General features: G+C 45.5%; 117 protein-coding genes and 1 riboswitch (1 of these 118 running past the window's edge). Of the genes, 47 read left to right on the forward strand and 70 right to left on the reverse strand.

Annotation, left to right across the window (positions count from 1 at the left end):
* The first annotated feature begins 27 nt into the window (after positions 1 to 27).
* The 4 genes from R7P72_RS12895 (at position 28) to dhaR (ending at position 5928) form a co-directional block, all read left to right on the forward strand.
* Positions 28 to 1980: a PTS mannitol transporter subunit IICBA gene (locus R7P72_RS12895; RefSeq protein ID WP_005379710.1), complete on the forward strand. Its 1953-nt coding sequence runs from the start codon at positions 28 to 30 to the stop codon at positions 1978 to 1980.
* 111 nt (positions 1981 to 2091) lie between these two features.
* Positions 2092 to 3240 carry a mannitol-1-phosphate 5-dehydrogenase gene (locus tag R7P72_RS12900; protein WP_005379709.1) on the forward strand — a complete coding sequence of 383 codons (1149 nt, stop codon included), beginning with the start codon at positions 2092 to 2094 and terminating at the stop codon, positions 3238 to 3240.
* Between the two features lie 86 nt (positions 3241 to 3326).
* Complete coding sequence (locus tag R7P72_RS12905; RefSeq protein WP_005379708.1) at positions 3327 to 3857, forward strand: MltR family transcriptional regulator; 531 nt, start codon at positions 3327 to 3329, stop codon at positions 3855 to 3857.
* A 145-nt stretch (positions 3858 to 4002) separates the two neighbouring features.
* The gene (dhaR, locus tag R7P72_RS12910; RefSeq protein ID WP_318110574.1) at positions 4003 to 5928 is read left to right on the forward strand and encodes a dihydroxyacetone kinase operon transcriptional regulator DhaR; all 1926 of its coding nucleotides are present in this window, start codon (positions 4003 to 4005) and stop codon (positions 5926 to 5928) included.
* Between the two features lie 80 nt (positions 5929 to 6008).
* On the opposite strand, the gene ptsP is transcribed toward dhaR, so the two are convergent.
* The 3 genes from ptsP to dhaK are packed head-to-tail and all read right to left on the reverse strand — an operon-like array spanning position 6009 to position 10119.
* Positions 6009 to 8408, reverse strand: coding sequence for a phosphoenolpyruvate--protein phosphotransferase (gene ptsP, locus R7P72_RS12915; protein WP_285437727.1), 2400 nt, complete (start codon positions 8406 to 8408; stop codon positions 6009 to 6011).
* 1 nt (position 8409) lies between these two features.
* Entirely contained in the window at positions 8410 to 9045 is a 636-nt protein-coding gene (gene dhaL, locus R7P72_RS12920; RefSeq protein ID WP_005379705.1) for a dihydroxyacetone kinase subunit DhaL, read from the reverse strand.
* 15 nt (positions 9046 to 9060) lie between these two features.
* The gene (gene dhaK / locus R7P72_RS12925; protein ID WP_005379704.1) at positions 9061 to 10119 is read right to left on the reverse strand and encodes a dihydroxyacetone kinase subunit DhaK; all 1059 of its coding nucleotides are present in this window, start codon (positions 10117 to 10119) and stop codon (positions 9061 to 9063) included.
* Between the two features lie 352 nt (positions 10120 to 10471).
* Between dhaK and R7P72_RS12930 the strand changes: the two genes are divergently transcribed.
* Positions 10472 to 11554 carry a glycerol dehydrogenase gene (locus R7P72_RS12930; RefSeq protein WP_005379703.1) on the forward strand — a complete coding sequence of 361 codons (1083 nt, stop codon included), beginning with the start codon at positions 10472 to 10474 and terminating at the stop codon, positions 11552 to 11554.
* 82 nt (positions 11555 to 11636) lie between these two features.
* On the opposite strand, the gene glmS is transcribed toward R7P72_RS12930, so the two are convergent.
* Both glmS and R7P72_RS12940 read right to left on the reverse strand, forming a co-directional pair.
* Positions 11637 to 13469, reverse strand: coding sequence for a glutamine--fructose-6-phosphate transaminase (isomerizing) (gene glmS, locus R7P72_RS12935; RefSeq protein ID WP_318110578.1), 1833 nt, complete (start codon positions 13467 to 13469; stop codon positions 11637 to 11639).
* Positions 13470 to 13579: 110 nt separating this feature from the next.
* Positions 13580 to 14341, reverse strand: a complete 762-nt coding sequence (locus tag R7P72_RS12940; protein ID WP_005379701.1) for a DeoR/GlpR family DNA-binding transcription regulator — start codon at positions 14339 to 14341, stop codon at positions 13580 to 13582.
* A gap of 433 nt (positions 14342 to 14774) precedes the next feature.
* Between R7P72_RS12940 and pykF the strand changes: the two genes are divergently transcribed.
* Together pykF and R7P72_RS12950 are read left to right on the forward strand one after the other, a co-directional pair.
* Positions 14775 to 16187, forward strand: a complete 1413-nt coding sequence (gene pykF, locus R7P72_RS12945) for a pyruvate kinase PykF (RefSeq protein ID WP_005379700.1) — start codon at positions 14775 to 14777, stop codon at positions 16185 to 16187.
* Positions 16188 to 16344: 157 nt separating this feature from the next.
* A complete protein-coding gene (locus R7P72_RS12950) occupies positions 16345 to 17031 on the forward strand; it encodes a GntR family transcriptional regulator (protein WP_082245239.1) in 687 nt (228 codons plus the stop codon).
* Positions 17032 to 17085: 54 nt separating this feature from the next.
* Here R7P72_RS12950 and R7P72_RS12955 read toward each other — a convergent pair whose 3' ends face one another.
* The 8 genes from R7P72_RS12955 to R7P72_RS12990 form a co-directional block, all read right to left on the reverse strand.
* Positions 17086 to 18966 carry a GGDEF domain-containing protein gene (locus R7P72_RS12955; protein ID WP_005379698.1) on the reverse strand — a complete coding sequence of 627 codons (1881 nt, stop codon included), beginning with the start codon at positions 18964 to 18966 and terminating at the stop codon, positions 17086 to 17088.
* A gap of 110 nt (positions 18967 to 19076) precedes the next feature.
* Entirely contained in the window at positions 19077 to 19571 is a 495-nt protein-coding gene (ilvN, locus tag R7P72_RS12960; protein WP_005379697.1) for an acetolactate synthase small subunit, read from the reverse strand.
* A 1-nt stretch (position 19572) separates the two neighbouring features.
* Positions 19573 to 21297, reverse strand: a complete 1725-nt coding sequence (locus tag R7P72_RS12965) for an acetolactate synthase 3 large subunit (RefSeq protein WP_005379695.1) — start codon at positions 21295 to 21297, stop codon at positions 19573 to 19575.
* A 449-nt stretch (positions 21298 to 21746) separates the two neighbouring features.
* The gene (locus tag R7P72_RS12970; RefSeq protein WP_005379694.1) at positions 21747 to 23555 is read right to left on the reverse strand and encodes an AMP-dependent synthetase/ligase; all 1809 of its coding nucleotides are present in this window, start codon (positions 23553 to 23555) and stop codon (positions 21747 to 21749) included.
* Between the two features lie 293 nt (positions 23556 to 23848).
* A complete protein-coding gene (gene calR, locus R7P72_RS12975) occupies positions 23849 to 24808 on the reverse strand; it encodes a LysR family transcriptional regulator CalR (RefSeq protein ID WP_005379693.1) in 960 nt (319 codons plus the stop codon).
* Positions 24809 to 25363: 555 nt separating this feature from the next.
* The gene (locus R7P72_RS12980; RefSeq protein ID WP_005379691.1) at positions 25364 to 26410 is read right to left on the reverse strand and encodes an MJ1255/VC2487 family glycosyltransferase; all 1047 of its coding nucleotides are present in this window, start codon (positions 26408 to 26410) and stop codon (positions 25364 to 25366) included.
* A gap of 3 nt (positions 26411 to 26413) precedes the next feature.
* Positions 26414 to 26962 (reverse strand): phosphatase PAP2 family protein, encoded by a 549-nt coding sequence (locus R7P72_RS12985; RefSeq protein ID WP_005379690.1) that lies wholly within the window; start codon positions 26960 to 26962, stop codon positions 26414 to 26416.
* Positions 26963 to 27114: 152 nt separating this feature from the next.
* The gene (locus R7P72_RS12990; protein WP_005379689.1) at positions 27115 to 27912 is read right to left on the reverse strand and encodes an SH3 domain-containing protein; all 798 of its coding nucleotides are present in this window, start codon (positions 27910 to 27912) and stop codon (positions 27115 to 27117) included.
* 519 nt (positions 27913 to 28431) lie between these two features.
* Here R7P72_RS12990 and leuA point away from each other — a divergent pair.
* The 5 genes from leuA to R7P72_RS13015 all read left to right on the forward strand — a co-directional run bounded on the left by leuA (position 28432) and on the right by R7P72_RS13015 (position 34396).
* The gene (gene leuA, locus R7P72_RS12995; protein WP_005379685.1) at positions 28432 to 29979 is read left to right on the forward strand and encodes a 2-isopropylmalate synthase; all 1548 of its coding nucleotides are present in this window, start codon (positions 28432 to 28434) and stop codon (positions 29977 to 29979) included.
* Between the two features lie 82 nt (positions 29980 to 30061).
* A complete protein-coding gene (gene leuB / locus R7P72_RS13000; RefSeq protein ID WP_005379683.1) occupies positions 30062 to 31153 on the forward strand; it encodes a 3-isopropylmalate dehydrogenase in 1092 nt (363 codons plus the stop codon).
* A gap of 110 nt (positions 31154 to 31263) precedes the next feature.
* On the forward strand, positions 31264 to 32664 hold the full coding sequence (leuC, locus tag R7P72_RS13005) for a 3-isopropylmalate dehydratase large subunit (RefSeq protein ID WP_005379681.1): 1401 nt from the start codon (positions 31264 to 31266) through the stop codon (positions 32662 to 32664).
* A gap of 11 nt (positions 32665 to 32675) precedes the next feature.
* Positions 32676 to 33278, forward strand: a complete 603-nt coding sequence (gene leuD, locus R7P72_RS13010; protein ID WP_005383071.1) for a 3-isopropylmalate dehydratase small subunit — start codon at positions 32676 to 32678, stop codon at positions 33276 to 33278.
* Positions 33279 to 33613: 335 nt separating this feature from the next.
* Complete coding sequence (locus R7P72_RS13015; protein WP_005383074.1) at positions 33614 to 34396, forward strand: DUF547 domain-containing protein; 783 nt, start codon at positions 33614 to 33616, stop codon at positions 34394 to 34396.
* A 140-nt stretch (positions 34397 to 34536) separates the two neighbouring features.
* On the opposite strand, the gene djlA is transcribed toward R7P72_RS13015, so the two are convergent.
* Positions 34537 to 35391 carry a co-chaperone DjlA gene (gene djlA / locus R7P72_RS13020; RefSeq protein WP_005383076.1) on the reverse strand — a complete coding sequence of 285 codons (855 nt, stop codon included), beginning with the start codon at positions 35389 to 35391 and terminating at the stop codon, positions 34537 to 34539.
* A gap of 266 nt (positions 35392 to 35657) precedes the next feature.
* Between djlA and lptD the strand changes: the two genes are divergently transcribed.
* The 6 genes from lptD to apaH all read left to right on the forward strand — a co-directional run bounded on the left by lptD (position 35658) and on the right by apaH (position 42418).
* On the forward strand, positions 35658 to 38003 hold the full coding sequence (gene lptD / locus R7P72_RS13025) for an LPS assembly protein LptD (protein ID WP_005379673.1): 2346 nt from the start codon (positions 35658 to 35660) through the stop codon (positions 38001 to 38003).
* Between the two features lie 59 nt (positions 38004 to 38062).
* Complete coding sequence (gene surA / locus R7P72_RS13030; RefSeq protein ID WP_053306855.1) at positions 38063 to 39346, forward strand: peptidylprolyl isomerase SurA; 1284 nt, start codon at positions 38063 to 38065, stop codon at positions 39344 to 39346.
* A complete protein-coding gene (gene pdxA, locus R7P72_RS13035; RefSeq protein WP_005379670.1) occupies positions 39336 to 40334 on the forward strand; it encodes a 4-hydroxythreonine-4-phosphate dehydrogenase PdxA in 999 nt (332 codons plus the stop codon). The genes surA and pdxA overlap by 11 nt, the downstream gene beginning before the upstream one ends.
* Complete coding sequence (rsmA, locus tag R7P72_RS13040) at positions 40331 to 41140, forward strand: 16S rRNA (adenine(1518)-N(6)/adenine(1519)-N(6))-dimethyltransferase RsmA (protein WP_005379669.1); 810 nt, start codon at positions 40331 to 40333, stop codon at positions 41138 to 41140. Before pdxA ends, rsmA begins: the two co-directional genes overlap by 4 nt.
* A gap of 75 nt (positions 41141 to 41215) precedes the next feature.
* Positions 41216 to 41596, forward strand: a complete 381-nt coding sequence (gene apaG, locus R7P72_RS13045) for a Co2+/Mg2+ efflux protein ApaG (protein WP_005379668.1) — start codon at positions 41216 to 41218, stop codon at positions 41594 to 41596.
* Positions 41597 to 41611: 15 nt separating this feature from the next.
* Entirely contained in the window at positions 41612 to 42418 is an 807-nt protein-coding gene (apaH, locus tag R7P72_RS13050; protein WP_213907301.1) for a bis(5'-nucleosyl)-tetraphosphatase (symmetrical) ApaH, read from the forward strand.
* Positions 42419 to 42490: 72 nt separating this feature from the next.
* Here apaH and folA read toward each other — a convergent pair whose 3' ends face one another.
* The 6 genes from folA to rplU all read right to left on the reverse strand — a co-directional run bounded on the left by folA (position 42491) and on the right by rplU (position 46435).
* Positions 42491 to 42973, reverse strand: coding sequence for a type 3 dihydrofolate reductase (gene folA / locus R7P72_RS13055; RefSeq protein ID WP_085569676.1), 483 nt, complete (start codon positions 42971 to 42973; stop codon positions 42491 to 42493).
* 9 nt (positions 42974 to 42982) lie between these two features.
* On the reverse strand, positions 42983 to 43456 hold the full coding sequence (locus tag R7P72_RS13060) for a threonine/serine exporter family protein (protein WP_005379665.1): 474 nt from the start codon (positions 43454 to 43456) through the stop codon (positions 42983 to 42985).
* Positions 43456 to 44256, reverse strand: coding sequence for a threonine/serine exporter family protein (locus R7P72_RS13065; RefSeq protein ID WP_213907300.1), 801 nt, complete (start codon positions 44254 to 44256; stop codon positions 43456 to 43458). Before R7P72_RS13065 ends, R7P72_RS13060 begins: the two co-directional genes overlap by 1 nt.
* Before the next feature lie 201 nt (positions 44257 to 44457).
* Positions 44458 to 45633, reverse strand: a complete 1176-nt coding sequence (gene cgtA, locus R7P72_RS13070) for an Obg family GTPase CgtA (protein WP_005383091.1) — start codon at positions 45631 to 45633, stop codon at positions 44458 to 44460.
* A 212-nt stretch (positions 45634 to 45845) separates the two neighbouring features.
* A complete protein-coding gene (gene rpmA / locus R7P72_RS13075; RefSeq protein ID WP_005383095.1) occupies positions 45846 to 46103 on the reverse strand; it encodes a 50S ribosomal protein L27 in 258 nt (85 codons plus the stop codon).
* Between the two features lie 20 nt (positions 46104 to 46123).
* Complete coding sequence (gene rplU / locus R7P72_RS13080; RefSeq protein ID WP_005383096.1) at positions 46124 to 46435, reverse strand: 50S ribosomal protein L21; 312 nt, start codon at positions 46433 to 46435, stop codon at positions 46124 to 46126.
* A 256-nt stretch (positions 46436 to 46691) separates the two neighbouring features.
* On the opposite strand from rplU, the gene ispB reads away from it, so the two are divergent.
* On the forward strand, positions 46692 to 47663 hold the full coding sequence (gene ispB, locus R7P72_RS13085) for an octaprenyl diphosphate synthase (RefSeq protein ID WP_005383097.1): 972 nt from the start codon (positions 46692 to 46694) through the stop codon (positions 47661 to 47663).
* A gap of 93 nt (positions 47664 to 47756) precedes the next feature.
* Here ispB and R7P72_RS13090 read toward each other — a convergent pair whose 3' ends face one another.
* Together R7P72_RS13090 and mdh are read right to left on the reverse strand one after the other, a co-directional pair.
* Positions 47757 to 47948, reverse strand: coding sequence for a hypothetical protein (locus R7P72_RS13090; RefSeq protein ID WP_005379661.1), 192 nt, complete (start codon positions 47946 to 47948; stop codon positions 47757 to 47759).
* 113 nt (positions 47949 to 48061) lie between these two features.
* Complete coding sequence (gene mdh / locus R7P72_RS13095) at positions 48062 to 48997, reverse strand: malate dehydrogenase (RefSeq protein ID WP_213907299.1); 936 nt, start codon at positions 48995 to 48997, stop codon at positions 48062 to 48064.
* 359 nt (positions 48998 to 49356) lie between these two features.
* Between mdh and argR the strand changes: the two genes are divergently transcribed.
* From argR to R7P72_RS13115, 4 genes are all read left to right on the forward strand, one after another.
* Positions 49357 to 49827, forward strand: a complete 471-nt coding sequence (gene argR, locus R7P72_RS13100; RefSeq protein ID WP_005379659.1) for a transcriptional regulator ArgR — start codon at positions 49357 to 49359, stop codon at positions 49825 to 49827.
* Between the two features lie 405 nt (positions 49828 to 50232).
* Positions 50233 to 51201, forward strand: coding sequence for a TAXI family TRAP transporter solute-binding subunit (locus R7P72_RS13105; protein ID WP_005379657.1), 969 nt, complete (start codon positions 50233 to 50235; stop codon positions 51199 to 51201).
* A 291-nt stretch (positions 51202 to 51492) separates the two neighbouring features.
* Positions 51493 to 54072: a TRAP transporter permease gene (locus tag R7P72_RS13110; RefSeq protein WP_017820274.1), complete on the forward strand. Its 2580-nt coding sequence runs from the start codon at positions 51493 to 51495 to the stop codon at positions 54070 to 54072.
* 45 nt (positions 54073 to 54117) lie between these two features.
* Entirely contained in the window at positions 54118 to 54555 is a 438-nt protein-coding gene (locus R7P72_RS13115) for a universal stress protein (protein WP_005379654.1), read from the forward strand.
* A 63-nt stretch (positions 54556 to 54618) separates the two neighbouring features.
* Here R7P72_RS13115 and R7P72_RS13120 read toward each other — a convergent pair whose 3' ends face one another.
* Positions 54619 to 55695: an alkene reductase gene (locus R7P72_RS13120; RefSeq protein WP_213907298.1), complete on the reverse strand. Its 1077-nt coding sequence runs from the start codon at positions 55693 to 55695 to the stop codon at positions 54619 to 54621.
* 92 nt (positions 55696 to 55787) lie between these two features.
* Here R7P72_RS13120 and R7P72_RS13125 point away from each other — a divergent pair, with 92 nt between their 5' ends.
* Positions 55788 to 56735 (forward strand): LysR family transcriptional regulator, encoded by a 948-nt coding sequence (locus R7P72_RS13125; RefSeq protein WP_005379650.1) that lies wholly within the window; start codon positions 55788 to 55790, stop codon positions 56733 to 56735.
* Positions 56736 to 56753: 18 nt separating this feature from the next.
* Here R7P72_RS13125 and thiQ read toward each other — a convergent pair whose 3' ends face one another.
* The 5 genes from thiQ to mpl form a co-directional block, all read right to left on the reverse strand.
* Positions 56754 to 57458 (reverse strand): thiamine ABC transporter ATP-binding protein, encoded by a 705-nt coding sequence (gene thiQ, locus R7P72_RS13130; RefSeq protein WP_005379648.1) that lies wholly within the window; start codon positions 57456 to 57458, stop codon positions 56754 to 56756.
* Positions 57458 to 59044: a thiamine/thiamine pyrophosphate ABC transporter permease ThiP gene (gene thiP / locus R7P72_RS13135; RefSeq protein WP_017820277.1), complete on the reverse strand. Its 1587-nt coding sequence runs from the start codon at positions 59042 to 59044 to the stop codon at positions 57458 to 57460. The genes thiQ and thiP overlap by 1 nt, the downstream gene beginning before the upstream one ends.
* Positions 59045 to 59085: 41 nt before the next feature.
* The gene (thiB, locus tag R7P72_RS13140; RefSeq protein WP_005379642.1) at positions 59086 to 60078 is read right to left on the reverse strand and encodes a thiamine ABC transporter substrate binding subunit; all 993 of its coding nucleotides are present in this window, start codon (positions 60076 to 60078) and stop codon (positions 59086 to 59088) included.
* A gap of 72 nt (positions 60079 to 60150) precedes the next feature.
* A riboswitch (TPP riboswitch) is annotated at positions 60151 to 60287 on the reverse strand.
* 37 nt (positions 60288 to 60324) lie between these two features.
* Positions 60325 to 60963, reverse strand: a complete 639-nt coding sequence (locus R7P72_RS13145) for a flavin prenyltransferase UbiX (protein ID WP_213907297.1) — start codon at positions 60961 to 60963, stop codon at positions 60325 to 60327.
* Positions 60964 to 60968: 5 nt separating this feature from the next.
* On the reverse strand, positions 60969 to 62327 hold the full coding sequence (gene mpl, locus R7P72_RS13150; protein ID WP_053303335.1) for a UDP-N-acetylmuramate:L-alanyl-gamma-D-glutamyl-meso-diaminopimelate ligase: 1359 nt from the start codon (positions 62325 to 62327) through the stop codon (positions 60969 to 60971).
* A 312-nt stretch (positions 62328 to 62639) separates the two neighbouring features.
* Here mpl and fbp point away from each other — a divergent pair, with 312 nt between their 5' ends.
* Both fbp and ppa read left to right on the forward strand, forming a co-directional pair.
* Positions 62640 to 63656 carry a class 1 fructose-bisphosphatase gene (gene fbp / locus R7P72_RS13155; RefSeq protein ID WP_005383114.1) on the forward strand — a complete coding sequence of 339 codons (1017 nt, stop codon included), beginning with the start codon at positions 62640 to 62642 and terminating at the stop codon, positions 63654 to 63656.
* Positions 63657 to 63783: 127 nt separating this feature from the next.
* Positions 63784 to 64314: an inorganic diphosphatase gene (gene ppa, locus R7P72_RS13160; protein ID WP_054574250.1), complete on the forward strand. Its 531-nt coding sequence runs from the start codon at positions 63784 to 63786 to the stop codon at positions 64312 to 64314.
* A 73-nt stretch (positions 64315 to 64387) separates the two neighbouring features.
* Here the strand turns inward: ppa and R7P72_RS13165 are convergent, their stop codons facing one another.
* Genes R7P72_RS13165 through R7P72_RS13180 form a run of 4 tightly spaced genes read right to left on the reverse strand, consistent with a single transcriptional unit; the run spans position 64388 to position 70665 of the window.
* The gene (locus tag R7P72_RS13165) at positions 64388 to 64750 is read right to left on the reverse strand and encodes a DUF2799 domain-containing protein (RefSeq protein WP_017633454.1); all 363 of its coding nucleotides are present in this window, start codon (positions 64748 to 64750) and stop codon (positions 64388 to 64390) included.
* A gap of 49 nt (positions 64751 to 64799) precedes the next feature.
* Positions 64800 to 65147: a gamma-glutamylcyclotransferase gene (locus tag R7P72_RS13170; RefSeq protein WP_205461431.1), complete on the reverse strand. Its 348-nt coding sequence runs from the start codon at positions 65145 to 65147 to the stop codon at positions 64800 to 64802.
* A 44-nt stretch (positions 65148 to 65191) separates the two neighbouring features.
* Positions 65192 to 68956 carry a translocation/assembly module TamB domain-containing protein gene (locus tag R7P72_RS13175; protein ID WP_213907296.1) on the reverse strand — a complete coding sequence of 1255 codons (3765 nt, stop codon included), beginning with the start codon at positions 68954 to 68956 and terminating at the stop codon, positions 65192 to 65194.
* Positions 68953 to 70665, reverse strand: a complete 1713-nt coding sequence (locus R7P72_RS13180) for an autotransporter assembly complex protein TamA (RefSeq protein WP_005383121.1) — start codon at positions 70663 to 70665, stop codon at positions 68953 to 68955. Before R7P72_RS13180 ends, R7P72_RS13175 begins: the two co-directional genes overlap by 4 nt.
* 167 nt (positions 70666 to 70832) lie before the next feature.
* On the opposite strand from R7P72_RS13180, the gene msrA reads away from it, so the two are divergent.
* A complete protein-coding gene (gene msrA / locus R7P72_RS13185) occupies positions 70833 to 71471 on the forward strand; it encodes a peptide-methionine (S)-S-oxide reductase MsrA (protein ID WP_005379620.1) in 639 nt (212 codons plus the stop codon).
* Positions 71472 to 71541: 70 nt separating this feature from the next.
* Here the strand turns inward: msrA and R7P72_RS13190 are convergent, their stop codons facing one another.
* Positions 71542 to 71742 carry a DUF1107 domain-containing protein gene (locus tag R7P72_RS13190; RefSeq protein WP_005379612.1) on the reverse strand — a complete coding sequence of 67 codons (201 nt, stop codon included), beginning with the start codon at positions 71740 to 71742 and terminating at the stop codon, positions 71542 to 71544.
* Between the two features lie 215 nt (positions 71743 to 71957).
* On the opposite strand from R7P72_RS13190, the gene R7P72_RS13195 reads away from it, so the two are divergent.
* The 7 genes from R7P72_RS13195 to R7P72_RS13225 all read left to right on the forward strand — a co-directional run bounded on the left by R7P72_RS13195 (position 71958) and on the right by R7P72_RS13225 (position 77588).
* The gene (locus R7P72_RS13195) at positions 71958 to 72509 is read left to right on the forward strand and encodes a YtfJ family protein (RefSeq protein WP_005379610.1); all 552 of its coding nucleotides are present in this window, start codon (positions 71958 to 71960) and stop codon (positions 72507 to 72509) included.
* 227 nt (positions 72510 to 72736) lie between these two features.
* Entirely contained in the window at positions 72737 to 73036 is a 300-nt protein-coding gene (locus R7P72_RS13200; RefSeq protein WP_005379608.1) for a DUF2607 family protein, read from the forward strand.
* Between the two features lie 134 nt (positions 73037 to 73170).
* Positions 73171 to 73824, forward strand: coding sequence for a zinc uptake protein ZrgA (gene zrgA / locus R7P72_RS13205; RefSeq protein WP_025768357.1), 654 nt, complete (start codon positions 73171 to 73173; stop codon positions 73822 to 73824).
* Positions 73825 to 73876: 52 nt separating this feature from the next.
* Positions 73877 to 74605 carry an ABC transporter ATP-binding protein gene (locus R7P72_RS13210; RefSeq protein WP_025768356.1) on the forward strand — a complete coding sequence of 243 codons (729 nt, stop codon included), beginning with the start codon at positions 73877 to 73879 and terminating at the stop codon, positions 74603 to 74605.
* Positions 74602 to 75861, forward strand: coding sequence for an ABC transporter permease (locus R7P72_RS13215; RefSeq protein WP_213907295.1), 1260 nt, complete (start codon positions 74602 to 74604; stop codon positions 75859 to 75861). Before R7P72_RS13210 ends, R7P72_RS13215 begins: the two co-directional genes overlap by 4 nt.
* 4 nt (positions 75862 to 75865) lie before the next feature.
* On the forward strand, positions 75866 to 76360 hold the full coding sequence (locus R7P72_RS13220) for a DUF3299 domain-containing protein (RefSeq protein WP_005379600.1): 495 nt from the start codon (positions 75866 to 75868) through the stop codon (positions 76358 to 76360).
* A gap of 322 nt (positions 76361 to 76682) precedes the next feature.
* Positions 76683 to 77588 (forward strand): TIGR03899 family protein, encoded by a 906-nt coding sequence (locus R7P72_RS13225; protein ID WP_005379599.1) that lies wholly within the window; start codon positions 76683 to 76685, stop codon positions 77586 to 77588.
* 89 nt (positions 77589 to 77677) lie between these two features.
* On the opposite strand, the gene cysC is transcribed toward R7P72_RS13225, so the two are convergent.
* From cysC to cobA, 5 genes are all read right to left on the reverse strand, one after another.
* A complete protein-coding gene (gene cysC, locus R7P72_RS13230) occupies positions 77678 to 78295 on the reverse strand; it encodes an adenylyl-sulfate kinase (RefSeq protein WP_005379598.1) in 618 nt (205 codons plus the stop codon).
* A 24-nt stretch (positions 78296 to 78319) separates the two neighbouring features.
* Positions 78320 to 80044 carry an SLC13 family permease gene (locus R7P72_RS13235; protein ID WP_186584488.1) on the reverse strand — a complete coding sequence of 575 codons (1725 nt, stop codon included), beginning with the start codon at positions 80042 to 80044 and terminating at the stop codon, positions 78320 to 78322.
* 250 nt (positions 80045 to 80294) lie between these two features.
* A complete protein-coding gene (gene cysN / locus R7P72_RS13240) occupies positions 80295 to 81725 on the reverse strand; it encodes a sulfate adenylyltransferase subunit CysN (RefSeq protein WP_017633444.1) in 1431 nt (476 codons plus the stop codon).
* Positions 81726 to 81743: 18 nt separating this feature from the next.
* Positions 81744 to 82652 carry a sulfate adenylyltransferase subunit CysD gene (gene cysD / locus R7P72_RS13245; RefSeq protein WP_005379592.1) on the reverse strand — a complete coding sequence of 303 codons (909 nt, stop codon included), beginning with the start codon at positions 82650 to 82652 and terminating at the stop codon, positions 81744 to 81746.
* Between the two features lie 59 nt (positions 82653 to 82711).
* Entirely contained in the window at positions 82712 to 83587 is an 876-nt protein-coding gene (gene cobA / locus R7P72_RS13250) for a uroporphyrinogen-III C-methyltransferase (RefSeq protein WP_017820291.1), read from the reverse strand.
* A gap of 275 nt (positions 83588 to 83862) precedes the next feature.
* On the opposite strand from cobA, the gene cpdB reads away from it, so the two are divergent.
* Both cpdB and R7P72_RS13260 read left to right on the forward strand, forming a co-directional pair.
* Positions 83863 to 85824 (forward strand): 2',3'-cyclic-nucleotide 2'-phosphodiesterase, encoded by a 1962-nt coding sequence (gene cpdB / locus R7P72_RS13255; protein WP_213907294.1) that lies wholly within the window; start codon positions 83863 to 83865, stop codon positions 85822 to 85824.
* A gap of 97 nt (positions 85825 to 85921) precedes the next feature.
* Positions 85922 to 86500: a Crp/Fnr family transcriptional regulator gene (locus R7P72_RS13260; RefSeq protein ID WP_005379584.1), complete on the forward strand. Its 579-nt coding sequence runs from the start codon at positions 85922 to 85924 to the stop codon at positions 86498 to 86500.
* A 54-nt stretch (positions 86501 to 86554) separates the two neighbouring features.
* Here R7P72_RS13260 and dbpA read toward each other — a convergent pair whose 3' ends face one another.
* Positions 86555 to 87934 (reverse strand): ATP-dependent RNA helicase DbpA, encoded by a 1380-nt coding sequence (gene dbpA, locus R7P72_RS13265; protein WP_033906007.1) that lies wholly within the window; start codon positions 87932 to 87934, stop codon positions 86555 to 86557.
* A gap of 142 nt (positions 87935 to 88076) precedes the next feature.
* Between dbpA and R7P72_RS13270 the strand changes: the two genes are divergently transcribed.
* Entirely contained in the window at positions 88077 to 88538 is a 462-nt protein-coding gene (locus tag R7P72_RS13270; protein ID WP_017820295.1) for a GNAT family N-acetyltransferase, read from the forward strand.
* A gap of 89 nt (positions 88539 to 88627) precedes the next feature.
* Here the strand turns inward: R7P72_RS13270 and R7P72_RS13275 are convergent, their stop codons facing one another.
* The gene (locus R7P72_RS13275) at positions 88628 to 89224 is read right to left on the reverse strand and encodes a LysM-like peptidoglycan-binding domain-containing protein (RefSeq protein WP_033906006.1); all 597 of its coding nucleotides are present in this window, start codon (positions 89222 to 89224) and stop codon (positions 88628 to 88630) included.
* A 232-nt stretch (positions 89225 to 89456) separates the two neighbouring features.
* Between R7P72_RS13275 and R7P72_RS13280 the strand changes: the two genes are divergently transcribed.
* Together R7P72_RS13280 and R7P72_RS13285 are read left to right on the forward strand one after the other, a co-directional pair.
* The gene (locus tag R7P72_RS13280; protein WP_005383137.1) at positions 89457 to 90077 is read left to right on the forward strand and encodes an FKBP-type peptidyl-prolyl cis-trans isomerase; all 621 of its coding nucleotides are present in this window, start codon (positions 89457 to 89459) and stop codon (positions 90075 to 90077) included.
* Positions 90078 to 90230: 153 nt separating this feature from the next.
* Entirely contained in the window at positions 90231 to 90710 is a 480-nt protein-coding gene (locus R7P72_RS13285; RefSeq protein WP_017820297.1) for a DUF2780 domain-containing protein, read from the forward strand.
* A 135-nt stretch (positions 90711 to 90845) separates the two neighbouring features.
* On the opposite strand, the gene rplQ is transcribed toward R7P72_RS13285, so the two are convergent.
* The 29 genes from rplQ to rpmE form a co-directional block, all read right to left on the reverse strand.
* Positions 90846 to 91226 (reverse strand): 50S ribosomal protein L17, encoded by a 381-nt coding sequence (rplQ, locus tag R7P72_RS13290; RefSeq protein ID WP_005383141.1) that lies wholly within the window; start codon positions 91224 to 91226, stop codon positions 90846 to 90848.
* Between the two features lie 26 nt (positions 91227 to 91252).
* Entirely contained in the window at positions 91253 to 92245 is a 993-nt protein-coding gene (locus R7P72_RS13295; protein ID WP_005383143.1) for a DNA-directed RNA polymerase subunit alpha, read from the reverse strand.
* A 24-nt stretch (positions 92246 to 92269) separates the two neighbouring features.
* Positions 92270 to 92890 carry a 30S ribosomal protein S4 gene (gene rpsD, locus R7P72_RS13300; RefSeq protein ID WP_005383146.1) on the reverse strand — a complete coding sequence of 207 codons (621 nt, stop codon included), beginning with the start codon at positions 92888 to 92890 and terminating at the stop codon, positions 92270 to 92272.
* 27 nt (positions 92891 to 92917) lie between these two features.
* A complete protein-coding gene (rpsK, locus tag R7P72_RS13305) occupies positions 92918 to 93307 on the reverse strand; it encodes a 30S ribosomal protein S11 (protein ID WP_001118870.1) in 390 nt (129 codons plus the stop codon).
* 18 nt (positions 93308 to 93325) lie between these two features.
* Entirely contained in the window at positions 93326 to 93682 is a 357-nt protein-coding gene (gene rpsM / locus R7P72_RS13310; protein WP_005383154.1) for a 30S ribosomal protein S13, read from the reverse strand.
* A 149-nt stretch (positions 93683 to 93831) separates the two neighbouring features.
* Positions 93832 to 93945 (reverse strand): 50S ribosomal protein L36, encoded by a 114-nt coding sequence (gene rpmJ / locus R7P72_RS13315; protein ID WP_000868186.1) that lies wholly within the window; start codon positions 93943 to 93945, stop codon positions 93832 to 93834.
* Positions 93946 to 93983: 38 nt separating this feature from the next.
* Positions 93984 to 95318, reverse strand: a complete 1335-nt coding sequence (gene secY / locus R7P72_RS13320; protein WP_005379562.1) for a preprotein translocase subunit SecY — start codon at positions 95316 to 95318, stop codon at positions 93984 to 93986.
* A 20-nt stretch (positions 95319 to 95338) separates the two neighbouring features.
* A complete protein-coding gene (rplO, locus tag R7P72_RS13325; protein WP_005383155.1) occupies positions 95339 to 95773 on the reverse strand; it encodes a 50S ribosomal protein L15 in 435 nt (144 codons plus the stop codon).
* A 5-nt stretch (positions 95774 to 95778) separates the two neighbouring features.
* A complete protein-coding gene (gene rpmD, locus R7P72_RS13330; RefSeq protein WP_005379565.1) occupies positions 95779 to 95955 on the reverse strand; it encodes a 50S ribosomal protein L30 in 177 nt (58 codons plus the stop codon).
* A gap of 7 nt (positions 95956 to 95962) precedes the next feature.
* Positions 95963 to 96466, reverse strand: coding sequence for a 30S ribosomal protein S5 (gene rpsE / locus R7P72_RS13335; RefSeq protein WP_004745894.1), 504 nt, complete (start codon positions 96464 to 96466; stop codon positions 95963 to 95965).
* 14 nt (positions 96467 to 96480) lie between these two features.
* Positions 96481 to 96834 (reverse strand): 50S ribosomal protein L18, encoded by a 354-nt coding sequence (gene rplR, locus R7P72_RS13340; RefSeq protein ID WP_005379568.1) that lies wholly within the window; start codon positions 96832 to 96834, stop codon positions 96481 to 96483.
* Between the two features lie 9 nt (positions 96835 to 96843).
* Entirely contained in the window at positions 96844 to 97377 is a 534-nt protein-coding gene (gene rplF / locus R7P72_RS13345; protein WP_005379570.1) for a 50S ribosomal protein L6, read from the reverse strand.
* Positions 97378 to 97390: 13 nt separating this feature from the next.
* Entirely contained in the window at positions 97391 to 97783 is a 393-nt protein-coding gene (gene rpsH / locus R7P72_RS13350) for a 30S ribosomal protein S8 (protein WP_005379572.1), read from the reverse strand.
* Positions 97784 to 97812: 29 nt separating this feature from the next.
* On the reverse strand, positions 97813 to 98118 hold the full coding sequence (gene rpsN, locus R7P72_RS13355; RefSeq protein WP_004410442.1) for a 30S ribosomal protein S14: 306 nt from the start codon (positions 98116 to 98118) through the stop codon (positions 97813 to 97815).
* A gap of 17 nt (positions 98119 to 98135) precedes the next feature.
* A complete protein-coding gene (gene rplE, locus R7P72_RS13360) occupies positions 98136 to 98675 on the reverse strand; it encodes a 50S ribosomal protein L5 (RefSeq protein ID WP_005379573.1) in 540 nt (179 codons plus the stop codon).
* Between the two features lie 23 nt (positions 98676 to 98698).
* Positions 98699 to 99016 carry a 50S ribosomal protein L24 gene (gene rplX, locus R7P72_RS13365; protein WP_005379574.1) on the reverse strand — a complete coding sequence of 106 codons (318 nt, stop codon included), beginning with the start codon at positions 99014 to 99016 and terminating at the stop codon, positions 98699 to 98701.
* A gap of 13 nt (positions 99017 to 99029) precedes the next feature.
* On the reverse strand, positions 99030 to 99401 hold the full coding sequence (rplN, locus tag R7P72_RS13370) for a 50S ribosomal protein L14 (RefSeq protein WP_004410450.1): 372 nt from the start codon (positions 99399 to 99401) through the stop codon (positions 99030 to 99032).
* Positions 99402 to 99563: 162 nt separating this feature from the next.
* Positions 99564 to 99818: a 30S ribosomal protein S17 gene (rpsQ, locus tag R7P72_RS13375; protein ID WP_005379575.1), complete on the reverse strand. Its 255-nt coding sequence runs from the start codon at positions 99816 to 99818 to the stop codon at positions 99564 to 99566.
* The gene (gene rpmC / locus R7P72_RS13380) at positions 99818 to 100009 is read right to left on the reverse strand and encodes a 50S ribosomal protein L29 (protein WP_005379576.1); all 192 of its coding nucleotides are present in this window, start codon (positions 100007 to 100009) and stop codon (positions 99818 to 99820) included. Before rpmC ends, rpsQ begins: the two co-directional genes overlap by 1 nt.
* Positions 100009 to 100419, reverse strand: a complete 411-nt coding sequence (rplP, locus tag R7P72_RS13385) for a 50S ribosomal protein L16 (protein ID WP_005379577.1) — start codon at positions 100417 to 100419, stop codon at positions 100009 to 100011. The genes rpmC and rplP overlap by 1 nt, the downstream gene beginning before the upstream one ends.
* An 11-nt stretch (positions 100420 to 100430) precedes the next feature.
* Positions 100431 to 101129, reverse strand: a complete 699-nt coding sequence (gene rpsC, locus R7P72_RS13390) for a 30S ribosomal protein S3 (protein WP_005383161.1) — start codon at positions 101127 to 101129, stop codon at positions 100431 to 100433.
* A gap of 18 nt (positions 101130 to 101147) precedes the next feature.
* Positions 101148 to 101480, reverse strand: coding sequence for a 50S ribosomal protein L22 (gene rplV, locus R7P72_RS13395; protein ID WP_005383164.1), 333 nt, complete (start codon positions 101478 to 101480; stop codon positions 101148 to 101150).
* 10 nt (positions 101481 to 101490) lie between these two features.
* Positions 101491 to 101769, reverse strand: coding sequence for a 30S ribosomal protein S19 (rpsS, locus tag R7P72_RS13400; RefSeq protein ID WP_004394525.1), 279 nt, complete (start codon positions 101767 to 101769; stop codon positions 101491 to 101493).
* Between the two features lie 21 nt (positions 101770 to 101790).
* Positions 101791 to 102615 carry a 50S ribosomal protein L2 gene (rplB, locus tag R7P72_RS13405; protein WP_005383168.1) on the reverse strand — a complete coding sequence of 275 codons (825 nt, stop codon included), beginning with the start codon at positions 102613 to 102615 and terminating at the stop codon, positions 101791 to 101793.
* Positions 102616 to 102630: 15 nt separating this feature from the next.
* A complete protein-coding gene (rplW, locus tag R7P72_RS13410; protein WP_004398471.1) occupies positions 102631 to 102933 on the reverse strand; it encodes a 50S ribosomal protein L23 in 303 nt (100 codons plus the stop codon).
* Entirely contained in the window at positions 102930 to 103532 is a 603-nt protein-coding gene (gene rplD, locus R7P72_RS13415) for a 50S ribosomal protein L4 (RefSeq protein WP_005379556.1), read from the reverse strand. Before rplD ends, rplW begins: the two co-directional genes overlap by 4 nt.
* 17 nt (positions 103533 to 103549) lie before the next feature.
* Entirely contained in the window at positions 103550 to 104179 is a 630-nt protein-coding gene (rplC, locus tag R7P72_RS13420) for a 50S ribosomal protein L3 (protein WP_005379555.1), read from the reverse strand.
* A gap of 14 nt (positions 104180 to 104193) precedes the next feature.
* Positions 104194 to 104505 (reverse strand): 30S ribosomal protein S10, encoded by a 312-nt coding sequence (gene rpsJ, locus R7P72_RS13425; protein WP_004410492.1) that lies wholly within the window; start codon positions 104503 to 104505, stop codon positions 104194 to 104196.
* Between the two features lie 456 nt (positions 104506 to 104961).
* A complete protein-coding gene (rpmE, locus tag R7P72_RS13430; protein ID WP_005379546.1) occupies positions 104962 to 105183 on the reverse strand; it encodes a 50S ribosomal protein L31 in 222 nt (73 codons plus the stop codon).
* 295 nt (positions 105184 to 105478) lie between these two features.
* Here rpmE and priA point away from each other — a divergent pair, with 295 nt between their 5' ends.
* The 7 genes from priA (at position 105479) to rraA (ending at position 114103) form a co-directional block, all read left to right on the forward strand.
* Positions 105479 to 107683 carry a primosomal protein N' gene (gene priA / locus R7P72_RS13435; protein WP_182015973.1) on the forward strand — a complete coding sequence of 735 codons (2205 nt, stop codon included), beginning with the start codon at positions 105479 to 105481 and terminating at the stop codon, positions 107681 to 107683.
* Positions 107684 to 107986: 303 nt separating this feature from the next.
* The gene (gene cytR, locus R7P72_RS13440; RefSeq protein ID WP_254901949.1) at positions 107987 to 109015 is read left to right on the forward strand and encodes a DNA-binding transcriptional regulator CytR; all 1029 of its coding nucleotides are present in this window, start codon (positions 107987 to 107989) and stop codon (positions 109013 to 109015) included.
* 225 nt (positions 109016 to 109240) lie between these two features.
* A complete protein-coding gene (gene ftsN / locus R7P72_RS13445; protein WP_017820300.1) occupies positions 109241 to 109789 on the forward strand; it encodes a cell division protein FtsN in 549 nt (182 codons plus the stop codon).
* A 115-nt stretch (positions 109790 to 109904) separates the two neighbouring features.
* Complete coding sequence (hslV, locus tag R7P72_RS13450) at positions 109905 to 110456, forward strand: ATP-dependent protease subunit HslV (protein WP_005379541.1); 552 nt, start codon at positions 109905 to 109907, stop codon at positions 110454 to 110456.
* 23 nt (positions 110457 to 110479) lie between these two features.
* Positions 110480 to 111811 carry an HslU--HslV peptidase ATPase subunit gene (gene hslU / locus R7P72_RS13455; protein ID WP_025768349.1) on the forward strand — a complete coding sequence of 444 codons (1332 nt, stop codon included), beginning with the start codon at positions 110480 to 110482 and terminating at the stop codon, positions 111809 to 111811.
* A 791-nt stretch (positions 111812 to 112602) separates the two neighbouring features.
* Positions 112603 to 113520, forward strand: coding sequence for a 1,4-dihydroxy-2-naphthoate polyprenyltransferase (locus R7P72_RS13460; RefSeq protein WP_005379538.1), 918 nt, complete (start codon positions 112603 to 112605; stop codon positions 113518 to 113520).
* A 76-nt stretch (positions 113521 to 113596) separates the two neighbouring features.
* Positions 113597 to 114103, forward strand: coding sequence for a ribonuclease E activity regulator RraA (rraA, locus tag R7P72_RS13465; RefSeq protein ID WP_005379537.1), 507 nt, complete (start codon positions 113597 to 113599; stop codon positions 114101 to 114103).
* A gap of 135 nt (positions 114104 to 114238) precedes the next feature.
* Here rraA and zapB read toward each other — a convergent pair whose 3' ends face one another.
* Entirely contained in the window at positions 114239 to 114481 is a 243-nt protein-coding gene (gene zapB / locus R7P72_RS13470; protein ID WP_005379536.1) for a cell division protein ZapB, read from the reverse strand.
* Positions 114482 to 114829: 348 nt separating this feature from the next.
* On the opposite strand from zapB, the gene glpX reads away from it, so the two are divergent.
* A protein-coding gene (gene glpX, locus R7P72_RS13475; RefSeq protein WP_005379534.1) for a class II fructose-bisphosphatase crosses the window boundary here: on the forward strand, positions 114830 to 115343 show its 5' portion. 494 nt of this gene lie beyond the right edge of the window; 514 of the gene's 1008 nt are visible here — the first part of the coding sequence; its start codon is at positions 114830 to 114832; the stop codon falls past the right edge of the window.

Here is a 115343-nt window from a genome sequence, read left to right on the forward strand (position 1 = left end):
CATCAGAACATCGAACGGGGAATTGTTATGATATCACCAGATGCCAAGATCAAGATACAAAATTTTGGTCGTTTTCTGTCAAACATGGTAATGCCAAACATCGGCGCGTTTATCGCGTGGGGCTTTATCACTGCTCTATTTATCCCAACTGGATGGCTACCAAACGAAACGTTAGCCTCTATGGTTGGCCCAATGATTACCTACTTGCTGCCACTACTTATCGGTTACACCGGTGGTAAATTAGTTGGTGGCGATCGTGGTGCGGTAGTCGGTGCAATCACAACAATGGGTGTGATTGTCGGCACAGACATCCCAATGTTTATGGGTGCAATGATGGTCGGCCCAATGGGCGGCTGGGCTATCAAGAAATTCGATAACTACATCGATGGTAAAGTAAAAAGTGGCTTCGAGATGTTGGTTAACAACTTCTCTGCGGGCATCATCGGCATGCTGTGTGCGATCCTTGCTTTCATCTTTATCGGTCCATTCGTAAAAATTCTTTCTGGTGGCTTGGCGGCTGGCGTTAACTTCCTAGTTTCTGCTCACCTACTACCACTGACTTCAATCTTCGTTGAACCTGCGAAGATCCTTTTCCTAAACAATGCGATCAACCACGGTATTTTCTCTCCACTGGGTATCCAGCAAGCGTCTGAAACAGGTCAGTCGATCTTCTTCCTAATCGAAGCAAACCCAGGTCCTGGTCTAGGTATCCTGCTAGCTTACATGGTGTTTGGTAAAGGTACGGCTCGTCAAACGGCAGGTGGTGCATCAATCATCCACTTCTTCGGCGGTATCCACGAGATTTACTTCCCATACATCCTAATGAACCCTCGCCTAATCCTTGCGGCTATCGCAGGTGGTATGACTGGCGTATTCGTTCTAACTATCTTTAACGCAGGTATTGTTTCTCCAGCATCACCAGGTTCAATCTTTGCAATCTTGTTGATGACTCAGAAAGGCTCCATCGTTGGTGTACTAGCGTCTATCGCAGCAGCAACAGGCGTGTCATTCGCGGTAGCAGCACTGCTAATGAAGACGCAAACGTCAACAGAAGAAGACGGTGATGAAGCAGCACTAGAAAAAGCAACATCACAAATGAAAGACATGAAATCTGCATCTAAAAACGATGCGGTGGTAAACAGCCAAAGCAAAGGTGACGTAGACCTAGCGACAGTACAAAGCATCATTGTCGCTTGTGATGCGGGCATGGGCTCGAGTGCAATGGGCGCGAGCATGCTACGCAAAAAGGTTCAAGACGCAGGTCTGAACATCCACGTAACCAACCTTGCCATTAACAGCTTACCAGAGAGTGCAGATATCGTGATTACTCATAAAGACTTAACGGATCGTGCACGTAAGCATGCTCCAAACGCACACCACATTTCATTGACTAACTTCCTAGATAGCGAGATGTACAACCAGCTAGTCACCAAACTACTAGCAGCACAAAACCAATCCGCAGCCAATGACGACCAAATGGTAAAAGTGTCGCTCGTGGCAGCAAACGACGACAACTTCGAGCCACAGCAAACGTCGGTGTTCCAAATCCAGCGTGAAAACATTCACCTAGGTTTGAAAGCTGCCAACAAAGAAGAAGCGATTCGCTTCGCGGGCAACAAGTTGGTCGAACTTGGCTACGCAGAACCAGAATACGTAGACGCGATGTTTGAGCGTGAAGCATTGGTTCCAACTTACCTAGGCGAATCTATCGCAGTGCCTCACGGCACGGTAGAAGCGAAAGACCGCGTGAAGAAAACCGGCATTGTAATCTGCCAATACCCATCGGGTATCCAATTTACTGAAGACGACGATGATGTAGCGAAACTGGTTATCGGCATTGCCGCTAAGAACGATGAGCACATCCAGGTGATCACCACCATTACGAACGCGCTCGATGAGCCGGAGGCAATTGAGAAGCTAACCAGCACCAACGATGTGGAAGAGATTCTAAACATCCTTGGCGGTCAACAAGCGGCTTAATTACCCCTTTAATTTGCTCCTGAGGCAAATGAGGTCAGCTGTCACCCCCTATGCGGTTGGCCTCCCCCTAGTTTCGTAAGTCAACATTTTAGACATTGGTAGGTAAGAATTATGAAAAACGCAGTTCATTTTGGCGCAGGTAACATTGGTCGTGGCTTCATCGGTAAACTATTAGCAGACGCAGAAGTCGAGGTCACATTTGCAGATGTAGACGCACCACTCGTCGATCAACTGAGTCACAAGCAAGAATACAAAGTAAAAGTGGTCGGTACTGAGTGCCAAATCGACACAGTAACTCACGTCACCGCGGTAAACTCAGCCAGTGAAGATGTCATCGACCGCATTGTAAAAACCGACTTGGTAACAACAGCGGTTGGCCCTAACGTACTGGACATCATTGCAAAAACCATCGCTACCGGCATTGCTAAACGCTTTGCAGCAGGTAACGATAAACCATTGAACATCATCGCGTGCGAAAACATGGTTCGTGGCACGACTCACCTAAAAGGTGAAGTGTACAAACATTTGGATGAATCATTACACGCGAAAGCAGACGAGCTAGTTGGCTTCGTCGACTCCGCAGTGGACCGCATCGTACCACCAGCAGAAGCGGCGAACGATGACCCACTAGAAGTCACTGTAGAGAGTTTTAGCGAATGGATTGTGGATGAGCAGCAATTCAAGGGCGAAATCCCTGACATAGCTGGCATGGAAAGAACCAACAACCTAATGGCATTCGTAGAACGCAAGCTATTCACTCTCAATACAGGCCACTGCATTACCGCTTACCTAGGTTGCTTGAAAGGCCATCGTACCATTCGTGAAGCAATTGAAGACCCAAGCATTCACGCTGAAGTAAAACAGGCGATGCAAGAAAGTGGTGAAGTGCTGATCAAACGTTACGGCTTCGACCGTGACATGCACAACGCCTACATCGAGAAGATTTTAGGACGCTTTGCCAACCCATACTTAGTGGATGAGGTGGATCGCGTAGGTCGTCAACCAATTCGAAAATTGGGTGCAAACGATAGATTAGTGAAGCCTTTACTCGGTACAATTGAGTATGGCACTGAAAATCAAACACTTTTGAAAGGCATTGCCGCTGCGTTGAAGTACACTAACGACACTGACCCACAAGCCGTAGAGCTACAAAACTCATTAAAAGAAGTGGGTGTGAAGAAGACGCTAGCGACATACACAGGTCTTGCAGAAGACAGCGATGAAGTGGCTCAAATCGAGACACTTTACAACCAACTTTGATTTACCTAGGGGAGCTCGGCTCCCCTTCTATGTCCTTCTCTGCTTGAAGAGTTGGGATAGCTAATAATTAGAAATGTATTCAGTATATGGCAGATAACATCAACGAAACCGAGATCATTGAGCGATTAAACAGCGCACCATCGGTACGAGGCTTTTTCATTGCAGCAGTCGACGTTTTTAACGATTCGATCGACGGGTTGGTGCAAAGAATCTTTCGTAAAGATAACTTCGCTGTTCAATCGGTTGTCGGTCCGCTGCTACAAGACTCTGGACCGCTGGGCGATCTGTCTGTTCGTTTGAAGTTATTGTTTGGCTTGGGAGTGCTCCCCGATGACATCTACCACGACATCGAAGACATCATCAAACTCAAAAACCAACTCAATAGTGACGCTTCAGATTACGAATTCACTGACCCGAATATTCTAGAACCAATTAAGAAACTGCACTTGGTGAAGAAAATGGGCATGGTACAACTGGAAGTCAGCGAACCAGATGACGACATCGACCTTGAGTTTTATCAGCTACAACTGCAACGTCAACAACAAATCATTAAGTCAGGGCTCTCACTTGCCATTGTCGAGATTTGCAATGAGCTCGGCAAAGACAGCCCTTTTTAATCGAAAAACTGGCACGGAAGCCTCCTCAACTCGCCCCTCTTTTTGCACATTCTTCTATACAACGTGCGTGAAAGCCATCACAGTCCATATTCCGATGTCTCTGTAACATCAGACCAATCTATCGCTAGTATTGAAACGGGATCGCATGCTTTCAATCGAAGACACTAAAACTAAGTGGGAGTTTTTCCAGAAACACCACTGGGTATCTCCAGAATTTTCCCGCACTCCCGTCCTCGAGTCGTGGGAGCGTTGCATAAAGCAATGCAGCCCTTATACCTGGTCAAAACCACATATTGCCTCTGGTTTTACCTTCTCATCTCTAATGAAGCGCAACGAACATCTCATCGAATGCGCCACGACCGTACTTGAAGATACGTACGATATGCTTGGTGACGAAGACCTGGTATTGATGGTAACCGATGGCAACGGCTGTATTCTCTCCACCGTCGGGCACGACTCTATGCGACAAGAGATGCAAACGCTCGGCATAAAACAAGGCTGTTTTCTCTCCGAAGGAAAGATAGGCACAAATGCAGTCAATCTCTGTATCAACACTCATATCCCGTGTGAAGTTTTTGCTGCCGAACATTTCAATCGCCACTTGCACTCTTATGCCTCTGTAGCGGCGCCTGTTTTCGACCAATTTGGCAAATTACGCGGTACAACATGCCTTTTCAGAAAAGCGGAAAGCTATAAGAAAGAAGACTTAGTCATCATCGCGTCGAGCGCGAAAGAAGTCAGCTTGCAAATCCACATTCAGTCGGAACAAGAAAACATGAACCGCCTTACTTGTGCGCACAACGCAACGTTAGAATGCATGGATGACGGCCTTCTGGCCTGGGATGAAGAAAGCCGTATAACCATGGTAAATCACCAGTCCGAGCGTTTGTTAAACATTGAAGCCAGTCAGGTCTTGGATAAAGAAGTCTTTGCTGTTTTACGCTTCCCGCCAAATGTCCTCAATAGTATTGAGTCGGGTGCAAGCATCAACCGAAAACTCACAACGGTAGAGGTTCGTGGCGAGTTTGTTGAGGCGATCATCACCTTGCGTCCACTCAATGACGGCACACACTTATTGTTCTTGCACCCTATCGATAAAATTCGCGAACTTGCTCAACAACAAATAGGTGGCAGTGCGCGCTATGCGTTCAGCACTTTGCCCGTCATTTCACGAAAAATGAAGCATGTCATTACCGTGGCAAAACGGGCCATAAAGTCCAAATCACCGATTCTAATTACGGGTGAAGAAGGTGTAGGAAAAGCCACTCTCGCCATGGCGATTCATAACGAAAGCACCTACAAAGAAGGGCCATTCATTACGCTCAACTGTCGCTCCATCAATACAGAGCAACTGGTCAAAGAAACCCTAGGCTATGACGAAGGGCAAGGCATGCCTTCAAAGTTTGAGCTCGCCCATGGCGGTACGCTCTTTTTAGAAAAGGTGGAATATCTGTCGCCCGATTTACAAGCCGTGCTACTTAAGTTGTTAAAAACTGGGCTCGTCAGCCGCAGCGACAGTTTGCGATTGATCCCCGTAGATTTTCAACTTATTACCAGCACCGCTTCAGAGATCAGCGAGTATGTCACTCAGCGCTCATTTGGTCGGCAACTTTATTATGAAATCTCCTCGAACGAGCTGCATATTCCGCCACTACGAAAGCGTAAAGAAGACATTGAATTTCTCGTCCAGCAACTTATCAGCCATTATGAACGCCGCCACAATGTGACGATCTCGATAGAGCCAGTCGCACTGGAAGCGTTGATGAATTTTCGTTGGTCAGGCAACAACTCTGAATTAAGAAATCGAACTGAGCGAATTTTGCTTAACCGCAGTTCCAACTTAATCAAGCTGAACGATATTCCTGAAGACATTAAACTGAATTCTCGCCATACCGCAGAAAATACGCCAGTAATCACGTTAGAAGAAGCCGAGAGAAGAGCGATTGTTCAGGCTTGGAATCAGTGTGATGGCAAAATGCATGATATGGCGAAAGCATTGCAAATTGGCCGCACGACCTTATGGAGAAAAATTAATAAGTTTGGGCTGCAGGAGCAAATGAAGCTGTATTAAGTCGTGAATTGGCGTTCCTATAACAAAAGTAAAACCGGCGTAAGCACGCCGGTACAGGTGTACTAACGATAAGGTATCGATTAAACATCGACAGACAACTGACGAATCTGCGCTTTTAGTCCCGGTAGCATGCTCGAACTGGCGCTGAATTTTCGCAACCCCACGCGAAGCAATGTTTCTGTGGCATTTGGATCGCCAGCCATCTCACCACACATACTAACCGGTATGCCCGCGCAATCGCCTGCTGCACACGTGAGCTCAATGGCTTTTAGTACCGATGGTTCAAAGTAGTTCACCAATTCAGCAACAGCGGCGTTACCTCGATCGGCGGCCATAACATATTGAGTCAAATCATTGGTGCCGATAGAGAAAAAGTCGACTTCTTGGGCTAACGCATCAGCATTTAACACCGCGGCTGGTACCTCAATCATAATACCAACGGGCAAATGAGTCGCATCCAAGCCGAGTTGGTTTGCTTGATGCGCCAACAGCACTTTTACTTTTCTCACTTCTTCAACCTGAGCCACCATCGGTATCATCAATTGAATATTCGGTTGCTCGTGAAAGGCTCTCAGAATGGCTCGAAGTTGAGCGGTAAACAATGACTCATGTTGAAGGCACAACCGCACCCCTCTCAAACCTAAAAATGGATTATCTTCTGCTGGCATAGGATAAGCGGCTAAAGGCTTATCACCGCCAACATCTAGACTACGAATCGTAAGTGGCTTATCACCAAGTGCGGCAGCAATATCACGATACACTTGGTATTGCGCTTCCTCAGTCGGCAACTCATCACTGTTTTGAAATAGAAACTCAGTCCGGAATAGACCAACGCCCTCAGCTCCTGATGTTAGTGCATCATCAATATCTTTCGGTCCACCAATATTGGCGAATACTGGAATATGGACACCATCACAGGTGACTGCGGCTTGCTGAGCACTCGCTAGCGCACTTTGTCGGGTGCTTTGCCACTCAATTTGTTGCGCTTCTAATTCCTGCTGTACGGCATCTGAAGGAGAGAACCATAAATGCCCTCGAAAGCCATCAATAGTCACCACTTGACCAGCACGCACAGCATCAAGGCAGCCCTGAGCTTTAACGATGGCAGGAATCCCCATCGCACGAGCAAGAATCGCACTGTGAGAGGTTTTCCCTCCCTCACTCAAACAGATACCAAGCACTTTCGATTTATCAAGCCCGGCCACATCAGAAGGCATCAGGTCGCGGGCCAACAAAATACTCGGTTCCTGAATGTCGATGGCATTAGGCGTTACGCCTGTCATTTCGACCATAACTTGGCGTGCGATATCATGCACATCTGCTTCGCGTTCCCGCATGTACTGACTTTCTGCCTGGCGAAACTCTTCGGCCAACGTTTGCAGTGATTCTACCCAAGCTTGCTCGGCTATCATGCCCGTTTGAATTCGCGACTCGACCGATGCCCATAATTCTGGGTCACTGAGCATCATGCTATGAGCGGAAAATATTTCCCCTTTCGGCTGCTTCGCTTGCTCCTGCAAATGTTGAAAAACCACGCCTATCGCACGCTTAACCCGTTCAATTTCATCTTGTTCACTTTGGAAATCACGTTCAGGCACAGCTGGCATTTCATGAGTAAAAAGGACAGCAGGAGCAGTAGCGATACCGTCATTGACTCGAATACCAACAACAGCACCTTCAATCTGATTTGAGGCCATGCCATCGAGCAGAGTATCTGAACTTTCTTCAGGTTCGATAATGCCTTGCTCAACCGCCTCTTTTTCTCCGAAGTGCTCACTAGCTAAGGCTTCAAATGCCTTGATTGCTTCACTGGATTGAGGTCCAAGTGCGCATAAGGTGATCGTCTCTTGACTACGAACGCCAAGTTTCGCAATGCTGTTTAAGCTTTTCGCGTTCACACGGCGCTCGCCTTTTTTCAACCATAATTGGCAGTCAAAAGGCGCGAGTGCACCAACAATGGCCGCAGCGGGACGAGCATGTAATCCATGCGGATTTTGCACTACCCAATCAAATGTCCATTCTTGCTCAAAGTTCTCTGATACTGGCGCTATCTCAGCGGATGTTAGTGGCTGATCACCAAGGTGCTCTTGTTTTACGCTTAACGCATTCTGTGCCTCTTCGACTACCGTCGATAAAGGCAGTCCGGCGGCGGCAGCCACCGACGCCGCCATGGTTCCTTCAACAATAGGTGCCGAGATAAGGGTGACATTTTCCCTCACATGATCATCAATCAGATCCAGAGCCATTTCCGTGCTAAGCAACGCGCTGCCAAGATCCATCAACACAACAACCCCTTGTTGATCTTGTACCTGCTCAATCGCTTCCATCACGGCAATGGCATCGGTTCCGATCGGGTTCTCTGGATCATCAATCCCAGCAGCAATCGCAAGCTTGGCTTTGCCTTGCGTCATTTGGGTGGCAAGTTCTGCCACCCCTTCGGCAAGTCGACGACTATGAGATACAACTACAATTCCCACCATCTTAATTACCTGCTATTGCCTGCTGTAGTGCTTTAATCATTAACAAAGAAGAGGTTGCACCGGGATCTTGGTGACCAATACTGCGTTCACCTAAATAGCTTGCTCGCCCTTTTTTCGCCAACATTTCAATCGTGGCAACCGCGTTCGTTTCTGCTAGCTCAACCATTTCATTAAGTAAGTGATCGGCGCTCATGCCATTTTCTAACGACGCCTTCACGCTAACTAAAACGGGTAACCAAACATCACACATGGTTTTATCACCCAGCTCTGCTTTACCACGAGACACCACGCCATCCACACCGCTTTTTAGTGCATCCACTAACTCTTCAAACGTTAATTGCTCTCGAGTTCCGACAGCGGCAGCCGTACGAATAAACAGCGTGCCATACAGCGGGCCACTTGCCCCACCGACACTAGAAAGCAAGGTCATACCCGTATTCTTGAGAATGCTGCCGATATTTTGGTCCGCAAATTGCGGCAGTTTTTCAGCAACTTTTTTAAAGCCACGGTTCATATTGAGACCGTGGTCGGCGTCACCAATATCACGATCAAGGTCGGTCAGAAAATCTTGATTCTCTTGATACGTTTTTGCACATAACTCTAGCCAGTGAACGATATGTTGTTTTTCAATTTGCATGTTTGCTCTCCCCTGTTACCACTTGATCGCGGCCGTATCGACAGGAGCATCAAACAGCTCCAACATCTCTTTGTCTGCCTTTAGCAACGTAATCGAAACGCCTTCCATATCGAGTGACGTACAGAAGTTACCAACCATATTACGCACGATACGGAACCCTGCTTGCTCGCAGTTATGAGCCAGACGACGGTACACTCCGTAAAGCTCTGAAGTTGGCGTACCACCCATACCATTCACCATCACGATGTAGTCGTGTTCAGCGGCGAAAGGCTCAATGCTGGATTCCACTTCATCCCATTCACCTTCGTCACGATTCCAAATACGCAATGTGCGCTGATAAGGTGTGTTTTCAGCAACTTCAGCAAACATTTCATCCACTAACGTATCGACATCGGTGTATTTCACTCGCTTGATACCTGGTTCACCATGGATACCAACACCAAACTCCACTTCATCATCTTCCAGAACAAAAGATGGTTTACCTGCTGCGGGTACAACACAAGCATTAAGCGCCACGCCAAATGAACGACAGTGATTATTAACGCGACGAGCCAGTGCTTCACATTGCTCCAACGAATAACCTTTGCTCGCGGCAGCCCCAACTAACTTTTCAACCAATACCGTTCCAGCAACGCCACGGCGACCAGCGGTGTATAGGCTGTCTTTGACTGCAACATCGTCATCCACCAACACCGACCCAACTTTGATACCATCGGTATGAAGGAGCTCCACGGCCGTTTCAAAGTTCAACACGTCTCCGGTGTAGTTTTTAATGATAAATAGCACGCCTTCACCAGTATTCACTTGGTTGCCACATTCGTACATTTGATCTGGCGTTGGTGAAGTAAACACCTCACCAGGACAGGCGCCTGTCAGCATGCCTTTACCAATAAAACCAGCGTGCAAAGGTTCATGACCACAGCCACCACCAGAAACCAGTGCCACTTGCCCCGGCGTTTCCTCGTGCCACATGTAACGAGGTTCGTAGTTAGCTTTTAGCTCAGGGCGGGACAATGCTAGGCCTTCCATTTGCTGCAATACAACATCATCGACTTGGTTAATTAACTTTTTCATCGTTCTATCTCATTCCATTTATATTTTTATGTAGGGTATGAATTCATCTTAAACAGAGAAAAAACGTGCTCAACAAAAATCAATCTGTTTCATATTGAAACAACGACTTCGGTATTTTCGTTTCAATATGAAACGAAAAACGACAGATTCGCTTGAATAGTGATCGGCGCCATAAAGCATGCTGATGCTTATTACTTCTGAGAGTCAGTTTGACACAGAGGTCATAAAAGCATGGAACAAAAGCAGAGATATCCTTCACCACTTACCACACCAAACCTAATATAAACCTTATCCCTACAATGGATATTCATTGCAGTCCAAAACACACATAAAAAGGTTAAAGGTTTGAATTATGGACAAAATTATTATCAGCCCAAGCAAATACGTCCAAGGTGAACAAGTACTTACATCTATCGCTCACTATGTGAAAACATTAGGTGAACGTCCGTTAGTAATTGCCGATGAGTTCGTGACTAACCTGGTTGGTGATGACGTCAAACAAAGCTTTGCTGACGAAAAGCTTCCACTCACTATGAACATTTTTGGTGGCGAATGTTCGCGCGTTGAGATTGAACGCATCACGGACATTTGTGCCACTCAAAAACACGATGTCATTGTCGGTATTGGTGGTGGTAAAACGTTAGATACAGCAAAGGCTGTTGCGTTTTACACCAAAATTCCTGTCGTGGTGGTTCCTACGATTGCCTCGACTGATGCGCCAACCTCAGCGCTTGCGGTGATATACACCCCTGAAGGTGAATTTGCAGAATATTTGATGATCCCTAAAAACCCAGACATGGTCATCATGGATACGTCAGTCATCGCCAAAGCCCCTGTTCGCTTACTTGTATCGGGGATGGGCGACGCGCTTTCCACCTACTTTGAAGCTCGTGCCAACATGACTTCTGGTAAGGCAACAATGGCTGGTGGGTTAGCGACGCGTTCAGCACAAGCGCTTGCGAAACTTTGCTATGAAACCTTGCTTGAAGATGGTGTAAAAGCAAAAGCTGCGGTAGAAAATGGTGTGAGCACCAAAGCGGTAGAAAACATTATTGAAGCCAATACATACCTGAGCGGTATCGGTTTTGAAAGCAGTGGTCTAGCGGGTGCTCACGCTATTCATAACGGCCTAACTAAGCTTGAAGAGTGTCATCATCTCTATCATGGTGAGAAAGTCGCGTTCGGCACACTAGTTCAGCTGGTATTAGAAAACGCAGCGATGGAAGAGATTAATACGGTTCTTGCATTCTGCCGCTCTGTAGGTCTACCAACCAACTTATTTGATATGGGCGTTAAAGAGCTTAACCACGCTAAGTTGCGCGAGGTCGCCGAAGCCTCAACGGCCGAGGGAGAAACCATCCACAATATGCCATTCCCAGTGACGGCAGAAAATGTCTACTCTGCAATTCTAACCGCTCACCAGTTGGGTCAATAACTCACCCCCTTAAAGTGGGCTTAAATAAAAAAGCGGCACATACTCTCGCATGTGCCGCTTGGATTTTTGCTGTTAAGCGCAATTACTCAACCGTTACCGCTTTCGCCAGGTTACGTGGTTGGTCTACGTCCGTACCTTTGATCAGTGCTACGTAGTAAGACAGCAATTGCATTGGGATGGTGTAGTAGATCGCCGCCGTGATTTCACTAACGTGAGGCATCGTGATGATCTTCATTGTTTCATCGCCTTCGAAGCCTGCGTCTGCATCTGCGAATACATACAGAAGACCGCCACGCGCACGTACTTCCTCAACGTTTGATTTTAGCTTTTCAAGTAGGTCGTTGCTTGGTGCAACCACAACAACAGGCATGTCAGCATCAATCAGCGCAAGAGGACCGTGTTTCAGTTCACCCGCCGCGTACGCTTCTGCGTGGATGTACGAGATCTCTTTCAGTTTTAGAGACGCTTCCATCGCGATTGGGTAGAACTCGCCACGGCCTAGGAACAATGTGTGGTGCTTGTCTGCAAAATCCGTTGCTAGTGCTTCAATTTCTTTCTCGAAAGAAAGTGCCGCGTTGATTTGCTTAGGAAGTGCGTGTAGCGCTTCAACAATCTCTTTTTCTTTCTCTTTGCTGATGCGACCTTGCTCTTTACCCAGTGCTGTTACCAGCATAAGTAGTGCAGAAAGCTGAGTCGTGAACGCTTTGGTTGAAGCCACACCGATTTCAACACCAGCGCGAGTCATGAACGCAAAATCTGATTCACGAACCAGAGAAGAGCCTGCTACGTTACAAATGGTCATCGCCGCCATGTAACCTTTCTCTTTTGCTAGGCGAAGTGCTGCTAACGTATCTGCAGTTTCACCAGACTGAGACAACGTAATAAGAAGGCTGTTTGGACGAGTCACAAACTTGCGGTAACGGAATTCAGACGCAATTTCTACATCACAGCTAACGCCTGCAATGTCTTCAAACCAGTAACGTGCCGTCATACCTGCGTTGTAAGACGTACCACACGCCACGATTTGTACGTGTTCTACTTTGCTTAGAATGTCTGCCGCGTGCACACCGATCGCGTCTGTCACAACAGAATCTGACGTGATACGACCTTCCATTGTGTTGATCAACGCTTTAGGTTGCTCATAGATTTCTTTTTGCATGAAGTGACGGTATTGGCCTTTATCACCTGCATCATGCTCTGCATTAGATTCAACAATTTCACGCTCAACTGGCTCACCCGTTGCATCAAACACAGTGACTTCACGGCGAGTAATTTCTGCTACGTCCCCTTCTTCTAGGTACATGAAACGGCGCGTAACGTTAAGTAATGCAAGTTGGTCAGACGCTAGGAAGTTTTCACCTACACCAAAACCGATCACGATCGGGCTGCCTGAACGTGCTACTACGATGCGAGATGAGTCTTTGCGATCCAACGCTACCGTGCCGTATGCGCCTTCAAGTTGTTTTGCTGTTTTTTGTACCGCTTCTAATAGCGTTTCTGAAGTACGAAGTTCCCACTCAACCATGTGTGCGATAACTTCTGTGTCCGTTTGCGATTCAAACACGTAGCCACGAGATTGAAGCAGCTCACGCAGCTCTTCATGGTTTTCGATGATGCCGTTATGGACCACTGCGATATCACCAGACATGTGTGGGTGAGCATTGATTTCAGAAGGTTCACCGTGTGTCGCCCAACGAGTGTGCGCAATACCAGTTCCGCCGATCACTTTTGCTTCTTCTACTGCATCAGCCAATTCTTGTACTTTACCCAAGCGACGAACGCGCGTTAGGTTTGATTCGCCATCAACAACCGCAACGCCAGCAGAGTCGTAACCGCGGTACTCTAAGCGGCGTAGACCTTCAACCAAAATTTCTGCAACATCTCGTTGTGCTACTGCACCTACGATTCCACACATGTGTTTATCTCCGTTTGTAGTTTTGTCCTTCCCTAGCCATGATTTCAAATAGAGGCAGCAAGCAAAGGCCTTTATCCAGAGGGAAGTGAAATATGAAACTGATTACATTATTAGGCGCAAATGACTTTCACGCCATGTTGTTCAATCTGTACTTTATGCTCTGCTTGGATATCTGCATCGGTCACCAACACATCAACTTGATGCCAAGCGAGCTCTAAGTTTGGGATCTTACGGCCGATTTTTTCGGACTCGATCATTACGATCACTTCACGTGACGCTTCTGCCATTACCTTACTTAAGCCAACCAATTCATTAAATGTCGTGGTTCCACGCTCGAGATCGATGCCATCCGCACCGATGAATAGTTGGTCAAAGTCGTAAGCTCGTAATACAGATTCGGCTACTTTGCCTTGAAAGGACTCTGAGTGCGTATCCCAAGTACCGCCAGTCATCAGCAGTGTCGGTTCGCTCTCTAATTCATTTAGGGCGTTAGCAACATGCAACGAGTTGGTCATGACCACTAAGCCACGTTTGTCATTCAACTGTTGAATCAGCGCGGCAGTCGTGCTGCCACTGTCGATCACGATGCGATTATGATCGCGAATCAATGATGCTGCTGCTTTTGCTAAGCTTAACTTTCGAGTCGAAACATTAGCGCCCAATTCTTCGTGAATGACTTCCTTTGGGATAGCAATCGCACCGCCATAGCGGCGTAGAAGTTGGCCGTTTTTCTCTAAAGAAGCTAAATCCTTTCTAATCGTGACCTCTGAGGTTTCGAATTTCTGAGCAAGTTCATCAACGCTGACTTCTCCTAGTTCAGAAACCAAGTTAGAAATGGCGTGTCTTCTTAATTGAGTATTTCGTTTCGACATTTAAGTTTTGACTTTAAGTTTCGATGTGAAACTTATTATAGTCAAACCGAAACTTTCAAGTCCATTTATTTCGATCCAAAAAATTAATATTTCTCGATAAAACCTTGTCCTAAGACAATTCTTAAACAGTGATATTGGATTCATTCAATGGTAGAATTCGCCACCGAAAAGAAAAAAAATTACAGAATTGAAGGCTATTTTTTTGCAACTTTCTGCATATAAAGTGGGATTAGTCACAAAAAGGTAACCAAAATCGCCGATCTTTTAGTCATAAAATGACTAAACTTGGTGAAAGACTTTCAGAATCTGAAGTTCTAATAATGAGACGAAAAATCGGTGGATGACAGGTACTAAATGTCATCAAAAACGTCCTGACTTCAGAGTAAATAACCGACTTTCAAATTGTAACTATACTTACCGGAGAGTATCTTCCATGAAAAAGACCAAAATCGTATGTACGATTGGCCCTAAAACAGAATCTGTAGAGAAGCTAACTGAACTAGTTAACGCAGGCATGAACGTAATGCGCCTTAACTTCTCTCACGGTGACTACGAAGAACACGGCACTCGTATCGCGAACTTCCGTAAAGTAATGGAAGCTACTGGCAAACCACTAGCAATTCTTCTAGATACTAAAGGTCCAGAAATCCGCACTATCAAGCTAGAAGGCGGTAACGATGTTGATCTAGTAGCAGGTCAAGAATTCACTTTCACAACTGACACTTCAGTTGTAGGTAACAAAGATAAAGTTGCAGTAACTTACGCTGGTTTCGCAGCCGACCTAAACGTAGGTAACACTATCCTAGTAGACGACGGTCTAATCGAGATGGAAGTTATCTCTAAGACTGAAACTGAAGTTAAATGTAAAGTTCTTAACAACGGTGCACTAGGCGAAAACAAAGGTGTTAACCTTCCTGGCGTTTCTGTAAACCTACCTGCACTATCTGAAAAAGATAAGAACGACCTTAAGTTTGGTTGTGAGCAAGGCGTTGACTTCGTAGCAGCTTCTTTCATCCGTAAAGCGTCTGACGTTCAAGAAATCCGTGAAGTACTTGCTGCAAACGGCGGCGAGAACATCCACATCATCTCTAAGATCGAAAACCAAGAAGGTGTTGATAACTTCGACGAGATCCTAGATCTTTCTGACGGCATCATGGTTGCACGTGGTGACCTAGGTGTTGAAATCCCAGCTGAAGAAGTAATCTTCGCTCAGAAAATGATGATCGAGAAGTGTAACCGTGCACGTAAGATGGTTATCACAGCAACTCAAATGCTTGATTCTATGATCAACAACCCACGTCCTACTCGTGCGGAAGCAGGCGACGTTGCTAACGCGGTAATGGACGGTACTGACGCAGTAATGCTTTCTGGTGAAACGGCGAAAGGTAAATACCCTGTTGAAGCGGTAACTATCATGGCTCAAATCGCGAACCGTACTGACTCAGCGCTAAAAGCTGAACTAGGTTCTCGTCTAGACAGCCCACGCCTACGCATCACTGAAGCAGTATGTAAAGGTGCAGTAGACACAGCTGAGAAACTAGCTGCTCCACTTATCGTTGTTGCAACTGAAGGCGGTAAGTCTGCACGTTCAGTACGTAAGTACTTCCCAACTGCAAACATTCTAGCGCTAACAACTAACAAGAAAACTGCTGCACAGCTAGTTCTAACTAAAGGTGTTACTCCTGTAGTTGTTGATTCAATCGAAAGCACTGACGCATTCTACGTAGCGGGTAAAGAACTTGCTCTAGAATCAGGTCTAGGTAACAAAGGCGATATCGTTGTTATGGTTTCTGGCGCTCTAGTTGCTTCAGGTACTACGAACACAGCTTCTGTACACGTGCTATAAGACTGAACTTTTAACACTTCAGTTTCTTGAGAAGGAGGGCTTATGCCCTCCTTTTTTATATGGCTTTCTTGCTCTCATAATAGGCTAATTGTATTATTTACCTCTATCAGAATTTCGTACTGTTTAATTTTATCGTCACGATTAAAGTTTCTATGAGGTGTATGTGTCTAGTCCCACTCTTACCGACAAAGTATTAAGAATGATCCGTCAGGATATTCTCGATGGCGAGCTTAAACCAGGTCAAAAACTCGTGGTTGCCGAACTCAAAGAGAAGTACAACGTAGGAGCGTCACCCATTCGAGAAGCATTGGTGCAATTATCTTGGAGCAAGTACGTCAAACTCGAGCCGCAAAAAGGCTGCTGGGTTGCACCTGTATGTAAAGATGAGTTACATGACTTGTACGAAAGCCTGCAAACGGTCTCCGCATGCTTACTCAGTAAGGCAATTATGATTGGCGATGAAAAATGGGAACTGGATGTACTAACTGCTTATCACAAGTTATCCCGAGTAAAACCTGGCGAAAGCTTTTGTTGGAGGGAATGGGAAGAGCGCCAAAATCAGTTTCTTACTGCGCTGTTTGAAGGTGCTGGCTCTGTCAATATGTTTGGGTTTTTCTGCGATCTACTCACGCAAATTAAACGCTACCAATACTTCGCGATGCAGATTTTAGGCACAGGGAACCCTGGGCACTGTAATCTCGATGAGCAAGAAATACTGATGAAGGCATCGCTAGACAAAAAGAGTCAGGATGCTTTAGGTTATCTAGAGCGTTATTTGAGACAGTCAATACAGTGTATCGAAGCCGCCATCGGCAACCAATGTCGCATACTGGCTAGCGAATAACGCTGAGACTAAAAAGCGGGGGTCTATCCCCGTTTTTTCGTTTTTGTAAAAGCACTAAGCAATATCATCATAACTATGACATAGCGATACGCAGTTACGCCCTGCACTTTTTGACTCATACAAAGCAATATCAGCACATTTATACGTTCTTGTACGATCAGAGGTTAAATCACTATACCCAGCACTGACAGTAATGCCTCTATCACTACGCATTTGAACCGCGACACGTAGCCTGTTCAATACAATTTCAGCCTCTTCTAGTGTTGTATGCGGCATAATCACTGCAAATTCCTCACCACCGACACGAGATACAAAGTCTGTGCTGCGGACTTCTTCTAGGAGGGTTTCTGCGACACTACAAATCACCTTGTCTCCTTCGTCGTGGCCAAGCTCGTCATTAATACGTTTAAAGTGGTCAATATCAAACAACGCCAAACAAGCAGGAGGGCTATCAGGATAGCGTTCAATAATCCCCGCATATTGCGCCAATTGCTCTTCAAATTTTCGGCGGTTCCACAACCCCGTCAAGCCATCTTTTTCGCTTAGGTTTCGTAATTTTTCTTCTAACTCTTTTTGCCCAGAGATATCCACCAGCGACGTAATGTAATAACTCACTTTACCTGATTTGGTTAAATTCGCCTGAATACGCATTATTGCAGTAAAGACTTGATTAAACTTAGTTCGACAACGAATCTCCCCTTCCCATACGTGTTCACTCTTCAGTGTTTTCCAGATACTCAGGTTTGCTTCGAGATCTTCAGGTAAGAGAATTAAATGATGTGCACTCCAACCTTGGGCATGCTTGGTTGAGTAACCCATCATGTTTTCAAACTCTTGATTAACCATGATGATTCTATGTGAAGCATCCGAGATCATCACCGCAGTCATACCATCAAGAGCAGCTCGAGCCAACTTCGATTCCATACTATGACGCCGATAATGCAGAGCAAGGGCTGCCGTCGGCAAAGTGAAGCCGAGCACCAAACTTAAAACAAAAAACGCTTCTTGGATTAAGTCATCAATATCCCTCTGAGCTCGGGATAATAACTGCTCATTGGTAAGATCAATAACCAGATGAAGAGGTTCGCTAGAAACAAACTGGATGGTGCGATACGCGACCAAATTCGAACCATTGTAAGCATAGCCCGAATCTTTTGAATTTAAACTACGCCAAATGTTTGGGTACATCCGGCCAAAATTAAATTGAGAGCGAGCGGGAATTATATGGCCATACAAACGAGCTGATTTAGGGCTATCAATGTAAAATCCGTCACTTTTAATCAGCTCAATATGGAAATCAAGCACTGACGAATAGTTGAGTCGAGAAGATAAATAGTCAATATCAACATTAAGGACGAGATACCCTTCGCGCTTTCCGTTAAGCGAAATAGGCATCAAAATGCGCAGTGACGGGCTATAGGGATAGACTAACTCGCCATACTCTCGTTCTAAACCTATCCCCCACGAAGCGATTTCGCCATCGTCTAAGTTCTTAGCGAATTGAAAGTAATCTCGCTCTGACTTATTTTGCAATTTGATCGCGGGCAACGCAGCGCCTGTTTCAATCTCATAATTAATCCTCACTTTTTCTCGACCAGAAACATCAAGAAAGCGAATTTGCTTATACAACTTTTGATTGATTGCGACCGAGATCCACATGTCTTCTAAGATGGAACGGTTCACCCGGTTAGGTTGGCGCAGATATTCATACAGACTTTGGCTGTGACCAAGTAGGTCACTGATCGTTTCGATTTGATCCTGAATATTGCTGTATTCACGGCCAGTATAGGCCAATTGATGTAACGCTTCTTGAGCGGTGTTCTCAACATTGTTTTCTAACAACGTCAGATATTTCTGATAGTAGTAAGCGGCAGTGAGTGCACTAAAAAATAGTGCTGTCGCCAATAAGGTGCCGACTCGCTTAGGTACTTTCACACGTCTAATGCCTATCATGCTTACTAAAACGACAATTATATCATTAATTGTTATTTTCTAAACAAAAAAGCCACTTAGATTAAGTGGCTTTTCTATATGCAATCAGAGAGTTAAGGTTTGAGGGCTCGCTCTCCTCGCGCAATGCCAACGACACCACTACGAGCAACTTCGACAACTTCGGTCACTTCGGATATCGCTTGAATGAAGGCATCTAGCTTTTCACTCGTACCCGCAAGTTGTACGGTGTATTGGGAAGCCGTGACATCCACGATCTGGCCACGAAAGATGTCTGCCGTCCGCTTCACTTCTGCTCGCGCAAAACCACTGGCTTTCACTTTCACCATCATCAGTTCACGCTCAATGTGCTCATACTCGGTGACTTCTTGCACTTTCAGCACATCGATCAATTTGTGTAACTGCTTCTGAATTTGTTCCAACTGCATCTCATCAGATGTCGTGGTAATGTTCATTCGCGACAGGGTTTCATCATCAGTCGGTGACACCGTCAAAGATTCAATGTTGTAACCACGTTGAGAGAACAAACCAACAACACGAGACAACGCACCTGGTTGGTTTTCCAATAGCAATGAAATAATGTGTCTCATATTAAGTTCTCTCCGTTTTGCTTAGCCACATTTTATCCATACCCTCACCTTTGATTTGCATCGGGTATACGTGTTCGGTTTCGTCTACGTTGATGTCCACAAACACCAGACGATCTTTCATATCCAACGCTTTTTGTAGCCCTTCTTCGAGCTGATCAGGCGTTTCGATACGAATACCGACGTGACCATAAGCTTCTGCAATCGCTGCAAAGTCAGGAACAGAACTCATGTAAGAATTAGAGTGACGACCTTGATAAATAATGTCTTGCCACTGTTTTACCATGCCTAAGAATCGGTTGTTCAGGTTGATGATCTTCACTGGAATGTCGTATTGCATGGCTGTCGACAATTCTTGAATATTCATCTGAATACTGCCGTCACCAGTCACAACCACGACCTCTTCTTGTGGCATGGCAAACTTCACGCCCATACCAGCCGGAAGACCAAATCCCATGGTGCCAAGACCACCAGAGTTTATCCAACGGCGCGGCTTATTGAATGGGTAGTACAGCGCCGCAAACATCTGATGCTGGCCCACATCAGACGCCACATATGCGTCGCCATTAGTTAGCTTGTGCAGCGTTTCAATTACTTGCTGTGGCTTGATTCGTTCTGGAGACGTTTCATAAGACAAGCAGTTGCGGTCACGCCATACTTGAATGTCATCCCACCATGCAGTGATAGCATCTTGATCATTTCCACTACCTTGCTCTGCAAGCAGCCCGAGCATGGTTGTCAGCACTTTTTCCGCAGAACCTACGATCGGCAAATCCACTTTCACGTTTTTCGAGATCGATGACGGGTCGATATCAATATGCATCACTTTTGCGTTTGGGCAGTACTTTTCAAGGTTGTTGGTTGTACGGTCATCAAAACGCACACCGATACCAAAAATAAGATCGGCTTCATGCATTGCCATATTAGCTTCGTAAGTGCCGTGCATACCCAACATGCCCAGTGAGTTTTTATGTGTACCCGGGAATGCCCCCAAGCCCATCAAAGTACTCACAACGGGTAGGTTCAGTTTGTCGGAAAGCTCTAAAATATGTTCATGGGCGCCAGAAATCACCGCACCACCACCGATATAAAGCACTGGTTTTTTCGCTTCTAATAGCGATTTAAGCGCTTTTTTAATCTGGCCTTTATGGCCCGAAGTTGTCGGCTTGTAAGAGCGCATTGAAAGCGTTTCTGGATATTGATAAGGCAGTTTGATTTGCGGGTTCATTACATCTTTTGGCAAATCAATCACAACTGGACCAGGTCGACCTGTAGTCGCGATATAAAACGCTTTTTTGATTGTTTCAGGAATATCTTCCGCTTTTTTTACTAAAAAGCTGTGTTTGACCACTGGGCGGGAGACACCGACGATGTCACACTCTTGGAAAGCATCATTACCAATTAGGCTATTCGGTACGTTACCCGAGATAACGATCATTGGGATAGAGTCCATATACGCTGTTGCAATACCCGTAATGGTATTGGTCGCGCCCGGCCCCGAGCACACAAGTACGACACCCGGTTTACCGGTAGCTCGAGCGTAACCATCTGCCATATGAGTGGCGGCTTGCTCATGCCTTACAAGTACGTGTTTGATTTGATCGGTTTTGGCATGCAGTGCATCGTAGATATCCAAAACAGAGCCACCTGGGTAGCCAAAGATCTGCTCTACGTGCTCTTCTATCAGAGATTGAACCACCATCTCTGCGCCTGACAACATTGCTGTCATAATTGCTCTCCTTAGCCAGTTTCCTCACCGTAAGGTCAACGGATTGGTCTGGTTTTACATAGTCTAGGTCTTATTCGTAGCCTAATCGAAATACTTCCACGTTTTCGGCTATGTCTTGCGTTCGTCATAACATCCCGCAAGGTTACCCAACAAATGTAACGTTTTATTATCAAAGGGTCTAATGAGAGATTGGTCTACTTTTTAAACAAGATACTAGTAATTAGAATGTTAGTAGGAATAGTAGCCACACATCTCCTATTTCACAGTACAACCTAAAAAATTAACGCTTAAAAAAAGAACATTATTTCATAAGCTTTTAGCTACAGGGTGCGAAATAGCGTTATTTGACGAGCAGAACAGAAAAAATCAATACAAACAAAAATCCCCAGCAATGCGCGATCACATCACTGGGGATTTTTTCATCAATATAAAATCTAAGTCAGCTTAAGTTACTTTTTATCGGACTTTTCCTTATACATTTCTTCAATTTCATCTTGGTATTTGTCATTGATGACTTTACGACGAAGTTTTTGAGTTGGCGTTAACTCACCATCATCCATAGAGAAAGCTCTTGGTAACAATTTAAACTTCTTCACTTGTTCAAACTTTGCCAACTCTTTTTGAAGATCGTTCACACGCTTCTCAAGCATTTCGACCACCTGGTGGTGCTTAATCAACTCAACGCGATCGTGATATTTGATATTCAGCTCTTTCGCGTACTCTTCTAGCGAGTCATAACAAGGCACGATAAGCGCAGAAACAAACTTACGAGTATCCGCAATGACTGCGATTTGCTCGATGAAGTGGTCTTTACCAATCGCACCTTCAATCATTTGTGGAGCGATGTATTTACCACCTGAAGTTTTCATCAACTCTTTGATACGATCGGTGATGAACAAGTTGCCATTTTCATCAATGTAACCAGCGTCGCCCGTTTTTAGGAAACCGTGCTCATCAAAGGTCTTTTCCGTCTCTTCTGGCATTTTGTAATAGCCACGCATCACCATTGGACCACGAACCAGAATCTCGTTGTTTTCGCCGATCTTAACCTGTGCGCCAGGCATCGACATACCAATAGAGTCGGGGTTAAAACATTTATCATCCCAACACGATACTGTCGCCGTGGTTTCAGTCATGCCGTAGCCCAACTTAACGTTGATACCAATCGCATGGAAGAATCGACCGATGGTTTCATCCAGCTTTGCACCACCACAAGGCATAAAGTTGATTTGCCCGCCAAGTAGCGCACGCAGTTTGCTCAGAACCAACTTATCCGCCAAAGCGTATGACTTACGCAGCAAGAGCGATGGCTGACGTTTTTCTTGATGACAAGCGGCCATTTTTGCGCCCATGTTGACTGCCCAAGTAAACATGATCTTACGATGAATCGGCGCGCGAGACACTTTCTCGTGAATCGCAGAGAAGATCTTCTCATAGAAACGCGGTACGGCACACATCACGGTAGGTCGCACCTGGCTCAGTGCATCACGTACTTGCATGGTGTCTTGCAAATAGCAGTTGGTCGCCCCTTTGTACAATACATAAAAGGTCCAAGCGCGCTCAAATACGTGTGACAACGGAAGGAAACATAATGACACGTCACTTTGAGAAAGGCTCAAGCGCTGATCGTGCCCTTCCAATTGCGCCGCAATGTTTGCGTAGTCCAACATAACGCCTTTTGGCTGGCCTGTTGTACCCGAGGTGTAGATCAGCGTGAGTAGATCATCTTCTTTTGCCTGATCTAAACGCGCGTCCAATTCAACTTGATATGTAGCGTCGCCTTTGGCAACAAATGCTTGCCAAGAGATAACGAAATCATGATCGCCAAGTTCTATATCATCAGACATCGCAACAATGAGCTCTAACTGTTCGCACTGGTCGAAAATGCTCACTGCTGCATCAAATTGAGGCTGTTCACCAACAAACAGAACTTTGACGTCTGCATTGTTAATGATGTACGCCGACTGGGCGGCAGTATTGGTTGGGTAAATAGGTACTGTCACGCTGCGTAATTGCAGTGCTGCGATATCAGCGATCGTCCATTGCGGCATGTTGTTCGAGAAAATGCCGATCTTATCTTGGACTCCTAATCCCTGAGCCAAAAGTGCAAGTGATAAAGCATCAACTTGCTGACCAAATTGCGTCCACGTAATACCTTGCCACTCCTCACCCACTTTATGCTTGAGTGCAACGCGTGTACCACCGTTCGCAATTTGTTCACGAATACGTTTAACGATATGAAAATCTAACTTGGCCATTCTTTTACTTACCTTTTGGCTTACAGGCGTAAGCTAATTGAGCGAACAAGTGTACTCACGGCTTGCTAAAACGCAACTGACCAGTATCAAACTTATCACTAATAAGAGACAACTATCACTTATACGTCGCGAACGTACCTCAAATTGCTGAATGATTACTCTATTTAACTTACTGTTTCGATTGTTGATTACGAAAACAAAAAGCCCCGAGAGACAAAAATCGCTCGGGGACCAATGAATTGTAAAAATTGATGATTACCAATATGGTCTAATCGAGAAGACCAAACGTCATCTTATTTTGCGGCAACGACTTCACCACAAGTGATCATCAGTTGATCGCGCAGCCAAATGTGGCCTTTATCTTTTTCGCTTGATTCATGCCAGCTTAAGAAGCCGCTGATTTCTTTGTTCGCAAATGGGAAATCAAGAATTTGCAGTTGATCGCTGTTTACCGCATTTTCCGCCATCCAACGTGGTGCAATAGTCACAAGCTCAGATTGACCCACCACGTATAGTAGGTTGCTTAAACTAGAACCTTCATACGCCGCTTGGCAATCCAGTTCACGGTACGCTTGCTCTGAGAAACTACGTTGGCCATGCACTTTCGATAACTTCGCATGCTTTTCGTTAAGCAGTTGCTCAGCCGTCACACCACCTTGAATGCGTGGGTGTGTTTTTGATGCGATAACCACTAATTCATCTTTGAAGATTTCAGTACTTGAGAAACCTTGCTCATCAAAACGAGCGTAGTCGATCACGAAATCAATTTCTTGGTAGCGCATACGCTCAGACAACAAACGGTCAAATTCTGCATCTAGGTGAAGCTGAACGTTTGGTGCTTGTTGATTCACTTTTGCCATGATCTTCGGAGCAAAACGCATGTCACAAGGGCTGCAAATCGCAAGCTTGAATAAGCGAGTCGAAGATTCTGGTTGGAATACAGAGCTAGGAAGTTCATTGCGAATCAGCTGTAGTGCTTGGCGAATAGGGCCAAACAGTTGACGAGCTCGTTGCGTAGGCTGAATACCACGGCCTTGGCGCATGAATAGCTCGTCGTTAAACATCACTTTTAAGCGTGCCACGGCGTTACTTACTGCCGGTTGAGACATGCCTAGGTTATGTGCTGCACGAGTAATATTTTGCTCTTGCATTACAGCATCAAATACAGTCAGTAGGTTTAAATCTACACCACGCAAAGTGCTTTCCATACGGTAGCTAGCAATTGCGCTCATCGCGTCTTTCTTCTCTAACATTGAGTGCGCCTCTTTTGTAATCGTCAACTTTGTTCATTAAATTCATAACGAATAGAATCCCATCTCGCACAAAAGACGGCGGCTGGATTCGAATCATTTTACGAATAGATAACCTAACTTTTTATTATATTTATCGTCCGGATACTTCCGGCTCGAACTGTACTATCAACTAATCGATTGCGGTTTCGCAACTAGATTGATATTTAATCAGTAAATTTTAGCCAATTAGGTATTTATTTTTTAAATAACAAATACTTGATAAAAACATAAAAAACTATAAAACACGTAAAAATGCATTCTTTGAGGACGTATTTAGCAAATTGATAGGACAGGCGGTCAACACAAGCATGCATTTAGCTCAGTTATTAGTTGGAATAAGAACAACAGATGACAGCTATATCTCTGATTGAATTTTGCACTTATCAGTCAAATTATCAGCAAATACACACTGAATAGAAATGAGAGAGGAAGAATAAAAATGCAGCCTTCCAAACAGAAAGGCTGCAACAAAATCGTGTCAAAAATGGAAGGAACAATGTACTTAGAACAACGTACTTAAATGTTCGACACGTAACTTGGAAAATCAACCTGCTCCCACAGCTGTCTGGATAACTCTGCTTTTGAATCCCATGCACCTTGCAGTACCCAATGAACAATAGCCTGAGCAACATCTGGGTATTTCACACTTTCGGCTTGTTGCTCCTTTAGCCACTGGCGTACTGCGGAAATGTCTAAGCTCTCCATCGACATCGCAAGCCCTAAATCTTCTAAGGTCGCAACATTGCTCTGCTGCTCGAATTGACCCGCGAGTGGCTTTAGTAACAATTTTTTCCCCAAAGACAAGGCTTCTGAAGGAAGCTCAAACCCACCATTAGCAATGACACCACTACAGCGATGCAAATGATGCTGGAAGTTGCTGTGGCATAAAGGGCGCAGTTCTATGTTTTCTACCTGCTCACATTCGATCACATCCGGGTGATAACAGATAAACGCTTGTTGATTAAAGTGGAACAATAAGTCCGAGATATCTTCAATCGATTCGAACGGTAGATACACCAACACGAAGTCGTCGTTTTCTGCTTGGCTATCGACGGTATGCACTATCGGTGGTAACAAAGGTTGATCAAAATGATGCCAATGCAAACCAAGGTGATGTTGAGAAGGCGCAAAGTATTCAATGACGGATTTATCTAACCAACTTGCTCCCTTTAGTGGCACCGGATAACGGAAAGCATTTTGGTGGCTGATACCAATAGAAGGCTTATTTTGTTGTCTCGCTGCCCACGCAGTCACAGGTTCGAAATCATTAATGATAAGATCGTAGGACGATAGATCGAGTTGCTTAACTTCTTTGAAAAACTGCACCAAATTGTTATTCAATGCTGTTTTCGCGTAGTTTACAGAGCCTTTTTCGGTAATAAAGGTGAAGCCTCGGCGAGTCTGGTAATCGCCAAATGCTTCCATTGAAAAGTATTTTTCCGGCGCTCGCCCAGAAAACAAAAAGTCGACCTCAACATCGTGCTCTTTAAACGCATGACTCATCGCCCTTGCGCGTGCAATATGTCCGTTTCCTGTCCCTTGAACACCGTACAAGATTTTCATCAATTAGCCTCCTAACATCGCAATCGCTAATCCACCACAAAGACTGCCAAGCAGTGCACCAATGATGACATCGGTAAAAAAGTGCACACCCAATAAGATTCGCGCGGTTCCGATTAAACTTGCCCAAAAGAATGCAGCAACGCCTAGGCTCGGATAGAAATGATCAATCAGCGTCGCCATGACAAACGCAGCGGCAGTGTGTCCTGAAGGAAGACTATAGCGATCAGAGGGGGTAATAAAAGCAGGAAGGAGTGCACTAAGCTCTTCAGGGCGACGACGCTTAAAACTATTTTTCAGCGTCCAATAAATTGGTAGCTCGATAGCAAAAGCAAGTAAACCCGCCAGTAAAAACCAGACTCCTTGCTCCTTATCTAAATACCAAGCTAATAACCCCAACACCAAGTAAAGATGCCCGTCACCACTGTGGGAAACTCCTTTACTGATATTGGCGACTTGTTGATTAAAACGGTGCTTAAGACAAACACTAGAGAGCGCTAAATCAAACTTAGCAATGGTTGCAATTGGCTGTGTAATTGTCTCTATGGTTCTCATGTGACCTTTCCTTACTTTGACAACGCCTTTTTGTGAAAAGTAGGAGGTTTAGGTGACAACAGCATGACGGGAGTTTGGACAATTAATGACAAAGGCCAAATTAAGGTGTGCCCAACGATTTATCTATTGGGCATAACCATAAAAATAGAACATTAAGAAGGGTTTGATGGTTGCGGTTGAGGGGTGTCTATATACCAGACTTTTCTCTTCTTGCGGCAGGCGCGCAAAGAGCCTGTCGTCATGTCACCATCTTTTGTTAGCTCATAGCTCAGTGAGCGGCAAGTATAGTTTCCCGACAGTTCATGCTCTATACTCGTTTTCTCCGTTTTACTCGAGTTAGGCTCTAGTAGAGGGTTAGGCTGAGTAGATAAAATGTCACGATTTATCACATTGCTGCGCGCATAATCCTTATGGACATAACCTTTTATCACTCCTTTCTGTTCAACGAGAAACCAAGGTTGATCAACTACTTTTGCTAGCACATTAAAGACTTCCCCTTTCGATAATACGCCAAGCTTTTCCCCTTCAAGACTCGGTTTGGAGCGTAGGTTTAATGTGGTCTTAGAGCGGTAAGAGACATCCATAAACTCTACTGGGTTTGAGGTATCGACACCTTCAGTGGTTGGTCGGAAAACTTCCGCTTGCTGTTTCTCACTAGGTTGAACACGGATCTTCCACCAAGAATACGTTTCCGGATCTTTACCTTTAAACTTATTTCGGCTGTCAGACTCAAGGGCAACAAGCATCTGATTCAAGAACGATTCGCGTCCTTCATAACTCAAAAATCGATCCATTTGATCATTGATGACCATGACGCTCTGTGAGTGATCATTCATAACAACGGGGGAAGCCACTTCCACATAGGTCTGCGATTGAAACAGCTGACAACCCGACAAGCTGACCAGAGTAAGTACTATGGCTGAACGTCCAAATTGTTTTGTTAACCTCATTCTTTCCCTAACCCTTATATTTCTTTTACCTAGTGCAACTGCACTACTATAAATGGTCATTCAAAACTTTTGCCAAACAATTCGGACCTTTGTGTGACAAGTCGCAATCCCGATGCTTGTTTTGGTAATGAAACGTCGCAAACTTGATGAGAACTTACTTCTTCTAGCACGTTTCTATCGCATCATGTCGTTTCACTTAGTGCATCATTTTTTTCAAGCAAACGAAAAGACTCATCCGATATGAATAAAAAATCGACTTTAGGGTTGACGCGCTTCATGGAGTGCGGTACTAATTTGTTAACTTAATTATGTGGAAAGCTTAACAACTATGTCAGCTCATTTTTCTATCCTGCTTAGCCTCCTCCTGATCGTGACCAGTTCGCGCGGGTAGGCTGTGGAAGAAAAATAACCACACCAATTTCTAAGAACCCGCATGAGAATGCGGGTTTTTTTATATCTAAATACTGGAAGTAAACGATTCACTTGCGCGAAAGTGCAGAAATCAGGAAGGAAGCAAACATGAACGATCAGGTCATTATATTCGACACCACATTGCGTGATGGCGAGCAAGCGTTGTCAGCAAGCTTGACGGTTAAAGAAAAACTGCAGATTGCCTATGCGCTGGAAAGACTCGGCGTTGATGTTATCGAAGCTGGCTTCCCAATCTCTTCACCAGGTGATTTCGAGTCTGTACAAACCATCGCAAAAAACATAAAAAACAGTCGAGTTTGTGCCCTTTCGCGTGCCGTTGCGAAAGACATTGATGCTGCCGCTGAAGCATTAAAAGTGGCTGACCAATTCCGTATTCACACGTTTTTAGCCACTTCCACCATTCACGTAGAAGACAAACTACGCCGCAGCTACGACGATGTACTAGAAATGGCAGTCAACGCCGTTAAACATGCACGTAACTACACTGATGATGTCGAGTTTTCTTGTGAAGATGCTGGTCGTACTCCAATCGACAACCTATGTCGCATGGTAGAAGCCGCCATCAATGCAGGTGCGAGTACAATCAACATTCCAGATACCGTTGGCTACACCGTACCAAGTGAGTTTGGTGGGATTATTGAAACCCTATTTAACCGCGTTCCGAACATTGATAAAGCGATCATCTCCGTTCACTGTCACGACGATTTGGGGATGTCAGTTGCCAACTCTATTGCCGCCGTTCAAGCTGGCGCACGTCAGATAGAAGGCACGATCAATGGCATTGGAGAGCGAGCGGGTAACTGTTCACTTGAAGAGATCGCAATGATCATCAAGACTCGTCAAGAGTTTTTGGGCGTTCACACTGGCATTAAGCATGATGAAATTCACCGCACCAGTAAGTTGGTTAGCCAGCTATGCAATATGCCTATTCAAAGCAACAAAGCAATTGTGGGTGCAAATGCGTTTAGCCACTCTTCAGGCATCCACCAAGATGGCATGTTGAAGAATAAGAATACCTACGAAATCATGACCCCTGAGTCTATTGGCCTAAAAAACCAAGCTCTGAACCTAACCAGCCGCAGCGGTCGCGCTGCCGTGAAGAGCCATATGGATACCATGGGTTACAACGAAGACGAGTACAACCTAGACGCGCTGTATGCGGATTTCTTGAAACTTGCTGATCGCAAAGGCCAAGTGTTCGATTACGACCTAGAAGCCCTAATGCACTTCTCGAACTTGCGTGAAGAAGATGACTTCTACAAATTGAGCTACCTAAGCGTGCAGTCTGGCAGCGTAATGGCTACCACCAGCATCAAAATGCAATGCGGTGATGAAGAAATGTGTGAAGCAGCGGTCGGTAATGGCCCAGTTGATGCGCTATACCAATGTATCTACCGCGTGACAGGCTACGACATCGTTCTGGATAAATTCGACCTAACCGCGAAAGGTGAAGGTGAAGATGGTTTGGGTCAAGCAGACATCATTGCCAACTACAAAGGTCGCAAATACCACGGTACGGGTGTTTCCACCGACATCGTTGAGGCTTCCGGCCAAGCATTATTGCACGTTATTAACAGCATTCATCGTGCAGATAAAATCGAAGAAATGAAGCAGAAAAAGATTGCGACTGTGTAATAACAACCGGGCTACACGGCTCAGGAAAGAACACGCTCGTTGAAATAATTAAGCTCAAAATTAGAAAACTTAAAGGATTAACATGACAGACAAATCGTACAAAATTGCCGTCCTACCCGGTGACGGCATTGGCCCGGAAGTAATGGCGCAGGCACATAAAGTATTGGATGCAATCGAAAAGAAACATGGTATTGCGTTTGAGCGTGACGAGCATGATGTCGGTGGTATCGCGATCGACAATCACGGTTGCCCACTTCCAGAGAGCACAATAAAAGCATGTGAAGAGTCTGATGCAGTCCTATTCGGCTCGGTTGGCGGCCCTAAGTGGGAGCACTTACCACCAAATGACCAACCTGAACGCGGTGCCCTACTGCCACTACGCAAACACTTCCAACTGTTCTGTAACTTACGTCCAGCGCAAATTCACTCAGGTCTTGAAGCTTTCTCACCGCTACGTGCAGACATCTCGGGTCGCGGCTTTGACATCGTGGTAGTCCGTGAACTGACGGGTGGTATCTACTTCGGCCAACCGAAAGGTCGTGAAGGTGAAGGCGCAACAGAAAAAGCATTTGATACTGAGGTGTACCACCGCTTTGAGATCGAACGTATTGCAAAAATCGCTTTTGAATCTGCTCGTCTACGTCGCAAGAAAGTGTGCTCTATCGACAAAGCGAACGTTCTACAAAGCTCTATCTTATGGCGTGAAGTAGTCGAAGAAATCGCAAAAGACTACCCAGATGTCGAGTTGTCACATATGTACATTGATAACGCGACTATGCAGCTTATCAAAGACCCTGCTCAGTTCGACGTAATGCTGTGTTCAAACATCTTCGGCGACATCATTTCTGATGAATGCGCGATGATCACAGGCTCTATGGGTATGTTGCCATCAGCAAGTCTAAACGAAAGCAAATTCGGTCTGTACGAGCCAGCAGGTGGCAGTGCACCAGATATCGCAGGTAAGAACATCGCTAACCCTGTGGCACAAATCCTGTCTGCGGCACTGATGCTACGTTATAGCCTAGGTGAGGAAACGGCGGCACAAGACATTGAAGCGGCAGTTTCAAAAGCACTATCAGCGGGTGAGCTTACGGGTGACCTTGCTGGTGACAACCCAGCACTTTCGACGTCTGAGATGGGCGATAAGATCGCTGAGTACATCTTAAACTCTTAATACAGAACAGATTCATAATAAATACTAAATCCTCTATCCACCAATGACTTACCTCTAAGTCATTGGTGCTAAAACAAAGCAACAAGGATAACGAGGAAAGGAAGCAAACAATGGGCAAAACATTATACGAAAAAGTCTACGACGCACACGTTGCCGTCGCAGCAGAAGGGGAAAACCCAATCTTGTACATCGACCGTCACTTGGTACATGAAGTGACGTCTCCGCAAGCATTTGACGGCTTGCGTGAAAAAGGTCGCAAAGTGCGTCAGGTCAGCAAAACTTTTGCCACCATGGACCACAACGTCTCCACAACAACCAAAGACATCAACGCATCCGGTGAGATGGCACGTATCCAGATGGAAACGCTATCGAAAAACTGTGAAGAATTTGGCGTTACGCTTTACGACATTAACCACAAATACCAAGGTATTGTGCACGTTATGGGCCCAGAGCTTGGTATTACCCTACCGGGAATGACCATTGTTTGTGGTGACTCGCACACGGCTACACACGGTGCGTTCGGTTCTCTCGCTTTTGGTATTGGTACATCTGAAGTTGAGCACGTATTAGCAACTCAAACGCTAAAACAAGCGCGCGCTAAAACGATGAAGATCGAAGTAAAAGGCAAAGTGGCTCCGGGTATCACGGCTAAAGATATCGTGCTAGCCATCATCGGTGAAACCACAGCTGCTGGCGGTACAGGTTACGTAGTTGAATTCTGCGGTGAAGCGATCACAGACCTTTCAATGGAAGGCCGCATGACCGTATGTAACATGGCGATTGAGCTAGGAGCGAAAGCCGGTTTGATTGCACCAGATGAAACCACGTTCGAATACATCAAAGGCCGTAAATTCTCACCTCAAGGTGCGGATTTTGATGCAGCAGTAGAGTACTGGAAGACATTAAAAACGGACGATGATGCTCAGTTTGATGCAGTCGTGACACTAAACGCAGCGGATATCAAACCACAAGTCACTTGGGGAACTAACCCAGGCCAAGTTATCGCGGTAGATCAACCTATCCCAGCACCAGAAAGCTTTGCCGACCCAGTAGAAAAAGCATCGGCAGAAAAAGCATTGGCTTACATGGGCCTAGAGGCAGGCAAGTCATTGTCTGATTACAACGTCGATAAAGTCTTCGTTGGTTCTTGTACTAACTCACGTATCGAAGACATGCGCGCAGCCGCTGAAGTAGCGAAAGGTCGCAAAGTCGCGCCTCACGTTCAAGCGCTAATCGTTCCTGGCTCTGAGCAAGTAAAAGCGCAAGCAGAAGCGGAAGGCTTGGACGTTATCTTTAAAGAAGCGGGCTTTGAGTGGCGCCTACCAGGTTGCTCGATGTGTCTAGCAATGAACAATGACCGTTTGGGCCCACATGAACGTTGTGCGTCTACTTCAAACCGTAACTTTGAAGGCCGCCAAGGTCGTGATGGCCGTACCCACCTAGTGAGCCCTGCGATGGCAGCGGCAGCAGCAATTGCTGGTCACTTTGTAGATATTCGTGAACTAGACTAAGGAGCAAACCAATGTCAGGCTTTAAACAACACACAGGCTTAGTTGTTCCTCTAGATGCAGCGAACGTTGATACTGATGCCATCATTCCAAAGCAGTTCCTACAAAAGGTCTCCCGCCTAGGGTTTGGTAAGCACCTATTCCATGACTGGCGCTTCCTAGACGATGCTGGCGAACAGCCAAATCCAGAGTTCGTGATGAACGCACCTCGCTACCAAGGCGCGTCTATCTTGCTGGCTCGTGAAAACTTCGGCTGTGGCTCATCTCGTGAGCACGCACCGTGGGCACTAGCGGATTACGGCATCAAAGCGATGATCGCACCAAGCTTTGCCGATATTTTTTACGGCAACTCGATCAACAACCAAATGGTGCCAGTTCGTTTGACTGAACAAGAAGTGGATGAAATCTTCCAGTTTGTTGAGGCAAATGAAGGTGCAGAAGTCGAGGTCGACCTAGAAGCGAATGTCGTTCGTGCCAACGGCAAAGAATATGGTTTTGAAATCGATTCGTTCCGTCGTCATTGCTTGCTAAACGGTTTGGACAACATTGGCCTAACCCTTCAACACGAAGATAAGATTGCTGAGTACGAAGCGAATATTCCAAGCTTCTTGCGTTAAGACGCGTTAGTAAATACACAAATCAAGGGCTGGCAATTGTCGGCCCTTGATTTGTTTTGGGTGACTGATCTCATATCGCTTTGCTTACAGAATACCGAACGCCTCTGTTGAAATTCGTCATCCTGAACAGCGACGAAGGAACGTGATTCAGGATCGACTACCAGAGCGCACTGTACAGATTCATACTGTCTTTACTCAAGAGTTTGTGGGTATTAGATTCCTGATATCGCTTATGCTCCTCGGAATGACAGCGAATAAAGGCCACTGATTACTGAAAGAAAACAAGCACTAAACTGGTCTACACTATCAACAATATCTCATTCAAAGGTATCTCTATGAAGCGTCTGTTATTGCTGTTGTGTGCTCTGGTTTCTTTCTCGACATTGTCCGCGCCTAAATCCGACTTATGGCCATATTGGAAACAATCGAATCAAGCCAACCAAACCCAAATTTCTCATCAAGAATGGCAACAACTGCTCGATACTTATTTAGTTGAACAAGGCGAGAATACCTTGTTTCGTTATAGCCAAGTCTCCTCTGTCGATAAAACTAAGCTGAAACAATACATCCAGCGTTTGGCAAAACTAGACCCTCTACAATACAACCAAGCAGAGCAATATGCCTATTGGGTAAACCTTTACAACGCCATCACGGTAGATCTTATTTTGGATAACTATCCAGTCGAATCAATCACCAAGCTAGGTGGTTTATTTAGCTTTGGTCCTTGGGGAGACGATGTGGTCGTGGTCAATGGGAAGGATCTAACTTTAAACGATATTGAACATCGAATTTTGCGTCCAATTTGGAATGACCCAAGAACGCATTACGCGGTTAACTGTGCCAGCCTAGGATGCCCTAATCTGCAATCTCAAGCATTCACTGCTGACAACACGCAAGCTCTACTGGATAGTGCCGCCAAAACATTTATCAACAGCAGCAAAGGCGTATCTATCCAAGGTAACACGGCACAGCTGTCTTCTATTTATGATTGGTTTGCAACGGACTTTGGTGGAGAAAAACAAATCTTCAAACACATCGCAAAGTATGCTCCGCAATACAAAAACTTCTCTGGCAAAGTGAAATACGAATACGATTGGGACTTGAATCAAGCCAACTAAACTGGGGGGATGTGAGGTCAATTAGCATTAGGGACATGATAGGCCAAAAGCTAAAGACACAGGCAACTCAAAGACTAAGACATGAAAAAGGGCACTGAGTGCCCTTTTTTACATCCAAATGTTTGATAGAAAACGTCCGACTACTTAAAGCCTTTAACCTTCTTAATAAGATCGTAAGCGTTTTGAATCTCTTGAGATTTCTCTTTCGCGACGTTCATCATCTCTGGTGGTAAACCTTTAGCCATCAATTTGTCCGGGTGATGCTCGTTCATCAGTTTACGATAAGCACGCTTAACGGTTTTACTGTCTGCATCTGAAGACACATCCAGAATTTTGTACGCGTCGGCCAACTGATCCGCTTGTGAAGCTTGTTGCCAGCTACCACCTGAAGATTGGCCTTGATGCTGACCATGAAAACCGCCCTGGCTTTGGAAACGAAATGCGGCTTCTTGCATTTGCAAACGACGCTCTAATTGCTCAGAAGAGAAACCCAAACCACGTGCAATCTTGTGTAGTACATTTCGTTCACTCGGGTGGATCGAGCCATCTGCAAAGGCCGCCGAGATTTGCAGCTCTAAGAAAAATTGCAACAAGTCAAAGCGACCAGCTGTCGAAATTTTCACACGAACAAGAACATCTTCTAACGGAAAGTCGCTGTCTTTACCTTCACGAAACGCGTCTTGCGCTGCGCGACGCTGTTCGCCATGCAAATTCATGCGGTCCATCATGGCTGAAGCCAGTTGGATTTCCTCTTTGGTGACTTGGCCTTTCGCTTTTGCCACATGTCCCATTACCGCAAACGCCGCTTTAAAAAACTCTTCTTGGCGCTGAGCTTGACTTGGCCCTTTTCCAAAGCCGCCAGTAGAGAACCCGGCTTGACTCAAGCGACGTGCTTTATCGAATTGATGGCCAATAAATAAGCCAAAGAGTAAACCTAGCGGCCCGCCAAGTAACAAGCCAAAAAAGGCACCCAGAATTTTGCCAAAAATATGCATTATGTGTTCTCTATCAATGAATTTTTATCGACGACGGCGGTCTTATAGTGCCGGATGCAACGATTTCCTTTATGATAATGGAATTAGTTTTATTTCGGCTAGGCCATTTCGCCTGCTTATCTTTGCAGCTATTTTGTCGTCATTATGCCACAGTGAATCAATACGCTGGGATAAATGCGACTATAGTTGATTCATTTGGCTATTACGCTAGGGTACAACAAGCCCTATAGCCATCGAGTAGTAGTGACACAGGAAAGTTCAATTCAATGCAACATTTCTCCCGCACATTTTTAGCGGCCTCTATCAGCACCGCCTTGTTTGTACCCACCACTCAAGCTGAAGCGAATATCCATGATAGTGTGCAGGAAATGCCCGCCACAGATCAATGTTTGGTCGATACAAGTGGCGAGGAGGACGCTCTTAATACCCCAGTAGTGGTAGAAGCTGACACCCTGCAAGCCATCAATGGTGACAAAGCTCAGTACTCAGGTAATGTACAAGTCACCCAAGGCCAGAAGAAAATTACCGCAGATAGCGTAACGCTGCACCAACAAGACAACGTCGTGGTTGCCGAAGGCAACGTGACTTTCAATGACGGCCAAGTCAAAGCTCGATCTGATCGTGTTACTAACGACATTAATCAAGATACGTTTTCGCTTGAGAACACCGATTATCAGTTCCTTTGCCAACAAGGCCGAGGCACTGCAGCCTATATCGCTCGCACAGGTCAGTCGGTTTATGAACTCGAAGACGGCTCTATCACATCGTGCCCTCAAGGCGATAATTCATGGCGATTGGTTGCGTCAGGCATCGATGTTGACCAAGATGAAGAGACAGCGACGCTGCATCATCCTCGATTTGAAGTGTTAGATGTGCCTGTTTTCTATGTGCCGTATCTAACCATGCCAATTGGAGATACGCGCAAAACGGGTTTCCTCTTCCCTTCTTTATCGTACGGTTCTAGTGATGGTATGGAAGTCGAGGTGCCATTCTATTGGAACATCGCGCCTCAATATGACATGACACTCACCACGCTCTATATGCAGCAACGTGGTACAAAACTCGATACTGATTTCCGCTATCTAACAGATGGTTGGGGAAATGGGGAAATCAAAGGCGAATACCTCAATAGTGATCGCAAATATCAGGACGAGTCTCGTTGGGGCTACCAAGTTAAACACGACGGTATCATCAATAAACAGTGGATAGTCAAAGTCGATTACTCAAAAGTGAGTGATATTGATTACTTCCTCGATCTCGACTCCGACATTGGTAACCGTGAAGATGGTCAACTGGTTCAAGAAGGACAAGTACAATATCGTTCTGACTTCTGGGATGCCTCGTTAACCGTTCGTGACTTCCAAATCTTATTGAAAGAAGAGAACCGCCCTTATCGCCTGCTTCCTCAGTTAGACTTGAACTACTACACGCCGTTGTGGGGAGATTACCTTAACTTTGACGTGAAGAGCCAAGTCAGCCGCTTCGATACCAGCGATGCTGCGCGACCAAATGCGACCCGTGTTCACATTGAACCAGGGCTTACATTACCACTCTCAAACTCATGGGCAACGTGGACAACAGAAGCGCGTGTGCTCTCTACGTATTACTCTCAAGACTTAACGGGTTTGACAGATGTAAACTTGCAAAACCAGTTGGATGATGAAGTTTCTCGTGTTATTCCTGAGTTCCGTACGCATGCGCAACTTTACTTAGAGCGAGATACAAGCTGGATCAAGGGCTACACACAAACACTGGAGCCTCAGCTGCAGTACTTGTACGTACCTGAAGAAGATCAAACCAACATCTACAACTACGATACCACCTTGCTACAAACCGACTACTACGGGCTATTCCGCAGTCGTAAGTACAGTGGCATTGATAAAATCGCCTCGGCGAACCAGTTAAGCTACGGTGCGAGTACTCGCTTCTTTGATGATGACTATAAAGAGCGTCTTAACGTTTCATTTGGTCAGATTTACTACTTCGATAAAAAGACCAAACTGAGCAACAGCCCAAATCTTCCGGATGAGACAACCAATTACTCATCATGGGCAATTGAAGCTGATTTCAACTACAACGATTACTTGTTCTATCACGGTGGAATTCAATACGATATTGATTTGAGCTCCATGCAGTTGGCAAACAGTACCTTGGAATACCAATTCAACGGCGGCTTTATTCAGGGTAACTATCGCTACGTTACGCGTGAATACATCGAAGATACGATCATTCTCGAAAACCTAGACACAATTACTCGTAAAGGTATTTCTCAAGCAGGTATTGTAGCGGCCTACGAGTTCAACCCGAACTGGTCTGCGAGTGGTCAATACTACTACGACCTCAATGAAAATGCGGACCTAGAATGGTTAGCGAGCCTACGTTACCAATCTGACTGTTGGTACATTGGCGTCACTTACTCAAACCAATTGCTTGGTTGGGAAGACCAAGCTATCGGCAGCACCGGGGCATCACCTGAATACGAAAATAACTTCAGCGTTAACTTCGGTATTCAAGGCTTTGCGACCAACCAGCGTGAAGACACTGCTGTCAAAGAACTGGATGGTTCTGACAACGCGATTAAGTACGGCCGCCCATTCTATCTGAACAATTAATCAAAATAGGCGTCTTAAATGAATAAGACGCCTATTCAAAAATACTGACGGAATTTTAAATGAAAATTTGGAAATCAATCTTATTCACGACCCTACTCTCTTGCGGAGCGGTTGCAGCACCAGTAGAGATCGATAAGGTTGCGGTCATCGTGAACGACGGTGTAGTTCTACAAAGCGACATCGAAACAGCGATGAAAACGCTGCAAGCCAACGCACGTCAAAGTGGAAAGAGCTTACCTTCTACCAGCGTATTAAAAGAACAAGTTGTTGAAAAACTTATTATTGACACGTTGCAAGGCCAAGAAGCAGACCGTATTGGTGTGCGTATTGACGACAACCGTTTAAACCAAGCGATTGCAGAGATCGCACGTAATAATGAGCAAACAGTAGAACAACTCGCCGCTTCTGTAGAAAGTGAAGGTTTAAGTTACCCAGAATTCCGCGAACAAATTCGTAAGGAAATCGCCGCATCAGAAGCCCGCAATGCACTGGTTCGTCGCCGTATTAATATCCTTCCAGCAGAGGTAGATAGCCTTGCTGAGCAACTATCACAAGAAACCAATGCGACTGTTCAATACAAAATTGGACACATTCAACTGCGCTTCTCTGACGATAAAGAAAAATCTGCTGTAGAAGCAGAAGCTAAAGCGCTCGCGAAAAAGCTAAACGAAGGTGCAGATTTTACGGAGATGGCCTACACCTACTCTAAAGGTCCTAAAGCTTTACAAGGTGGTGATTGGGGCTGGATGCGTAAAGAAGAGATGCCAACCATCTTTGCTGATCAGATCAAGATGCAAAACAAAGGCAGCATTATTGGTCCATTCCGTAGTGGCGTTGGTTTCCACATCCTAAAAATAGAGGATGTCAAAGGCCTAGAAACGGTTGCGGTAACGGAAGTAAATGCGCGTCATATTTTGATTAAACCAACCGTGATTCTGAGCGACGAAGGGGCGAAGAAGCAACTGAATGAATTTGTACGCCGCATCAAAGCCGGTGAAGCAACGTTCGCTCAATTGGCAACACAATACAGTCAAGATCCTGGCTCGGCAGCACAAGACGGTGAACTAGGTTATCAAACACCAGATCTTTACGTGCCAGAATTCAAGCACCAAGTAGAAACTCTGCCAGTTGGCTCAATCAGCGAACCGTTCAAAACCGTTCACGGCTGGCATATCGTTGAAGTGTTGGATCGTCGCCAAGTTGACCGTACTGACTCAGCGATGAAGAATAAAGCTTACCGCATTCTATTTAACCGTAAATTTAATGAAGAAGCGGGCGCATGGATGCAAGAGCTACGCGCAAGTGCGTTTGTTGAAATCGTGGATGACAACAATGACAACTAATACAATTCGTAGAATTGTCGTAACCGCAGGGGAACCTGCGGGTATCGGCCCAGACTTAGTGCTTGCCCTATCGAAAGAAGATTGGGCGCACCAAATTGTCGTCTGTGCCGATAAGAATATGCTGATGGAGCGAGCCAAGCAGCTTGGCATCGAAGTCCAACTGTCTGATTACAATCCAGAAGAAGCACCTAAAGCACAAAAAGCGGGCACGCTTATCGTTGACCATATCCAAATATCGGAACCTGCGGTCGCAGGTGAGCTCAATGAAGCGAATGGCCACTATGTACTAAAAACGCTAGAAAGAGCGGCTTTAGGCTGTATGAATGATGAATTTGATGCTATTGTCACCGGCCCTGTTCATAAGGGGGTGATTAATCGCGCAGGTGTTGCATTCAGTGGTCATACTGAATTTTTCGCCGAGAAGTCACAAACGCCGCTAGTTGTAATGATGCTAGCAACGGAAGGACTACGCGTGGCGCTGGTTACAACACATATTCCTTTAGCTTATGTGTCCAAAGCTGTCACCGAAGAGCGATTAGAAAAAATCATCGATATTCTTCATAAAGACCTTGTAGAAAAGTTTGCTATCGCACAACCAAACATCTACGTTTGCGGGCTTAACCCTCATGCTGGCGAAGATGGCTGCTTAGGTCGTGAAGAGATCGAAACCATCACTCCGACACTGGAAAAAATTCGACAAGAAAAAGGTATCAACCTGATCGGCCCTCTGCCGGCTGATACCATTTTCAATGAAAAATATTTAAATGATGCTGATGCTGTTTTAGGCATGTACCATGATCAAGTATTGCCAGTATTAAAATACAAAGGCTTTGGTCGTTCAGTAAACATTACTCTTGGTCTACCTTTTATTAGAACATCGGTGGACCACGGTACTGCATTAGATCTGGCAGGGACAGGTCAAGCGGATACAGGGAGTTTCCGAACAGCGCTCACGCATGCGATAGATTTGGTAGAGAAGAAACAATGAGAAATGATGTCCATTTAGGACACAAAGCGCGTAAACGTTTTGGTCAAAACTTCCTGAACGATCCATACATTATTGATGGGATCGTATCAGCGATTAACCCAAAACCAGGTCAAAACCTGGTTGAAATCGGTCCTGGTCTTGGTGCAATCACTGAGCCGGTAGGTCGTGAAGTAGATAAGTTCACAGTTATCGAATTAGACCGCGATCTGGCGGAACGCCTACGTACTCACCCTGAACTGGCAGATAAGTTGACCATCCATGAGGGTGACGCTATGCGTTTTGACTTCACTCAACTAGTGAAGCCAAACAACAAGCTGCGCATTTTTGGTAACTTGCCATACAACATCTCTACACCATTGATGTTCCACCTTTTTGAATTCCATAAAGACATTCAAGACATGCACTTTATGCTGCAAAAAGAAGTGGTAAACCGCTTAGCCGCCGGCCCTGGCAGCAAAGCTTACGGCCGTTTAACGGTAATGGCTCAGTACTACTGTAAAGTGGTACCGGTACTGGAAGTACCGCCAACGGCATTCGTTCCACCACCGAAAGTGGATTCTGCCGTTGTTCGTTTAGTGCCTTACGAAGAGCTGCCATGCCCGGCAAAAGATCTGCGTTTGCTCGATCGCGTTTGTCGTGAAGGCTTTAACCAACGTCGTAAAACCGTTCGTAACTGCTACAAATCGTTGTTAAGCACAGAAGTACTAGAAGAGCTAGGTGTTAATCCAAGCATGCGTCCAGAGAACCTGACGCTAGAACAATTCGTCGCAATGGCGAACTGGCTTGCGGATAACCCGCAGCACTAAGAACTCAAACAATGAGCCAAACCCTTGTAGGTTTGGCTTATTATTATTGGGATATTACGTTTCTGAGGAGTGCACATGGACGTCATTCAACCTTGCATCAAAATTCAAGTTCACACCAAATACATCGAAGAACAGTCCAACCCAGAGCTACAACGCTACGTTTTCGCTTATATCATCACCATCAAAAACCTTAGCCAGCAAACCGTACAGTTAGTGAGCCGCCGCTGGCTAATCACAGACTCGAATGGCAAGCAAATGACGGTTGAAGGTGACGGAGTGGTAGGCCAGCAGCCCTTTATTCCAAGCAATGATGAATACACGTACAGTAGCGGAACCGCGTTAGAAACCCCTGTCGGCGTTATGCAAGGACACTACAAAATGCTGGATGAAAAAGGGCAAGAGTTCATCACCGAAATTGAACCATTTCGCTTGGCTGTTCCAAATGTTTTAAATTAGTAAATTGGAGATTCAGTGGCTACCTATATTGTTGGTGACATCCAAGGCTGTTTTGATGAATTGCAGCGACTACTAGAAAAAGTATCTTTCTCTGCGAAAAAAGACCAACTTTGGCTTGCTGGTGATTTGGTCGCCAGAGGGCCTAAATCACTAGAAACGTTACGCTTTGTGAAGTCACTTGGCGCAAGCGCAATCGTGGTGCTTGGTAATCACGACCTTCATCTTCTCGCTGTGGCTCATGGGATAAAAAAGGTCAAAGACAAAGATAGAACCGCACCTATTTTCGCGGTCCCCGACAAAGAGGAATTACTGACATGGCTAGCTCAGCAACCTCTATTGGCCGAGCATGACGAGTTCGTGATGTGTCACGCTGGCATATCACCGCAGTGGAATCTAAAAACAGCGAGAAAGTGTGCCCGTGAAGTTGAGCGCATCATCCAAAGCGAAAAGCTCCCTTGGCTATTAAAAAACATGTACAGCAATCAACCTGATTCCTGGGATGACTCTCTACAGGGTTTGGAGCGATACCGTTATATTATCAATGCTTTTACGCGGATGCGCTTTTGTTTCCCTGATGGTCGTTTGGATATGGATTGTAAATTGCCACCGCAACAAGTTTCCGGTAACGAACTTATTCCATGGTTTGATGTGCCTAAACGTATCCACTTAAACAAAGCGGTGCTCTTTGGGCACTGGGCTGCACTACAAGGCTATATGAACAACGAAGTCATCGGGCTAGATACTGGCTGCGTTTGGGGCGGAAGCCTGACCATGATCCGTTGGGAAGATAAGAAAATTTTTACTCAGGATGCACTACATTAATAATGAGCCCTTTAGATAAACAAAAGCACCGCATTCGCGGTGCTTTTTTGTTATATCCGATGACTTTTCTGACTATTGCTTTTCTAACACCGTAAAACGCATGTTGTAGGCGTTCTTCTCATCGGCTTGATACATTTCTGAGTAAGTTTCCTTAAACTCGTCTCCCCAATCTGGGAACTGAGTATCACCATCAATGGCCGCTTCAATGTGTGTTACATACAGTTTATTGGCCATAGGCAGACAAGTGGTGTAAATCGCACCACCACCAATGATCATCACTTCTTCCACATCACCTGCGACTTCCAGAGCTTGCTCAATCGATGTTACGGTAGTGACACCTTCGATCTTTAGTGTCTCATCACGGCTAATAACAATATTCAAGCGACCTGGTAAAGGGCGACCAATAGACTCATAGGTTTTGCGTCCCATCACAACCGGTTTTCCCATGGTACAACGCTTAAACCAAGCGAAATCGGCGGGAAGATGCCAAGGCATTTGATTGTCTTTGCCAATGATGCGATTGTCGGCCATCGCGGCAATCATACTAATGATCATGTTAGGTCCTTATACAATTGGTCTGCGGCGATAGAATAACAGCCCTGGAACCGCAAGACCAACAGCTAAACCTGCAATAATAAACATGGCCTTAAGAAAGTTTTCCATACAGGTTGCGACAAGCTCGGGTGAGTAGCCAACATGATTGATTTCTACCATAGCGATCATTGCTTTGTACGCAAACACACCCGGCACCATCGGGATCAAAGCAGCCACAGTAAACACTTTTGGATGCGCGAGAAAACGGTGAGACCAGTACACACCGATCATCCCAACTAACGTCGCAGCAAAAAAGGTTGCCCACTCAATAGGAATGCCAAACTGCATCATCAAGTAGCGGCTACCATGACCAATCGCACCACCAACAGCGCAATACACTAAAGCTCTTTGTGGCACGTTAAAAACCAATGCAAATCCTACGGCGGGAATCGCCGCAAAAAACATGTCATTCAACAGGCCAAACATCAAATCAAATAAACTCATTAGATTGCCCACCCCCAAATTCCAGTTACACTCATCGCAGCAACGATCCCCAAACATGTCGCCAACGTTAGTAAACTAGCCATCACAAATCGAGCAATCCCCATATTAATGTGGCCTTTCAACATATCTGCGACAGAGTTAATGAGTGGGAAACCAGGTACAAGCATCAATACCGACGATGCCATTGCTACGGTAGGTAGGTTACCGATTTGGTAAATTTCCGCCTGCGCTGAAATTAAGGTAGTCACAAAAGCGGTCGCAGCAAAGTTCAATAGAGGGTTGAAATGACGATGACCAATTTCTTGGCGAACGATCATGCCACCAGCTGAAGCTAAAAAGGTCATGATGAAGACTCCCCAGTCGCCACCAGCAAGATGACTGAATGCCGCACAAGACAAGCCAATCATAAACACCACCAACCAGCGGTTATAACGCTCTGGACTGATAGCGTTCAGCTTTTTCTGCGCCATGGTTGAATCGAGCAAACCACGTTCCATCATGATACAGATTCGTTGAATTTGCGTAATAACGCGCATATTGATGCCACGATCAGCGCAGCTTCGGGTGGTGGTGATGCAATGCCCATCCATTACCGTCGTCACAACCAATGCATTAGCTGATAGTGCTACCGCAACTTCATTCACCCCACAAGCAAGGCCAATACGACGCATAATATCGCTCACAAGAGTACTTTCAGCACCATGAGCAAGTAGCATTTGTCCGGCTTGGGCGACAAGACGAGAAATCGGTCGTTGAGTAGATACCGCCAACTCTCTAGGCGGTATGGTTTCTAGAGTCATAAATAAGTCTAATTCCTTTTAGGGTGTTACTCATTCATATTCATACGCGCGAGGGCCAAACTAACCCTCAAAAAACACGACGTATCGGTTATTGTGCCGTAAATCACATCACCTAAATATGATTTAGATACAAAAAAAGCCGCAATAAATAATTGCGGCTTAATGAACTATAGGCAAACAGGCATTGTTTGACCGTTCTGATTAGTCACGAACGTAGACAACGTGACCGTCATCTTCTTCATCGTCCCAGTCATCCCAATCGTCGTCGTCATCTTCAGTGATAACGTCTTTACCCGCCATCGCATCTTTATGGTAATCATCCCACATGAAGTTAACTTTATCTTCTTCAGCCACTTCTTCCTCTTCGCGAGGTAGGTTATCCATAAAGTCAGCCAGTTTGTAACAAAGCTCTTTAGTACCGTTACGATTGATCGCCGAGATCTTAAAGTACTCGTCTTCCCAGCCGAGTGCGTCTAAGATTTCTTGGATCTTCTCATTCGCTTCTTCTTCAGGCATTAGATCAACTTTGTTGAACACTAACCAGCGCGGCTTACTTGCCAGTTTTTCGCTGTATTGTTCTAGTTCATCAATGATCGTCAATGCATTTTGCACCGGATCGGACTGATCAATTGGCATTATATCGATCATGTGCAGCAACACTCGACAACGCTCTAAGTGCTTCAAGAATCGAATACCAAGGCCAGCGCCATCTGCTGCACCCTCGATCAAACCAGGAATGTCTGCAACAACAAAACTTTTCTCTGGTACGACACTTACGACACCCAAGCTTGGGATCAACGTCGTGAATGGGTAATCAGCGACTTTCGGTTTTGCTGCTGATACTGCGCGGATAAAGGTTGATTTACCAGCATTAGGTAGACCAAGCATACCCACATCAGCAAGAAGCAATAGCTCAAGGCGAATTTCGCGTACTTCACCTTTTGTACCCAATGTTCTCTGACGAGGCGCGCGGTTTACTGAAGATTTGAAACGCGTGTTACCTAGACCGTGCCAACCGCCTTTTGCGATCATCACTTTCTTACCGTGTTCAGCAACTTCCGCCACGATTTCATTTGTGTGGATATCCACAGCGCGCGTACCCACAGGTACACGAAGAACGATGTCTTTACCACGCTTACCTGTACAGTTACCACCGCGACCGTTTTCACCACGCTCAGCTTCGTAGAAGCGCTGGAAACGGTAATCAATCAGAGTATTTAGGTTTTCATCAGCTTGGATATAAACATCACCACCGTCACCGCCATCACCGCCATCAGGGCCACCTTTAGTGATGAATTTTTCACGCCAGAAACTGACAACGCCACTACCGCCATCACCAGCCTGAACTTTTACTACCGCTTCATCTACGAACTTCATCTTTTACTCCGACTACTTCGTGCGTGGATTAAATCTTACTATGTCATCCGACAATTTTAGCAGATGACAGATCTAAGCTCCCAGATTCAAATCGCTTAGGATCTTAGCGAGAAACTTCGATATGTCGACTGCCACAAATAAAAAACCCCGCCGATTCGGCAGGGCTTTTGAATTCAGCTTAAAGCTATTAAGTAATTTGGTTAAAAACCTAATTACTCAGCTTCGATGCTTACAAACTTACGGTTCTTAGGACCTTTCACTTCGAACTTCACTTTACCTTCAGTAAGAGCGAATAGAGTGTGGTCTTTACCGATACCTACGTTGTTACCAGCGTGGAACTTAGTACCACGTTGACGAACGATGATGTTACCTGCAAGTACAGATTCACCACCGAAACGCTTAACACCTAGACGTTTGCTTTCTGAATCGCGGCCGTTACGAGTAGAACCACCAGCTTTTTTGTGTGCCATTGTTAAACTCTCCTAATAGATTAAGCGTTGATACCAGTGATCTTCACTTCAGTGAACCACTGACGGTGACCCTGTTGCTTACGAGAGTGCTTACGACGACGGAACTTAACGATTTTAACTTTATCGCCACGACCGTGTTGTACAACTTCAGCAACAATTTTGCCGCCCTCTACAAGAGGAGCACCAACTTTGATGTCTTCGCCGTTAGCAACAAGAAGAACTTTATCAAATTCTACAGTTGCACCAGTTTCAACGTCTAATTTCTCTAAACGAAGAGTTTGACCTTCGCTTACACGGTGTTGTTTACCACCAGATTGGAAAACAGCGTACATATTTTACTCCGCTTTTTCCGCACAGCCTTTCTTGAGGGTGTGCGCTAAACTAATCATCAATAGGGCGCAGATTCTACAGAATAGATGCTCCTATGACAAGCCATATTTTGAAAAAATTGGCGAAAAGCTAATCGCCAAAGAAAAGTGCGGCAATCATGCCCTTTAGTAATGTATTAATCAACGTTTTTTAGTGTATTATTCGACAATTATATAAATCGAATAAGCCTTGCAGGGTCTAACTTCAGCCGGATATACGATGGATTTTAAAACTATCCAAGCGCTTACTGCCGATGACATGGCAAAAGTGAATGAAACAATTCAAGCCCAACTTAATTCTGATGTCTCTTTAATCAACCAGCTCGGTTTTTATATCGTGAGTGGTGGAGGCAAACGTCTAAGACCGCTTTTAGCGATACTGTCAGCCCGTGCACTTGGTTACCAAGGCAATGGTCATACAATGGCAGCTGCGTTTATTGAGTTCATCCATACAGCGACTTTGCTGCATGATGACGTGGTAGATGAATCAGACATGCGCCGTGGTAAAGCCACTGCGAATGCAGCATTTGGCAATGCGGCTAGCGTATTAGTTGGGGACTTTATCTATACACGCTCATTTCAGATGATGACGGAACTAGGATCCATGAAGATCCTTAAACTAATGAGCAATGCCGTAAACGTGATCGCCGAAGGTGAAGTACAGCAGTTGATGAACTGTAACGACCCTGACACGACAGAAGAAAGCTACATGCAAGTCATCTACTCTAAGACTGCGCGCTTATTTGAATCCGCAACTCAAATCGGTGCAATCTTAAATGATGCTCCTGAGCATGTGGAAATCGCAATGCAAAATTACGGTAAGTATCTAGGCACTGCGTTTCAGCTCATTGATGACGTCATGGATTACACTTCTGATGGCGAAGACATGGGTAAAAATGTGGGTGATGACTTGGCCGAAGGCAAGCCAACTTTGCCTCTACTCCATGCTATGCGTAATACCACACCAGAAAACGCCATCATGATTCGTGAAGCAATTGAGAAAGCGAATGGCATGGATCGCTTAGAAGAAATTCTTGCGGTCATGAAAGAAGCGGGCTCTCTGGAATACACAACGCAAAAAGCTCTAGAAGAAGCAGACAAAGCAATCGCAGAACTATCAGTGTTGCCAGAGTCTGAATACAAACAAGCGCTTGTTACTCTGGCTCATGTCGCAGTACAACGCACGAAGTAATCAATAGCTACCCATAACGCAAGACTTATAGCAAAAAGGAAGAGCATGCTCTTCCTTTTTTACGTTTGATACCTAATGACGACGCCGGAGGCGCTAGTAATATCTGTCACTACCGCCATGCAGTTGTGGATCATCTTCTATTTCATCAAAGCTAACGGCGAGCTGCTGTTCAGTCCCTTGTTTGGACAACAATACCGTCTCTGCTTCATGGTCGACCACTAATATCGTACCGACGCCTTGTTGGCACTCAACAACCATGCCTTTACGGATTCGACTCGCTTCCATCATCTTCTCCTTCACTACGTGGTTTTATTCGACCATTTTTACGAAGTTGAGAAATCAAGGATCAAAAAAGCCGATCAAAATGATCGGCTTTCTTCTTATATAGGCTTTCTAGATTACTTTGCGAATTCAACACCAATGTTGATGTCGCCATTTAGTGTTTCTAGCATACCGTCTAATGCAGACTTTTCGTAATCGGCGAGTTTGCCGTAGCTTAGTACTTCTTCAACGCCTTCTTTACCCAGTTTCACAGGTTGCGCGAAGTAAGTCGCGTGTTCGCCGTCGCCTTCAACGTAAGCGCACTCAACTACGCCTTCTTCACCTTGAAGAGCACGAACCAGAGACAGACCAAAGCGACATGCAGCTTGGCCCATTGATAGTGTTGCACTACCACCACCCGCTTTAGCTTCTACAACTTCAGTACCTGCATTTTGAATACGTTTCGTTAATGCTTCTACTTCTTCAGCTGTAAACTCAACACCTTCTACTTGAGACAGTAGAGGTAAGATCGTTACGCCAGAGTGACCACCAATAACTGGCACGCGAACGTCACCTGGATCTTTGTCTTTAAGCTCAGCAACAAACGTTTCTGAACGGATAACATCCAACGTTGTTACACCAAATAGACGACGCTTATCATAAACACCCGCTTTTTTAAGAACTTCAGCAGCAATTGGCACTGTTGTATTTACAGGGTTTGTGATGATACCAACACAAGCTTTCGGACAAACAACCGCAATCTTCTCCGCTAGCGATTTAACGATACCAGCGTTTACATTAAATAGATCCGCACGATCCATACCTGGCTTACGCGCAACACCAGCAGAAATTAGCACAACATCCGCGCCTTCTAGTGCTGGAGTAGGATCTTCACCAGCGTAACCTTTGATAGAAACTGGCGTAGGGATGTGGCTAAGATCAGCGGCCACACCAGGAGTTACTGGAGCAATATCATATAGGGCTAGATCAGAACCAGCAGGAAGACGGTTCTTAAGTAGAAGGGCCAGGGCTTGACCGATGCCACCAGCGGCACCAATAACGGCTACTTTCATGTAGTTCTCCTTGAGAGTATTTCTCTTATAAACGTATTCGTAGGGTAGTTTGTAACCAACTTAAATAAAGCTATCGGAATCACAACTTGATTACAATCAATTAACGCTAGCTTTGCGACCTCGCGCAACTCGCTGTTACCGTGCTACAAATGGGGCTTGGATTATTCTTTTATTCTGTTGAAATGACAAGGAATTCAAGAAAACAGATACAGCCCTACTTCAGCGCGCTAAAGAATTCTATGTGGTATATAGTTTACAGTGACGCATCTAACATAATCCTGGGACTCTTTGGCACCGCCTGAATATATATGCGAGAATATGCAAAATTGCTGACCCGTAATAAGAGATTTGTAATGACTATGCGCAATTCAGAAAAACAAGACAACTTAGTTCGCGCCTTTAAAGCCCTGTTAAAAGAAGAAAGCTTTGGCTCACAGGGCGAGATTGTTGACGCACTCAAACAGCAAGGATTTGAGAGTATCAACCAATCTAAAGTCTCACGTATGCTGACTAAATTTGGCGCTGTCCGTACGCGCAATGCAAAAATGGAAATGGTTTACTGTCTTCCTGCTGAGCTAGGTGTCCCAACAGTCAGCAGCTCTCTGCGTGAACTAGTACTAGACATCGATCGTAACGCAGCGTTAGTGGTAATTCACACTGGCCCAGGTGCAGCACAGTTGATTGCTCGCTTGCTTGATTCACTCGGTAAATCCGAAGGTATTCTTGGTGTTGTCGCAGGTGACGATACCATTTTCATTACGCCAACCATGGCAATTACGACTGAGCAACTCTTCAAATCAGTGTGCGAGCTGTTCGAATATACTGGTTAAGTTCTATAAAGCTTCAATTAGCTAACTCATTGTGGGTTATAAAAGAAGTCTCATTTTGTAGCCCATAATTTATGTAAATTTTTTGCTTACTCCGCTCATTCTTTAACCATCCATTTTGTGATTAACATCACGCAATTGATCTTTTTCATTTCAGTCACTAAACGTTGATTAAGTAATTGTTATAAAAAGAATTAAATTACAAATTGAATCCTATCCCCTGATACAAAATTCAGACTTATCAACTATAACATTTAACAATTGGATAATTTTCTGCCAATTTTTTGTTATGATTCGCTCGCTTTTTCAAACGATTGGATTGAAAAAGGTGCCGTTTCCAAATAGGAAACTCCAGAAGTGATTTATGGTTATTTCCGGGTAAATAATGAATATAAGGAAGGGAAATTCATGGCATTTAACAAACTTCTCAAAGTAGGCGCTATCGCTGCAGCCGTAATGGGCGCAGGCGCAGTTAACGCTCAAGAGTTTATTACCATCGGTACTGGCTCTGTGACAGGTGTTTATTACCCAACTGGTGGTGCTATCTGTAAGTTGGTAAATAAAGGTCGTAAAGACCACAACATCCGTTGTTCAGTAGAATCGACTGGTGGCTCAATTTACAACGTTAACACTATCCGTGCAGGCGAATTAGATTTTGGTATCGTGCAATCGGATTGGCAGTACCACGGCTACAACGGTACGAGCAAGTTTGAAGAACAAGGCCCGTACAAGAAGCTACGCGCAATGTTCTCTCTTCATACAGAACCTTTCAACATCATTGCGCGTGCAGATTCAGGTATTGAAAACGTTGAAGACCTGAAAGGTAAGCGCGTAAACATCGGTAACCCAGGCTCTGGTGACCGTGCAACGATGGGCGTTGTCATGGAAGCGATGGGTTGGACAAACGACAGCTTCAAATTGGCGTCTGAGCTAAAAGGCTCTGAACGCTCTCAGGCACTTTGTGATAACAAAATTGACGCCTTCATTTACATGGTCGGCCACCCGAACGGTTCAATCAAAGAAGCAACCACATCATGTGATGCGAAGCTAGTTTCAGCAACAGGCCCTAAAATCGATAAAATTGTTGCCGACAACCCATACTACGCCTTTAGCTCAGTACCGGCTGGTATGTACCGCGGTACAGACAAAGACGTAAACAGCTTTGGTGTTGCAGCAACAATGGTAACGACCTCTGATGTTTCAGACGATGTCGCTTACAACGTGGCAAAAGCTGTGTTTGAAAACTTTGACACCTTCAAGCGTCTACACCCTGCATTCGCAAACTTGAAGAAAGAAGACATGGTGAAAGCTGGTCTTTCTATTCCTCTTCACCCAGGTGCAGAAAAATACTACAAAGAAATGGGTCTAATTAAGTAATTTCCTCAGACTCTACATACAGGCAGGAAAGAATATTTTCTGCCTGTTTGAGCATACAGGTTGTAGCACGTTCTAACTATATGCTTCATTCGCCAGTTTTCTTCTGAAAACTGCGAGCTCATACCCAAGAAAACTTAAACGCCGCCTAACAGAGTATCCAACAATCAACACTTTGAGTTCAGGCAGCAAAATACTCGAAAGCAAACTTCGCTCCATTCACTACACTGATAGAGGCGAAGTGTGGTTCTCGATAAAAATCAGACAGGACCATCAATAATAAGGAAAAAGTACATGGCGACGAATCAAGCTCCGTCACAAGATGTGCAAGAAATGGTGGCTCAGGCAGACACAGGTGCACGTAGCCCTTCGGGAATGCAAGGACGAATCCTTTGGTTTGTTCCTCTGTGTTGGTCACTATTTCAATTATGGTACGCATCCCCGTTACCATTTATTTTCAATTTTGGCGTACTGAACGACACGGAAGCGCGATCTATCCACCTTACTTTCGCGATCTTTTTGGCTTTCACTGCTTATCCAGCGATGAAGAATTCTCCTCGCGATCATATCCCTCTTGTTGATTGGATACTCGCGTTGGCTGGCAGCTTTTCAGCAGCCTATATATACCTTTTTTATACCGAGCTAGCAGGACGCTCAGGCGCACCGACAACAGTTGATATCGTTGTTGCTGTTATCGGTATGCTCCTCCTTTTAGAAGCAACACGCCGAGCACTTGGTCCACCATTAATGGTCGTGGCTGCTGTTTTCCTTACTTACACCTTTGCAGGCCCTTACATGCCTGACGTTATCGCGCACAAAGGGGCAAGCTTGAACAAGGCCATGTCTCACTTGTGGCTAACAACTGAAGGCGTATTTGGAGTTGCGCTAGGTGTTTCTACCTCTTTTGTCTTCTTGTTTGTATTGTTTGGAGCAATGCTGGAACGCGCTGGTGCTGGTGCTTACTTCATTAAAGTTGCCTTCTCGTTGCTTGGCCATATGAAAGGTGGTCCAGCTAAAGCGGCCGTTGTTGCATCAGGTTTATCTGGTCTGGTTTCTGGTTCTTCAATCGCAAACGTAGTAACAACTGGCACCTTTACCATTCCACTGATGAAGCGTGTTGGCTTTCCCGGCACAAAAGCGGGTGCGGTAGAGGTAGCGGCTTCAACCAATGGTCAGTTAACACCGCCAATCATGGGTGCAGCAGCATTTTTGATGGTGGAATACGTCGGTATCTCCTACGTTGAGGTGATTAAAGCTGCCCTACTTCCAGCGCTAATCTCTTATATTGCTTTAATTTACATTGTTCACCTTGAAGCATGTAAAGCAGGCATGACAGGCCTTCCTCGTCGCCACAACCCAACACTAGTACAAAGTCTGCTGTCCTTTACTGGCACAATCTTAGGATTGTGTGTGATCAGCGCATTGGTTTACTACGGAGTGGGTTGGACAAAGGACGTCTTTGGCGATGCCGCGACACCAATTGTTACCGTCGCACTATTAATCGCGTACGTTGGGTTGGTGAAAGTCTCAGCAAATCACGTGCAAGATGGCGCAATTGAGATTGATGCAGAATTAACAGAAGTACCTGATCCTGGCCCAACCGTTAAGTCAGGCTTGCACTACCTACTCCCTATCGTCGTATTGGTTTGGTGTTTGACTGTCGAACGTTTCTCACCTGGCCTTTCGGCATTCTGGGCAACGGTGTTCATGATTTTCATTTTGCTGACTCAACGTCCGTTGATTGCACTGCTGTCAAAGCAAGGTGACATGCTTCAGCAAACCAAAGATGGCTTTGTCGATCTTGCCGAGAGCTTAGTTTCTGGTGCGCGTAATATGATTGGTATCGGCGTTGCAACCGCGGCAGCGGGCACCGTTGTTGGTGTTGTTACACTAACGGGTATCGGCCTAGTGATGACCGACTTCGTCGAGTTTATCTCTGGTGGCAGTATCATTCTTATGCTGCTGTTTACCGCCATCATTAGCTTGGTTCTGGGGATGGGTCTGCCAACAACGGCGAACTACATCGTGGTCTCTACGCTAATGGCGCCGGTTATTGTTACGCTCGGCGCGGCGCATGGCTTGATTATTCCGTTGATAGCGGTGCACTTGTTCGTTTTCTACTTTGGTATTTTGGCCGATGATACCCCACCTGTAGGTCTTGCAGCTTTTGCAGCAGCCGCAATTGCGAAATCAGATCCAATTCGTACCGGTATCCAAGGTTTTACTTACGATATTCGAACCGCTATTTTGCCGTTCATGTTTGTGTTCAATACCCAGCTATTGTTAATGGGGATCGACTCTTGGTGGCATTTGGCACTCACAGTCATCTCATCGATCATTGCAATGCTGATATTCTCTGCGGCAACTCAAGGGTGGTGGTTCACGCGTAACAAGTGGTGGGAAACAGTCCTATTATTAGTACTGACATTTTCGTTTTTCCGTCCAGGTTTTTGGTGGGACATGCTGTACCCAGCGAAAGTTCTTTCTCCTGGCGTTGAGGTAGCTCAAATCACGGAAACACTAAATGTAGGAGAATCATTGGAGTTACGTGTTGCCGGTGAAAACCTTGAGGGCGACTACATTGAGAAAACGGTTCGTCTTCCATTCGAAGACAGTGCGACAACAGCAGACGCACGTATTTCATCTATGGGTCTGATGCTGACCGAAAGTGACAACAAAATGATTGTCGATATGGTTGAATTTGGTAGTCCAGCAGAGTCCGCAGGTATCGACTTTGATTGGGAAATCAAGTGGGTTATCCAGGATGCAGACCGTCCGATGAAAGAGTGGGTGTTTGTACCATGCTTAATGATTTTGCTGGTGCTTGCAATGAACCAAAAACGTCGTGCTCGTAAGGAACAATTGAGCGCATAACCGATTTGGCCCCGAGGATAAAGGGGCCTTAATGAGAGACATTGAATGTACAAACAAATTCTTGTTCCGGTTGATCTAAATGACCAAGGCTTTTCAGACCGAGCGGTTGAACTAGCGGTTTGGCAGGCAAAGCAAGCAAATGCTCAAATCCATCTTCTGACTGTACTACCTGGTATTCACATGTCGATGGTTGCCACATACTTTCCGAAAGATGCTGCGGCCAAAATGAAGCAAGACGTGAAGCAGCAACTAAAAACTTTCGCTAATGAGCATATTGCTGAAGATGTGGTTTACCAAGTGCATGTTGCTGAAGGCAAGGCCTACGCGACCATTCTTGATTATGCAGAACGTTTAGGCGCTGATCTCATCATTATGCCAAGCCACAAGCGCTCTAAAATCAATAAAGTAATGCTTGGCTCTGTCGCGAGTAAGGTTGTGGAATATTCTCCAATCAATGTGATGGTCGTAAAACCGCAAGGCTAAGTAAATACAGAAACGAAAAAGGACGCTAACATTAGCGTCCTTTTTATATGAAACAAGTAAGGGTTATGCCATCACTGGGTAATCGGTATAACCTTCTGCTCCCCCCAAATAAAAGTGTTCTGGTTTCGCCTCATTAAGAGGTGCATTTTTCTTAAATCGCTCAACTAAATCTGGGTTTGCGATAAAGGGAACGCCAAATGCGACCACATCAACTTTGTTTTCTGCAATTGCTGTTGCCGCTTCTTGTGCACTGTAGCCCACGTTCGCCATTAAGTGACCTTGATAGTTTTCGCGTGCTGGCTTGAGAACATCTGCTTTTTGTACGCCTTTCAGATCCGCACGCATCACGTGCCAATAAGCAAGATCGAAAGAATTAAGTTGCTCTGCTAAGTAACGCACCAAACCAACTGGATCACTGTCTTTCATGTCATTAAATCCATTTAGCGGAGATGTACGCAGACCGACTCTTCCGGGTCCCCACACCTCAACGACTTCTTTCACTATCTCAAGTAAAAATCGAGCACGATTTTCAACCGAGCCACCGTATTCATCGGTACGTAAATTTGAGCCGTCACGAAGGAAGTTATCAATAAGATAACCATTGGCGCCATGTATCTCGACCCCATCAAAGCCGGCTTTCTTGGCGTTTTCTGCACCTTGTTTAAACGCCGCAACAATGGAAGCTATCTCATCCACTTCGAGTGCTCGTGGTACCGTATATGCTTGCTTACCCGAAGGGGTATGGACTAATTCATCACGAATGGCCAATGCGCTCGCCGCTACAGGTGTTTTTCCTTCATTCAGATCAGGATGACAAGCTCGTCCCGCATGCCAAATTTGCAGTACAATCTTACCGCCTCTCTCATGAACCGCATCCGTTACCTTTTTCCAAGCTGCGATTTGCTCTTCGCTGTAAATGCCCGGCTCTGCCATGAAAGCAGACGTACCTTCCATCACCATGGTGCATTCAGCAATGATAAGTCCGGCACTCGCACGTTGAGCGTAGTATTCAACCATAAGGTCATTAGGAATATGGTCCGCACCAGCACGAGCTCGCGTTAAAGGCGCCATAATGGCACGGTTATCTAATGCTAATTGACCGAGTTCGATAGGAGAAAATAAGTCTACAGAGTTGGACATGTTGTTTACCTCAAATGACAATAACTTGATGGCTAAGGATGAGGTGCCAGACTATAATCAGATTAATATTGAAACAATATGGATAATTGAAAGTGATTGTTCGCAATTTAGAAACAATTGACTTTAGAACGCTTTCTATCTTTGTCACAAGCTGTCGACTACTGAGCTTAACCAAGTGCGCACTGGAGTTAAACCTACCAAAATCTACTGTTAGCAAAGCCATAACCAAACTCGAACAACACTTTGAAGCCAAACTGCTAGAGCGCACAACCCGAAAGTTAGTGATCACCGAAGCTGGCCAAATGGTTTTAGAGCGTGCTGCAAGCTTAGTTGAGGAATTCCACTCAATTGGCCATGACGTTCAGGAGATGGAACAACAGATCCAAGGCCGGCTGCGTATTTCCGCGCCACCAGCGTTGGATGCGTATATGGCGGAGCACATCTTTTTGCCATTTTTAAAACAATGGCCAAAAGTACAAATTGCGTTAGAAGCATCGAACGATTTTGTTGATCTGTTTTCACACGGCTTTGATATGGCAATTAGAGTCGGTCAGATAGTTGATGATCGATTAATCGCGAAAAAATTAGGCTATACCACTCGAGTCCTGGCTGCTAGCCCTGAGTATTTAGCTGAGTTCGGCGTACCTGAAACGCCAGAAGACCTGACAAAACATAACTGTTTGAGGTATCAATATGTTTCAGAAATAGGACCTTGGACGCTGATCTCACACGATAATACCGTCAATGTTTCAATAACCAGTAACTTCTCAAGTACAACTGTAGAAGCAATATTGAAAGGCGCACTTAAAGGACTAGGCATCGCGAACTTACCTGTGCAGAACATGACGCAAGAGCTAGAAAGTGGCACCTTAGTCAGAGTGTTACCGCAATGGCACACGGTACCAATGCCTATTTATTTAGTGTATCGTCCTGGAGCAAACCGCCCACGGCGTGTACAAGCAATGATTGACCATATCATGAGCTTAAGATCTCAATTTGAATTTGGCCCTCGGCATGGTTTGTGTTGCGGAGAAGCATAACCTAGCAACTATCAGGCACTAGCATGCTGCTCGGATAAATGCCGCAAGCTTCTCACTAGCATGCTGTTCACTCAATGCAGACATATCACCCGCGGCTTCCACTTTACCATCTGCCACAAACACAAAGTGGCTGGCAATCGCTTTGGCATCGCTTAAATGGTGCGTGACCATCAATACAGTTATTCCCCGCTCTGCTGCGAGTTTTTTTACCAAGCTCAGCATCTCTTCACGCAACACCGGATCAAGCGCCGAGAACGGCTCATCCAATAGCCACATGGGATGAGGCTGAACAAAACAACGCGCTAAGGCAACACGTTGACGCTGGCCACCAGAAAGATGCTCTGGCAAACGGTCGAGGTACTCTGCAACACCAACTTGCTGCGCGGCTTGTTCAATCTGACGATTTTGGTCCACCGTAAGCTTTAGCCCTGGGTGTAAGCCCAAACCGATGTTGTCACGCACCGATAAGTGAGCAAACAAATTGTGCTCTTGGAACAACATAGAGAACGGACGCAGATAAGGCTCTTTACGCACAATGGACTCACCATCAACACAAATATCACCACGGTCAGGATGGATGAATCCTGCCACCAACGCCAGCAAGGTTGACTTCCCTGCCCCACTTGGTCCCATCAGCGACACAATCTGTCCTTGCTCAATCGTTAAGTCAAAACGAAACAGTTCACGTTGGTAGGTGTACTGCACATCATCCAACACTAACATTACGCTCTCTCCTTCGTTTTCAATACTTTCTCAATCAAGGCAAAACAGCCCACACTCAACAACAATAGGGTCACCGATACCACCGCAGCTGCGTCCATCTGATAACTGCCAAGCAACTGGAACAAATACAGAGGTAAAGTGCGGAACTCTTGTCCACCAAACAGTGCTATGGCACTTAAATCCCCTATTGCAAACATAAAGCTGATCGCAAACGCATGTGCAAACGGCTTGCGTAGCGCCTGCCACTCCACCACTTTAAACCGTTGCCAGCCACGCATGCCTAAGCTGGCACATACATACTGATACTGTTGTTCAATGTGCAGCATTGGCTGCGCTAGCGTTTTGATCACGTAAGGCAAAGCCATCAAACCGTTCACCAAAATCACGACAAAAAATGCCAAGCTAAAAACATCGGTAAATGCGCGCAGTAGTAAGAATAAACCGGTGCTAATCACCAGACCTGGAGTCACCAAAATAACGGTGCCGATTAACTCAATCTGATCGGCTCGCGTGTTTTTGTACTGCAACCGCCAACGGCGACTGGTCAATAGTATGGACACCCCTGCAGCGACCGCAAGCGCGCTAGCGACACAGGCGACTTTGAGGGAGTTCAATAGCGCAGACCAAAAACGCTCATCGGTTAATACTGTCCAAACTTGTTGGTTGATGCCACTCAGTAACACCATCAATAACGGCGGTATTACCAGTAAAAAGGCACCTATGATCCAAAAGCTATCCCAAGCTTTTGACCACCCATGATCCTTCGTTAAATATTGCTGTACCGATGTGCTTCCAGCACTGATAGAAACAGGCCTTGTTAACTTCTGCACTCCAATAGCAAGCAGTCCACATAACAGCATCTGCCACAGCGCCAATAACGCCCCAGCTTGTAAATCAAAATCAAACTTAATCGCTTGGTAAATGGCCAATTCAATGGTGGTGGATTTTGGCCCGCCCCCCAACGCCATTACAGTGGCAAAACTGGTAAAGCACAACATAAACACCAACCCACAAACGTGGGGAAGCTGCTGCCTTAAACGCGGCCATTCTACCCAACGAAACTTATCCCAATGGCTCATCCCAAGATGCGCGCAAAGCTTATGCTGCTCGGCAGGAATAGACTCCAAGGCTTGCAGAAGCAATCGTGCCGCGTAAGGTAAATTAAAGAACACATGGGCGAGTAAAATGCCGTTCAAACCGTAAATAGAGAATGGCAGTTTAGTGTCGAAACTTTGCAACCACTGCGCCAACAAACCACTGTTGCCATAAATCGCTAACAGCCCAAAAACACCAACCAAAACCGGCAAAACCAGTGTCGATGCAAACAGCTTAAGCAGTAATGATTTACCAATAAATTGGCGACGCGAAAGTGCGTGCGCTACTGGAATGGCAAAGCCAACACTGAGCAATGTGGAAAGAAACGCTTGGTAGAAACTGAACTTGGTGACATGTTGATAGTACGGGTCGCCCCATACCACAGACACATCAAGTGAAGGGGCTTGAACAATCAAAGCACCTAGGGCAGAAATAACAAAGGTCGCGATGATCATCGCGACCCCTAAACCTATTTTTGGAACAGAATTCAAAGGTAAAACCTATCTCATTCAGATGAGGATGGAAACGTCAGCTAAAACGTCAATGCGCTTTGCCATTCGCGAATCCAAGACTTACGCATTTTTGCCACTTCATCAGCACTAAAGCTCAACGACTTGCTTGGAACACTCAAAGTTTCAAAACCTTTAGGTAACTCAACGTCAGTGACTGGGTACATCCAGTTACCCGTTGGCATCGCCGATTGGAACTCATCACTTAAAATGAAACTCATAAATTGATCAGCAAGTTCTGAATTTTTTGCCCCTTTCACTTTGGCGGCTACTTCAACTTGCATGTAGTGGCCTTCAGCAAAATTCGCCGTAGCAAACTTCGAATCGTTTTCCGCAATTAAGTGGTACGCAGGTGAAGTGGTGTAAGAAAGCACTAAATCGGACTCACCATTGAGGAACATAGAATACGCCTCAGACCAACCTTTCGTGACCGTTACGGTTTTGCTCGCTAGCTTCTGCCACGCTTGCGTCACATCGTCGCCATAAATAGATTTCATCCATAGCATTAAGCCTTGGCCCGGCGTTGAAGTCCGCGGATCTTGGTAAATCACTTTCAGATCGTCGCGCGTTTCCACCAGCTCTTTCATGCTTTTCGGCGGATTAGCCAGTTTCTCTTTGTTGTACACAAACGCGAAGTAGCCGTAATCGTACGGTACAAACGTCGTGTCACTCCAACCGTTTGGTAACACTGTGTTAGCCGTATCCACATTGTGCTCGGCAAGCAGATCGGTTTTCTTCGCTTCTGCCATCAGATTGTTATCCAAACCTAATACGATGTCCGCTTTGCTATTACCGCCTTCAAGACGAAGACGATTCAGAATCGACACACCATCGTCCAACGCTACGAAGTTAACGTCACAGCCACATTTTGCTTCAAAAGCTTGCTCGATTTTAGGACCCGGGCCCCAATCTGCGGCAAAAGAGTCGTAGGTATAGATGGTTAATGTGTTTTCAGCGGCAAACGCTGAAGTTGAAGTAATTGCAGCTAGGGCAATCAGATTTAGAGTGGGTTTCACTGCTCGCTCTCCATGAGTATTTCAGAGAAATAAGTTGAGCGGCACAGGGTTTGAGGCGGCTATTAAGGACTTCCAATATCCAGACTCAATTCCTACGCCAGCATTATCTGGTTCAGGTAATACGGGTCCCTAGTTAAACGCTTAGGTCTCAGCGCCCCAATGCATTGATTGACTCAATGCTAAATGGGTTTGCTCCCCGATGAGTTGGATGGATTGTAAAGGTATTTGAGTGGTTACACAATCAGCTCACGAACGCTGGTCATAACCCCAACGAGGCACCAAACCTTGCTCAATACCTAAGTGGTCGAGAATTCTCGCCACCATAAAGTCCACTAAGTCTTCAATGCTCTTTGGCTGATGGTAGAAACCCGGAGCCGCTGGCATGATGGTGACGCCCATTTGCGATAGCTTGTGCATGTTCTCAAGATGTAGCGTTGAGAATGGCGTTTCGCGAACCACGAGCAACAGCTGCCCGCGCTCTTTCATTACTACATCAGCGGCCCGTTCGATCAAGTTGTCCGACACACCGTGTGCTATGGCCGCAACGCTTCCCGCAGAGCATGGGCAAACTACCATTTGCTTTGGTGCAGCAGAACCAGACGCAACCGGCGAGAACCAGTCATCTTTACCGCAAACGGTGATGTTATTTCGATTGCAGTTCAGGTGCTCTACCAATGCTTGCTGCGCCGCTTCTGGGCCACTTGGCAGCTTAAGATTATGCTCGGTTGCCATCACAACACGAGCTGCCGAAGAAATCAGAACGTAGACATGATAATCCGCCGCAACCAAGCATTCTAAAAGACGAAGGCCGTAGGGAGCACCAGAAGCCCCCGTTAATGCCAACGTGATGGCTTTTTTATGAGAGGGTTGTGTTTTGTTTTGCATATCAATCAGGCTTTTTGTTTTAACTGCTCAAGAAGTTTTCCGTGAATACCACCAAAGCCACCGTTACTCATGACTAGAATTTGGTCACCTGGTCGCGCACGTTCGACGATCTTGGCTACAAAGTTATCTATATCCGCATCGACAAACGCTGGCTGTGTGCATTGGTCGGCAATGTCTTGCACAGACCACTCGATATTATCTGGCTGGAACAAGAAGACTTCATCTGCACTGTGTAGTGACTCTGCAAGTGTGTTTTTGTGTACACCACGCTTCATGGTGGCAGAACGCGGCTCTAACACAGCTAGGATGCGTTTTTCACCTACCTTGTTACGCAAACCACCGACAGTAAGTTCAATTGCCGTTGGGTGATGCGCAAAATCATCGTAAACCGTCACACCTTGTTCTTCACCTTTCAGCTCTAAACGGCGCTTGGTATTGATGAAACGCCCTAATGCCTGGCAAGCAAGATCCGGAGTGACTCCAACATGTCGTGCAGCAGCGATTGCCATCAGCGCATTATCCACATTGTGGTCACCCACCAAATTCCATTCGACGGTACCAACCTTCTCGCCTTTCAACGCAACGTCAAATTTTGAGCCATCAAGCACTAATTTGTGCGCTTGCCAGTCACCATTCTCACCAGAGAACTGTTTTTCTGTCCAGCAACCACGCTCTAATACATCCGCCAAAGCTTGGTCTTGCTTCGGAGCTAAGATTAAGCCATTGCCGGGAACCGTTCGCACTAAATGATGGAATTGGCGCTTGATCGCCTCTAGATCATCGAAGATATCAGCATGATCGAACTCAAGGTTATTCATGATTAAAGTGCGAGGATGGTAATGCACAAACTTAGAACGCTTATCGAAAAAAGCACTGTCATATTCGTCCGCTTCAACGACAAAAAACATGCTTTCACCCAAACGAGCAGACACTCCGAAGTTACCGAGTACCCCACCGACTAAGAAACCCGGTTGATAACCACAATCTTCAAGTATCCAGGCAAGCATGCTCGACGTGGTCGTTTTCCCATGTGTACCCGATACCGCCAATACCCACCGATCATGCAGCAAAAACTCGTTGAGCCACTGCGGACCAGAGGTGTAGCGCATGTTAGTGTTGAGCACATGCTCGACACAAGGGTTGCCACGGCTCATCGCATTACCAATCACCACAAGATCTGGTTGAGGGTCGAGTTGAGACGGGTCAAAGCCTTCAATAATTTCAATACCTTGAGACTCAAGCAGTGTGCTCATTGGCGGATAAACGTTGGCATCAGAACCAGTGACTTTATGTCCTAATTGGCGCGCTAGAATCGCTGCGCCGCCCATAAATGTGCCACAGATACCCAAGATATGAATGTGCATAAACTAAACCTTGTAATGCGTTTTTTAATGCTTTCATTATCGCGATTACCGCCTGAAAAGCGAGTGACTTTAGCCTTCTTCTTGCAGTCCCTTTCACAAATATGACAAGGTTGAACACAGACTGTACAACCTCTTGCTTACTGATGAATCCCTCAAACAAGTCTACAAATAAATTGAGATCTCAAACAGTTACTTCATTACCATTAAAAAGATCTGCGACTTAAACTTACATCCAGCGCAATCGTTTAACATCCATAAAGAGATGCTCACTTGCGCACTACCCCCAATGAAATGAAAATGTAAGGATTAACCATGTCAGGACTGCGCACCCTAGGCGAGTTCATTGTCGAAAAACAAGCGGATTTCCCCCACGCTAGCGGTGATCTATCATCCCTTTTAGCCTCCATTCGTTTAGCTGCAAAAATCGTTAACCGCGAAATCAACGCAGCGGGTCTCGGTGATATCACTGGTGCTGTAGGTACGGAAAATGTCCAAGGTGAAGATCAGCAAAAGCTCGATGTTTACGCGAACGATAAGTTCAAAGCCGCGCTCGAAGCTCGTGATCAAGTGTGTGGCGTTGCCAGTGAAGAAGAAGACGAAGCAGTTGCGTTCAATAAAGAACTCAACCAAAACGCCAAATATGTAGTACTGATGGACCCACTTGATGGCTCTTCTAACATCGATGTGAACGTCTCTGTTGGTACTATCTTCTCGATTTACCGTCGTGTTTCTCCAATCGGTACTCCACCAACTGAAGAAGACTTCCTACAACCTGGTCACAAACAAGTGGCTGCGGGCTACGTAATTTACGGCTCCTCCACCATGTTGGTATACACAACTGGTAACGGCGTAAACGGCTTTACTTACGACCCATCTATCGGCAGCTTCTGTCTTTCTCATGAAAACATGATGATTCCTGATGATGGTAAGATCTACTCCATCAACGAAGGTAATTACATTCGTTTCCCTCAAGGGGTGAAGAAGTACATCAAGTACTGCCAAGAAAACGTGCCAGAAGACGGTCGCCCATACACTTCTCGCTACATTGGCTCGCTGGTTGCTGATTTCCACCGCAACCTACTGAAAGGTGGTATCTACCTTTACCCAAGCACACAAAGCCACCCACAAGGCAAGCTACGCCTGCTTTACGAATGTAACCCTATGGCATTCCTCATTGAGCAAGCTGGGGGCATTGCATCGGACGGCGTGAATCGCATTATGGACATCAAGCCTACTGAGTTGCACCAGCGTGTACCTTTCTTTGTGGGTTCGAAGAACATGGTTCGCAAAGTTGAAGAGTTCCTTGAACTGCACCGCGACGAAGAATAATTTCAGACCTTTGTCCAACGCGGCAGGTGTTTACCTGCCGCGTTTTTGTCGCTAAAGTGAAACGCGAATTTATCATCAGATGAAGCCGCTTTTGTGTGACTCATCGTTAATGAAAAGGAATATTCTAATGAGCTTAAACCATGTACCAGCAGGCAAGTCGCTGCCTGAAGATATCTATGTCGTTATCGAAATTCCTGCAAATGCAGATCCAATCAAGTACGAAGTAGATAAAGACTCTGGTGCTGTATTTGTCGACCGTTTCATGTCTGCACCAATGTTCTACCCATGCAACTATGGCTACGTGAACAATACCCTGTCTCTTGATGGCGACCCAGTCGACGTATTGGTACCAACACCATACCCACTCATGCCAGGTTCAGTCATTCGCTGCCGTCCTGTTGGCGTTTTGAAGATGACAGATGAATCGGGTGAAGATGCAAAAGTGTTTGCGGTTCCCCACTCAAAAATCTCGAAAGAGTACGAGCACATCCAAGATGTGGGCGATATCCCAGAACTACTGAAAGCGCAGATCACGCAATTCTTTGAGCGTTACAAAGAGCTTGAAGCAGGCAAATGGGTGAAAGTGGATGGTTGGGCAGATGTTGCTGCCGCCAAAGCTGAAATCCTAGAATCTTACGAGCGAGCTCAGAAAAAATAAGTATCACTGCTGATACAAAATTAAAAAGAGCTGCTCTAGGGCAGCTCTTTTGCTTTCATCTTACCTGTGTCAACTAGATAGGTGCGCCTGCTGAAGACATTCGTCCAGCGTCGTAGTCATGTTGAAAGAAGGGGTCAACATCATCACAAATGCCAAAATACGGCCGCCCGATAACACCGAGCATATAAGCACTTTGCTCACAATACTCTTGTTTGCCTTGCTGGTAACCCGCTTGATAAGCCATTATCAGTTCTGGCGTCGCATGGTTAACATCATCCAGCTTCGCAATTCGCTCCTCAGATAACTCCCGTAATCCATCTAAAGCTGACTGCTTACCAAACACTTGCCAATCGGTCACATTATTCGAAGTCGGTAGTGTTGTTTGTGCGCATGCAGCAAGAAGCAACGCCATTACTCCAATTACGAATGCTTTCATCGTGACTCCTTAGTGTTTAGCTCGTTGCTATTGATAATGTCAGTATAGCTCACACCTTTTGACACCAATCTCCGGAAGCGATTTCTTCGGTTAATTGCTCAGTATCTTGATATAAGTAGATCCAAGCTTGGCCAAAAGGCGTAGCGATGCTCTCTCGGCGATATTCCACTGGCACATCTTCTAACCTATCTAGCTCAGATAAGGTTTCATCATCAATCAGATACACTTCACCTTGAATCGAGCGTTGCCCAACAGACAACGCTGGATAAGGGCCTAAGTCATACATTGCAAATTGAGCATCCGTTTCATGTAAACCAAGAAACTGCGCCGAGCGCAAATACTGATGGTTGTACTCTCCCTTGCGTAACGTGCCGTAGACAAAAATCAAATGCTGCATAACCACTCCTTAGTCATGACTGTGTATGCTTAGGTTAAAGCACTTTAATCGAACTCAAACTGATAGAGTAGGTCAACGGCGCTATCTACACCAGATACCGCTTCTAAATACAAGTCTTGCATCAATCGGTAACGCACAGTGAACTCACCTAGGGAGTTAAAGATGCCGACACCATATTTCACCTGCAAACCAGGCAGAATATAACCACTCACCGTCACTTGCGAATCATCGCCCGACCCAGCAGTGTCCAGCTGTAAATCCTGTACGCCAAAGGCTTCACCGATTTCACCAACCACACGCCCACTCTTCGCCAAGCTTAAACCAATTAAGGTAGTAGTCATTGCATTACCACCGGCTTCACCATCAATATCTTGACCACGAAGTAGATAAGAAAGTGCATTGGCTTGGTTCATCGCGGGCTCTGAGAAAATTTCTATACTCGGATCAGATGCTGGGCCCGACACTTGTACCCCTGCAATGACATCATCTTGGGTATTGTCTGGATTACGAATCGCTTTGATAGACAAGTAAGGTTGATCTGGTGGACCATTCATCAGAATCTTACCTTCTTTAATCAATAAGTCCTGACCAAACGAACGATAAGAACCATCGACAACATTCACTTCACCAACGATGAACGGACCTTTGTCTTTTTGTGTCACGTTTAGGCTCCCTTTCAACCCACCTTTTAAGCCAAAAGCGGCAAGTTGGAAGTCATCACCAATTTTAATGTTGATGTTCGTTTCCACATCAAACGGCATCGCAGCCACATCGTCCACTGGCTGCAAGTTTTTATCGAGAATAACGGTATCACTCGATACGCCTACTGCACTTGGTGGAAGCTCTTCGACGACAATTCTTCCCCATGGCAAATTAATATCACCCTCAATTTTCGCAAGCTGAGGGGTCACATCTATTGTCATGTCAGGCTCAACTTTGATTTTTACCATTGGAGGCACATCAACATTGAGCTCTTTAGCAAATACACGCGCTTTAGTGCGCCAGTTCTGTAAGTCCTGCCAGTCGGCATCACCGGTAACGTTCAACTCACCATCCGGGGTTAAAATTCCGGCATCCAAGTCCGCTTGATGGCCTTTAAAGTTGATGACGACCTGCCCTGAGTTTATATCTATCGGTGTGACTTCACCCTGTAGCTTCATTTGGTCAATCAAGAACTGACCGTTCACCTTCGGATGCATAACTTCACCTGATATCGCTAGGTCAGTATTCATGTTTGCTTTAAACAAGCTGTACTCACCAATCAACGGTGCCAAGAAGTCCAAGTGGAACGTAGAGAGTGAAACCTTACCATCAATAGTGGGCTTTTCAGACGAGACATTCAGTAAAGAAACCTTACCAGACAAGTCACCGTTATCTTTCACATCAAATAGCCACTCGGCATCAAGCTTGTCTTTCGCTAATGCTGCTTTAAAGTTGAAGCTTTCCCAACCGACTTTAATTGGCTGTTCAAGCGCTTGTTCAACTTGGCCTTTTGGCATATTGACACTTAAGGTTACTTCAGGCTTTTTCTCTGGTGCCCATTTAGCAAAAGCCTGTGCATTAACCGAGCCTTGCAGCTTGGTTTCTGGCGGCAGGAATTGTTTGATTTGGTCAAAATCAAAATCATTGATGGCTAACTTCGCCTGGCCACTCTTACCGACACTAATGTCTTCGGTTAGACATACGCTCGACTCCGCTTGCAACCAACAATGCGCTTGAACGTTCGCGATCTGTTTGTCGATATTGACCTTCACCGCGGTCGATTTTTGCAACGCCCACGGGCCTTGTTGCGAGCTCAGCGTCAAGCGGCGCAGCGCCCCATCCCAAATCATTTCTGGTTTCTGCTGGAATGTCCCTTCAATTTCTAAACTGGTCGACACTAGGTCAGACACTACATCGAGCGTCAGTTGATGCAGTTTTTCATCCCCAGAGACTTCAAGGTCAGCACTATCAACTTTTATGTCGTCATAGGTAATGTTGTTCGCAATTAGGCTTATGTTCGCTTTTGGTGCTGGCAGAGGCTTCACATCACCCTTTAAGGTGATCGTTTCTACGTTCGCCTGTTGCTGCCAGTTTATCTGATTTAAAGCGAGATCAAGATTGATGTCTGGTTCTTTCAAGCTACCACGTAGTGCGACTTTACCTTGCATTTTACCTGCAAGGTCCGGAACACTTTTTGCAAAATCAGGGAAGTTAACCTCAACATCCATCAGAATTTGCTTATCGATCTTACCCTTTGCACTCAGTTGGTTCGGGCCATGAGAAAGCGCTAAACCCTGAGTGGTAAGTTGGATGTCTTCGCCTTTGCCGTTCTTATCAGACGCTTCAAGTTGCCCTTCAACATTCAGCGGATACCCTCGCAAAATGCCGTCAATGTCTAACTTAGGCAAACTGACTTGCCAACCACCTTGTTCTGTTAACGACCCCGAAGTCGAAAGATTACCGCTGATATCCCCTTCGGCTTCTTTCCACTGCAATCCTGGTTGAATGTTCTTCAGGTTTAAGTCAGCTTGCCAGTTGATTGGCGCGGCCCAATTGGCCATGACTTTCCCAGAGAGTTCGCCCCCTAAGGTTTTCACTACAAGGCTTTCGAGGTCAATTTGCTCTAACGTACCTTTGCCGTTTAGTGCGACATCAACGGCGGGAATATCTTTGCCCGAAGCTTTGGTTTCTAATGCGACTTCGTAGCCATCAAGTGAGCCTTTTGCCACCAAGCTTGGTACAGAAACCTGGTAATCGCTTTGTCCAAATAGCGGCCATTGCGCCTGTACATTTTTAATCGCGACATCAAACGGTAACTGCGTTTTAAGCGGTTGAATATCACCTTTGATCTCCGCTTGTACAAGCTCAGAAAGCGTAGCATTTAGTGACAAATCACCAACCGAACCCGAGACCGAAAGCGACAGTTTTTGTCCCTTCGCATCCGCTTGCTTCACTAACGCGTCCAGTTGCGCTTTGATAGGGTAATCAGAAGAAAGCGTCACTTGTGTGCTCAACTTGCCTTCCACTTCTGGCATGTCGAGCTCTAACGTTTTGACATCAACACGCTCACCGCCTGCTCTTGCAACCAAACCAAGATGATTGACGATCACTGGCGTTTCACCTGCCAGTTTGAAATTGTGAATATCAAGACGACGCGCTTCCACCGTCAGTGGAATCCATACTTCGGGTAACACAATATCTTGCGGCGTAGCATCGGCCTCTTTCGGCTCTTCAACAACCGCTTCTGGGGCCGCTTCACTTGGTGCGAGCGCAACATTAATGTCTTTCAACGCGGTAGGTGCGATCACCAAACGATCACCTTGCATCGACAAAGCGGTCGAGAACGTTTGCCAATCAATTTGATTGCCCAGCACATTGACGTTGATGTCATTAAAGCTGACTTTATTAACAAAAATTGGCACTGGCGTACTGATAGAACGCAGTGGTGGTGTTTCCTCTTGCTCCTCGCTTGCTGGCGGTAGCTCTGGCATCTTAAAGTCAAGCCCCTGCAGTCTTAACTCATCGACACAGACCTTAGGGTCAAAGAAACAGCGGAAGTTCACTGCCAAAGCTAAACGCTCGACTTTGGCGTCGATATTCAAAGACTCATCGACAAAACTGACGTTATGCAGTTCGAAGCGAGGAAACAATGAACCCTGCACTTTTTCAATCTGCAATTGTGGTAATGCTTTTTCAGCTCCCCACAAGGCAAATTTGAGGCCTGGGTGGGTAAACAAAACTGTCGCGACAATAATGATGAGCAACAGCAATAGACCAATCAAACTGAGCGACAGCCATTTGGTCCACTTAAACATCATTTTGATCATAGCTCAGGCCCCAATGAGAAGTGGATACGAAACTCTCGTTCTGGTTTTGCATCCAACCCCCATGCAAAATCAAAACTAACAGGGCCCACCGGAGACGCCCAGCGGATACCAACACCAGCACCTGATTTCCAATCTGGTGTTTCATTAAACGCATCACCAATATCGTAAAACGTTGCAGCCCACCAGTTTCCATAAACACGATATTGGTATTCTAATGTACTGCTAACAATGTATTTACCACCCGTCAAAGCACCACTCTCATCCACAGGTGAAATAGATTCATAGCCGTAACCACGAATATTATTGTCACCACCTGCGAAGAAACGCAGCGACGGTGATAGCTTTTCAAGTTCATCGGTAATATTCGCACCACCTTCTAAGCGGAACAAACCACGATGATTCTCTCCAATACCACGAATCCAAGAAGTCGAGCCAATTAAGCGGAGCACTCTAGTTTCAGAAAGCATAGCGGTATCACCATACTCAATAGTGATGCTTTGCTTGTCTCCCCACATTGGCATATTGCCCCCTCGAACCCTAGTCCGAGAAAATGTCGCACCTGGAAGTACGAAGTTGAATTCATCATCTTGTAAACCTTGCGTAAAGCTTTCGTACAAATGACGAACATAAACGGTATTATGCCAACCACCGTCTGCTAACCAATGACGTTCCACTGCAAGGTTAGACTCGATACTCTGCGTGTCACGGTTGTCTAGGTTTTTAAGCCCATATTGAACTTGATAATAATCGTTAGCGACATCTTCTAAAGGAATTTTGTAAGAAGCAGTCACGGTTTGCTCTGGCTTAGATAGGGATAAAGCAGTGTTGAAACTGTGTCCTCGGGAGCTCACCCAAGGTTTCTTCCACTTCAACGTTCCTCGAACGCCGACATCCGTTGAGTAACCAATACCCGTCTCGATCTGATTCTTCGAAGCAGGAGATAAAGACACTTTAATTGGCAAGTCTCGGCCATCATCAAGCCTATCCAATTCAGGCTCAACAAAAACTGAGGAAAACCACTCCGTATTTGATAGCTTCTGGTTAAACTCGCCCAGCTTCGAAACGTTGTATGGGTCCCCTTCTTTAAAAGGTTGTAGTGATGCGACACGGTCTTCCCAGATGTGGTTGCCAATAAAAGAAACGTCGCCAAAATTGAAACGTATTCCACTGCTGTAGTGCAAACGGACATTAGCTTCGTTCAGATCAGGGATAACCTCTAATCGACTTAGCGTAAACTCACCATTGAAGTAACCACGCTGAAGCGCCAAGTTACGAATGCCTGACTTAAGGCTGTCGTATTGGCCTTGATTCAAAACTTGGCCAACTTTGAGCGGAGAGCGCTCAATAAGTTTTGCAAACTCTTCATCGTCCTTGGCCTCTCCAGTGATGACCACATCCATGACTTTCACTTTCACTGGCAAGCCCGGCTTGATGAGCACAATTAACTCATCATTCGCTTCAGGAATAGAGTATGAAATTTTTGCATGATAATACCCAAGCGCGTTAAGCGCTTCAGTGATACTTTGATCTAATCTCGCTTGAAAACGCAGAGAAGTGGAGTAATCCTTCTCTGGAATAGATGATAGATACGCACTGACATTCTCTTCTAAAGCGCCATCAATGCCTTTCAAAGTCAAAGAAACATCGGCATAGGCACCATGAGAAAAGGCAAACAGGCCAACAATGGTGGGGAGAGCTTTTTTTATCATGCTTTTATGGCTGAATGAGGTTAAGTAAACGTAAATAATGATAACGCCAATTAGATTCTAAGTCTGTAATATTAATAGGTTTAACGCGGTCTATGTCATCACAGCATCAGATACAGACGAAATGAAAAAGTTCGCAAATTTAAGACACGTATTGAAGGACAAATACCATGCTCAACAAACAAACATTGATCAGTATAGAAGATGCCTTGCCAGGTAGAGATCAACCAATGCAGATTGACGATCATCATTTTGTAAATAAATCTAACCTAAAGGCGCCTCTGGCGTCACACCAACAGCAGATTTTGCTCGGAATGGGCTGTTTTTGGGGCGCTGAGCGCGTATTTTGGCAACTCGACGGCGTTGTATCTACTTCGGTCGGTTACGCTGGGGGGTACACACCCAATCCCACCTATGAAGAGGTCTGTACAGGTAAAACGGGTCATACAGAAGTCGTACGAGTCGTTTTCGATGAACGCGTCATCTCATTAGAAAAGCTACTGGCTGTTTTTTGGGAAAAACACGACCCAACTCAGGGAATGCGTCAAGGTAACGACTTAGGTACTCAATATCGTTCAGCAATTTACACTTATTCGACGGAGCAGCTCGAGAGCGCAGAGAAATCGAAACTCTTGTATCAACAAGCACTGCAAGAAGAGCAACGCGCGAACATCACCACCGAAATACAACCAGCAGGTCCGTATTACTTTGCGGAAACCTACCACCAGCAATATTTGGCGAAAAACCCTGATGGTTACTGTGGCATCGGAGGAACGGGAGTTTGCTTCCCACCAAGCCTCCAAGGATAAACCTAACCAGCAACAAAAAGAGCGACCGATATGGTCGCTCTTTTCTAAATCTAAGTGGGTACCAAGCTAACTAAGCCGATAATGATGCTATCACTTGGTTGACTTCTTTAAAGATGGTGAGCCTTTTATGATCGTTGACGTCAGGTAGTAACACTTTGCCATTGTCGAACTGAAAACAGCCAACCCCAACAATAAAAAATTGACCTTTGAACAACGTTTTAACAAAACGGGCCACTTGTAATGGTCGATATACAGCAAACTCACGTAGCATAACTCACCTCAATTCCTTTGAGAAAACACGGATTGCTTATTTTTCCTCTGCAATCTTAATGCGCAATTTGCGACGGAACTCATTTTAGCAAATTCTAAATATAACGCAAGATTACACCACTCCATACGTTAAATAAATGTTATCAACGGTCCTACAAATTTCTAGGATCTGGATATATACTGGAAGCTTCCAAACCTCGTACGGAATATAACAATATGAAAACTAAGACTCTCCTACCTCTATTACTGGCCTTAACGCCAAGCTTGACCTTTGCACACAACTTGTCCGTGGGAAAAAGCGTTCCTCCTGTCAATGTTGCCGCTTACGGCGAGATTGTTTTACAAGGCGAAGGCGTTGCATACCAACCCTGGGCAACTCAACATATGCAAGGCAAAGTTCGTGTCATTCAAGCCATTGCAGGCCGTAGCAGTTCAAAAGAGATGAATGCCCCTTTAATGTCAGCAATAACAGCGGCAAATTTTCCACAAGAAAGCTACCAGACGACGACTATCATCAACCAAGATGATGCAATTTGGGGGACAGGCTCTTTCGTGAAGTCTTCAGCTCAAGACAGTAAAAAAGAGTTTCCTTGGTCATCCATGGTTCTTGATGAAAATGGCGTAGTTGCTAATACTTGGGACCTGAAAGAAGAAAGTTCGGCCATTATTGTTCAAGACAAAACGGGCAAAATTCTGTTCGTCAAAGAGGGCGCACTTGAGCAAGATGAGATAACAAAAGTCATTGAGCTTATTAAACAGAACATCTAGCTTCATTGAATGGCTCCTTGCTCTTGTTGTAAGGAGCTATATGAATTTGATTAGAAGCATGGGCAGTGATAACTCTGCTCTTTATAAGTGCGACACTTTCATCAGAGAGTATTACCAATATTTTTCGGCACGTATGTGTGGAGTTAAATTTTTCTGCTAGCCAACAAAAGAGTGAACTTTTATTCATTATGGGTGTTATATTATAACAGTCGGTAAGAGGAGCTCAGATGTACCACCACCAGCAAAAAACACTAAGATATTGGTATCGCACTGCTTTATTTTTCAGTGTTGCGTTGCTGATCGCTTGGAACTTTGCGGTTGTACTTCATCAAGTCGATCTGACGCCCGACCATCATACCCATCATCATTGCCAATTATTTTCTGGTGTTCAGCACGGTATAGCAAAGGTACAACCTACCCTCTCTACACCGACTTTTACGCGCGCCCAGCATCATCATGTTTTTTTGCATCTCGTGTACGGCGAAGAAGTTCTTGGCGCTGCTCGTGCCCCTCCTTATTTTGCTTAATTTCCAAACTATTCCACACTCAAAATTATTGAGTTCATTTCCGCACCTAGTGTGTCAGGGAACAATAACTTAGTGAAACTCGAATCTGAGCAATACCGCCTTTGGTTAATGCCAGTAAAATTAGGAAAAATACAATGTCATCAAAACACGTTTTAGCCCTTGCTATTGGCCTCACTTTATCGACAGCAGCGAATGCAAACGAATACCGCCAGCATGGTGCTCATGTGCATGGTCACGTCGAGTTTAATATCGCCCAAGATGGCAAAGATCTGTTAGTAGAGATCACAGCTCCTGGAGCTGATGTTGTGGGTTTCGAACATGCTCCAGAAAACGCACAACAAGAGCAAGCGCTTAAACAAGCCGTCGCTACACTCGAAGACAGCAACGCATTGTTCGCTATTAACTCACAAGCTGATTGTAATGTTGAAGAAGCTTACGTGAGCCACAACCTAAGCGAAACTCATGAGGAACATGATCATAGTGAGCACGACCATGATGACCATGCACATCACGATCATGAAGGACACGAACACCATGATCATAATGAACATCATGATAAACATGACCACCATGACGATCATGATGAGGCGCACGATCATGGCGGTCACGGTGAATTTTCGGTGCAATATCGCTTCAATTGCGAACAAGTTAATCAGCTTAGCCAAATCCAAACCGATTGGTTTAACCAATTCCCAACTACAGAGTCCATCAGCGTCAATATATTCACTGATACCATGCAATCAGCAATTAAATTAAGCAAAGATAACACCCAAATCGTAATCAAATAACACGAGTGGCGTGTAAGTACCCACTTACACGCCACAGCTTTGGTGATTTAATATGACTGAAACCACACCAAATGTTGTCGAGCTAGAGGATGCCCAATTTTTCTGGCCCGGTTCAACCAACCCAACCATCCACATCCCCAAATTACACATTACACAAGGCGAGCATGTGTTTATCAAAGGTCCAAGTGGCTGCGGTAAATCGACCTTGCTCGCTTTGTTGACGGGGATTAACACATTAACTTCAGGCTCTCTATCTGTACTCGATACTGACCTTGCTAGTTTAAGTGCCAGTCAGAGAGACCGCTTTCGCGCCAATCATATTGGCTACATCTTTCAACAGTTCAATTTATTGCCGTACCTTAACGTACTTGAAAACGTACTATTGCCATGTCAGTTCAGTAAAATACGACGTGACCGTGCCCATTTAGGTGCCTCATCTCAAACGTTAGATGAACAGGCTCAGGCCCTACTAGAACGACTGCACTTGCCAAACGAGCTTCATACACGCCCTGTCTCTGAATTGAGTATTGGTCAACAACAACGTGTGGCTGCGGCTCGAGCTCTGATAGGACATCCAGAGTTAGTGATCGCTGACGAACCAACCTCAGCTTTAGACTATGACAATCGTAAAGCATTTATTGAGCTCCTTATGGAGCAAGCGAATCAAGCCAATGCCACACTGGTATTCGTTAGCCACGACCCAACACTCGAACCCTTATTCGATCGCACGCTCAATCTACCCGACATTAATCAAGTATCTAGCCTAGGAGCCATATCATGAGTACTGTTGTAAAGCTCGCCTGGAAAAGCTTGATGAACCGCAAAGCGACGGCAATTCTAACCATCATGACCGTTGCGATTTCAGTGGTACTCCTCTTGGGCGTCGAGCGTATCCGAACTCAAGCCAAGGATAGCTTCGCCAATACAATTTCAGGCACTGACCTCATTATTGGTGGACGCTCTGGGCAAGTGAACCTATTGCTCTATTCTGTGTTTCGTATTGGTAATGCGACCAACAACATCGATTGGAAAAGCTACCAAGAGTTTGCCAATCATCGTTCAGTCGATTGGGCTATTCCAATCTCGCTTGGCGACTCGCATAAAGGCTTCCGAGTTATGGGAACCAATCACAGTTACTTTGAGCATTACAAGTTTGGAAATAAGCAACCACTAACATTTAGCAAGGGCAGAGAATTCAATGGTTTATTTGAAACCGTGCTAGGTTCTGATGTCGCTAAACAACTTGGTTATGATATCGGTAGCGAAATCATCATTGCCCACGGCATTAGCGACGTTGGCTTTAGCCGTCATGACAATCTGCCATTTAAAGTTGTCGGTATCCTTGCACCTACAGGAACACCAGTCGACAAAACTGTCCATGTATCATTGGAAGCCATCGAAGCCATTCACGTTGGATGGGAAAGTGGTGCGCGTTTGGGCCCGACACCCAAGGCACAAGATCTCAAAAACAGAGACTTTCAGCCCAAACAAATTACCGCTATGCTCGTTGGTTTGAAATCTCGTATTCAAACTTTCGCCCTGCAAAGACAAATTAACACCTACCCCAAAGAGCCGCTTAGCGCCATTATGCCCGGCGTTGCGTTGCATGAGTTATGGGGAATGATGTCGGTTGCAGAGCAAGCCCTAATGGCAGTATCTGGTTTTGTCGTGATTGCAGGGTTGTTAGGTATGTTAAGCAGTCTATTAACTAGCCTACAGGAACGCCGCCGTGAAATGGCGATTTTGCGTGCCATGGGAGCAAGGCCTCGTCATGTTTTCTCACTCTTAATTAGTGAAGCCAGCTTGCTTACTGCTGCTGGTATTATTACTGGCGTTACTGGGCTGTATGCCATTCTTGCTATCGCGCAGCCGATCATCCAACAGCACTATGGAATACATCTCACCTTAAGCATCTTATCTACTTATGAGTGGATGCTATTAGGTTTCGTACAATGCGCTGGTATTGTGATTGGTTTCATTCCCGCACTCCGCGCCTACCGACAGTCACTGAGTGACGGAATGACAATAAGGATTTAATAAAATGTGGAAAAAAATACTCGCAAGTTGCTTGCTGGTCGTCGCATTCACAGCGCCTGTTATGGCCAGCGAAGAACCATTAAAGCTTGACTGGATTGACCTTGTTCCAGAAAAAGAGCGTAAATTGTTCGACAGTATAGGCATGCCCGCATCTGATCACAGTGGTGGCGCAGCGCAGCAATCCAAGATTGGTAATGTTCGACCAGAACTGAACGGAAGCCAAGTTAAAATTCCAGGGTTTGTTATCCCACTTGAAGGTGATGCCGATACCGTCACCGAGTTTTTATTGGTGCCATACTTTGGAGCTTGTATTCACGTGCCACCACCGCCTCCAAACCAGATCATTTATGTGAAGTTTCCGAAAGGCGCGCCAGTTCAAGAGCTGTGGGATGTCATATATGTGGTTGGAACGTTGAAAACTGAGACGATAAACCACGAACTGGCAGAAACGGCTTACGTTATTGAGGGTTCAGAAATAGAAGCCTACGACGATATGTAATTTAAGTCGTCGATAAGCCTCGCTACACCTAAGGCGTCACACTGGCGCCTTTTTTAGCTTTGTGCTACACGATATAACGAGATAAATACGCTAACACGCCCACATAAATAACCAAAAGAAACGCTATCGACAGGTGCTTTTTGAGTTTACCTGCTTCTGAGAACTTCATAGCCCCTCCAAAATAACGATAACAATTTTAACAACTCATTATCATTTTGAATAGCCCTATTCGTTCAAAAACTGAGAACTCCTGTCTGGTCGCTTGGTCAGATAAGGTGTAAATTTAAACGTGCGAACCGCGCAGTTCTTGGTAGGAAAACGAATGGCAGACCCGACAAAGCAACCTGTTGTCATCGAACATCAGTCAGACACAAAAAAAAATACGCAACAAGAAAAGAAACAAGGCTACATAAAAGACAGTGCTAGTAAGGTAAAAACCATTGCCCAAATACACGGTCTTGACGCCTTACTGCAAACCGAACCGCCAGCCAAATCTGCGTTTGAAAGAGCCCAATTGCGAGAGCAAAGACGCCAAGAGCAGCGACAAAAAAACTTAGAACAGATTTTAAAATTAGCGCACAGTTCATGCCGAGATGAGACAGCGGGAGAGCCAGACCAAGATTGGTTGCATCGATTTTTTGAGATGGCTCAAGACATCCATAACAGCGCGATGCAAAAGCTATGGGCTCAAGTGATGAAGCGTGAAGTGACCAATCCGGGTTCAACGTCCATGAAAGCGTTGAAAACCCTCAAGGATATGTCACCAAAGGAAGCACAAACTCTGCAAAGAGCCGCCTCTTTAGCGTGCAGTTTTGGAGGGGATCACAGCAGAAAACTGCTGATTGGTTACAAAGCCCAAGGAGGCATATTTAGCTTCGGCAAGCGAGACGTCGCTAACAGCCTAAATATGGGAAGTTTTCAACTGCCGTATTCAAGCTTGTTGCTCTTAATTGAATTAGGGCTGCTGCACAGTGCCGAACTTGAATCTGGCGAAATTAGTATCGAGACACCGTTGGTCCTCACCTACCAAGGTAAAAACTTGTCACTGAACGTAAACAGTAAAGGTGTCCGCCTTTTATATTACCGCTTCACACCGACAGGTAATGAGCTCTGTACCTTACTCGGAAACAAACCACATGCCGAATACTACGATCAGATGCTTGCACTGTTAAATCATAGGTTTAGTGTCCATAGTGAAGCTAAAAGTACGGTTCATCATACCGTCTAGCCAGCTTGAGAAGCATTTGATCACCTATGATCCAAATACTTCTCAAGCTGCTCAAAGAGCTTTAGGTCACCTATGATCTAAATGCTTTTTTATCGGATCACACCGCGTTGTTTAAGATCGATTAAGCACAAATCCACCAGCTCATCGACACTCTTTTCTCCCGCGGGCAAATCGATTTCAGGGTTCTCTGGCGCTTGATATTCCGAATCAATACCAGTGAAATTAGGAATCTCTCCCGCACGGGCTTTACGGTATAAACCCTTAGGATCTCGACCTTCGCAAACCTCTAGAGATGCATTGACATACACTTCGATAAACTCGCCTTCTGGCAATAAATCGCGCACTAACTTCCGCTCTGCACGATGCGGTGAAATAAACGCCGACAGAACAATTAAACCCGCATCTGCCATCAACTTCGCCAGTTCACCAATGCGACGAATGTTCTCGCGACGGTCCTGTTCAGAAAAACCTAAATCGCTACACAAACCATGCCGTACATTGTCACCATCCAATAAATAGGTGTGGTAACCCAATGCTGCAAGGCGATTTTCCAACGCCCCTGCTACGGTTGATTTACCCGCTCCAGATAAACCAGTGAACCACAATACGGCAGGTTTTTGCTTCTTTAATTCAGCACGAAACTGTTTATCAACCGAATGCTGGTGCCAAACAATGTTTTCATCTTTTACCGTCGTTTCGGCAGTCATAACGTATCCTTGTAAATATCGGAATTAAAACGGGAAAAAGACCGGGATCAAAGTAAGTACTAATACAGAGTACACAATCGAAATTGGCACTCCAATTCTCACGTAGTCGGTCAATTTGTAATTTCCTACGCTGTACACCAGCAGGTTAGTTTGGTAACCGTAGGGAGAGATAAAGCTCGCACTCGCGCCGAACAAAACCGCCATGATGAATGGCATCGGATCCACGCCATAACCCACCGCCATGCTATAGCCGATAGGAAAAGAAAGCGCAGCCGCGGCATTGTTTGTCACCAATTCAGTGAGTACCAATGTCATGATATAAGTCGCCACCAAGGCACCAAATACTCCCCAGCCATTAAACGCTTCAATAAACATCACTCCCATTCTTTCTGACAATCCAGAAGAGATCATCAGTTGAGCAATAGACAAAGCGGAACCGACAATCACGACGATATCGATCGGAAAACGGCGGCGCAGTTCTGAAATCTGCACAATACCAAACGCAATAAGCGCGATAAGGTACGCAGCTAGACCTTTAATAATCGGTACTAACTCTAATAGAGCGCATCCAATTACGGCTGCAAAGCCCAGTAATACAATAGAAGACTTATTCGTATCAAGCCGAGCGCTAGAGTCCAAGTCATGCACTAAAACAAACTCTTTACGATGAGCTCGGCGTTCAGACTCAAAACGCTTGCCTGGAACCAGAACTAACGTGTCCCCAGGCGCTAAGGTAATGCTACCCAAGCCACCTTCTAGGCGTTCGTGGCCTCGGCGAATCGCCACAACAACGGCATCGAATCGGTCGCGGAATCGGCTCTCTTTGAGGGTTTTGTAGCAAAATGTCGCCGACGAGCTCACCACAACTTCGATAAAGTTTTGCCCATTTAAGTGCTGCTGACCAAACAACTTGAGGCCCGGAATTTCTTGCAGGGTCGCGACGCTCTCAACATCGCCACAAAATAACAGGCGGTCTTTTGCATTGAGCACAAAATCCGGTCCCACAGAAGAAACAGTAACACCATCGCGCACCACTTCTGCAAGAAACAGTTTGCGCAGCGCACGTAAATTATTCTCGCTGATCGTACGCCCAACTAGCGGTGAGCCTGGCTCAACGCGAGACTCAAGAAAGTAAGGTAAATCTTCTTGGTTTTGATCATCATAATTCGGTAGCAAGTAGCTGAGCGGGATAAGAATCAGCATCCCTCCCACCAGCACAGCCAAACCTATCATCGTGGGTGTAAAAAAGCTCAGGCTCGGTAAGCCTGCGTCTTCGACAAAGCTGTTGATGATTAAGTTAGTCGACGTACCAATCAAAGTTAATGTGCCACCAAAAATGGCGGCGTAAGACAAGGGAATAAGTAATTTCGAAGGTGCATGCTGCTGATTACGCTTAATCGCCCCAATCAATGAGACAACCACAGCGGTATTATTCGTAAATGAAGAGAGCAAGGCTGTCGATACACCGAGCTTAGCAATCACGCTGCCTAACTGGCCCTCAGAGATACTTCGGCTCACCCAACTGATCAGCAGTGTTTTTTCTAGAGCACAGGATGCAAGAATCAATAGAACCAGGGTTAACAATGAAGAGTTGGTAAAATTGGATGCGATAGTGGCTGAATCCATCATCCCAGACATGAATGCAATAAAAGCGGCACCCGCAAAGACATAACTAGGCTTAATTTTCGTGACAAGCAAGCAAGTGATAATGCCAAGCAAAATCGCTAACACAAACCCTTGTTCCCACATAGCCTTTCCTTACCAAATAGCCCTAAAGGGCACAACAACGACTCATTTATCCATGAATCACCGACAAACGAGCAAACAGACAAAAATCAGCGCAAGCGAAAAGAACATCAGAATGCTCGGTTTCTTGGGCTCCACCGAAGCATTCTGGTATTAGGAGAATACCTAACGACATTTCGCAATTCAGTTAGGTAGCGACACCCCAAGTACAACAGCAAACAGTGCCTGAAATTATCGTACTTGGGTGAGCCAGTTACTTTTTCAGAAACTGGCTGACGTCTTTTGCTTCCCAGTGTGGGAAGTGTTTACGGACAAGCGCATTAAGCTCAACTTCAAACGCAGAGATGTCCGTCAAATCGCGCTCAACCACGGCGAGGCTCTCTTTAACCATGCCGGCACCAACCGTCACGTTCGTCAGACGATCGATAATGATAAAGCCACCGGTATCTGCACAGTCTTGATAATTGTCCAGCGCGACTGACTCATTAAGAGACCATTCACACAAACCAATACCATTCAATGGCAGCTCTGCCGAGCTATGAGTCGAGAGATTATTAATGTCATATTGATGACGAATCGCTTCAACATGACCTACGGTTTTCTTACCTGCGATTTTGATGTCATAGTCACGACCCGGTTGCAGGGGTTGCTCTGTCATCCACACCACATCGGCAAGCAAATGGTTTGTGGTTTCCACTTGAGCATTATCTAGAACAATCAAATCTCCACGGCTAATATCGATCTCATCGCTTAGCGTCAGAGTGACAGCTAATCCGGCACGAGCTTCTTCAATATCACCATCAAATGTCACAATACGTGCCACAGTTGACGTTTTACCCGATGGCAATGCTTTAATGGCATCACCGACTTTGATCGAACCAGAAGAAATGGTCCCCGCAAAGCCACGGAAATCGAGGTTAGGACGATTAACGTATTGCACAGGGAAGCGGAACTCACCCGCGCCTTTTTCTTGATCCACATCGACCGTTTCAAGAAGCTCAAGCAATGATGGGCCTTTAAACCAAGTCAGGTTTTGGCCTTTATCCACCACATTGTCCCCTTCAAGCGCTGAGATCGGGATGATTTGAATATCAATATCTCCTGTCAGATTCTCAGAGAACTTCAAATACTCGTCGCGGATCTCTTCAAAGCGCTCTTGCGAGTAATCCACTAAGTCCATCTTGTTGATCGCCACAACAAAGTGCTTCAAGCCCAACAGGTTGGAAATGAAAGAGTGACGACGAGTTTGATCGAGAATGCCCTTACGTGCATCAACCAGAATCACAGCTAAGTCACATGTCGATGCACCTGTAGCCATGTTACGTGTGTACTGCTCGTGTCCAGGAGTATCTGCAATGATGAATTTACGTTTCTGCGTCGAGAAATAGCGGTAAGCCACATCAATCGTGATCCCCTGCTCTCGCTCAGCTTGTAAGCCATCGACCAACAACGCAAGGTCAGGCTTTTCACCCGTGGTGCCCACACGTTGGCTGTCTGAGTGCACTGCCGCTAGCTGATCTTCATAAATTTGTTTTGAGTCATGGAGTAAGCGACCGATTAATGTACTTTTACCGTCATCCACCGAGCCACAAGTCAAGAATCTAAGTAACGACTTGTACTGGTGTTGTGTTAAATAGCCTTCGATACCAAGCTCGGCTAATTGAGCTTCAACTGCACTGTTCATTATCTTTCCTTAGATCCTTTAGAAGTAACCTTGACGTTTCTTAAGCTCCATCGATCCTGACTGATCGTGGTCGATCGCTCGGCCTTGGCGCTCACTCGACGTTGCCACCAGCATCTCTTCGATAATGCCAGTTAAAGTGTTTGCTTCAGACTCGATGGCCCCAGTCAATGGATAACAACCAAGGGTACGGAAGCGCACACTCTTCTCTTCAATCACTTCACCCGGTTGAAGCTCCATACGATCATCATCAACCATGATCAGCATGCCATCGCGTTCAACAACTGGGCGTTTGTCCGCGAGGTAAAGCGGCACGATCTCGATGTTTTCTAAATAGATGTATTGCCAGATATCAAGCTCAGTCCAGTTAGACAGCGGGAATACACGAATGCTCTCACCCTTATTAACCTGACCGTTGTAGGTCTTCCATAGCTCAGGACGTTGGTTTTTAGGGTCCCATGTATGGTTCTTATCGCGGAATGAATACACGCGCTCTTTCGCCCGTGATTTCTCTTCATCGCGGCGCGCGCCACCAAAGGCCGCATCAAAACCGTACTTGTTAAGCGCTTGTTTTAAGCCTTGAGTCTTCATGATGTCAGTGTGCTTAGAAGAACCATGAACAAACGGACTACAGCCCATGGCTAGACCTTCTGGATTCTTATGTACCAAAAGCTCAAAACCGTATTTGGCCGCGGTGCGATCACGAAATTCAATCATCTCGCGGAACTTCCAATCGGTGTCGACATGCAGCAATGGAAATGGAATCTTACCTGGGTAAAAAGCTTTACGCGCTAGGTGCAGCATCACTGATGAGTCTTTACCAATCGAATACATCATGACTGGGTTATCAAACTCAGCCGCAACTTCACGGATGATGTGGATACTCTCCGCTTCGAGTTGTTTAAGGTGAGTTAAACGTTGTTGGTCCATGTTTTGTATTTCCTTTTTAAGCTTGAAGGCGCATTACGTCTCTAATCTTTGGTCTGAAATTATATGGAGTTGGCAATAGCACTTTTGTTGAATTCAGTACTAGACAAAAACCAGTCTAACTTTTGAGACAGTCGCACTACCTCTCCGACAACAATCAAAGATGGCGACTGTGCTTCCTTCGATAAATCAGAGAGTTGGGAGAGTTCTCCCGTAAATACTTTTTGTTGAATCTGCGTGCCACGCTCAATAATGGCAATCGGAGTCGACGCTGAACGGCCATGCTTAATGAGTTGATTCTGAATATAGTGTGATTTCATCAGCCCCATGTAGATCACTAAAGTCTGATTCCCACGCGCCAACGTGGACCAATCCATCTCATCACTTTCTTCTTTCAAGTGGCCAGTCACAAAGATGGCCGATTGCGCATAATCACGATGAGTCAGTGGAATACCAGCATAAGCGGTTGCGCCAGCTGCTGCGGTAATGCCAGGGACAACTTGAAAACGAATGCCAGCATCTGCAAGCACTTCTAACTCTTCACCACCACGACCGAATACAAACGGATCACCACCTTTAATGCGCACTACTTTGTAGCCCTGCTTGGCAAAATCCACCAAAAGCTGATTCGTCTTCTCCTGCGGCACACTGTGATGCCCAGCTCGCTTCCCAACGCACACCAAAATCGTATCGCTTGGAATCAATGCCATGATTTCTTCAGACACCAAGTAGTCGTACAAAACCACGTCAGCTTGCTGCAAGCAGTTCAGTGCTTTCACCGTCAGAAGTTCAGGATCGCCTGGTCCTGCACCTACTAAGGCGACTTCACCAGGCTGTAGCGATTGCTTTGCAAAACGAGTAACACCAGCGACTGGGTTGTCAGAAACTAACCGGGGCTTTGGTTTAGGAAAAGAAGTGACTGAATCGTTCGTTGCCATGTGCTTGCTCATCGTCCATTGATATCGTTATGCAAGCATTATGGCGGGGCGTTTATATTACCTGAAATTCTAAAATTTCATTTTTTATTCAAAAATCTGCTAAGAAGTTTTTGTTTGGTCTCATTCAAAAGCGTGAAAAAGTCGGCGGTTAATATGAATAAGGTTCAGTAAACTGATTAATGTTCACAGTTTTCTGTATCTTTATCATCGAGTTGCATCTGTGTTTGATACATTACGCAGTACGATTTCCCCTTATCATTGAATTGGAGCACCAAATGAAAGTGGCAGTTCATCCTATTTCCCTCGCAGTATTAAGTGGCATGCTAACGCTTGCTGGCCCAGTAATGGCCGATACCATCAAGCTTCGTATTATCGAAACCACCGACATTCACACCAACGTGATGGATTACGATTACTACAAAGACCAACCATCACAGCAAATCGGTTTAAGTCGCGCAGCGACAATAGTGAAACAAGCTAAGTCCGAGACAGAAAACACGGTACTAGTAGATAACGGTGATTTAATTCAGGGCAGCCCAATGGGCGATTACATGGCGGCAAAGGGGATTAATCCCGGCGACGTGCACCCAGTCTACAAAGCGATGAACAAGCTAGACTACGATGTGGGCAACATTGGCAATCATGAGTTCAACTATGGCTTAGATTTCCTACAAACGACGTTGAAGGGGGCAAACTTCCCTTACATCAATGCAAACGTATTTGATAAACAAACCGGTGAGCATTACTTCAAGCCTTACCTCATCAAAACTCACACATTTAAAGACACAGACGGCGAAGCGCATCAAATAAAAGTGGGTTACATCGGCTTTGTACCACCACAAATTATGGTGTGGGATAAGAAGAACTTAGAAGGCAAAGTCTTTGCTAAAGACATTAAGGAAACAGCAGAGAAACTGATTCCTCAAATGAAGAAAGAAGGCGCAGACGTGATTGTGGCGATTCCACACTCGGGCATTTCTACTGATCCATACAAACTAGGCGCTGAAAACTCTGTTTACTACCTCACAGAAGTTGAAGGTATTGATGCGATTGCTTTTGGTCACTCTCACGCCGTCTTCCCAGGGAAAGACTTCGCAAACCTACCTGGTGTTGATATAAATAAAGGGACCATCAATGGTGTAACGTCCGTGATGCCGGGCCGCTGGGGAAGTCACGTAGGTGTGATGGATTTGATGCTGAAAGAGAAAGACGGCAGATGGCAAGTCGTCGAAGGCCAAGCAGAAGCACGCCCTATCTTCGATAAAGTAAATAAGAAGTCATTAGCTAAAGCCGATGCTGATATTGTGAAAGCGTTAGAAGAAGATCACAAAGGCACTCGTGAATTTGTAAACCAACCAGTCGGCAAAGCAAATGATGTCATGTACAGCTTCTTGGCATTAGTGCAGGACGACCCCACCATTCAAATCGTTAACCTTGCTCAGAAAGACTACGTAGAACGCTTTATTCAAGGCGACCCAGACCTTTCTGACATTCCAGTACTGAGTGCGGCAGCACCATTTAAAGTCGGCGGTCGTAAGAACGATCCGAATAACTTTACAGAAGTAGAATCCGGTCAGCTCACCTTCCGTAATGCGGCCGATCTTTACTTATATCCAAACACCTTGGTTGCGATGAAAGTGAAAGGTAAAGAAGTTCGCGAATGGCTAGAGTGCAGTGCGGGTCAATTCAACCACATCGACATCAGCAATCCTAAACCGCAATCTTTGATTGATTGGGATAATTTCCGTACTTACAACTTCGATGTTATTGATGGGGTTAACTACCAAATCGACGTTACCCAACCGCCGAAGTACGATGCGGATTGTAAAGTGATTAATCCAGATTCTCAGCGTATTGTGAACCTGACGTTCAATGGTAAGCCTGTCAATCCGAAGCAAGATTTCATCATCGCAACCAATAACTACCGTGCTTATAGCAATACTTTCCCTGGTACAGGCCCAGATTTCATTGCGTTTGACGCACCAGATGAAAACCGCTCTGTCGTCGCCACTTATATTTCTCGCGTGAGTGAAGAAAAAGGAGAAGTGACACCAAGCGCTGACAACAACTGGTCTTTCGCACCGATTAAGTCCGATAACAAGCTAGATATTCGTTTCGAAACCTCCCCTAGCGATAAAGCGGCGCAGTTCATCAAAGAGAAAGGACAATACCCAATGAAACGCGTGTCAACAGACGACATTGGTTTCGCAATTTATCAAATCGATCTGAATAAATAAGGTTGATTTGACAGCAACACTAAGCGGCTCTCATGAGCCGCTTTTTTGTTATCAATAAAACCCGTTAAAATAAAGAAAACCGTTTCCGAGTTATCACATGCACATCGATCTTTTTTCAGACTTAGTCAATCATGGCTTTTTAGAGACAGAAGCAAACCAACTTATTGAAAATGGTGAGTTGCTCGAACTGCCTACACGCCACATTCTTAATCACCAAGGGGAGTTGAGCTCACACCTTTACTTCATCATTGAGGGGTTATGCCACGCAAGCTATCTCACGGAGCACGGCAAAGAATTCAGTAAAGAATTTTATTGGGAGAAGGACTGGGTTATCGGGTTTGAGAGCATAATAAAGGACCAACCTTCGCCTTACTTATTGGAAACGCTGAGCGCTTGTCAGCTATTTTGCTTGCCAATTGAAACGTTGCATCACTGGCGAGCAGAAAAGCACGCCATTTACTTAAAGCTACTCGAAAACCAACTGGTTAATAAAGAGAATAAAGAACGCTTTATGTTGCTCTACTCTCCAGAGGAACGATATCAATTATTTTGCGCTCATTACCCAGATTTAAAGCAACGTATTACCGATAGTCAAATTGCGGCCTACCTGGGCATTACGCCAATCAGTTTGAGTCGAATCAAAGCACGCTTAACCAAAGATCACACTCTCAAATAAACTCAAAAAAGAAAAAAGCTCTTCAAACGAAGAGCTTTTTCTCTGCTATTTGAGCTATTTAAGAATTCGCGCCCGGAACTGGCGCCCTTTCATCTTGCCGTTACTAATGGTTTGTAGAGCCTTTTTAGCCACAGATTTTTCGACGGCAACATAAGCGCGCACAGGGAACAGGTGAATCTTTCCGACTTGAGAGCCTGGAATACCATTTTTTCCTGTCAAACAACCTAAAATATCACCCGGTCGTACTTTCTGTTTCTTACCGCCATCAATGTTAATCGTCACCATCTTCGCTTGGTATGGCTGCTGATTTGATTTGGCAGGCAATGTTGCTGGTACCACGTCCATCTCTAGGTATTCTTCAATACGAGCTACACGTAAACCGTCTTTCTCACCAAAAAAGCTGAACGCTAAACCTTTACTACCCGCACGACCTGTACGACCAATACGGTGCACATGAACCTCAGGATCGCGCGATAGCTCAAAGTTAAAGACAGCATCAAGATTATCAACGTCCAAACCACGCGCCGCAACGTCTGTTGCAACAAGGATAGACACACTCTTGTTAGCAAACTGCACCAATGCTTGGTCGCGTTCACGCTGCTCTAAGTCCCCGTGGATATCGATAACGCTGAATCCTTTGTGATGCAACTCATCTGCGACACTTTGCACTTCTTTTTTGGTATTACAAAAAACAACCGCGGACTCTGGTTGGTGAGTCAGCAGCAAATTCGCCAACGCTTCATCACGCGCTTCCGAGCCTTCAACTTTATAGAAGTACTGCACAATGCTTGAAGTATCATGCGTCGATTCCACCTTAATCACTTCCGGTGTCTGCATTATACGCTGCGCAATTTGCTCAATTTTTTCTGGAAAAGTAGCACTGAAAAGTAGAGTTTGACGCTGCTTTGGCGCTGCATCGATGATTGCATCTAATGCGTCTTGGAAACCCATGTCCAACATGCGATCAGCTTCATCTAGCACCAAGGTATTCAGTTCGCTAAGATCAATTCGGCCTTTTTCAAGGTGATCCAAAATACGACCAGGAGTACCAACTAGGATATGCGCACCATGCTCTAACGAACCAATTTGTGGCCCCATTGGCATCCCACCGCAGAGAGTAAGCACTTTAATATTATGAATGCCGCGACCTAAAGTACGAATTTCCTTCGCTACTTGATCTGCAAGCTCACGTGTTGGACACAATACTAATGACTGGACACGAAAGCGTTTGACGTTGAGGTTCGATAAAACCCCTAAACCAAATGCAGCGGTTTTACCTGAGCCCGTTTTACCCTGCCCGATGACATCACGATGTTTTAGGATTGCAGGCAAGCTCAAAGCTTGAATTGGCGTCATGTGGGTATAGTTCAGGGAATCAAGTGTGGCGAGTAACGCTGGGTTAAGCCCAACTTGATCGAATGTTTGTTTGCTCACGGGGATATCCTCAGGTGAGATGGAAAGAGGGCACATTATCACCAGATTTGGTGGGAAAACCAGTGCTAATTAACCTTTGTTAATGAGTATGAGCTCAAAACAAAGTAAAGTCAGTCACTCTATTCTCATTACGGATAACAACATGCTCACTTGGATTACTTTGCCCTTTGCTCAGCTAACAACCACGCAGCTGTATGAAATGATGAAATTGCGTGTGGATGTATTCGTTGTTGAACAAACCTGCCCTTACCCTGAACTGGATGGTAAGGACACGCTGGAAGGCGTTTATCATCTAATAGGCTATCACGGTGATGAACTGGTTGCTTGCGCAAGATTACTGCCCGCAGGCACTACGTATGACAATGTGAGTATTGGTCGAGTGGTGACAAAGCAGACCGCGCGAGGCGGTGGCTTAGGTCATAAGTTATTGGACAAGGCCTTGGCACAATGCGAAACATTATGGCCAGGACAGACAATAGATATAGGTGCTCAAGAACACCTCATCCAGTTTTATGCTAGTCATGGATTCAAGGTTATCTCAGAGTGCTATCTTGAAGATGGTATCCCTCATGTGGATATGCGGAAAGAATCCGTAGCGCTATAAGCTTCAACTCGATTGGTTACTATGAAAACTAATCGCTATGAAAAACCGACTAAAAAGACGCGATATTCGCGTCTTTTCATTTGAAGCGTTTACTTGTTACGCCCAAAGGACCCATCCGATAAACGGAAAAACATAACGGACCGCCCGCTTTTTTCCAGCTGTAGCATATCTAACTCGCCTTCGTCACTAAGCTTAAAGCGAATCAACTGTCCCTGCTTTATTTGGCTTAGCGGCTTATCACTGCCTTCTATTTTGACCAGAGCGCTAAGATCCGCCATAGAGAGCTGATTACTTCTGAAAACCTGCGCTAATGTATCACCATTTTTAACCGTGTACTCTTTCCAGTCTTCAGATTTCGGTCCAGAGTTCTGAGAGGTTCTCTGCTGGCTTAAACTCTGCGCGTTCAGCTCAATCGCTACGCGTTGATGATCGACCTCAGTCTGCTCAACTGGTTGATCTGTTTTATTTGGCAAAGGAATAACAAGGAGTACCAGAATCAATGGCACTAAGACCATCAAAGCACGCTGATGAAATTTAGGCAGACGCAACCAAAACTGCTTAACAGGCTGTATACGCTCCAACCATTGCTCTTTGTTGAACGGCTGCTTCCAGTCGATAGCAGCGAATTTTTGTTTAACCAATTCGACATAGTCGACTTGCTGCTTTTTCTTTCTGCGACGATTCATTGTAATGAGTCCCTTAATACTTCTACGGTCAGTATAAAAATACCGACGCGGAGAGTATATGTTTTTCACCAAACTAAAATGGAATTGGGATTAAATTAGCAGAAATTTCACTTGGAGTAAGAGATAAGTCACAACCTGGCCGCCTCAATTAAGCATTCAGTCGCAATCATTTAAACCTAAGCTCGAAACTGATATCCTGTTACCTTTATCACTCCTAATAAGAGCGACATTCATGTCTGAAATTAAATTTGAAACTGCAGAACAAAAAGCAAGCTACGGCATTGGTCTGCAAATGGGTCAGCAACTTGCAGGCTCTGGTCTTGAAGGTCTTAGCGTTGATGCTATCGCAGCGGGTATTGCAACAGCACTAACTGGTGACATGCCATCAATCGAAATTGATGAAATCAACAAAGCACTACAAGAACTTCACACTCGTGCAGAAACAGCTCGCCAAGAAGCAGCAAAAATTGCGGCAGCAGAAGGCGAAGCGTTCCTAAAAGACAACGCTCTACGACCTGAAGTTAACGTTCTAGACTCTGGTCTTCAGTACGAAATCATTTCTGAAGGTACTGGTGCAGTTCCTACAGCAGAAAGCTCAGTTCGCGTTCACTACCACGGTGAGCTAACTGACGGTACTGTATTCGATAGCTCTGTATCTCGCGGTCAACCTGCTGAATTCCCTGTTACAGGTGTAATCAAAGGTTGGGTAGAGGCACTACAACTAATGCCTGTTGGCTCTAAGTGGAAGCTATACGTACCACAAGATCTTGCGTACGGTGAGCGTGGCGCTGGTGCGGCTATCCCTCCATTTGCAGCTTTAGTTTTCGAAGTAGAACTATTAGATATTATCTAATTGAAACCATTTTCAATTATGATTAAATAAAACGGCGCACTAGCGCCGTTTTTTTGTCTAAACTGAATAAACTTTCTCACCTCTGAACCTTTCACTCTGATAGCCTTTAAAAATAAAATCACTTTTAAAAAACGCTCAACCTTTGGAGGTACTATGCGTAAAACACTCCTAACTCTAGCACTCCTATCAATCAACATTGGTAGTGCGCACGCATTCTTAGATTCAGTCACTCAAAAAAGTAAAGAAAGTGGCCTGATGGACATGGTCGGCAGCAGCTTGAACACCGAGTCGTCTCCATTAACAGACATGCTAACTAGCCAATTACCAGTATCCACTGAGCAAGCAGCCGGAGGCAGTGGTGCACTACTCGCTTTGGCTCAAAGCCAGCTTTCGCAAGAAAATAGTAGTGAATTACAGTCTTTGATTCCTGGACTTTCAAACTTGCAAGGAGCACAAAGCTTACTAGGAAATATTGAGAATATCAGTGCAGTAAAAAGTGCATTCGATACGTTAGGTTTAGACCCATCTATGATCAGTCAGTTTGCTCCAGTAATCTTGGATTACTTGAACAAGCAAGGCGCTAGCGAAGGGCTTCTAAGTTCGTTGGGCGGGTTGTGGAATACTAGTAAATAAGGGTAAGTGATAATCACTTTTTAAATTGCCAGCCTGCATCGGTTGAAATAAATGCAGGCTGGATATAAAGGTTTACTGAATTACAGATACAAAAAAGCCGAGCTAATGCTCGGCTTTCTCGTTCTTACGAACTGATTACTCAGCAGCTTCTTCAGCAGCTGGGCGATCTACAAGCTCAATGTAAGCCATTGGAGCTTTATCACCAGCACGGAAGCCAGCTTTTAGGATACGAGTGTAACCGCCCTGACGAGCAGCAAAACGTGGACCTAGTTCGTTAAATAGTTTTGCAACTACTTCGTTGTCACGAGTACGTGCAAATGCTAGACGACGGTTAGCAACACTGTCAGTCTTAGCTAGTGTAATCAAAGGCTCAACTACGCGACGTAGCTCTTTTGCTTTTGGCAAAGTAGTCTTGATAACTTCATGACGTACTAGAGAGCTAGCCATGTTGCTGAACATCGCTTTGCGATGTGAGCTGTTGCGGTTGAGTTGACGACCACTCTTACGATGGCGCATGACCTAATCCTTCTAACTAGTATCGATTAATCTTCAGCGATTGATGCAGGTGGCCAGTTTTCTAGGCGCATGCCCAGAGACAGACCACGTGACGCAAGTACGTCTTTAATCTCAGTAAGAGATTTTTTACCAAGGTTAGGCGTTTTAAGTAGCTCAACCTCAGTACGTTGTACTAGATCACCGATGTAGTGAATCGCTTCTGCTTTCAGACAGTTAGCAGAGCGAACTGTTAGTTCAAGATCGTCTACAGGACGCAGTAGGATCGGATCGAATTCTGGCTTCTCTTCCTTCTCCTCAGGAACTCGTACATCACGAAGATCTACGAATGCATCCAATTGTTCAGCTAGGATTGTAGCTGCACGACGGATTGCTTCCTCAGGTTCTAGAGTACCGTTTGTTTCCATATCGATAACAAGCTTGTCTAGATCAGTACGCTGTTCTACACGAGCTGCTTCTACAGCGTAGGCAATTTTGTCTACTGGGCTGTAAGTAGCATCTACTAGTAGGCGACCGATAGGACGCTCGTCTTCTTCGTTATGGATACGCGCAGAAGCTGGAACATAACCACGACCACGTTCAACTTTGATACGCATTGCGATCTCAGCGTTGTCATCCGTTAGGTGACAAATTACGTGTTCAGGGTTAGCGATCTCTACATCACCATCATGGGTGATGTCACCTGCAACCACAGGGCCCGAGCCTGATTTGTTCAAAGTAATGAACACTTCATCTTTGCCTTCGGCAACGCGCACAGCCAAACCTTTAAGGTTTAGAAGAATTTCAAGAATATCTTCTTGAACGCCTTCTTTCGTGCTGTACTCATGAAGTACGCCTTCAATTTCTACTTCTGTTACAGCACAACCTGGCATAGAAGATAGAAGGATGCGGCGAAGTGCATTACCCAGAGTATGACCAAAGCCACGCTCTAATGGCTCAAGAGTTACTTTTGCGTGAGTCGAGCTGATTTGTTCGATGTCAACTAGACGTGGCTTAAGAAATTCTGTTACAGAACCCTGCATTGTGTCCTCTCTTTAGTTTAAACCTTACTTAGAGTAAAGCTCGACGATCAATTGTTCGTTGATGTCAGCTGATAGATCAGAACGCTCAGGCATACGCTTGAATGTACCTTCCATCTTGCCACCATCTACTTCAATCCAAGTTGGTTTTTCACGTTGTTCAGCAACTTCTAGAGCTGCTTTGATACGAGCTTGCTGTTTAGCTTTCTCGCGAATAGAAACAACGTCATTAGCCGCTACTTTGAAAGAAGGAACGTTTACAACTTTACCGTTTACTAGGATAGCTTTGTGGCTAACTAGCTGACGTGCTTCTGCGCGAGTTGCGCCAAAGCCCATGCGGTAAACTACGTTATCAAGACGACCTTCAAGAAGCTGAAGTAGGTTTTCACCAGTGTTGCCTTTTAGGCGAGCAGCTTCTTTGTAGTAGTTACGGAATTGTTTTTCTAGAACGCCGTACATACGACGTACTTTTTGCTTCTCACGAAGCTGAACGCCATACTCAGATAGACGACCGCGACGAGCGCCGTGTACACCTGGTGCGTTATCAATTTTACACTTGGTATCGATCGCGCGAACACCAGACTTAAGGAATAAGTCAGTGCCTTCACGACGGCTAAGCTTCAGCTTAGGACCCAAATATCTTGCCATGATTCTTCTCCAATTGTCCTAGAAACGTTATACGCGACGTTTCTTAGGTGGACGACAACCGTTATGAGGGATTGGTGTAGCATCAACGATGTTTGTGATGCGGAAACCAGCGGCGTTTAGTGCACGAACAGTAGATTCGCGACCTGGACCAGGACCCTTAACCATAACTTCCAAGTTCTTTAGGCCGTATTCTTTAGCCATTTCAGCACAACGCTCAGCAGCAACCTGTGCAGCGAACGGAGTAGACTTACGAGAACCACGGAAACCAGAACCACCTGCAGTAGCCCATGCAAGAGCGTTACCTTGACGGTCAGTAATGGTTACGATTGTGTTATTGAAAGAAGCATGGATGTGCGCAACGCCATCTGCAACTTGCTTGCGTACGCGCTTACGAGCGCGAGTTGGTTGTTTAGCCATTGTACTCTACCTTCCCGATTATTTCTTGATCGGCTTACGCGGACCCTTACGGGTGCGAGCGTTGGTTTTAGTACGCTGTCCACGTAGTGGTAGACTGCGACGATGACGAAGACCACGGTAACAGCCAAGGTCCATAAGACGCTTGATGTTCATAGATACTTCACGACGTAGATCACCTTCTACAGTGTACTTAGCTACACCATCACGCAGTTGATCGATCTGCTCTTCAGTTAGTTCACTGATCTTAACATTTTCAGCAATACCCACTTCAGCTAGGATAGCTTGAGAGCGAGTTTTACCGATGCCGTAGATCGCTGTTAGAGCGATTACTGCATGTTTCTGATCAGGAATGTTAATGCCTGCTATACGGGCCATTATTCACTCCTAAGTGTTTCTATAAAAGAATTAGCCGCAGCAAAGCCCGTTATGGATACGCTGCGGAATACTACTTCTTTTGCACGCAAAAGGTAGGCCGAGGAATATACTCGACCCAACCTTCATTTTCAAGTAAAAATTTCTGCTAATTAGCCTTGGCGCTGTTTGTGCTTTGGCTCACTGCAAATCACGCGAACGACACCGTTACGCTTGATTACTTTACAGTTACGGCAGATTTTTTTAACGGAAGCACGAACTTTCATTGCTAAACTCCGTAAATGAAACTGAGTCTACCGCCGGATTAACGGCCGTAGCCTTTCAGATTCGCTTTCTTCAACACAGAATCATACTGTTGAGACATCAGATGAGTCTGTACCTGTGCCATAAAGTCCATAATTACAACAACTACGATTAGTAGCGATGTACCGCCGAAGTAGAAACGTACGTTCCACGCGACCATCATGAACTCGGGAATCAGACAGATAAAGGTAATGTACAGTGCACCAGCAAGGGTTAAACGTGTCATTACTTTATCAATGTATTTCGCTGTCTGCTCACCTGGGCGGATACCGGGTACGAATGCACCAGACTTCTTCAAGTTATCTGCTGTTTCACGCGGGTTGAAAACCAACGCCGTGTAGAAGAAACAGAAGAAGATAATTGCTGCTGCATAAAGCATTACATACAACGGTTGACCAGGGCTAAGAGCCAAAGACACGTCAGTTAACCAACCGAACGCGCTGCTCTCACCGTTTTGACCAAACCACTGAGCCAATGTTCCTGGGAACAAGATAATACTTGATGCAAAAATCGCTGGAATTACACCTGCCATGTTAATTTTAAGAGGCAAGTGCGAGCTTTGCGCAGCAAACACTTTACGACCTTGTTGACGTTTCGCATAGTTAACGACGATTCGGCGTTGACCACGTTCCATGAAAACAACGAAGTAAATTACTGCAAAAGCTAATACCGCGATTAGCAACAGAAGAAGTACATGCAATTCACCTTGACGCGCTTGCTCGATTGTTTGACCGATTGCAGAAGGCAATCCAGCAACAATACCTGCAAAAATCAGTATCGAAATACCGTTACCAATTCCGCGCTCTGTAATTTGTTCACCTAACCACATCAAGAACATGGTACCGGTTACTAAACTTACGGTGGCAATTAGCGTAAACATGGTTTGGTTGATAACAACCAGATTGTCGACCATGTTTGGTAGGCCAGTTGCAATACCTATAGCTTGGAAGGTTGCAAGTACAAGCGTGCCGTAGCGTGTGTATTGGCTTATCTTACGACGGCCTGCTTCACCCTCTTTTTTGAGTTCAGCTAACGCTGGATGAACTACAGTTAGCAATTGGACAACAATAGATGCCGAAATATACGGCATGATGCCCAATGCTAATATAGATGCACGCTCAAGAGCACCACCGGAGAACATGTTAAACATTTCAACGATGGTACCTTTTTGCTGTTCGAACAAATCGGCAAGTACAGCAGCGTCAATACCAGGAATCGGCACAAAAGAGCCGGCTCGGAATACTAAAAGTGCACCAATTACGAATAACAAGCGCGACTTTAGTTCACTTAAGCCGCTCTGAGCACTACGAAAATCTTGTCCTGGTTTCTTAGCCATCTGTACCTCGTTCCTCGAGATTATTCCTCGATTTTACCGCCTGCAGCTTCGATTGCAGCTTTAGCGCCTTTAGTCACACGTAGACCTTTAACAGTCACTGCTTTGTTGATTTCACCAGAAAGAACAACTTTTACAAATTCGATGTTCTTAGTGATGATGTTAGCAGCTTTAAGACTGTTTAGATCAACTACGTCACCAGAAACTTTCGCTAGCTCAGCTAGACGAACTTCAGCAGACACTAGGCTCTTACGAGAAGTGAAACCGAATTTTGGTAGACGTTGTTTCAGAGGCATCTGACCGCCTTCGAAACCTGGACGAACACTGCCGCCAGAACGTGATTTTTGACCTTTGTGACCACGGCCACCAGTTTTACCTAGGCCAGAACCGATACCACGACCTACTCGCTTCGCAGAAGTTTTCGCGCCAGCAGCCGGTGCTAGAGTATTCAAACGCATTCTGATTACTCCTCAACTTTAACCATGTAGTAAACCTTGTTGATCATACCGCGAATACACGGAGTATCTTCAAGTTCTACTGTGTGGTTGATTTTACGAAGACCTAGACCGCGCAAAGTAGCTTTGTGCTTTGGCAGACGACCAATTGAGCTTTTAGTTTGAGTTACTTTAATAGTTGCCATGGTGTTCTTACTCCGAAATAGATTCAACAGTTAGACCACGTTTAGCAGCAACCATTTCTGGTGACTTCATGCTACCTAGTGCATCGATCGTTGCACGAACGATGTTGATAGGGTTCGTAGAACCGTACGCTTTAGATAGTACGTTGTGTACACCAGCAACTTCTAGTACTGCACGCATCGCACCACCTGCGATAACACCAGTACCTTCTGCAGCAGGCTGCATGTAAACTTTAGAGCCCGAATGGCGACCTTTCACTGGGTGGTGAAGAGTGCCTTCGTTTAGAGCGATCGTAGTCATGTTACGACGCGCTTTTTCCATTGCTTTTTGAATCGCTGCAGGTACTTCACGAGCTTTGCCGTAACCGAAACCTACACGACCGTTACCGTCACCAACTACTGTTAGTGCAGTGAAGCTCATGATTCGACCACCTTTAACCGTTTTAGAAACACGGTTAACTGCGATTAGCTTTTCTTGCAAATCATTCGCTTGAACTTGTTGTTCTTTAGCCATCTTCCAACCCTACCTTAGAATTTCAGACCAGCTTCGCGAGCAGATTCTGCTAGCGCCGCTACTCGACCGTGGTATTGGAAACCAGAACGATCAAATGCAACTGCAGTTACGCCCTTCTCTAGAGCGCGCTCAGCAATAGCTTTACCCACTGCTTTAGCTGCATCAACGTTACCAGTGTATTTCACTTGCTCACGGATCGCTTTTTCTACAGTAGAAGCTGCTGCGATAACCTCAGAGCCGTTAGCCGCGATAACCTGTGCGTACACGTGACGAGGAGTACGGTGTACAACTAGGCGAGTCGCACCCAGTTCTGCAATCTTACGACGTGCACGTGTAGCACGACGGATGCGAGATGCTTTCTTATCCATAGTGTTACCTTACTTCTTCTTAGCTTCTTTAGTACGCACATTTTCATCTGCGTAACGAACACCTTTGCCTTTGTATGGCTCAGGCTCACGGTAAGAACGAATGTCAGCCGCAACTTGACCAACTAGTTGCTTGTCAGCACCAGTGATCACGATTTCAGTTTGGCTTGGACATTCAGCTTTAATACCCGCTGGCAACTCGTGCTCAACTGGGTGTGAGAAGCCTAGTGTTAGACCTACAGCGTTGCCTTTGATAGCAGCACGGTAACCTACACCTTTAAGAGTTAGCTTCTTAGTAAAGCCTTCAGTAACACCAACAACCATGTTGTTAACTAGAGCGCGAGCAGTACCTGCTTGAGCCCATGCGTTAGCAACACCTTCTTTAGGACCGAAAGTCAGGTTATTTTCTTCCTGAGCGATTACAACTGCGTTGTTAAGAACGCGAGTTAGTTCGCCTTTCGCACCTTTTACAGTGATTTCTTGGCCGTTTAGTTTCACCTCTACGCCAGCTGGAATAGCGACAGGTGCTTTTGCAACACGAGACATAGTCTACTCCTTATTAAGCTACGTAAGCGATGATTTCACCACCAAGACCTGCTTTACGTGCAGCGCGGTCTGACATAAGACCCTTGGAAGTAGAAACGATAGCAATACCAAGACCACCCATTACAGAAGGAAGTTCATCTTTCTTCTTGTAAACACGTAGACCTGGACGAGAAACACGTTTAAGTTGCTCGATTACTGGTTTAGCTTGGAAGTACTTAAGTGTAACTTCTAGCTCAGGTTTTGCTTCGCCTTCAACAGCGAAGTCAACGATGTAACCTTCAGCTTTTAGTAGTGCAGCAATTGCAACTTTAAGCTTTGAAGAAGGCATTTTTACAGCAACTTTGTTTGCTGCCTGACCGTTACGAACACGGGTCAGCATATCCGAAATCGGATCTTGCATGCTCATATGATTTACTCCAAATGATTAAGTGGCAATTACCAGCTAGCCTTACGAAGACCCGGAATCTCGCCTTTCATGCAAGCTTCACGAACCTTAATACGGCTTAGACCGAACTTACGTAGGTAACCGTGTGGACGACCAGTTTGGTTGCAACGGTTGCGCTGACGTGATGCACTTGAATCACGTGGAAGAGATTGCAGTGTAAGAACCGCGTTCCAACGATCTTCTTCAGATGCGTTTACATCGCTGATGATAGCTTTTAGCGCTGCACGCTTTTCAGCGAACTTAGCTACTAGCTTCGCACGTTTTGCTTCACGTGCTTTCATTGAATTTTTAGCCATAACAGTAACCCTTCACCTTACTTACGGAATGGGAAGTTAAAGGCAGCCAGCAGAGCACGGCCTTCCTCATCAGTACCAGCAGACGTCGTAATAGTGATGTCTAGACCGCGTACTCGATCAACTTTATCAAAGTCGATTTCCGGGAAGATGATTTGCTCGCGAACGCCCATGCTGTAGTTACCGCGACCGTCAAAAGACTTAGCGCTAACACCACGGAAGTCACGTACACGTGGAAGAGCGATGTTAATTAAACGCTCAAGAAAATCCCACATACGTTCGCCACGCAAGGTTACTTTACAACCGATAGGGTAGCCTTCACGGATTTTGAAACCTGCAACAGATTTGCGCGCTTTTGTGATAAGTGGCTTTTGACCAGAGATCGTTGCCATATCAGACGCTGCATTTTCTAGCAGTTTCTTATCGTTGATTGCTTCACCAACACCCATGTTTAGGGTGATTTTCTCGATTCTAGGGACTTGCATGACGCTTGTGTAACCGAACTGTTTGGTCAGTTCAGCGACTACAGACGACTTGTAGTAATCATGCAGTTTCGCCATAGTAGAACTCCAAATTACTTCTATTAGTTAGAAACGGTTTCGCCGTTAGACTTGAAGAAACGAACTTTTTTGCCGTCTTCAAAACGGAAACCGATACGGTCAGCTTTACCAGTAGCTGCGTTAAAGATAGCCACGTTAGAAACGTCGATAGCTGCTTCTTGCTCTACGATACCGCCTTGGATACCCATAGCTGGAACAGGTTTCTGATGTTTCTTAACTAGGTTGATACCTTCAACGATAACTTTACCAGTTGCTAGAACCTTAGTTACTTTACCTTTCTTGCCTTTGTCTTTACCAGCAAGAACGATTACTTCGTCATTACGACGGATTTTAGCTGCCATTTCTACGTGCTCCTTACAGAACTTCTGGAGCCAGTGAAACGATCTTCATGAACTTATCGCCACGAAGTTCGCGTGTCACAGGACCAAAGATACGTGTACCGATTGGTTGCTCAGTATTGTCGTTTAGCAATACGCAAGCATTTCGGTCGAAGCGAATGACAGAACCGTCAGGACGACGTACGCCTTTACGGGTGCGCACTACCACCGCCTTCAGAACATCACCTTTTTTAACTTTACCGCGAGGGATTGCTTCCTTCACAGTAACTTTGATGACGTCACCGATATGTGCATAACGGCGGTGAGAGCCACCCAGAACCTTAATACACATTACGCTGCGTGCGCCTGAGTTATCAGCTGCGTCCAGCATACTTTGCATTTGGATCATGTTAGTGCTCCGCTAAATATTAATAACTAGACCCATCACGGGTCGGGCTGCCTCTTTAAAAGGGACGCGAATTGTACCACCCTTTTTTGTGATTGGGTAGTCAAAAAATAAACGGCTCCAAAAATATTTTGGAGCCGCTTTAGTTTCATAGAATTAACGAGATTAAATCTTCGCCTTTTCTAGAACTTTTACCAAAGTCCAAGACTTAGTCTTAGACAGTGGACGACACTCTGCGATTTCAACTGTGTCGCCTAGGCCACACTCGTTGTTCTCGTCATGTGCGTGTACTTTAGTCGTACGTTTTACGTATTTACCGTAGATTGGGTGTTTTACGAAACGTTCGATAGCAACAGTGATAGACTTGTCCATCTTGTCGCTAACAACACGACCTTGTTGAGTACGTTTTACTTCGCTCATTATGCGCCTGCCTTCTCAGTCAAAACAGTTTTCACACGTGCGATATCACGGCGTACAGCTTTCAGAGTATGAGTTTGCTGTAGTTGACCAGTCGCAGCTTGCATGCGCAAGTTGAACTGTTCGCGTAGCAAATTCATTAGCTCAGCGTTAAGCTCTTCAACGCTTTTCTCGCGTAGATCTTGTGCTTTCATCACATCACCTGCTTAGTTACAAATGTAGTTTTGAAAGGCAGTTTACGTGCCGCAAGACGGAACGCTTCACGTGCCAATTCTTCAGGTACACCACCCATTTCGTACATAACCTTACCAGGTTGGATTTGGGCTACCCAGTACTCAACGTTACCTTTACCCTTACCTTGACGAACTTCAAGTGGTTTTTCTGTGATTGGTTTGTCTGGGAACACACGGATCCAGATTTTACCTTGACGCTTAACGTGACGTGTCATTGCACGACGTGCCGCTTCGATTTGACGAGCAGTTAGACGACCACGGCCAACAGCTTTAAGACCGAATTCGCCGAAGCTTACATCAGTACCTTTAGCTAGACCACGGTTACGACCAGTCTGAACCTTACGGAACTTAGTACGTTTAGGTTGTAGCATCTGTCGACTCCTTACTTACGGCCTTTACGCTGCTTCTTAGGCTTGTCGCCTTTAGGCTCTACAGCGTTAGCTGCTGGCATACCACCTAGGATTTCACCTTTGAAGATCCAAGTTTTAATGCCGATCACACCGTATTGAGTGTGAGCCGAAGAAGTTGCGTAATCAATGTCAGCACGTAGAGTGTGTAGAGGCACACGGCCTTCACGGTACCACTCTGAACGTGCGATTTCAGCGCCGCCTAGACGACCGCTTACTTCCACTTTGATACCTTTAGCGCCTAGGCGCATTGCGTTTTGTACTGCGCGCTTCATAGCACGACGGAACATAACACGACGCTCTAGCTGAGACGCGATGCTGTCACCAACAAGTTGCGCATCTAGTTCAGGCTTACGTACTTCAGCGATGTTAATTTGCGCTGGTACACCTGCAATTTTAGCTACAGCTGCGCGTAGCTTCTCAACGTCTTCACCTTTCTTACCGATAACAACGCCTGGACGAGCAGTGTGAATAGTCACACGGATGCTCTTAGCAGGACGCTCGATAACGATACGTGATAGAGACGCTTTTTTCAGTTCACTTGTAAGGAACTGACGTACCTTGAAGTCGCCGTCTAGGTTGTCAGCGAAATCTTTGGTGTTAGCAAACCATGTAGCATTCCAAGGCTTAACGATGCCTAGACGAATACCATTTGGATGTACTTTTTGACCCATTGCTTACTCTCCTAGTCTCTAGCGATCTGCTACAACAACAGTGATGTGGCTTGAACGCTTCAAGATACGATCCGCACGACCTTTAGCACGAGGCATAATACGCTTCATGGTTGGGCCTTCATCTACAAAGATTTTTGCGACATTCAGATCGTCAATATCTGCACCTTCGTTGTGCTCCGCGTTAGCGATAGCAGACTCTAGAACTTTCTTAACTAGTGCAGCAGCTTTTTTGTTGCTGAACGTTAGGATTTCTAGAGCTTGGTCAACAGATTTACCACGGATTAGATCCGCAACTAAGCGAGCTTTCTGAGGCGAAATGCGAGCAAAGTTATGTTTAGCAATTGCTTCCATTATCTACTCCTTAGCGCTTCTTAGCTTTCTTATCCGCAGCGTGACCGCGGTAAGTGCGTGTTGGTGCGAATTCACCCAGTTTGTGACCGATCATTTCATCAGTTACAAATACTGGTACGTGCTGACGACCATTATGGACAGCGATGGTCAAACCGATCATCGTAGGGATGATCATTGAACGACGGGACCAAGTCTTAATAGGCTTTTTGTCTCCGCTTTCCACCGCTTTCTCTACCTTCTTCAGCAAGTGTAGGTCAATAAAAGGACCTTTCTTGAGAGAACGTGGCATGGCGATTCCTCTTTATATAGATTACTTGTTACGACGACGTACGATGTACTTGTCAGTGCGTTTGTTCTTACGAGTCTTGAAGCCTTTAGTAGGCATACCCCAAGGAGATACTGGGTGACGACCACCAGAAGTACGGCCTTCACCACCACCATGTGGGTGGTCAATCGGGTTCATTACAACACCACGAACCGTTGGACGGATACCGCGATGACGTGATGCACCTGCTTTACCAAGTTCACGTAGCATGTGCTCAGAGTTACCAACTTCACCGATTGTTGCACGGCCTTCAGAAAGAACTTTGCGCATCTCGCCAGAACGTAGACGGATAGTTACGTACGCACCGTCGCGAGCAACGATTTGAGCGTAAGCACCAGCCGAACGAGCTAGCTGACCACCTTTACCAGGCTTAAGTTCAACGTTATGTACTGTTGAACCTACTGGGATATTACGCATTGGTAGAGTGTTACCAGCTTTGATTGGTGCATCAACACCAGACTGAATAACATCACCAGCTACAACACCTTTAGGTGCTAGGATGTAGCGACGCTCACCGTCTTTGTAAAGAACTAGAGCAATGTTTGCGCTACGGTTTGGATCGTATTCAAGACGCTCAACTGTCGCTGGAATACCATCTTTAGTACGTTTGAAGTCAACTACACGGTAGTGGTGCTTGTGACCACCGCCGATGTGACGTACTGTGATACGACCCTTGTTGTTACGACCACCGTTCTTAGAGTTTTTCTCTAGAAGAGGTGCGTATGGCTTGCCCTTGTGTAGGTCAGCGTTAACAACTTTAACAACGTGACGACGACCAGGGGAAGTCGGCTTACATTTAACAATAGCCATTTTTAACTACTCCTGTTATTCCGCGCCGCCAACGAAGTCAAGATCTTGACCTTCTTTCAAAGTAACGTACGCTTTCTTAACGTCGCTGCGGCGACCTTGGCGTAGACCTTGACGTTTGGTCTTACCCTTAGTGATAAGAGTATTTACAGACTTAACTTCAACTTCAAATAGCTTTTCTACAGCTGCTTTGATCTCTTTTTTAGTTGCATCTTTAGCTACTTTGAAAACGATAGTGTTCGCTTTCTCAGCTGCCATAGTTGCTTTTTCAGAGATGTGCGGTGCACGTAGAACTTTTAGGATACGCTCTTCAGTGATCATGCTAGCATTTCCTCTACTTGCTTAACTGCTTCTGCAGTCATTACAACTTTGTCAAACGCGATTAGAGATACTGGATCGATACCAGCAACATCACGTGCGTCAACTTTGTATAGGTTACGAGCAGCTAGGAATAGATTCTCATCTACTTCGCTAGTCACGATTAGAGCGTCAGTTAGCTCAAGCTCTTTAAGCTTAGCAACTAGCTCTTTAGTCTTTGGTGCTTCAACTGAGAAGTTATCAACAACGATTAGACGCTCTTGACGAACAAGCTCAGAAAGAATGCTCTTCATAGCACCACGGTACATTTTTTTGTTTACTTTTTGGCTGTGATCTTGTGGTTTCGCAGCAAAAGTAACACCACCTGTACGCCAGATTGGGCTACGGATTGTACCAGCACGCGCACGGCCAGTACCTTTTTGACGCCATGGCTTAGCGCCACCGCCAGAAACTTCTGAACGTGTTTTTTGAGCACGAGTACCTTGACGAGCACCTGCTGCGTACGCAACAACTACTTGGTGTACAAGAGCTTCGTTAAACTCACGTCCGAAAGTAGTTTCGGAAACAGTTAGTGCATCGGCACCTTTAACCATTAGTTCCATTACTTACTCCTGAGACGTTATGCTTTAACAGCTGGTTTAACGATCACGTTGCCGCCAGTTGCGCCTGGGACTGCACCTTTAATAAGAAGCAGGTTGCGCTCAGCGTCAACACGTACGATCTCTAGGTTTTGAGTCGTTACACGCTCAGCACCCATGTGACCTGCCATTTTCTTGCCTTTAAATACGCGACCTGGAGTCTGACATTGACCGATAGAACCAGGAGCACGGTGAGACAATGAGTTACCGTGAGTCATATCTTGAGTACGGAAGTTCCAACGCTTAACAGCGCCTTGGAAACCTTTACCCTTAGATGTACCAGTAACGTCTACTTTCTTAGTTTCGTTGAATAGTTCAACAGTTAGTTCTGAACCAACTTCGAACTCTTCGCCGTTTTCTAAACGGAATTCCCAAAGACCGCGACCAGCTTCAACGCCAGCTTTAGCAAAGTGACCTGCTTCAGCTTTGTTTACACGGTTAGCTTTCTTAGAACCAGCTGTAACCTGGATTGCTGCGTAGCCGTCAGTTTCAAGAGTTTTCACTTGAGAAACACGGTTAGCTTCAACCTCAACAACTGTTACTGGGATAGAAACGCCTTCTTCAGTAAATACGCGGGTCATGCCCACTTTACGACCGATTAGACCAATCATACTTCTAATCTCCCTTAACCTAGGCTAATTTGAACGTCAACGCCCGCAGCAAGGTCTAGACGCATTAGAGCATCAACAGTCTTGTCTGTTGGCTCAACGATGTCGATTAGACGCTTGTGAGTACGGATTTCGTACTGGTCACGTGCTTTCTTGTTAACGTGTGGAGAGATAAGAACTGTGAAACGCTCTTTACGAGTTGGCAGTGGGATTGGACCACGAACCTGTGCGCCAGTGCGCTTAGCTGTTTCAACGATTTCCGCTGTAGAAGCATCGATTAGTTTGTAATCGAAAGCTTTTAGGCGGATACGGATACGTTGGTTCTGCATGAGACAGAGCTCCAAATTTAATAAATTACACAAACAATATCGCCACTCAAACTCGTCAAGACGAGAGAATGCCGATTGATTTATGTGAAACCGTAGCATCCAAGATTAGGACGCATTGTCAGTTAATTTTCGATTAACTATCCCTATATGCCAAAGTCACCTTTGAGGATAGTTTTTCCGAAGAAAAGATAGCTAATTGTATTAACCGCGAACATAAGCTGAGTATACATTACCTCGCAAATCCTTAGATTTGCTCGCTCCTCACTGCTCATTGGTTCACAACTGGCTTAACCAGTGCGCTGCATTATACAGATCACACTTTAGGTTGCAAGCGCTGAGTGAAAAATAATCGGGAATATTCCAAACCCCATACATTCCTCTTCGCTTGGTAGCCATTAAAACAAAAAGGACGCCGAAGCGTCCTTTTCTAAACTGTAATCGTAATAGCGGCTGCTATTATTTCTTACCGCTTGATAGTGCACCGAAACGCTTGTTGAAGCGATCAACACGGCCGCCTGTATCAACGATACGTTGCTTACCAGTGTAGAATGGGTGACACTTGTCACATACGTCTAGGTGGATAGACTCTTTACCTAGAGTAGAGTTGAACTCAAAAGAGTTGCCGCAAGAACAAGTAGCTTTTACTGCTTTGTATTCTGGGTGGATACCAGCTTTCATGGGATAACCTCAATAGTAGGCCGTGTCGCTATACGAATCTAAGCCGCACACCACACGCAATTAATAATAAAATGGGATACCGCATCAACTAATTGCCGAAGCCATATCTCAAGGCGCGATATAGTAAAGAATCACATTGCTCGGATCAACACATTTGGCAACTTTTTCGCCACTTTTTTAGCCAGACTAATCATAGAGGCACGATTCACGCTGAATCACATAGCTTTACTCGAATTTCCATACCGATTTTAATAGACTCTCATTTCCTTTCCCTCTTTTTAATAGCTAAGAATTTATGCGTCCAACCATTGCTAGAGTGGCATTACCCGTTCCGCTCGACAAACAATTTGATTACGCCATTCCGGGGCACCTGTTTCCGATCATTGGTGGACGCGTTTCCGTGCCTTTTGGACGCCAAACCTTAGTCGGCATCGTCACCGCAATGGTTAATCACTCGGACTTTCCCAAAGATCAACTCAAGCCAATCAAAGCAGTTCTTGATTCTCAGCCGATATGGTCTGAAAAGCTTTATTCGTTGCTGACTTGGTGCAGCCAGTTCTACCAATACCCACTTGGAGATACGCTACACAATGCGATGCCAGCAGCTCTACGTAAAGGAAAGCCTGCAGATTTTGCGACGCTACAAGAGTGGCAAATTACCGAATCCGGTAAAGACAAGCTGATGCAAGGGCTTGATCGTCGAGCGGTCAAACAACAGAAGGTCTTGCAAATGTTGGTTAACGGCGCTTTGCCTCACCAGGAATTTGTCGACCAAGAGATAGCCTCAACAGTACTAAAGTCTTTAGAAGAGAAAGGCTGGATTGAACGTATCGAGAAGAAGCCTGTAATCACCCAGTGGGGACAGCACGTTGAATGCGACGTCGAGAAGCCAAAGCTCAACCACGAACAAGCGCTGGCTATTGCGAGTGTAAATAGCCAAACAGGTTTTGCCTCCTATTTATTAGAAGGCGTCACGGGCTCAGGTAAGACAGAAGTGTACCTCAACCTTATCAAGCCAGTTTTAGAGCAAGGGAAACAAGCCTTGGTTTTAGTACCAGAGATTGGCTTAACGCCCCAAACCATCAACCGCTTTAAACGCCGTTTTAATGTGCCAGTTGACGTCATCCACTCCGGGTTAAACGAGACGGAGCGTCTGAATGCGTGGCTTTCTGCACGCGACAAAGCGGCCGGAATCATTATCGGCACACGCTCTGCCCTACTCGCGCCTTTTGCTGATCTCGGGATTATCATTGTGGACGAGGAACATGACACCTCTTACAAACAGCAAGATAGCTTGCGTTATCATGCACGCGATGTTGCTGTAATGCGCGCTCATAAAGAACAAGTTCCGATTGTTCTGGGCTCAGCCACACCTGCACTGGAGACATTGCACAATGCCTTGTCAGGCAAGTATCACCATTTAACACTAACCCAACGAGCTGGCTCTGCCGTGCCAACCACCAATAAAGTGTTAGATGTAAAAGGTCAGTATTTAGAAAGTGGCTTATCTGCCCAACTGATTGCCGAGATGCGCAAGCATTTAAAAGCTGGCAATCAAGTAATGTTGTTTCTTAACCGCCGAGGCTTTTCGCCCGCTTTGATGTGCCATGAATGCGGTTGGATTGCAGAATGTAAACGCTGTGATGCGTACTACACGTTCCACCATTACAGCAACGAAATACGCTGCCATCACTGCGGCTCACAACAACCGGTAATTCATCAGTGTCAGGGGTGTGGTTCAACTCAACTGGTTACCGTCGGCGTAGGAACGGAACAACTCGAACAACAATTGGCTCAGTTATTTCCAGAATACAACGCCATTCGCATCGACAGAGACAGCACACGCCGCAAAGGTAGTTTGGAAGATGCCCTTGAATCGATTCGTAAAGGTGAACATCAAATTCTGATTGGCACCCAAATGCTGGCTAAGGGGCACCATTTTCCAAATGTAACGCTCGTTGCTCTTTTGGATGTTGATGGCTCTCTCTATAGTAGTGACTTCCGCGCTTCCGAGCGACTAGCGCAGTTGTTTATTCAAGTCGCAGGTCGTGCCGGCCGCGCAAGTAAACCTGGCGAGGTTATCCTACAAACCCACCATCCTGAGCACAGCTTGCTGCAGGCCCTACTTGAAAAAGACTATCGCCACTTTGCTATGACTGCTCTGGAAGAACGCAAACTGGCTCAGCTTCCGCCTTATAGTTTCTTGACTCTGTTTAAAGCAGAGGCGAACCAAAGTGAGGTAGTTGAAGACTTCCTGCGTCAGGTTCGCTTTACGTTAGAGTCACACCCTCTGTTCGATGATTCCTGCATGGTGTTAGGCCCTACTCCTTCACCTTTGGCCAAGCGGGCTGGTAAATACCGTTGGCAACTATTACTGCAAACTCAGCATCGTTCATTGATGCAAAAGTTATTAACCAGTGCCAAACCTGCTATTGAGTTGTTGCCAAATGCTAAGAAAGTGCGCTGGAATTTAGACATAGAACCACAAGATCTCAGCTAGCAAACGTTTAACTATGTAATGAATTACCATTTAATGTGACCAGAATCACACCAAGATTACAATTTTTGTTAAACAGACCGTAACTTTCACTTTAGAAATGAATAGACTATCCAAATTAGAAAAGTCTAAAGTGACTTGTTTGCACAGGCTTAGATTAAAACAATGACTATTCCCACAAATTGATATCGCGGTGAAGAATCCATTTTCCCACTCGTTAACACGAACTGAGCGAAGAGCAAATACAGCTCTAACTCGGTTTGATTACTCTGATTTCAAACCGGAATAACGTCATCTTGGCAAAAAATAAATGAGAGGTTAAAAACTATGGCGACAATGAAGGATGTTGCCCAGCTTGCGGGAGTGTCTACGGCTACGGTATCTCGAGCCTTAATGAATCCAGAGAAAGTCTCTTCTTCTACAAGAAAGAGAGTAGAAGATGCCGTACTTGAAGCGGGTTATTCTCCAAACTCATTAGCGCGTAACTTACGTAGAAACGAATCAAAAACCATTGTTACTATCGTTCCCGACATCTGTGATCCTTATTTTTCTGAAATTATTCGCGGTATTGAAGATGCAGCCATGGAACATGGCTATCTAGTCCTGTTGGGTGATAGCGGACAACAGAAGAAACGCGAAAGCTCTTTCGTTAACCTCGTATTTACTAAGCAGGCAGATGGAATGCTACTGCTTGGTACAGATCTACCATTCGATGTCAGTAAGCCAGAGCAAAAGAACTTACCTCCGATGGTAATGGCGTGTGAATTTGCGCCAGAGCTCGAGCTTCCGACAGTACATATTGATAACCTGACCTCAGCATTTGAAGCGGTGAATTACCTGACCCAATTAGGTCATAAACGCATTGCTCAAATCTCTGGACCAGATACAGCAATATTGTGTCAGTTCCGCCAGCAAGGCTACCAACAAGCCCTGCGCCGTGCCGGCATCAATAAAGATCCACAATATAGTGTCATTACTGAGTTCTCTTTTGATGGCGGAGCAAAAGCCGTTCGTAAACTGCTCGAATTGCCAGAACCACCAACGGCTATTTTCTGTCACTGTGACACAATGGCCATCGGCGCAATTCAAGAAGCGAAAAAGCTTGGCTTACGAGTACCGCAAGATCTCTCTGTTGTGGGCTTTGATGACATTAACTTCGCTCAGTACTGCGATCCACCGTTGACCACCATCTCTCAACCTCGCTATGAGATTGGTCGACAAGCGATGCTAATGATGCTCGAGATGTTAAAAGGCCACGACGTGCATTCAGGCTCGCGTCTGCTTGAAACTAATCTCGTCATTCGTGGAAGTGCAGCGCCACCACAGCGCCCTTAACCTAAAGATTAGGTATTCATCCCCAAAGCGGTGCTAAGGCGCCGCTTTTTTATTTACCCCTCCTGCTTTTTGTATATCCCCGAATAAATATAAGCGAGAACAGAAACACACTCCTACACTCGGGCGTTGTCGCGCTTTAGCTATCAAGATTCTATCAATAGGGTGTTTTCTCAACTCGTTCTGGATTAACATATTTGCAAGAATCCTTGATGACCAGAAATAACCGTGGCAAATAGAGATTATGTAAGACGGGGGCGAGGCGCCCCAAAAAAGTCGACAAAAAAACAGCCGCCGAGAAGAAAAAAACCTTGGCGCAGTGGCCTGCTCGCTATCTTGCTCGTGGGCGGTTTTGGCTATGGTCTTTACCTTTTGAGTAGCGACCCAGAACCTAAACAACCAGTCGTGAAGCAGCCAACAACCACTGTAAGCAAACCAAAGCCGAAAAAAGACTTGCCGCCACCACCAGAAGAAAAATGGGAATATGTTGAGTCACTACCGAAACGTGAAGTTGAAGTTGTGGCTAAAGAAATTGAAGTTTCTAAAATTCCTTACATCATGCAGTGTGGCGCGTACAAAACCCAGGCACAAGCCGAAGAGCGTAAGCTTGCAATCGCGTTCCAAGGGATGTCGAGCAAGATTCGTAAGAAAGAAGGCAGTTCATGGTATCGCGTGGTGCTAGGTCCGTATAAGTTCAAACGTGATGCAGAACGTGACCGTCATAAACTGCAACGCGCGAAAATCGAGCCGTGTGCGATTTGGAAAGAAAATCTTTAAACTCAGGCCCTAGGAGCTAAGATCCTAGGGCCTTTCTTTTTGCCCCCTTGAATCCCCATTTCTCCTCCCCCATATACTGAATTAAATCCAAAGAGAAATAATCAAGAGGTCGACTGTGACTACCATTGTATCTGTACGTCGAAATAATAAAGTCGTCATCGCGGGTGATGGCCAAGTATCTCTAGGCAATACCGTAATGAAAGGTAATGCGCGCAAAGTTCGCCGCCTATACAACAACCAAGTACTAGCGGGCTTTGCCGGCGGTACTGCGGATGCCTTCACCCTTTTTGAGCGCTTCGAAAGCAAACTGCAAATGCACCAAGGTCACCTAACCAAAGCGGCAGTTGAGCTAGCCAAAGACTGGCGTAGCGATCGTGCTTTGCGCAAGCTCGAAGCCTTACTTGCCGTTGCCGACGAAACCGCATCGTTAATCATTACCGGTAATGGTGATGTCGTACAGCCAGAACACGACCTGATTGCGATTGGCTCTGGTGGTGCTTACGCACAAGCTGCCGCAACCGCCCTACTAGAAAACACAGATCTAGATGCCCGTGAGATCGCGGAAAAAGCTCTCAATATCGCGGGTGATATTTGTGTCTTCACTAACCATCACCACACGGTAGAAGAGCTAGACTCAACAGCAGAGCCTGAAAAACCAACCGCGTAATCGTAACGAAGTAAGGAAAGAATATGTCTGAAATGACGCCTCGCGAAATCGTTCATGAATTGAACCGCCACATTATCGGTCAAGAAAAAGCCAAGCGTTCGGTTGCGATTGCACTTCGTAACCGCTGGCGCCGCATGCAGCTTGAAGAAAGCTTGCGTGCCGAAGTGACGCCAAAAAACATCTTGATGATTGGTCCTACTGGTGTTGGTAAGACTGAAATCGCACGACGCCTCGCAAAACTGGCAAATGCCCCTTTCATCAAAGTTGAAGCGACAAAATTCACCGAAGTGGGTTACGTTGGTAAAGAAGTTGAAACCATCATCCGTGACCTAACAGATGTCGCTGTGAAAATGACGCATCAACAAGCGATGGAAAAAGTGAAATTCCGCGCAGAAGAACAAGCGGAAGAACGCATTCTTGATGCGCTACTGCCACCAGCACGTGATAGCTGGGGTCAAGCAGAGCAAACAGAAGAGTCTTCTCACACTCGCCAGATCTTCCGTAAGAAACTGCGTGAAGGCCAACTAGACGATAAAGAAATTGAAATCGACGTAGCCGCACCACAAATGGGCGTAGAGATCATGGCGCCTCCTGGTATGGAAGAGATGACTAACCAGCTGCAAGGCATGTTCCAAAACCTAGCTGGCGACACCAAGAAAAAACGTAAGCTGAAAATCAAAGACGCAATGAAAGCGTTAGCGGAAGAAGAAGCGGCGAAACTGGTTAACCAAGAAGAGCTGAAAGAAGCAGCGATTTTCAACGTTGAAAACAACGGCATCGTATTTATCGATGAGATCGACAAGATCTGTAAACGTGGCGAGAGCTCAGGCCCAGACGTTTCACGCGAAGGTGTTCAGCGCGACCTACTTCCATTGATTGAAGGCAGCACGGTATCAACCAAGCACGGCATGGTAAAAACAGACCACATTCTGTTTGTTGCATCTGGTGCATTCCAAGTGGCAAAACCATCTGACTTGATCCCAGAATTGCAAGGTCGTCTACCAATTCGTGTTGAGCTAGAAGCACTAAGCAGCAACGACTTCAAACGCATTCTGACAGAACCAAAAGCCTCTCTAACAGAGCAGTACGTTGCGTTGATGAAAACGGAAGATGTGGACATCGAATTCACAGAAGACGGCATCACGCAAATCGCGGAAGCGGCATGGACGGTCAACGAAAGCACAGAAAACATCGGTGCTCGTCGCTTACACACCGTAATGGAACGCTTGATGGATGAAATCTCTTACGACGCAGCGGAGCAATCTGGCGCTAAATTCGTTATTGATTCCGCTTATGTGAAAGCGCGCCTAGGCGACACGATTGAAGATGAAGATCTAAGCCGCTTTATTCTTTAACCGCAATCTATCCCACCAAAGCCCAGAACCTTGTTTCTGGGCTTTTTGTTTAGAATGGCGGTGACTTTGACAACATCTAAATCAAAAGCTCTCGTCATTCTAGCGAGCTTAAGCGAGACTAAGAATCTGCTAACAGCAAACGCCTTTCTTTCCCACTCGCCTTCACCACCGCACAATCGGACGATAGATTCTGAATCACACTCGTTCCTCGCTGTTCAGAATGACGGTGACTTAGACAAAATCTAAATCAAAAGAGCTCGTCATTCTAGCGAGCTCAAGCGAGACTAAGAATCTGGTAACAGCGGACGCCTATTCTTTCCCACTCCCCTTCACCACCGCACAATCGGATGATCGATTCTGAATCACCTCGTTCCTCGCTGTTCAGAATGACGGTGACTTTGAAAACATCTAAATCAAAAGACCTCGTCATTTTAGCGAGCTCAAGCGAGACTAAGACTCAGCTAACAGCAAGCTCCTATTCCTTCCCACTCACCTTAACCACGGCACTATTGGGACGATAGATTCTGAATCACCTCGTTCCTGGCTGTTCAGAATGACGGTGACTTAGACAACATCTAGACCAAAAGCTCTCGTCATTCTAGCGAGATCCAGCGAGACTAAGAATCTGCTAACAGCAGACGCCTATTCTTTCCCACTCACCTTCACCACCGCACAATCGGACGATAGATTCTGAATAACCCTTTGACTTCTAGCTGAGTTGTTTTAGGTCAATAGCGTATCTGCCTCTTTGTGCTTATACTGGGCACATTGGTTACTAGCACGAAATTTCCATGAAACAATCTCTACAGATCTGGCTTGAAGCCGCTCGTCCAAAAACATTACCTCTGGCATTGGTCTCTATCTTAACAGGTAGCGTGCTCGCGTACTCGGCGGGTCATTTCTCACTGACGATTGCCATCATGGCTTTCGTAACCGCGACATTGCTGCAAATTCTGTCCAACCTGGCAAACGACTATGGCGATGCCGTTCAAGGTACAGATAACGACAAACGCCTCGGCCCATTACGAGCGATGCAGTCAGGCGCGGTAAGTGCGAAACAGATGAAACAGGCGATTATCTTTAACATCGCTCTGACCGCCATTTCAGGCTTGGTGTTGGTTTTCTATTCACTAAGTTCACTGGAAAGCATTGTCACTTTTATCGGGCTGGGAATTCTGGCCATTCTCGCAGCCATTGCTTATACCATGGGTAGCAAACCATACGGTTACGTGGGGCTTGGCGATATTTCAGTTTTCTTGTTTTTTGGTTTACTCGGCGTATCCGGTACTTATTTCTTGCATACTGGTCACGTAGATACCACGCTATTCTTACCTGCTCTAGGCTGCGGTTTACTCGCCGTTGCAGTACTCAACATCAACAATATGCGTGATATCGAGAACGACCGAGAGTGTGGTAAACGCACAGTCGCAGTGCGATTGGGTCAACGCAAAGCCAAGCATTACCACTTTGTTTTACTTGGCGGTGCTATTCTTGCCTTTGCGGCTTACTTGTTAATTCAAGACAAACCCGTTTGGATTAGCTTGCCATTTTTACTTAGTATTTATTTCGTGGCCGATCATGGTAAAGCGGTTTGGCATACACAAAAGCCCGCTCAGATAGCACCAATGATGCCAGTCATCGTGAAATGCTCTTTAGTCACCAACGTTTTGTTTGCAACAATTGTGGTAGCTCAAACTCTAGTAAGTTAAAAAAGGATTGTCATTGCATTGACTTAATGCCTAGATATACTCAAAGACAACCAATTTCTGTTTAGAAAGGTACGCTATGGAATACAATACCTCAGCACTCTGTGATATCTACCTCGATCAGGTAGATGTGGTTGAACCAATGTTCAGTAACTTTGGCGGTCGCGCTTCATTTGCCGGGCAAATCACCACCATCAAGTGTTTTGAAGATAATTCGTTGATCCGCGAGACATTAGAGCAAGATGGACTTGGTCGCGTTTTGTTAATTGACGGTGGCGGTTCCCTACGTAAAGCCCTTATCGATGCAGAAATCGCAACCATTGCGGAAGAAAACGAGTGGGAAGGCATTGTCGTTTACGGCTGTGTTCGTGAAGTAGATGAACTTGAAGATATGAACTTAGGCATTCAAGCCCTCGCTTCTATTCCTGTTGGAGCGACCAGTCAGGGGATTGGCGAATTGGATGTACCAGTCAACTTTGGCGGCGTCAGCTTCTTACCTGAAGATTATATTTATGCTGATAGCACCGGAATTATCCTGTCGCCTGAACCATTGAATATTGATTTAGAGTTGGATGAAGAAGCATAGCGAGTCTTAGGTGTCTAAGTTATAGGGTCTTCTCTTGGCTCTTAGCGCCTAGCCTTGTCTTAACATTTTCTACTTCCCTAAAACACAAACACCCGCTTAACGCGGGTGTTTTTAATTTGGAATGAAGAAGCCGAATTATTCCACTTCGTCCATTTTGCCAAGTAGTGCACGAATGCGCTCTTGCCATTGTGCGTGCTCTTGCTGTGCTTGTTGTGCTTTTTGCTCTAGCTCTTCACGTTGAGAGCGAAGCTCGTTCGCTTCTTCCGCAAGTTTAGCTTTATCTTCTTTCAGCTCTTCGACTTCCATCTGAAGAAGAGTGATTGTGTCAACTGCAGTTTGAATTTTAGATTCTAGTTGTTCTAGTACTTCAAAAGACATCTTGGCCTACCTATGTTATTCCGTTGGGACGATGTGCGAGATTGATGCACACCTAACCTATATAAGGTTCATTCTACTCAGCGTCGCGATGAGAAACACTCACTATATTCGATATTTTGCATCATTCGGTCAAAAAATCAGCGCAATCTCACTAAACGCTGACTTTTCTTGTCGCCGAAGCATTTTTGAGCAAGGATTTTGCGTCTCGCTACGCTGAAAATCGCCCTAAGTATTGATCAAATTCAAGTTAGATAAAGTAAAAGCCTCGCAAAAAGGCAAACGTTTACTCGACCTTGTGATAGAATCGCCGCGCAAATTCTTCTTCCCTCTTGCTTACTTGGAGACATCATGAAACGCGATTTAGCAATGGCATTTTCCCGTGTGACTGAAGGTGCAGCTCTGGCTGGTTACAAATGGCTTGGCCGTGGCGATAAAAACGCAGCCGATGGCGCAGCTGTTGAAGTTATGCGCACGCTACTGAACAAAACAGATATCAGTGGTGAAATTGTCATTGGTGAGGGTGAAATCGATGATGCGCCAATGCTGTACATTGGTGAGCAAGTGGGTATGGGTGGTGATGAAGTAGATATTGCAGTCGACCCGATTGAAGGAACGCGTATGACGGCAATGGGACAATCGAACGCACTAGCCGTACTTGCCGCAGGTGAGAAAGGCAGCTTTCTTAAAGCGCCAGATATGTACATGGAAAAACTGGTTGTTGGCCCTGGTGCAAAAGGCGTAATTGACTTAGAAAAGCCGTTAAAAGAAAACCTAGAGAACGTAGCAAAAGCCCTGAACAAGCCACTTGATACCCTAGTCGTTATTACCCTTGCGAAACCTCGCCACGATAACGTTATTGCAG

Origin of the sequence: Vibrio sp. Vb0888 (genome assembly GCF_033338835.1) — a bacterium.
Classification (GTDB): Bacteria; Pseudomonadota; Gammaproteobacteria; order Enterobacterales; family Vibrionaceae; genus Vibrio; species Vibrio alginolyticus.

Coding starts and splice junctions, on each gene's coding strand:
- rpsN (WP_004410442.1), bottom strand. CDS start 98,118: ATGGCTAAAAATTCAATGAAAGCACGTGAAGCAAAACGTGCGAAGCTA.
- priA (WP_182015973.1), top strand. CDS start 105,479: ATGCGTCCAACCATTGCTAGAGTGGCATTACCCGTTCCGCTCGACAAA.
- rplN (WP_004410450.1), bottom strand. CDS start 99,401: ATGATCCAAATGCAAAGTATGCTGGACGCAGCTGATAACTCAGGCGCA.
- R7P72_RS13190 (WP_005379612.1), bottom strand. CDS start 71,742: ATGCTACGTGAGTTTGCTGTATATCGACCATTACAAGTGGCCCGTTTT.
- R7P72_RS13235 (WP_186584488.1), bottom strand. CDS start 80,044: ATGTGGGAACAAGGGTTTGTGTTAGCGATTTTGCTTGGCATTATCACT.
- thiQ (WP_005379648.1), bottom strand. CDS start 57,458: ATGTTAGTGTTGGATGATGTGCAGTACACCTACCAACGTGAACTGTTT.
- R7P72_RS12940 (WP_005379701.1), bottom strand. CDS start 14,341: ATGTCGAAACGAAATACTCAATTAAGAAGACACGCCATTTCTAACTTG.
- R7P72_RS12905 (WP_005379708.1), top strand. CDS start 3,327: ATGGCAGATAACATCAACGAAACCGAGATCATTGAGCGATTAAACAGC.
- rplW (WP_004398471.1), bottom strand. CDS start 102,933: ATGATCACTGAAGAGCGTATCCTAAAAGTTCTACGTGCACCGCACATC.
- rpsS (WP_004394525.1), bottom strand. CDS start 101,769: ATGCCACGTTCTCTCAAGAAAGGTCCTTTTATTGACCTACACTTGCTG.
- rplQ (WP_005383141.1), bottom strand. CDS start 91,226: ATGCGCCATCGTAAGAGTGGTCGTCAACTCAACCGCAACAGCTCACAT.
- calR (WP_005379693.1), bottom strand. CDS start 24,808: ATGTTAGAGAAGAAAGACGCGATGAGCGCAATTGCTAGCTACCGTATG.
- R7P72_RS13260 (WP_005379584.1), top strand. CDS start 85,922: ATGCACATCGATCTTTTTTCAGACTTAGTCAATCATGGCTTTTTAGAG.
- glmS (WP_318110578.1), bottom strand. CDS start 13,469: ATGTGTGGAATCGTAGGTGCAGTAGCACAACGAGATGTTGCAGAAATT.
- R7P72_RS13105 (WP_005379657.1), top strand. CDS start 50,233: ATGGCATTTAACAAACTTCTCAAAGTAGGCGCTATCGCTGCAGCCGTA.
- rpmJ (WP_000868186.1), bottom strand. CDS start 93,945: ATGAAAGTTCGTGCTTCCGTTAAAAAAATCTGCCGTAACTGTAAAGTA.
- R7P72_RS13275 (WP_033906006.1), bottom strand. CDS start 89,224: ATGAATCGTCGCAGAAAGAAAAAGCAGCAAGTCGACTATGTCGAATTG.
- R7P72_RS13175 (WP_213907296.1), bottom strand. CDS start 68,956: ATGATCAAAATGATGTTTAAGTGGACCAAATGGCTGTCGCTCAGTTTG.
- ppa (WP_054574250.1), top strand. CDS start 63,784: ATGAGCTTAAACCATGTACCAGCAGGCAAGTCGCTGCCTGAAGATATC.
- rpsJ (WP_004410492.1), bottom strand. CDS start 104,505: ATGCAGAACCAACGTATCCGTATCCGCCTAAAAGCTTTCGATTACAAA.
- dhaL (WP_005379705.1), bottom strand. CDS start 9,045: ATGCAAATTGAAAAACAACATATCGTTCACTGGCTAGAGTTATGTGCA.
- rpsM (WP_005383154.1), bottom strand. CDS start 93,682: ATGGCCCGTATAGCAGGCATTAACATTCCTGATCAGAAACATGCAGTA.
- R7P72_RS13295 (WP_005383143.1), bottom strand. CDS start 92,245: ATGCAGGGTTCTGTAACAGAATTTCTTAAGCCACGTCTAGTTGACATC.
- rpmA (WP_005383095.1), bottom strand. CDS start 46,103: ATGGCACACAAAAAAGCTGGTGGTTCTACTCGTAACGGCCGCGATTCA.
- rsmA (WP_005379669.1), top strand. CDS start 40,331: ATGAGAAATGATGTCCATTTAGGACACAAAGCGCGTAAACGTTTTGGT.
- cpdB (WP_213907294.1), top strand. CDS start 83,863: ATGAAAGTGGCAGTTCATCCTATTTCCCTCGCAGTATTAAGTGGCATG.
- R7P72_RS12895 (WP_005379710.1), top strand. CDS start 28: ATGATATCACCAGATGCCAAGATCAAGATACAAAATTTTGGTCGTTTT.
- R7P72_RS13195 (WP_005379610.1), top strand. CDS start 71,958: ATGAAAACTAAGACTCTCCTACCTCTATTACTGGCCTTAACGCCAAGC.
- rplR (WP_005379568.1), bottom strand. CDS start 96,834: ATGGATAAGAAAGCATCTCGCATCCGTCGTGCTACACGTGCACGTCGT.
- rpsK (WP_001118870.1), bottom strand. CDS start 93,307: ATGGCTAAACAACCAACTCGCGCTCGTAAGCGCGTACGCAAGCAAGTT.
- leuA (WP_005379685.1), top strand. CDS start 28,432: ATGAACGATCAGGTCATTATATTCGACACCACATTGCGTGATGGCGAG.
- hslU (WP_025768349.1), top strand. CDS start 110,480: ATGTCTGAAATGACGCCTCGCGAAATCGTTCATGAATTGAACCGCCAC.
- R7P72_RS13280 (WP_005383137.1), top strand. CDS start 89,457: ATGTCTGAAATTAAATTTGAAACTGCAGAACAAAAAGCAAGCTACGGC.
- R7P72_RS13090 (WP_005379661.1), bottom strand. CDS start 47,948: ATGGAAGCGAGTCGAATCCGTAAAGGCATGGTTGTTGAGTGCCAACAA.
- R7P72_RS13110 (WP_017820274.1), top strand. CDS start 51,493: ATGGCGACGAATCAAGCTCCGTCACAAGATGTGCAAGAAATGGTGGCT.
- R7P72_RS13285 (WP_017820297.1), top strand. CDS start 90,231: ATGCGTAAAACACTCCTAACTCTAGCACTCCTATCAATCAACATTGGT.
- R7P72_RS13120 (WP_213907298.1), bottom strand. CDS start 55,695: ATGTCCAACTCTGTAGACTTATTTTCTCCTATCGAACTCGGTCAATTA.
- mdh (WP_213907299.1), bottom strand. CDS start 48,997: ATGAAAGTAGCCGTTATTGGTGCCGCTGGTGGCATCGGTCAAGCCCTG.
- rpsE (WP_004745894.1), bottom strand. CDS start 96,466: ATGGCTAAAGAACAACAAGTTCAAGCGAATGATTTGCAAGAAAAGCTA.
- pdxA (WP_005379670.1), top strand. CDS start 39,336: ATGACAACTAATACAATTCGTAGAATTGTCGTAACCGCAGGGGAACCT.
- R7P72_RS13060 (WP_005379665.1), bottom strand. CDS start 43,456: ATGAGTTTATTTGATTTGATGTTTGGCCTGTTGAATGACATGTTTTTT.
- cgtA (WP_005383091.1), bottom strand. CDS start 45,633: ATGAAGTTCGTAGATGAAGCGGTAGTAAAAGTTCAGGCTGGTGATGGC.
- R7P72_RS13225 (WP_005379599.1), top strand. CDS start 76,683: ATGGCAGACCCGACAAAGCAACCTGTTGTCATCGAACATCAGTCAGAC.
- R7P72_RS13210 (WP_025768356.1), top strand. CDS start 73,877: ATGACTGAAACCACACCAAATGTTGTCGAGCTAGAGGATGCCCAATTT.
- R7P72_RS13170 (WP_205461431.1), bottom strand. CDS start 65,147: ATGCAGCATTTGATTTTTGTCTACGGCACGTTACGCAAGGGAGAGTAC.
- R7P72_RS13200 (WP_005379608.1), top strand. CDS start 72,737: ATGTACCACCACCAGCAAAAAACACTAAGATATTGGTATCGCACTGCT.
- R7P72_RS13065 (WP_213907300.1), bottom strand. CDS start 44,256: ATGACTCTAGAAACCATACCGCCTAGAGAGTTGGCGGTATCTACTCAA.
- R7P72_RS12900 (WP_005379709.1), top strand. CDS start 2,092: ATGAAAAACGCAGTTCATTTTGGCGCAGGTAACATTGGTCGTGGCTTC.
- R7P72_RS12990 (WP_005379689.1), bottom strand. CDS start 27,912: ATGAGGTTAACAAAACAATTTGGACGTTCAGCCATAGTACTTACTCTG.
- R7P72_RS12970 (WP_005379694.1), bottom strand. CDS start 23,555: ATGGCCAAGTTAGATTTTCATATCGTTAAACGTATTCGTGAACAAATT.
- rpsQ (WP_005379575.1), bottom strand. CDS start 99,818: ATGAGCGAAGTAAAACGTACTCAACAAGGTCGTGTTGTTAGCGACAAG.
- leuD (WP_005383071.1), top strand. CDS start 32,676: ATGTCAGGCTTTAAACAACACACAGGCTTAGTTGTTCCTCTAGATGCA.
- R7P72_RS12985 (WP_005379690.1), bottom strand. CDS start 26,962: ATGAGAACCATAGAGACAATTACACAGCCAATTGCAACCATTGCTAAG.
- argR (WP_005379659.1), top strand. CDS start 49,357: ATGCGCAATTCAGAAAAACAAGACAACTTAGTTCGCGCCTTTAAAGCC.
- R7P72_RS12980 (WP_005379691.1), bottom strand. CDS start 26,410: ATGAAAATCTTGTACGGTGTTCAAGGGACAGGAAACGGACATATTGCA.
- rplO (WP_005383155.1), bottom strand. CDS start 95,773: ATGCGTTTGAATACTCTAGCACCGGCTGCTGGCGCGAAAACTTCTGCG.
- cysD (WP_005379592.1), bottom strand. CDS start 82,652: ATGGACCAACAACGTTTAACTCACCTTAAACAACTCGAAGCGGAGAGT.
- rplV (WP_005383164.1), bottom strand. CDS start 101,480: ATGGAAGCAATTGCTAAACATAACTTTGCTCGCATTTCGCCTCAGAAA.
- rplD (WP_005379556.1), bottom strand. CDS start 103,532: ATGGAACTAATGGTTAAAGGTGCCGATGCACTAACTGTTTCCGAAACT.
- R7P72_RS13220 (WP_005379600.1), top strand. CDS start 75,866: ATGTGGAAAAAAATACTCGCAAGTTGCTTGCTGGTCGTCGCATTCACA.
- R7P72_RS13115 (WP_005379654.1), top strand. CDS start 54,118: ATGTACAAACAAATTCTTGTTCCGGTTGATCTAAATGACCAAGGCTTT.
- zapB (WP_005379536.1), bottom strand. CDS start 114,481: ATGTCTTTTGAAGTACTAGAACAACTAGAATCTAAAATTCAAACTGCA.
- apaG (WP_005379668.1), top strand. CDS start 41,216: ATGGACGTCATTCAACCTTGCATCAAAATTCAAGTTCACACCAAATAC.
- rplB (WP_005383168.1), bottom strand. CDS start 102,615: ATGGCTATTGTTAAATGTAAGCCGACTTCCCCTGGTCGTCGTCACGTT.
- rpsC (WP_005383161.1), bottom strand. CDS start 101,129: ATGGGTCAAAAAGTACATCCAAATGGTATTCGTCTAGGCATCGTTAAG.
- pykF (WP_005379700.1), top strand. CDS start 14,775: ATGAAAAAGACCAAAATCGTATGTACGATTGGCCCTAAAACAGAATCT.
- rplF (WP_005379570.1), bottom strand. CDS start 97,377: ATGTCTCGTGTTGCAAAAGCACCTGTCGCTATTCCAGCTGGCGTAGAG.
- R7P72_RS13270 (WP_017820295.1), top strand. CDS start 88,077: ATGCTCACTTGGATTACTTTGCCCTTTGCTCAGCTAACAACCACGCAG.
- rplE (WP_005379573.1), bottom strand. CDS start 98,675: ATGGCGAAACTGCATGATTACTACAAGTCGTCTGTAGTCGCTGAACTG.
- R7P72_RS13165 (WP_017633454.1), bottom strand. CDS start 64,750: ATGAAAGCATTCGTAATTGGAGTAATGGCGTTGCTTCTTGCTGCATGC.
- rplP (WP_005379577.1), bottom strand. CDS start 100,419: ATGCTACAACCTAAACGTACTAAGTTCCGTAAGGTTCAGACTGGTCGT.
- rpmE (WP_005379546.1), bottom strand. CDS start 105,183: ATGAAAGCTGGTATCCACCCAGAATACAAAGCAGTAAAAGCTACTTGT.
- msrA (WP_005379620.1), top strand. CDS start 70,833: ATGCTCAACAAACAAACATTGATCAGTATAGAAGATGCCTTGCCAGGT.
- rpmC (WP_005379576.1), bottom strand. CDS start 100,009: ATGAAAGCACAAGATCTACGCGAGAAAAGCGTTGAAGAGCTTAACGCT.
- dhaR (WP_318110574.1), top strand. CDS start 4,003: ATGCTTTCAATCGAAGACACTAAAACTAAGTGGGAGTTTTTCCAGAAA.
- fbp (WP_005383114.1), top strand. CDS start 62,640: ATGTCAGGACTGCGCACCCTAGGCGAGTTCATTGTCGAAAAACAAGCG.
- ilvN (WP_005379697.1), bottom strand. CDS start 19,571: ATGAGACACATTATTTCATTGCTATTGGAAAACCAACCAGGTGCGTTG.
- lptD (WP_005379673.1), top strand. CDS start 35,658: ATGCAACATTTCTCCCGCACATTTTTAGCGGCCTCTATCAGCACCGCC.
- djlA (WP_005383076.1), bottom strand. CDS start 35,391: ATGCATATTTTTGGCAAAATTCTGGGTGCCTTTTTTGGCTTGTTACTT.
- rpsH (WP_005379572.1), bottom strand. CDS start 97,783: ATGAGCATGCAAGATCCGATTTCGGATATGCTGACCCGTGTTCGTAAC.
- folA (WP_085569676.1), bottom strand. CDS start 42,973: ATGATCATTAGTATGATTGCCGCGATGGCCGACAATCGCATCATTGGC.
- ptsP (WP_285437727.1), bottom strand. CDS start 8,408: ATGGTGGGAATTGTAGTTGTATCTCATAGTCGTCGACTTGCCGAAGGG.
- rraA (WP_005379537.1), top strand. CDS start 113,597: ATGGAATACAATACCTCAGCACTCTGTGATATCTACCTCGATCAGGTA.
- R7P72_RS12930 (WP_005379703.1), top strand. CDS start 10,472: ATGGACAAAATTATTATCAGCCCAAGCAAATACGTCCAAGGTGAACAA.
- R7P72_RS13145 (WP_213907297.1), bottom strand. CDS start 60,963: ATGCAAAACAAAACACAACCCTCTCATAAAAAAGCCATCACGTTGGCA.
- leuB (WP_005379683.1), top strand. CDS start 30,062: ATGACAGACAAATCGTACAAAATTGCCGTCCTACCCGGTGACGGCATT.
- rpmD (WP_005379565.1), bottom strand. CDS start 95,955: ATGGCAACTATTAAAGTAACTCAAACTAAAAGCTCAATTGGTCGTCTG.
- cysN (WP_017633444.1), bottom strand. CDS start 81,725: ATGAACAGTGCAGTTGAAGCTCAATTAGCCGAGCTTGGTATCGAAGGC.
- leuC (WP_005379681.1), top strand. CDS start 31,264: ATGGGCAAAACATTATACGAAAAAGTCTACGACGCACACGTTGCCGTC.
- rplX (WP_005379574.1), bottom strand. CDS start 99,016: ATGGCAGCTAAAATCCGTCGTAATGACGAAGTAATCGTTCTTGCTGGT.
- R7P72_RS13215 (WP_213907295.1), top strand. CDS start 74,602: ATGAGTACTGTTGTAAAGCTCGCCTGGAAAAGCTTGATGAACCGCAAA.
- R7P72_RS13180 (WP_005383121.1), bottom strand. CDS start 70,665: ATGATAAAAAAAGCTCTCCCCACCATTGTTGGCCTGTTTGCCTTTTCT.
- R7P72_RS12965 (WP_005379695.1), bottom strand. CDS start 21,297: ATGACAGCAATGTTGTCAGGCGCAGAGATGGTGGTTCAATCTCTGATA.
- cysC (WP_005379598.1), bottom strand. CDS start 78,295: ATGACTGCCGAAACGACGGTAAAAGATGAAAACATTGTTTGGCACCAG.
- surA (WP_053306855.1), top strand. CDS start 38,063: ATGAAAATTTGGAAATCAATCTTATTCACGACCCTACTCTCTTGCGGA.
- rpsD (WP_005383146.1), bottom strand. CDS start 92,890: ATGGCAAGATATTTGGGTCCTAAGCTGAAGCTTAGCCGTCGTGAAGGC.
- mpl (WP_053303335.1), bottom strand. CDS start 62,327: ATGCACATTCATATCTTGGGTATCTGTGGCACATTTATGGGCGGCGCA.
- secY (WP_005379562.1), bottom strand. CDS start 95,318: ATGGCTAAGAAACCAGGACAAGATTTTCGTAGTGCTCAGAGCGGCTTA.
- R7P72_RS13460 (WP_005379538.1), top strand. CDS start 112,603: ATGAAACAATCTCTACAGATCTGGCTTGAAGCCGCTCGTCCAAAAACA.
- ispB (WP_005383097.1), top strand. CDS start 46,692: ATGGATTTTAAAACTATCCAAGCGCTTACTGCCGATGACATGGCAAAA.
- rplC (WP_005379555.1), bottom strand. CDS start 104,179: ATGATTGGTCTAATCGGTCGTAAAGTGGGCATGACCCGCGTATTTACT.
- zrgA (WP_025768357.1), top strand. CDS start 73,171: ATGTCATCAAAACACGTTTTAGCCCTTGCTATTGGCCTCACTTTATCG.
- cobA (WP_017820291.1), bottom strand. CDS start 83,587: ATGGCAACGAACGATTCAGTCACTTCTTTTCCTAAACCAAAGCCCCGG.
- R7P72_RS13015 (WP_005383074.1), top strand. CDS start 33,614: ATGAAGCGTCTGTTATTGCTGTTGTGTGCTCTGGTTTCTTTCTCGACA.
- rplU (WP_005383096.1), bottom strand. CDS start 46,435: ATGTACGCTGTTTTCCAATCTGGTGGTAAACAACACCGTGTAAGCGAA.
- dhaK (WP_005379704.1), bottom strand. CDS start 10,119: ATGAAAAAGTTAATTAACCAAGTCGATGATGTTGTATTGCAGCAAATG.